Origin of the sequence: Duganella sp. Root1480D1 (assembly GCF_001427305.1) — a bacterium.
Classification (GTDB): domain Bacteria; phylum Pseudomonadota; class Gammaproteobacteria; order Burkholderiales; family Burkholderiaceae_D; genus Rugamonas.
The window spans coordinates 1-112,963 of the sequence record NZ_LMFZ01000034.1 but is presented as its reverse complement, the minus strand read 5'-3'; the positions used below and the strand labels follow the sequence as shown (position 1 = coordinate 112,963).

Below are 112,963 nucleotides of genomic sequence, written 5' to 3'. Positions count from 1 at the left end.
CTGCGCGCCGCCCACCAGTTGCTGGACACTCCCGCCATCTTCGACGACCCGCTGGCGCTGCCGGTATTGGGGCCGGAAGACTGCGTGCAAGTGCAATCCAATGCGCGTTCCTACGACGCTGGTTTCAGTCGCATCCTGCGTGCCGCCATGGCCGTGCGCAGCCGCTTTGCCGAAGACGAACTGGCGCGCGCCGCTGCTGCCGGCGTGCGCCAATACGTGGTGCTGGGCGCCGGCCTCGATACCTTCGCCTGCCGCCGCCAGCATGACGCGGCGCTGCAGGTGTTCGAAGTCGACCATCCGGCGACACAGGCGTGGAAGCGCAAGCTGCTGGCCGCCAGCAGTATCACGGTGCCGGACAGCCTGCGTTTCGTGCCGGTCGATTTCGAACGCGACGCGCTGGCCGATGCGCTGCGCGCGGCCGGTTGCCGCCTGGACCAGCCGGTGTTCTTTTCCTGGCTCGGCGTCACGCTCTACCTGACCGAGGCCGCCATTTTCGACACGCTGCGCCTGGTCGCCAGCCTGCCTGCCGGCAGCGGCATCGTGTTCGATTACGGCGTCAAGCCGGAGCTGCTCGACAACATGGAAAGGGCCGGCGTCGAGTATTTTGCGCGCCGTTATGCCGAGCAGGGCGAGCCCTGGCTGTCGTTTTTTGATCCCATCGAACTGTGTGCGCGACTACGGGATTTAAATTTTTCCACAGTGCAAGATTTTGGGCGTGATGCCCTTGAAACCCGCTATTTTGCTGGGCGCGGCGACAATTTGCGCCTCGGCGGCGGTACCCATTTAATGCTTGCTAGCAACTAAAAAGTTAATATTTTTGGAATGTTTCTTCTACTAGTTGTAGTTTAGTTTCATGCTACCTTCCTGAGCGGTCGTGCCCAATGCGAAATCCGCATTTGCATATGCTGGTTTCGCATATGGCACGGCCATTCTCTTAAAAACTCAAAAGGAAGCAGAGAAATGACCATTCTGATTGAAACCACCCACATCCAGATCACCGACTCCACCGAGCCGGAATACCTGATGGACGACATGAGCGGCGCCCTGGCCGACGTGAGCGTCTCCTGCTGCACCTGCTCCTGCTCTTGCTGCTGCTAAACGGTTAAGTCCGGACACCGGCGCCGTTGCCTTACGCACCGGTGCCGGTGCCACGCCATTTTTCTGAGATTGGTTAAGAGAATGAGTGAGTCCCTGTACATTTCGCCGCTGGCCGAAGTAACCACGCTGGGCGAAGACAAGATTGCCATTTCCGTCGTCGGCCGCCGTTTTACGGTGGAAGACCGGGTCGGCATCCTGAAAAGCATCCTGGCGGACGCCGCGCATGGCGTCACGCTGAAACAACTGCTCGACGCGCGCGCCGAGAGCTTCCCGCCCGAGGCGGTGGAAGCGGCCGTCAATGCGCTGGTCGACGCGCGCGTACTGCTGAAGCATAACGGGCGCACCGGCGGCGACGCTACCTTCCATCACCTGCAGCATCGGCGCGAGCAGGACGGCATGTCCGGCCCAGCCCAGCGGCCGCAGTACGACAAGTCCAACTGGGTGCTGGCGCTGGCCGGCACCGGTTCCTGCGCCGATGCGCTGGCCGCTTCGCTGACCGAACTTGGTGTGCAGGTCGAGCGCGTGGTGCGCGACGGCCCCTTGCCCGACAAGGGCGAACGCCGCGCGCTGCTGCTGGTGGCGTCCGACTTCGACGATATCGCGCTGTTCCGCGCCATGAATGCCAAGGCGGTTGCCGCCGGATGGCCGGCGCTGTTTGTCGGCATCGACTGGAACACCGTGCATTGCGGCCCGCTGGTGCTGCCGAAGGCCACCGGCTGCTACGAATGCTACTTCCACCGCGTGCGCTCGACCCGCAAGTTCGTGGCGGAATTCGATATGCGCAGCCAGTCCGAGAATATCCTGTACCACCCGCTGCCCAGCCGCCTGGCCGTGCAGTTCGGCGTGGCCGAAGCTTCGCGCGTGGCGCTGCAATTCCTGGCCGGCACGCTGGAGGGCTTGCAGCAGAGCGTGTTCAGTGAAATCGACAGTGCCAGCGGCGAAATCGTGCGTTCGCGCGTGCTGCGCCTGCCGCGGTGCCAGGTGTGCGGCACTGCCAGCACCGAACGCCCGGTGGGCAGCGTATTCCAGCAGGCGCTGTTGCGCCGTCGGGCCTGAGCCATGGAGCGTTTGTCCGATGCGGGCCAACTGGCCCTGGTACATGACGCCCTGGTGCACCGCCGCCACGGCATCATCACGTCGCTGCTGGAAGAAACCGAACACCCCGACGCGCGCGGCCTGTTCGTCTTCAATGCCCTGATGGTGGACATCAAGAGCATGATGATCGACCCGGCGCGCGGCAAAGCCAACAACCCGAATACCGACCGCGCGAGCCTGGCTGGTTCCGGCGCTGCCTTCGACCGTACTTCAGCCATGTGGGCGGCGTTCGGCGAGGCGGTGGAGCGCTATGCGGCCGCTGCGCACTTCGATGACCAGGTGCTGTATGCCTCGCAGGATGCGCTGGGCGATGCGGCGGTCGGTCCGGGCCAGTTCGTGCTGTTCGCACCGCAGCAATACGGGGAAGGCTTTGAATACGCGGCCGACGACAGCGCCGTGGTGCGCGCCTGGGCGCCTGCCGCCGACCTGATGGATCCGTCGCGCGAAACCTATGTGCCGGCGCAGATGGTCTACCTTGGCATGCAGGTCAAGGACAAGCGCGAGATCGTGATGCAGTCTTCCTCGACCGGCCTGGCGACCGGCATGGACGAGGGCAGGGCGCTGCTGAGCGGCCTGGCCGAAGTGATCGAGCGCGATGCCTTCGCCGCCATGTGGCAGATGAAATATGCGCCGCGCAAGCTGGCGGTTGCGCCGTCGACCATGGAACGTCTGTTGCCCGGCGTGCGCCGCCAGTTGGCGCACCCAAGCCTGGAGGTGCACCTGTGGGATATCACCACCGATGTCGGCATGCCGGTGGTGCTGTGCCTTGCGCGCAGCCGCAACGACGGCACCATGTCGCTCGGCGCCAGCGCGCACCTCGACGTAGCAACCGCCATTAACAAGGCTGTGGTGGAAGCCTTCCACGGTTACGTGTGGGGCAGCTCGATCCTGGCGGCCGGCACGCCGCTGCCGGAGCAGTCGGCCATCCGCAATCCGGGCGACCACTTCGCCTATTTCCTGGACCGTTCGCGCCAGGGCGCGATGGACTTCCTGTTCACGAGCGAGGCCATGGTGTCGTCGGACGATCCGTCGCTGCGCCAATTGGCCGGCATGGGGGATTTGCTGGCGCGACTGAAGGTCATGGGCCTGCGCGCCCTCGCAGTTGACGTGACCTCGGCCGACGTGGCAAGCCTGGGCTTTTGCGTGCTGCGCGCGTTCATTCCCGGCCTGCATCCGCTGCTGTTCGGCGACGGCCTGGTGAGCCGCGACGAGCGCCGCCTGCGCGCCATCGCCGCGCACTGGGGCCTGCCGGGCGTGCCTGAACCTAACCTCGAACCGCATCCGTTCCCATGACCAAGACACTTCAGGAGTTGCTGCCGCCGCAGGCCATGGCGGGCCAGTTCGATATCGACGATCCGGCCGAGATCCTGCACGAGCAGACCAAGTTCCACCGCGCCACCTTGATGGGGCAGGTGAAGAACATCGTGCGCTTCCTGCGCCATCCGGCTTATATCGCGCGCGGTGCGGCAGGCTACAACGCTTTCCCATCCTGCCCTGTGATCGAGCTGCCGGAGCCGGTGCTGGCGCTGGGCGAACTGGCGCAAGCGCTGGAGCTGCGCAAGAGCGCGCGCGCCTTTGTCGGCGCCATGACGCTGCAGGAGCTCTCCAGCCTCCTGCACCATGCGCTGCGCGTGCGCCGCATGGCGAAGAGCGATATCGCGCCGCACGTGAAACTGGCGTTCCGTTCTTACCCGTCGCCCGGGGGCTTGTATCCGACCGAATTCTATTTCTTTCTCAACGAGGTGGAAGGCATCAAGCCTTGCATCGCGCATTACGACGCCCGCAACCACCTGTTGCGCATGTTGAAGCCGCAGCACGGCGATGCTTTCGGCAGCGCGGAAGTGAAGTCGGGTGAGTCCGGCGTCAAGGCACCAGTTGTGTGCGTGATGACCAGCGTTCCACAGCGCGCCACCGCCAAATACGGAGCGCGTGGCTACCGCATGTCGATGCTGGAGGCGGGACACGCTTCGCAGAACCTGTGTCTCGCCGCGCAAGGCCTGGGGCTTGGCTCCCTGGTCTATGGCGCCTATTACGATGATGAGTTGGCGGCCTTGCTGGATATCGACGGCGTGACGGAGACCGTGGCATCCGTCATGCTGCTCGGCCGCGAAACGCCGCCTGCACCTGTTGCCAGCGAGGACGAATGAACGACGCGCCGGGCTGGCAGGATAGCGAGTTGTGGCTGCGCGATGCGGCGGTTGCAGTGCTGCGCCTGGCCGCGGCGGGCGATAGCGACGGCGCGGCGCAGGCACTGGAGCGCCTGTTCGCGCTGCGCGGGCGCTTCCATGCCTATCCGATCCTGCAGGATATGTTGGCCGGGCGGCGCGCGTGGCGTTCTTGCGGCAGCGTCCATGTGCTGGGTGGAGAAGAATTGCCGCCTGCGCTGCTGCGCAATTTCGAGGAGGCGGTAGTCGCTTGCGCCGCTTTCCTGGGTCTGCCGACGCCGTGCATCCTGCTGCAATGCGTGCCTTCGGAACGCGACATGCATTTGACGATGGAGAGCTTGCCAGGCCTGGCCATGGTGCGGCTCTCGACCCGGTCGGAAGGCTATTCCGACGGCCTTCGCGCGGTTGTGTTCCATGAGGTTGCGCATTGCTTCCTGACCTGCGGCGTGCGCTTGCTGGATGAAGGGTTGGCCCAGTTGTTTGCCAATCGGTTTGGCGGCGCTACGCCGTTGCCCCGGCGGCCGGAGCTTGCGCCACCGTTGCGCACCATGTTGTCCCGCGACGGCGATGCCATGTTCGGCGCATCGGCTGGCGCGGGCATTGATGCTTACCGCGCTGCTTGCCGCGTCGGCGCCGACCTGCTTGAAGCGGTCGATGCGCGTGGCGGCACGCAAGCGCTTGTTTCGCTGTTCCGTGCCGTCTCGCGCGCGGCCAGCGACGCCCAGATCGCCGAGCTGGCAGGGCAGGCTAGCGGCATCCCGATCGCCGCGGCGGATGCGCAAGGCGACGCCATCGGCTCCGACTCCGACTATGGCGTGCTGGTCGCGCAATCACAGCAAGCGATCTTCAGCGCGTGGAGCAGCAAGCGCGCCGAAGATCTCTCGGCCGCCATTGCACTGATCGAGGCGGAGCCATTCCACACGCAACCCTCCTTGCTGGACGCTTTGCTCAGTGCCCGCCTGAACCAGGCGCTGCTCCACGTCCACAGCGGCGCCAAGCTGCCGCCTGAGCAAGAGTCCGGCATCGACGCCTTGCTGAAGGCCGCCGACATCCTGCCAGCCGGCCGCCAATGGCTCTGGCGCGGCGTGCGCGCGATACTCGCCATCCTGCTCGCGCAGCCCAATATCATCAAGGTCGCCACGGCAGGCCAGAACGCCTTGCACGCATTCGGCAAAGCGCAGGAACTGATCGCCGGCGACCCGGACCTGCTGATCCACCACGCCTCGCTGCTGCTGCACGCACCGCCCAATTACGGTGGTGACCGCGACCGCGGCGCCGGCATGTTGCGGGAAGCGATGGGGCACCCACTGTACCGCGCCCATGCCCGCGAAATGCTGCTCGATAACGACATCGATCCCGGTGACGCAGTGCTGGCGATTGCTCCTTCGGCACCCGGGCCGGTGTTGGTGGACACCGCCTCCGCCGCGCCGTCCGGTGAAACGCCTGCGCCCGTCGCCCTCGAAGCGCTCGGCATCGAGTTGCGCCTCCCATCCGGTTTCACGCTGAAGCCAGGCGAGCTGGCCCTGCGCAAGGGCGAACGCGTCGCCGTGGTCGGCCCCAACGGAAGCGGCAAAACCATCTTGCTGGAGACCCTTCTCGGCCTGCGTGCCCCAGGCAGTGGCAAGATCCAGCTGGCAATCGGCGACCCGGGCAACCCTGAAGTAAGGCAGAAACTGGGCGGCCTGTTGCAAAGCGCCGACCTGCCTGGGCAGATGCGCGTCAGCGAAGTCATGACGATGCACGAAACGATCTACGCCCGCACGGAGCCGGCAGTGACGCGCGCGCTCGGCATGGAAGAGCTGCGCACCAAGCTCTGGCAACAACTGTCGCGCGGCCAGAAGCAGCGCGTCATGCTCTGGCTGGCACTATCCCACGTGCCTGAGCTGGCGCTGCTCGACGAACCGTCGCTGGGCCTTGACGAATGGCACGCCCGCGCCTTGCGCGAGCTGCTGGCCGGCATGCCAACCACCTTGCTGCAAATTTCCCACATTCCGGCCGACCTGCTGGCGATGGACCGCATTCTCTGCATGGAAAAAGGCAGGCTGGTCGACGGAGGTTCGCTGGATGAACTGCTGTCGCGCCGGGTGGGCCGCTTCAAAGCACGCATCGGCCAGGAGCTGTCCGGCGAGGCCGAACAATCCATGCACGCGTTGCCCGCGCTGCTGCGCTGCGAAACAACGCCAGGCGGCTGGCAGCTCCAGGGCGCACAAGGCTTCGATGCGGGATTCCGCCGCTTCATCGACCAGCATGGGATCGCCAACTTCAGCCTCGAAGCGTCGACCATCGAAGACTTCCTGGCCGACCTGACCAAAGGAGGGGCCGCATGAAAAAGCTGCTGCACCTGGTGCGCGCCGACCTGGCGCTTTTCCTGCGCGGCCGACTGGCCCTGTTCTGGACCTTTGCCTTCCCCTTGCTGATGCTGATGATGCAAATGGCCTTGTTCGGGCAGGAAGCAAAACTGGGCCCGGTAACACTGGTCGTGCGCGACATGGACCGCAGCACGGAGAGCGCAAGCTATGCCAGCGAGCTGGCACGCGGCCTGCGCCTGCAAAACAGCGTCGAATTCCACGTCATCGCGCCGGCACTTGGCGCCAAGCCAGACCTGGAGCTCACCATCCCGGCCGGCTTCGCCGAAGCCATACGCGCTGGCCATAGCACTGAGATGAAGCTCGAAACCACGCTAAGCGCCGGCCCCACGCTGGAAGCCAGCTACGGCATGCTGCGCGGCTTCAGCGATGCGTACAACCTTGCCGGCTTGCAGGACGAGCCGCGCGTGGTGCTGCCCGCGCCGCCTGCGCCGGCAGCCGGGGCGCTTGATTACCGCCTGTTCCTGGTCAGCGGGCTGGCCGGTCTGGTCATCCTGTCCACCAGCCTGATGGGCTTCGCCGGTCCGCTGGTGGCCGCGCGCGAGGGTGGCATGTTCCGCCTGTACCAGCTCTTTCCAATGCCGACTGGCGTGGTGGTGCTGGCCTGGTGCCTGTCGCGCCTCGTTGTCATCGTGCTGGCCAGCGCCGCCATGTTTGCCGTCGCCTGGGCCGTGTATGGCGTGAAAGTGCATGCCGGCGCAAGCGGCATTGCAGCCGCAAGCGGCATGCTGGCACTGGGCTGCGCAGCCTTCCTGGCACTGGGACTCTTGCTGGCAGCGCTCAGCCGCAGCGTGGCCGGCGTCACCATGGCCAGCAACCTGCTGTATTTCCCGCTGCTGTTCTCCGGTAACCTGATGATCCCGTTGGGCGGTTTGCCGCCGCTGCTGCGCGACGCACTCGAATACCTGCCCCTCAATGCCATGATGGCCAGCATCCGCCACGCGCTGACCGGCAGCATGAGCTGGAAGGGCGACGCCTACAGCATCGCTGTATTGATCGCAATGATGTGTGCCTGCCTGGTGCTGGCGGTTCGCCGCTTCGGCTGGACGCCGCGCGACCTGCATTAAAAGGAGCTCTGGATTGAAGAAGACGAACATGCGGACGATCGCCGGTGCATTGCTGCTGGCACTTGCCGGGGCCGCCACAGCTTATGCTTTCGGCGTCCGCCAGCCGGCGGCAACCGGCACGGCAACCGTGAATGTCACCCTGGGCGGGATCGCAGGGCAGAAAGGCGCGCTGATGGGAGCCATCTGCAACAAGAACTCCTTCCTGAAGGCCTGCCAATACTTCGCGGTGCAGCCAGCGATCGCAGGCAATGTGCTGAAGTTCCCCGGCGTGACACCCGGTAGCTATGCCGTCATGGTCTACCACGACGAGAACCTTAACGGAAGGCTGGACAAGTCAGCCAACGGCATGCCCCAGGAAGGCTGGGGCTTTTCCCGCAACGCGCGCGGTCACTATGGCCCGCCAACGTTTGACGATGCGCGCATCGACATCGAGCCCGGCACCAACGACATCGCACTGGACATGGTGTACTGATGGCTGCCATCGTCGATGTCCGGCAAGTCAGCAAGCATTACCGTCGCGGCGAGGAGCGGATTGCCGCGCTGGACGGCGTTTCCTTCCGGGTGGCGCAACCCTCGGTTGTGGCGATTGCCGGACCTTCGGGCAGCGGCAAGAGCACCTTGCTCGGCATGCTGGCGCGCTTCGAACAGCCGGACAGCGGCAGCATCCACCTCGATGGCGCCGCGCTGGACGCCTTGCCGGAGCATGAACTGGACGCCTTCCGCAACCGCAAGCTTGGTTTCGTATTCCAGAACTTCAACCTGGTCGGAACCCTGACCGCGCAGGAGAACGTGGAACTCGCCCTGGCTACCCGCGCGCTGCCAAAGCACGAACGACGCAAGGCTGCAGCCGAAGCCCTGTCCCTGGTCGGCATGGAACACCGCCTCGGCCACACGCCGGCACAATTGTCCGGCGGCCAGCAGCAACGCGTGGCAATTGCGCGAGCCCTGGTCAATCGTCCCAAGCTGGTGATTGCCGACGAACCCACCGGGAACCTTGACAGCAAGACCGCGCAGCAGATGCTGGAACTGGTCGAGCGCCTGCATCGCGACCTTGGCACCACCTTCATCATCGCCACCCACGACCAGCGCGTGATGGACATGGCGGGCCAGGTGCTGCGCCTGGAAGACGGCAAGGTGGCCGCATGATGCAATGGCTGGTGCTGGCGCATCGCAACGTGCTGCGTAATGGCCGCCGTTCGCTGCTGCTTGGCGGGACCATCGCCATCGGCACGCTGGCCTTGCTGCTGTTTGCCGCCTACATTGCCGCCTCGCTGGATGGCCTGCGGGAGAGCACCATCCGCGGCGGCTTGGGCCACGCCCAAATCAGCGCCGTGCCACCGGTGGACGGTTACGCGGAACAGCCGCTCCAATACGGCCTTGACGCCGCCGAGCGTGCCCGCATCGAAGCGCTTCTGGTGCCGATGGAAGGCGTGCGCCGCATCGTGCCGCGCCTTCAATTCAGCGGCCTGGTCTCGAATGGCCCGCGCACACTGAACTTTGAAGCCCAGGGTGTCGACCCACTGCGCGAAAGACAGGCTTATGGCGCTTTTCAGGTGCTGGCACAGGGCGAGCCGCTGCATGCGGGCGAGCAAGGACGCTACCAGGTCCTGATCGGCAGGGAAATGGCACGCCGGCTTGGCGTGCAGCCCGGTCAGTCGTTGACAATGATGACCACGACGGTGCAGGGCAGCGTGAATGCCATGGATGTGGACGTCGCAGGCATCATCGCTACCGGCATTCCCGAGCGCGATCTTTACACGCTGCAGATTCCAATCGAAACCGCGCAGGAGTTGCTGCGCACGAAAAAGATCTCCCATCTGTCGGTGCTATACCAGGACACGGCGAGCGCCGATGCGTTGTCGGCCACCATCGCACAGGCGGTCGGCGGCAAGCTGCGCCTGCAGCGCTGGCAGGAGCTGGCGCCACTTTACCCGCAAGTATTGGCATTGTTCCGCAACCAATTCGTGGTTTTCGGCGCCATCATCGGCCTGATCGTTTTCCTCGGCGTCGCGGCGATGACGCTTGCCACGATCTACGAGCGCGGCAAGGAAATCGGCACCCTGCGCGCCATGGGTATCCCGCAAGCGATGGTGCGGCGCCTGTTCATGTTCGAAGGCCTGCTGCAAGGCGTGTTTGGCGCTCTGGCGGGCGGCACCACGGCATGGCTGGCGACGCTGGCGATCAATGCCGCAGGCATCGAACTGGCACCGCCGCCTGGCCGCAACGTCGGCGTGCCGCTGCACCTGCTATGGCTTTACCAGCCAAGCTTCGCGATTGTGGCCGTGCTGCCGCTGCTCGCCATGGCCGCCGCCTGGCTGACCAGCCGCCGCATTGGCCGCATGCCGGTGAAGGCCATCCTGACTTCCAACTAGACCATGATGAAACGATTCCTGATCCTGATGACGGCTGCCGGTGCAGCGCAAGCGTCGGCGCCAAGTGCCACCGAAATCCTGCAACAGGTGGACCAGTACCGCATGCCGGTCAACAGCTTTGAAGCCAGCGTGCGGATCGAGACCGGCAACGGCCAGGAGCCCGGCACCTACGTGATCCGTGGCGCCAATTACAACCAGGTGCTGGTGGAAGCGACCAGCGTCGACCAGCGTGGACAGAAGTTCCTGACCACCGACAGCGGCTTGTTTTTCTACGCCCCGCGCACACGCCGCGCGATTCGCCTGACACCCCTGCAAACCTTGCTGGGCAAAGCCAACATCGGCGACTTGTCGCGCATTCGATTCAGCCACGATTACGACGCAGCCGTGCAGGAAAGCGAGGCTGATGGCTGTCCCGCAAAATCCTGCGTTGCGCTCGAACTGCGCAGCCGCAGCGAAGCCGCTACCTATGCGAAGATCACACTGCTGGCGGCGCGCCAGGACGGCCGCTATGTGCCGCTCAAGGCCATGCTGTATGTCGCCAGCGGCAAGCTACTGAAGATTGCCACTTTCGAGGCCGCGAAAGGCGGATTGCCCCCCACTACGCGCTACGCCGACCCGCAACAGCCCAGCGAGGAAACGCGGGTCGTATTCGAAAAGGTGAGGGCAGCGGAATTCCCTGCCAATATGTTTAACCCGCGCACGCTGGAGCAATGAAGGGCTTGCAATGCCTGCCGCTGGCGGCAGCCGTCGCGGCCACCGCGCCGTGTGACGCCTCGGCTGGCGAAGACTGGACTGGCGGCTTCGTGCTGGGAGCGCAGGAGCGCACAATCCTGCAAGACACGCCGCTCAATCGCGACAACTTCCTCGGCATTGCAGGCAGCGGCACCCGTGCCGTGGCGTTGTTCGAAGGGCGGCAGCATGAGATCACCTGGCGCGTGCGTACCGAGGCGCTTAATACCGACCTCGATGGCACGCGCGGCAAGGCCGTGCTGCAAGAGCTGAACCGCGCATTTGATCTGGGCGACGGCGCATCGCTATCGCTGGGCAAGCGCCTGTATGCGCTGGACCCCTCATATATCAACCAGCCGCTAGGCTTCCTGCAAAAGCGCACGGACCTGAGCGACCCGCTGGACACGCTCGGCAACTCCGAAGGTATCCCGATGGCGGTGCTGTCGTGGAGCGGCAAGCGCGCCAGCGCTGCGGCCCTGCACGCGAGGCAGGCCGACAAGCGCGTGCAAACCATCCTCAAATTCGCTTATGAATTCGACGCCATCAGCGCGGGCATGGTGCTGCGCAAGGCACATGGCGAACATGCCGGCGTTGGCGCCACGCTCAGTGCGGCGCCGGCCGACGCCCTGTCCTGGTACGCCTCCGCATACCGCGCAGGCGGAGCCTCCCGCTACACCCGCGCCACCGCAGGCATTGTGCTGACCCCAGCCTGGCTACCGAAGTTGCAGTTCGAGTACTCCTACAACGGCCAAGGCATGGCGGACGAAGAGTATGAAACGTTACGGCAGCAGGCACAAGCCAAGCTGCCGCCGCATGTACTGGCCACGTTGGCCGGCCGCCTCCCGAGCCTGGGCACACGCCAGCACTACGCCAGCCTGACGGTGTCGAAGGCAGCCGGCGCCTGGGACGTGGGCGCAGGAGTGTATCTGGGATTGGACGACAGCAGCCGGGTATGGCACGGCCAGGCCGATTACGCACTCAGCGCACGCACGCACCTGATGTTCTCGGCAATGCGCCAACAAGGGAAGGACGGCAGCGAGCGAGCCCTCTCGCCGGTAAGAGAAACGCTGGCGCTACGCCTGCGCCATGCATTTTAGAAGTCGGGGTCAGCTCCGGCAATCGGACACGTCGTGTCCGATTGCCGGAGCTGACCCCGACTTTCATCATGGCTGGAAGCCGTCGGCGGTGATTTCGAGCTTGGTCACTTCGCCATACTTGGCGGCGATCTTGCCAATCTCGGCGGCTTTGCCCACCAGGACCATCTGCAGGTTTTTGCGCGGGAAGTGCTTCTCAACCAGTTGCTTGGCGCGTTCCGGCGTCAGGCTGTCGACGTCTTTCATGAAGTTGTCGATCTGGCTGCGGCTTACATCGTTGGCGTACATGTCACCCAGCAGGGATGCCAGTTGCTCGCTGGTCTCGTAGCGTGGTGGGAACTGGCCTTTCACATACGCCTTGGCCGAATCCAGCGTCGCTTTGTCGATGCCCTTGCTCCACAGGCGGTCGTAAGTCTTCAACGCCAGATCCAGCGCGGCTTCCGTTTTCGGCAGGGCGGTGAAGCTGGAGATCGAGAACGTGCCGGTCTGCGACAGCGTATTGAAGCCCGAATTGGCGCCATAAGTCAGGCCGGAGTTCACGCGCAGTTCGTCGTTCAGCCATGAGGTGAAGCGACCGCCCAGCACCGTATTCAGCACCTGCAGCGGCACATAGTCGGGATCATTGCGCGCAATGCCAGGTCCGCCGATCAGGAAGGTGGTTTCGATTGCGTCGGATTTATTCACCACCCACACGCGCGCCTTGTCGGCCTGCACCGCGCCGTAGCTGGTGCGCTGCGGGGCGCTGCCTTCGGCCTTCCATTGGCCGAACAGTGCTTCCACTTTCTTGCGCATTTCGGCTGGATCGAAGTCGCCCACCACGACCAGCGCTGCGTTATCCGGGCGGAAGTAGCGTTGGTGGAAGGCTTTTACGTCGTCCTGTTTCAGCGCGGTCAGGCTGTTGACGGTGCCCGAAGCCGGATTGCCGTAAGCCGCATTCCCGAACAGCATGGCGCGGTAGTAGTTGCCGACCACCATGCGCGGGCTTTCCTTGGCCTGCTTCAGTCCATCGACCTTGCGGGTGCGCAGCTTGTCCAGTTCTGTGGCGTCGAAGCTTGGCGCTTGCACCAGTTCTGCGAACAGCGGCAGCAGGGTGTCGGTGTCCTTGCGGGCGAAATTGGCTGCAACGGTCGACTGTTCGCTGCCGCCGCCGCCGGCCAGCACTGCGCCGCGGAAGTCGAAGGCCTGGTCGATTTCGGCCTTGCTATGCCTGGCGGAACCGAGTAGCACGCCGTCGCCGGTCAGGTTGGCGAGGCCGGCTTGCTTGCCGTCGTTGACGGCGCCCGCTTTGACCACAGCGCGCACTGCGATCAGCGGCACGTCGTGGCGTTCCATCATGTAGACGGTCAGGCCGTTTGGCAGCTTGGCGGTTTCAAAGGCGGGCAGCTTGAATTCAGCGGCGTGCGCGGAGGCTGCGACTGCGCCGGTGAGCGCTACGGAAATCAGTTTTTTCATTAATCAGTGCTCCTTCGCGTCCAGCACGCCAATGGTGCGCTGCGATTTCTTCAGGTACTTGGCGGCGATGGCCTGGATGTCGGCGGTCGTCAGCTTCTCGTAGGCGGCAGGGGCGTCGAAGGCTTTCCTGTAGTCGCCGTTGAAGACTTCATAGTTGCCCAGCATCTGCGCCTTGCCGTTGATGGTTTCCTGATGGCGATAGATGTCGAGCAGCTTGGTATTCTTCACCTTCTGCAGTTCTTCATCGCTCACGCCTTCCTTCACCACCTTGTCGATCGCGTCCAGCATGGCCTTTTCGACCTTGGCCGGTTCCACGCCAGCGGCGGCAACGGTCATCAGGTACAGCAGGCCGGGGTCGAAGCCGTCGCCGCTACCGGCGGTGACGCTGGTTGCCAGTTGGGTCTCCACCAGGGCCTTGTACAGGCGCGAGGTTTTGCCATCGGTGAGCAGGGATTGCAGCACGCTCAGCGCGTAAGTATCGGCGGAAGCGCGTTCAGGCACCTTATATGCCACGATCAAGTTGGCCGAAGTGGCGGAAGGCTTGGCCACGAACACGCGGCGTTCGCCTTTCTGTTCAGGCTCCACGGTGCGCACAGCCGGTGGCGCTGCGCGTTTCGGAATCCCGCCCAGGTATTTGGTGGCCAGCTTTTTGACGTCGTCGAACTTTACATCGCCGACGATCACCGACACCGCATTGTTCGGCGCGTAGTAGGTGCGGAAGTAGTTTTCCAGGTCCTTCTGGGTCCATGCCTTGATGTCCGATTCCCAGCCGATGGTTGGAATTGCATAAGGGTGGGCCACGAAGGCGACGCTGTCCAGGTCTTGCATCAGCATCTGCGCATTGGAGTTTTCCAGGCCAGTGCTGCGCTCGGACAGCACCACCCCGCGCTCGCTGTCCACCATCTTTGGATCGATCGACAGGTTGGCGATGCGGTCGCTTTCCAGCTTGAAGATGGTTTCCAGGGAGGAGGCCGGGAACCAGTCCTGGTACACCGTCACGTCGCTATTGGTGTAGGCGTTGTTGGAGCCGCCGTTGGCTTCCATGGTGCGGTCGAACATCTTCGGGCCGTAATGCTTCGAGCCGTTGAACATCATGTGTTCGAAGAAGTGCGACAGGCCGGTGATGCCTGGCGCTTCATTGCGCGAGCCGACCTTGAAGAAGGTATACATGGTGGCATTCGGAATGCTCGAACTTTCCAGCACGATGAACTTCATGCCGTTATTGAGCGTAAAGGTCTTGACCTGGTCGGCCGTCAGCGCGGCCTGGGCAGTCGTAGCGGCCGCGCAGGCCAGCACCGTTGCCAGGATTTTCAACTTCATGGGGTTTCCTTTCGATGAAAGAAGTTGCCGGAAGAATACTAGATCCATAGGGGAAATGCTAATTTTTCGCTTAGGGATAGAATGGGGCAGGAGCCCAAAAGATGAACTCGCCGGAAGCACTTGGAAAAGCTGAGCTAGGTATGGCCAGTGTGAAGTTCCCCCTGGTTGGCATCGGCGCGTCGGCCGGCGGGCTGGCAGCGCTGGAGCGTCTGTTGCCAGGCTTGCCGGCGGAACCGGGCTTCTCCATTGTTGTAATCCTGCACCTGCTGCCGTCCCATTCCAGCAGGTCGGCCGAAATGCTGCAGCGCTTCAGTAAAATGCCGGTGATGCAGGTGACCCAGCATCCGACCGAGATACTGGTCAACCATATATATGTGATTTCGCCCGGCACCCTGTTGAAAGTAGAAGACCGTTTCCTCTTCATCGATGAGGCAAATGCTGGTCATACCTCGCTGGGCGCGATCGACTACTTTTTCCATTCCCTGGCCCTGTCGCACCGCAAGCTGGCGACCGGCGTCCTGTTGTCCGGCATGGGGCAGGACGGATGCGGTGGCCTGGCGGCGTTGCGTGAGCAGGGCGGCACCACCATTGTCCAGTTGCCGCAGGATGCCCAGTTTGGCGTCTTGCCGGAGACGGCGATCAAAGGCAGCCAGGCCGACATTGTGCTGCCGGCGTCCGACATCGCGGCGCGCCTGCTCATGCTGTACGAGAGGGCGGACGCCGGCGCTTTAATCGTAGAGGGCATCGAAACGGAGAACGCGGCCGTACAGGATGTGCTACAAATGGTGCACGAGAGCACAGGGCACGACTTCCGCAATTACAAGCGTCCGACCATCCTGCGCCGGCTGGAGCGTCGCCTGGCGCTGCGCGGAGTGCCAAGCGTGGCTGCCTATCGCACACTGCTGGCGAACGATGGCAGCGAAGCGCGCAAGCTGATGAAGGACTTGCTGATTGGCGTCACCGGATTTTTCCGGGATCGCCTCTCTTTCGAGCAGTTGCGCGAAGCTATGCTGCCAGCCATGCTGGCCGCGCGCGCCAAAGGCGAAATACGGGCCTGGATTGCCGCATGTTCCACCGGGCAGGAGGCCTATACGATGGCGATGCTGCTGTCCGATGTAGCGCGCGAGATGGAGAATCCACCGCGCGTTCATATTTTCGCCTCCGATATCGACGAACAGGCATTGGGCGTGGCGCGGGCCGGCATGTATCCGGAGTCGGTCCAGGACGAAGTTCCGCCGGCCACCCTTGAGCGCTATTTTGTCCGCACCGGAAAACAGTACCGCGTGCGCCAGCCGCTGCGGGAACTGATTACCTTTGCCAGCCATAACCTGCTGCGCGATCCGCCGTTCTCGGACCTGGACCTGGTAAGCTGCCGCAACTTCATGATCTACCTGGACCGTGCGATGCAAAGGCAGGTGCTGCAGCGCTTTCATTTCAGCCTGGGTCGCGGCGGTTTGCTTTTCCTCGGCAATGCCGAAACTGCGGCGGCGGTGCCCGAGCTGTTTTCGCAGGTCGACCGGGAGCACAGGATTTACCAGGCCCGCGTTGTGGCCGGGGCCGCCATTGGCATGCCGGAGACACCGCGCCGCGTCAATTTCGCGCATGTTCCGGCCGGTGGCGGCAGGGCCGCGCCGCAGCACCTGTCGCCTGATGAACTATGCAGCCGGCTGGCACAGGCGGAGACCGGTTGCGAAGAACTGCAATCGCATAATGAAGAACTCTCCACCGTCAATGCTGAACTTACCGCCCGCCTTGACGATTCCGGTCGTGCCAACGACGACCTGGTCAACCTGATTGCAGCCGCCGACCTGGCCACGATCTTCGTCGGCCCGAACCTTGCGGTCAAGCGCTTCACGCCGCGCGCCGCCAGCATATTCAACCTGATTCCGCGCGATGTCGGCCGCCGCCTGCTCGATATCACGCACCGCCTGGACTATCCGGAGTTGCAGTCTGATGTGGCCACTACGCTCGACAGCCAACAGCCCCAGGAACGGGAAGTCAAGGCGCTCGATGGCGGCCACTACATCGTTCGCGTGCGGCCTTACCGGACCCGGGACGACGAGGTCGCCGGCGCCGTGTTGACATTTGTCGACATCAGCCGCCGCCGGATCGCCGAGGATGAGGTGCGCGCCCGCGCCGCCGACCAGGAATTCCTGCTGCGGCTGGGCGACAGCCTGCGGCCATTGGGCGAACCGATGGAACTGCTGTCGCAGGGCTGCAGGATGCTGGGCGAGCGGCTCGCTGTGGCGCAACTGTCGTTCGCCGGCATTCGAGGCGACCGCTACGACACGATGCCAGGATATGCGGCCGGCGCTCCCGCGTTGCACGGCAGCGGCGAAGTACAGAACCTCGGGGAGTCGGTGCTGGCGCGTTGGCGCGACGGCGAGCCGGCCGTGGAAGACGATATCGAGGGCGCCGTTGGCCTTAAGGAGCTGTCCCAGCTTGCCGGCGACCGCGGGGCGCTGTTGGGGAGCATCTGCCACAAAGGGGATTTTTGGCTGGGCTTCTTCCTCGCCTGCCAGCCTGCAGTCCGCAAGTGGGAACCATCCGAAGTAGCCTTGTTCTCGGAGGCCGCCGCCCGTATTGGTGTTGAATTTGAACGCGCACGTTCGCAAGCCGCCCTGCGCGCCAGCGAATCGCGCCTGCGCCATGTGCTGCGCGATATCTCAATCGTGAGCTGGCAGGCGGACGCCAGCGGCAAAGGCAGCGAGGCATGGCTGGAAACGATCCATCCGGACGATCGCGCCCGCGCGCGCGGCATGTGGCGCGATGCCGTGCGCACTTCGACCAGCGGCGAAGCCAAGGTGCGCCTGCACGAACCAGGCGGCGACTGGCTGCGTGCCAGCGTGGTCGCGACTCCCTTGCTCGATGAACAGGGCGGGGTGCGCGAATGGAGCGGCTGCATTATCGATATCGATGAGCGCACTGCAGCGCCATCGGGTAGCATATAGCCATCTACAACTACCCTTGGCATGGCGATGGAAAATACGATGCACTGGTCGGCGCACGAGCTGTCGATGACGGTTTTGATGACGCCCGACATGGCGAACTTCTCTGGGAATGTGCACGGCGGCGCCATCCTGAAGCTGCTGGACGGCGTGGCTTACGCCTGCGCCAGCCGCTATTCGGGCAGCTATGTGGTCACGCTATCGGTGGACCAGGTGATGTTCCTGCAGCCTATCCACGTGGGCGAACTGGTGACTTTCCTGGCATCGGTCAACTACACCGGCACCAGCTCGATGGAAGTGGGCATCCGCGTGGTGGCGGAAGATATCCAGAAGCGCCTGGTGCGCCACGCGAACAGCTGCTACTTCACGATGGTGGCAGTGAGCCAGGACCGCAAGCCGCAGGCTGTGCCGCCGCTGGTGCCGCAGACGCCGGAGCAGATCGCGCGCTGGGAAAAGGCGAAACTGCGCAAGGCCGCGCGCCAGCAAGTGGCGGCGGCGGTCAAGAAAGCTTAAGCAGGCAGCCTAAACCGAGCGGCGATGGGTTGGATAGACCAGCGTGCGCAGCGCAATCGGCTGCGGCACGCCCATCGCGAACAGGAATTCGGCGGCGCGGCGCAAACCCACTTCGGGCAGGGCGGCCACGGCCTGGTTGATGATGTCGCGCGTCCGGTGGTCGGTGCGCACTTGCTGTCGATGCAGGTCTACGCTGTTCATGTCCACTCTCCTTATCTCCTCAGGCTCGCAGTCGGCGGGGCGCCGCGCTGGCTAGTTGCTTGCCTTCCTGCAACATCCGGCGGATGGCCGATGCTTCGACAGGTCGGCTGAAATAAAAACCCTGGATCTCGTCGCAGCCATGGCGGCGCAGGAACTCAAGCTGCTCTTCAGATTCTACCCCTTCCGCAATCACGCGCAACTCAAGGTTGTGCGCGAGTGCGATCACCGACACCACGATGGCTGCATCGTCGGCATCGGTGGCGATGTCGTGGACGAAGGAACGGTCGATCTTCAGCACGTCGATCGGGAAATTGCGCAGGTAGGACAGGCTGGAATAGCCGGTGCCGAAGTCGTCGATCGACAGTGCCACGCCCAGCGATTTCAGTTCGTGCAGCAGGTTCACGCCTTGCGCCACGTCGTGCATGAACAGGCTTTCGGTCAGCTCCAGCTCCAGCGCGGACGGCGGCAGGCCGCTTTCTTCCAGCACGGCGGCAATGGTGGACACCAGCTCCGGCTGCGCGAACTGGCGCGCCGACAGGTTGACCGCCATGCGCAAGTCCGGGAAGCCGGCGTCGCGCAGGACGCGCGCCTGCAGGCAGGCGGTGCGCAGCACCCAGGCGCCGATCGGCACGATCAGGCCGGTTTCTTCGGCCAGGCTGATAAAGCGTGCCGGCGGCACCATGCCCAGTTCCGGATGCTGCCAGCGCAACAGCGCTTCCAGGCCGACGATGGCGCCCGAGGCCAGGTCCACCTGCGGCTGGTAATGCAGCACGAATTCGTCGCGCTCCAGCGCATTGCGCAGCGCGCTCTCGATGCGCAGGCGCTCCTGCGCTTCGTCGTTCATCTCCGGCTGGTAGAACTGGAAGGTGTTGCGCCCCAGTTTCTTGGCCGAGTACATGGCGATGTCGGCGTGTTCGATCAGGTGCTGCGCCGGCGTGCCGTCGGCATCGTAGACCGCCACGCCAATCGAGCAGGTGACGAAGAACTCCTTGCCTTCCAGTAGTACCGGCTGCGCCAATGCCTTCATCACGCGCTCGATAATGGCAGGCGACAGCTGTTCGTCTGGGTACTGGCTCAGGATCGCCACGAATTCGTCGCCCGACAGGCGCGCTACCGTGTCGCTTTCACGCACGCTCGACTGCAGGCGGCTGGCCACCGTTTGCAGCAGCTGGTCGCCGGCCTTGTGGCCCAGGCTGTCGTTGACGAACTTGAAGCGGTCCAGGTCGATCAACACCACCCACATCGGCAGGCCGCTGCGGTTGGCGTAGGCGATGGCTTGCTGCAGGCGGTCCTGCAGCAGCACGCGGTTTGGCAGGCCCGTCAGCACGTCGTGGTGGGCGATGTGCTGGATGCGTTGTTCCGCTTCCTTGCGCTCGGTGATTTCGCTGCCGGTGCCGCGATAACCCTTGAATTCGCCCTGCGCGTCGTACACCGGCTCGCCGCTGGTGTTGAACCAGCGGGTTACGCCGTCGTGGCCGACGATCGCGTATTCGAAGTTGGAGAAGGGCAGACGGGCCTGCACCTTGTTGATATGGTCGCGCCCCGCGCTGCTGGTGTACAGCTCCGGCGTGCATTCCCAGCGCGTGCGGCCGAGAAAGTTCTCCTTCGCGACATGACCTTTTTCAAAGAAGCCGCCGGTGATGTGGGTGAAGCGGAAATGCGTGTCCTGTTCCCAGTACCAGTCGGAGGACAGGGCCAGCAGGCGGCGGAAGCGATGCTCCGATTCCTGCAGCGCGCGCTCGGTGCGCTTGCGGGCGGCTACGTCTTCCGCCAGGCGCTGGTTGGAACGCTGCAGGTCGGCGGTGCGGGCATCGACCAGCAGCTGCACGCGGCGCGAGCGCTGCACCAGGGTGTGCACGAAGGCGGCCGCCAGGGCGCTGAACAGCAGGCCGCCCAGCAAGGTGCCGAGCGAGCCAAGATGGTCAGCCAGGAATGGGCGCGGCAAGTCGTCGCTGCGGATATGCCAGGCGCGGCCCAGCACATCGAAGCTGCGCATTTCGCTGCTGTGGTAATCGAAATCGAACCAGCGATGCAGCCAGTGTTCCTTGCGGATGGTGGGCAGGGGGCCGCGGCGGTAGGCCAGGTTGCCGTTTTCCGAAGGGTCGCCGGCGTACACGCTCAAGCCCAGGCTGGCGTCGTCCAGCAAGCCATTCTGCTGCAGGATGGTGTGCACCAGGTGCGGCGTGCGGATCACAGCTGCCGTATCGCCGGCCCAGGCTGCGTGGCGTTCGTCGCGGGTGCCGGTCGGCATGCCGGGGCGGTATACCGGCATGATCATGATGAAGCTGTTGTGCTGGGCCGGGTCCTGCGCCAGCTGCAACTGCTCGGTGGCGGAGGGCCGGCCACTGTGCAGGATGCGGTCGATGGCGCCGCGCACCTGCACATTGCTGCCGGTGTTCAGGCCCAGCGCCGGTTCGTTGCCCTGCATCGGTTCCAGGTATTCAACGATGTTGTAGTAGGGCCGCTGCGGCGCCGGCACCGCTTTGCCTTCGGGCGACAGCTCGGTGACCTGGAAGCCGGGGAAGCTTGCCTGCATCGATGCCTCGAACGCAGGGCGTTCTTCCTGCGTCAGTACGCGGTGGTAATTGAAGGCCTGGATGAAAGGGTAGCGCTTCAGCAGCGGCTCGGAAAAGGTATGGAACTGTTCGCGGCTGACCGGTTGCACGGTGCGGAACAGTTCATTGATGACATTCAGTACTTCTTCGGCATCGGCCAGGCCGCGTTCGATGGCGGTGACGCGGGCGTTGGCGCGCTGCTGGAAGCCCAGTTCCATCTTGCTGAATTCGAGGGCGCTGACGGAGACGAAAAGAACGGCAGTGGCCGCCAGGCCTGCGCCCAGCGTGAGTGCGGCCGCACCGTAGTGCGATAGTCTGCTGCGCCGACCTGCCATGGTGTCCCTTGCATAAAAAATGTAGTTTGTCACAATTCTCATGGCTTTGGGGCAATGGTCCTTAAATTCCTGTCAAATCTCCCTTGCGCAGGCGGGCAACGGTGTAAATTGCCAACAGTCGATTGGCCAGGCCGAATCCCAGGCCCGGCGTTGGGCTGCCCCAGGCGGCCACGCGGCGCTGCATGGCGCTGGCCGGGGCGCCCGGCGCGCGTCCTGGACGAATCGCAAACAGGATGTGGTTGTTGCCGGCGATGCCGGTGAACTGGCAGATGCGGTCGTGGAAGGCGTTCGACAGCCGCACCAGCACGCTGCGATATTTGGGGTCGTAGCTGAACACATTGGCAGCCAGCACGCCGTCCGGGCGCAAGGCACGCCGGCAGTCGGCGTAGAAGTGGTCGGTGGCCAGTGCACTCGGCAGGCCCTCGGCGTCGAAGCCGTCCACCAGCAGCACGTCCGCGCTGTCCTTCAGTTCCTTCATATACTGGGCAGCGTCGCACTGGATGACGCGGAAGCGCTCGTTGTCCGGCGGGATGGCGAAGCGTTCGCGCAGGGCGATGACATCGGCGCGCAATTCAAGTACCGTAATGCGGGTGCGCGGCAGGTAGCGATAGCAGAATTTGGCCAGCGAGCCGCCGCCCAGGCCTACCATCACGATATGTTCCGGATTCGGTTTGAACAGGACAAAACACATCATCGCCCGCGCGTAAGCCAGCACCAAGGCATCCGGATCGGCCGGATCCATCTGGCTTTGCACTTCGCCGGGGGTGAATTCCAGCGACAGGCGACCGCGCCGGTGGCGCACCAGGGGGCGGTGGTGGTCGGGGATGGAAGTCATTTTTGTCAACTTGTTACGAACCGTGATGATCTGATAAGCTGCCGGGCTCCGGTTTCCACCCCAGTGTACCGGATGAGCACTGCGAAAGGGCGCTCGCGTTTACATCGGCAACTTTTATAGGTACATTGCCAACATAGGCAGCTTGGAGACGATAAATGTTCTTAGACCATCCAACCATCACCGCGACCAATAGTTTTACGGAACCGGACCGCATCGAGCGCCTGACCCGCGTGTATGGTTACGTGGCCGCATTGGCCGACCACGCCGGCAAGCAGCAATTCATCGAAAAGGTCAGCCAACTGCATGACCACAAAGGCACGCTGATCGTCTTCTGGCACGACTTGCCGACAGAGGACGAGAAAGAGTTTTTCGCCAAAGCGTGGGCCAGCAAGATCGGCGACGGCAGCACCAACGTCGAACACGAAGTCTGATCGCGGCCCGCCCGCCAAGCAATGGATATCAAAACCCTGGTTCTCGCCCTCGCGCTGGGCAACCTCAGTTTGTGCGCAGCGCTGTTTTTCTTCGAGTATGAGAGCAGGAAGTCGCTGACCCTGTCCACCTGGGCCATTGCGAAGCAGTGCCAGGCGGTGGGCTGGATCCTGTTGTATTTTCGCGGCGTGGTGCCGGAGCTGCTGGCTGGCCCGGTGGCCAATGCCGTGCTGCTGGCCGGCTTTGCGCTCGATGCCGGCGCGCTGTGGGAAGGCGTGGGCCGCCCGCGCTGGCGCAACTACGTGTATCCGGCATTGTCGCTCGCGGTAGGTACGCTGCTGGCTTTCCACATTCTTGACATCTCGCCGGCGCTGCGCCTCGCCTTTGGATCCCTGTTTGTCGGCTTCTTCTTCCTGGCCGGCGTGCTGGCGCTGGCGCGTGCCTGGCGTGGCGGCAGCATGCTGCGCCGCTACCTGGTGGTTGCCATGTTTGTGCTGGCGCTGGTGATCGTTGGGCGCGGCCTGCTGACGGCAGCCTTCCCCGATGGCCTGTCCTGGATCGGCGCCAACGCCATGCAGTTGTTCGGTTTCGGCGGCTTCTACCTGATGATGCTGGTGAATGCCTTCGGCTACCTGCTGCTGTCGCGCGAGAAGCTGCAGATGGACCTGGCGCGGCTGGAAACCACCGATCCGCTGACCGATGTGCCGAACCGGCGCGGTTTCTACCAGGCCCTGGCGCCCTGGATGGCGCTGGCGCGCCGTCCCGGCCAGCCGACCGCCATGATCATCCTCGCGCTCGACCAGTTCAAGCGCGTCAACGACAGCTACGGCCATGCGGCCGGCGATGCAGCCCTGAAATCCATGGTGGAAACCTGCAAGAAGCAATTGCGCGACTCCGACCTGATGGGCCGCCTGGGCGGTGCCGAATTCGCCATCCAGCTTCCGCGAACCGGGCAGGAAGACGCAATGATGGTGGCGGAGCGCATCCGCCGCGCCATCGAGGCCATGCCGGTGAAGACCGAGCGTGCGATTGTCAAGCTGACGGCCAGCATGGGCGTCACCACCATCCGTGCCGACGACAGCACGGTCAGCCTGTTCAAGCGCGCCGACGAGGCCCTGCAGGCGGCCAAGCTGCGCGGCGAAAACCAGGTGGCGCAGCCGCCGGAATCGCATTCCCTGGAGGCCGTGTCATGACAGCGTAACACTGAGGGCGTACTGTGCTACCATTTTCGTTATAAACGATATAAATGGATTCCTCGATGTACGCCGCAGTGGACCTGGGCTCCAACAGTTTTCGACTCTCCATCGGCCAGCACGATGGAGGCAAGATCCGCGTGCTCAACAGCATGCGCGAACCAATCCGCCTTGCTGCCGGCCTGGACGCCGCCGGCAACCTCACCGATGAAGCCCTGCAAAGGGCGCTGATCTGCCTGAAGAACTTCCGCGTAGCGCTGGCCGCCTACCAGTTCGATGGCGTGCGCGTGGTCGCCACCGCCATCCTGCGCCAGGCGCGCAATGCGGCTGATTTCCTGCCGCAACTGGAGCAGGCCGTCGGCTACCCGATCGAGATCATTTCCGGCGAGGAGGAGGGGCGGCTGATCTACATGGGCGTGGCCAATGCGCTGGGTCAGCCGAACGAGAGCCGGCTGGTGGTGGACATCGGCGGCGGTTCGACGGAATTGATTCTTGGCCGTGGCCTGGACATCGATCGCGTTGAGTCGTTCAGCGTGGGCAGTGTCAAGCAAAGCCTGTCGTTCTTCGTTGGCGGCCGCGTGGACGCGCGCTCCTTCGAGGCCGCCGTGTTGTCGGCGCGCTCGCATTTCGAAGATGGAGCGCCGCCTTACCATCCGGAATACTGGAAGCGGGCTTACGGCTCCTCCGGCACCATCCGCGCAATTGGCGAAATCATTGAAAAAAACAAGCTGGGCGACGGCATTACGCTGGCGGCGCTGAATGCGGTGCGCAAGCGCTTCATCGAATTCGGCCAGGTGTCGAAGATCGACATGCCTGGCTTGCGGCCGGACCGCGCCAGCACCGTGATTGGCGGGCTGGCGATCCTGATTGCCGTAGTGCAGGAGCTGGGTATCGAAAAACTGGAGCCTATCGATGCCGGCCTGCGCATGGGCGTCATGTGGGACTTGTACCTGCGTTCCACTCGCCGCGACCGGCGCGATGAATCGGTTGGCGAATTCCTCACGCGCTTCCATATCGAATCGGAGCGCGGGGTGCGCGTGTCGGAGGCGGCGACCGTCCTGTTCCAGCAGATGAAGCCTGCCAGCGACGCCTTGCTGCGCCACCTGTCCTGGGGCGCCCAGTTGCACGAGGTGGGGCTGGTGGTATCGCAGACCGGCTATCACAAGCACTCCGCCTACATGATCGAGAACGCCGACCTGCCGGGCTTTACCACCCGCGAGCAGAAGCTGATGGGGCGCCTGGTCCTGGCCCAGAAGGGTAACCTGCGCAAAGTCAGCGAGTACCTGACCGACAGCGATTTCGCCAAGGCAGTGGTGGCTTTACGCCTGGCCATCATGTTCATGCACTGCCGCATTGAGGTGGACGACCGTGCGGTGCGCCTGCGCATGAAGAACCGCATCGACCTGGAATTGAAGCGCGATTGCGTCGCCAACCATCCAACACTGTCCTACTGGATCGAGAAGGAGCAGGAATTCTGGGACGAAATAGGCGTAGATTTCGGGGTTCGCACTGTTGCGTAGTAATCGTATATACTGTTTATATCATTCAATAATGGAGTATCCATGAACGCAACGAAGGCCAAAACCCCAGCAGCCAAACCGGCAACCAAAACCGCAGCCAAGCCTGCCGCAAAGCGCTCGCCAGCTGCCGCGAAGACCGCCGCCGCCAAACCGGCGCCAGTCAAAGCCGCCGCCAAGCCGGCGGCCGCCAAACCTGCAGCCAAGCCGGCCGTCAAGCGTGTAGCCGCCAAGCCAGCTGCTGCCCCGGCACCGGCCGTCAAGCCCGTCAAAGCAGCCAAAGCCGAAAAGCCGGCCAAGCAGCACAAGGAAAAGCTGGTGCGCGACAGCTTCACCATGCCGGAATCGGAGTACGCGGTGTTGGGTCAGGTCAAGAAGACCTGCCTGAAAAACGGCGTGGAAGTCAAAAAATCCGAGCTGCTGCGCATTGGCGTCGCCCTGATCAGCCGCCTGGATATGGCGACGCTCAAGCAAGTTTTGGCCTCCCTGCCGCAACTGAAGACCGGCCGTCCGAAGAAGACCTGATGTCATATTGTTGACACATGTCTGTCATGTTCGTGCAGCAATAGAACAGCAAACTGGCTTCGTCACTACAGAAAGGACGAAGCATGCAAACTACGACGATTGCTACCGCCGAACAGCGGGTTCCCACCCCGCGACTGGCACTGAGCATGGCAGCCACCCCGGAAGAGGTGCGCGAAGTCCAACGCCTGCGCTATAAAGTCTTCATCGAAAACCAGGGCCTGACCGCCCTGGCGACGCCGGATGGCCTCGATTGCGACGAATTCGATGCCGCCTGCGACCACTTGATCGTGCGCGACACCGCCACCCTGAAAGTGGTCGGCACCTACCGCCTGCTGAACCCTGCCGGCGCCCGCAAACTGGGCCGCCATTACTCCGAAAACGAATTCGATCTCGGTCGCCTGAAGCACCTGCGCGGCCGCATCGTGGAAGCGGGGCGCGCCTGCATTCACCCGGACTACCGCGGCGGCAGCGTGATCATGCTGCTGTGGTCCGGCCTGGCCGAATACATGCGCCGCCACCAGTGCGAATACCTGATCGGCTGCGCCAGCATCAGCCTGGCCGATGGCGGCCACAATGCGGTTGCCGTGTACCAGCAACTGCGCGAGAAGCACCTGGCGCCGATGGAATACCGCGTCACGCCGCACCTGCCGTTCCCGGTGGAGAAAGTGGAAGCGGCGCGCGCAGCCCAGGTGCCGCCCCTGCTGAAAGGCTACCTGCGTTCGGGCGCCTGGATTTGCGGCGGACCGGCCTGGGATCCCGATTTCGAAAGCGCCGACCTGTTCGTGATGATGCCGCTGGCGAACCTGGACGGCCGCTACGCCCGCCACTACAACGTTTGAAAAACGTGCTATCCTGTCTGTACCGATCGGTCAATTGTGATCCGATCGGTACATATGAAAGGATAGCGCCATGTCAGTCCGACCACCTGTACCACCCTTCACCCGCGAAAGCGCCATCGAAAAAGTCCGCCTGGCCGAAAACGGCTGGAATACCCGGGATCCCGAAAAAGTCTCCCTCGCTTACACGCAAGACAGCTGGTGGCGCAATCGCAGCGAGTTCGCGCAAGGCCGTGCCGCCATTGTCGCGCTGCTCAAGCGCAAATGGACGCGCGAACTCGATTACCGGCTGATCAAGGAGTTGTGGGCCCATGACGGCAACCGCATCGGCGTGCGCTTTGCCTACGAATACCATGACGACTCGGGCCAGTGGTACCGCGCCTACGGCAACGAGAACTGGGAGTTCGACGAGAACGGCTTGATGCACCACCGCCATGCCAGCATCAACGAGCATCCGATCAAGCCCGAAGAGCGCAAGTTCTTCTGGGACCGCAGCGGGCCGCGCCCGGACGACCATCCCGGCTTGACTGAACTGGGGCTCTGAACATGGCACGCGTTGTCGCAGAACGGGAAGACGTGATCCCCCTGGTGGCGGAAGTGTTCCGCACCTATGGCTTTGAAGGCGCCAGCCTGACCCGCATTACCGAAGGGACCAAGCTGGGCAAGGGCAGCATCTACCACTTCTTCCCCGGCGGGAAGGACGAGATGGCCGCTGCCGTGCTGCAGGAAATCGACCAGTGGTTCCGCCTGCACGTCTTTGAGCCCTTGCGCGAAAGCGCGGACGCGGGGCAGGGCATCGCCGCCATGTTTGCGGAGGTCGAGCGTTATTTCCTGTCCGGGCAACGCGTGTGTTTAGTGGGTGTGTTCGCGCTTGGCAATGAGCGCGACCGTTTTGCCGACGCCGTGCGCGATTACTTTGAGGAGTGGATCGAGGCGCTGGCTGCAGCGCTGGTGCGCAATGGATGCAAAGGCAGGGAGGCTACGGCGCAGGCCGAAGAAGTCGTGGGCGGGATTCAGGGGGCGCTGGTGCTGGCTCGCGCGTTCAACAGGCCGGCGACGTTTAGGGCGGCGTTGAAGCGTTTGCGGGAACGGCTGGACCGCTAAAGCAAAGCGGCGCCGGTGAATGCGATGCCGGCGCCTGGCATCAATCTCAGCGTGAACTGAGCTCAGTGTACTGAGGCATTCGATAGTTCTTTGAGCTCACGGATAGAAAGCTCAGATTTCTCATGCATGCGCAGCAGGATGGTGGCCCCGACTGCCAGCTTGCGGTGACGGATCTTGCTAATTATGGGTGGTTGCACTTCCAGCACCCTGCAGAGTTCCGCATCATTCTTCAGGTGCATCTTCTCGATTAGCGTGTCGAGCAGTTTGTTTGGTACGAAGCTGGATGGCTCCAACGCACGCGCCCTGTTCATTGCCTCGATTAGTTCGAGTTTCTTCTGCCTGACGCTCATTTGCTCCTCCTTGACGTTGTTAACTACGTGGATAGAAAAAGCAGGCTTGCATGTTGTATTGATAACGAAGCAAGTTAATTAAATAATACTCCGCTTACCAAAAAAGCCAAGAATTTGTGAGAAAAATAATGAGTTTTATTGCGCGGCAGGGTTGACGACTGTTGTAACTTTGAGTCCATTTTTAGTGAGGCGAAGCACTTTGTCGGCGCGCGCAGCGGCGGCAGGAGAATGCGTCACCATGATGGCCGTTGCGCCGCTGGATTTGAGTTCCTGGTGCAACAGTTGCAGTATGGAATTTGCGGTGTCGGGGTCGAGATTGCCGGTCGGTTCGTCCGCCAGCACAAGGGCCGGGCGGTGCACCAGGGCACGGGCTATGGCAACCCGTTGCATTTCACCGCCGGAAAGTTGATGGGGGTAGTCGTGGCCGCGGCCGCCGAGGCCGACAGCTTCAAGCATGTCGATTTCGCGTCCTTGCGGCAAGCCGTTCAGCAGCAAGGGCAGGGCCACGTTCTGCTGCAAGGTCAGGTGGGGCAGTACGTGGAAGGCCTGGAATATGAAACCCATGCGGGCGCGCCGCAGACGCGTCGCGGCGTCGTCGTCGAGCGATGCGAGGGGCATGCCGTCGACGATGATAGCCGGTTCTTCGCTGGGGTCTGGCTGGTCGAGGCCGGCAATCAGATTCAGTAAAGTGGATTTGCCAACGCCGGAATCGCCCATGATGGCGACGAACTCGCCGGGTTCGAAGGTCCAGCTCAGCCGGTCGAGTACGCGGCGCTCGTTCGAGTAACTCTTGGTGAGGTTTCTTAGCTGGAGCATGGATTATCGGGTCAGGGAACGGCGCAGCGCGAAGCTGAGGGCATCGACGACGGCCACCAGCAGCAGCATGGCCAGGATCACGGTGGCAGCGCGCTCCATCTGGAACAGGGACAGGTGGTACTTGAGCATCTGCCCCAGCCCGCCGGCGCCCACCACGCCCAGCACGGCGGCGGCGCGGATATTGTTCTCCCAGCGATAGAGCGTGTAAGACAGCATCTGCGGCAGGGTTTGCGGCAGCGTGGCGTAGAAGAAGGCGGCCATCGGCGTGGCGCCGTTCAGGCGCAGGCTTTGCTCCGGCAGCGGCGGCGCGTTTTCCAGCGCGTCGGCGAACAGGCGGCCCAAAACGCCGGCCGTGTGGGCAGCCAGCGCCATGGTGCCGGCAAACGGCCCCAGGCCGGCAGCGACCAGCAGGATCGAGGCCCACACCAGTTCCGGAATCGAGCGCAACACGTTCAGCATGCCGCGTACCACGGCGCGTGGCGTGCGGCCGAAACGCCCTGCACCGGGAATCGCCAGCAGCAGGCCGCCCGCCACCGCGAGCAAGGTGCCGAGTGCCGACATGGCCAGCGTTTCAATCGTGGCGATGCCGGTCTTGCGCAGGAAGCCGCTGGCCATTTCCGGCGGCGCGAAGCCGGCCAGGAAGGTGCCCATGCTGTGCATGGCCTCGACCGTGAACAGTTCGCCGAGGTTGAGCGACAGCGTGGCAAAGCTGGCCGCCACCAGCGCCACCAGCGCGGCGCCGAACAGCCAGCCGGACCAGATGCGCGCGGGCGGAGTGGGCATCTGGCTCATCCCAGCCTCCGTCGCAGGTATTTGGACACCATGTCGGCGCAGGCAACCAGCAGCACGAACACGAGCAGCATGGTCGACACTTCGCCGCCGGCCAGCATCTTGGTCGATTCATCCATGCGCTGCCCCAGGCCGCCGGCGCCGACGAAACCCATGATCACCGAGCCGCGGATCGCGCATTCCCAGCGGTAGACGGTGTACGACACCAGCTCGGAAGCCGCTTCCGGCAAGGCCCCATAGAAAAGGGCGGCCAGGCGCCCGCTGCCGTTCTGCAGCAGCACGTCGCTGGCATGATGGTCGGTGGATTCCAGGATCTCGGCATACACCTTGCCGAGCATGCCGGCATAAGTCAGGGCAATCGCCAGCACGCCGGCGGTAGGCCCCAGACCGAAGATGCGCACGAACAGCAGCGCCCACACCAGTTCCGGCACGCTGCGCAGCAGGACCAGCAGCCAGCGCACAAGCTGGCGCACAAGGCCCGGGAAGGCCGCGATGCGGCCGGTGCCAATGCGCGATATCGACATGCGCTCGGTGACCACCAGTGTGGCGGGAATGGCGCCCAGCAGCGCAAGCGTCAGGCCGCAGGTGGCGATAGCCACCGTCTTCCACGCCTCGCGCGCCACCATGGCGAGGAATTCCGCGTCATGCGCTGGCTTGAAGAAGTCGGCCAGGAAGCGCCATGCGGCCTGCAGGCTTTGCAGGTCGAACAGCGTCCAGGGATAGAACTCGGTGGCCACCACCAGTGGCCACAGTAGAGCGATGCCGACGGCAATCATTGCCAGGCGCTGGCGCCAGGCAGGGTCCGGATGGTGGGGCGAGAGGGGAACGGCGGGAACGTTATGCATCGCTTACAGGCACGCCCCGACAGCCAGCTTGGCTGCCATCTCGTCCGGCCGCGGCGAGTTCGCCGGCGGCAGCTCGCCGAGATAGAGTTCGTCGATCATGGCTTGCGTAACCTGCTCGCGCGGCAGGTCGAAAACGACGCGGCCATTCTTCAGCGCGACGATGCGCGGGAAGTGGGCCAGCGCCAGGTCCACCTGGTGCAGGCTGCACACCAGCAGCGCGTTGCGCTCGCGCGCCTCCTGCTGCAGGGTGTTCAGGGTCAGTTGCGACAGCGCCGGATCGAGGGCGGACAGCGGCTCGTCGACCAGCAAGGCCTGCGCCGACGACAGCAGCAGGCGTGCCAGGCCGCAGCGCTGGCGCTCGCCGCCGGACAGGCGGTCGACGCGGGAATACAGCTTGTCGCCCAGGTTGAAGCGGGTCAGCGCGCGGAACGCGGCTTCCGGATCGGCAGGTTTGAACAGCGACAGCAGCGCCTGGCCAAGGCTCCAGTGCGGCAGGCGCGCAGCCAGGACAGCCGTTACCACGCGCTGGCGCGGCGGCAGCGGCGGCGTTTGCGGCGCCAGGAACAGGCGGGCACGCATGGCGTGGCGGCCAGCGTCGGTCAGTTGCCAGGGATCGGTGCCAAAGGCCTTGAAGCCGCCGCTATCGGGACGGTGGGCGCAGGCCAGGGTGGAGAGCAGGGTGGTCTTGCCGGCGCCCGAAGGGCCGATCAGCGCCACCTGCTCGCCAGGCTCGAAATTCAGCGAAATGTCTTGCAGCGCAAGGCCGCGCGAACCGCCGATATGGCGGACCGCGAGGCCTTGCAATTCGTACCAGGCAGAAGACATTGATTACTTCAGCAGGCCGGCATTCTTGGCGGCCGCTTCGATATTGGCGTAGTTGGCAACCTTGGTCGGGATGAATTTCGACGCGCGCTGCAGGTCCAGGATCGCCTTGTCTTCAGGCTTGGCGCTGTCCAGCGCCAGGAAGGCGTCGGTGATCTTCTTCTTCAGCGCTTCCGGCATGTCGGAACGGACGGTCCAGTTGTAGTCGTAGTAGGCCGGGGTGGTGTAGAACACGCGCACCACGGAAGGATCGACCTTTTTCTGCTCATTCAGTTTTTCCCACACGGAGATATTCAGTGCACCGGCATCGACCTTGCCGCCGGCCACGGCAGCCACGGTGGCGTCATGCGCGCCGGAGAAGGAAATGCGTTTCAGGTCGGTGTCCGGATCGATCTTGGCGGCCAGCAGGAAAGAGCGCGGCATCAGGTGGCCGGAAGTCGAGGACTCGGAACCGAAGCTCAGCGTCTTGCCTTTCAGGTCGGCCAGCGAATTGATCGACTTATTGGTGGTGACGAAGACGGAGCGGAATTTCTCGTCCTCCACACGCTGCACCAGCGGCACGACCTTGCCCTTGCTCATGTGGTTGGCCTGCACGAAGGTAAAGCCGCCGAACCAGACCATGTCCAGCTTGCCGTTGATCAGGCCTTCCACCGAAGCGGCGTAATCGGTCACAGGAGTGAACTCCACTTTCATGGCCAGTTTCTTCTCGAGGTATTCGCCAAGAGGCTTGAATTTGCGCTGCAGCTCGGTTGGCGCTTCATCCGGGATGGCGGAAACGCGCAGGACTTGCTGGGCTTGGGCGCCGGCAGCGGCGAACAGCACACCGGCTGCAAACAGGGCCGATTGAATGGTGCGGAGGGAGAAGATGGACATGAAAGATCCTTTTTTATGTGAATGACGAGCCGCACGCCTCGGGCGAGGGTGCGGTACCTGGTCTTGGATATTCAGCTATGATAGCAAAAATGTCCCTGGAGCCTGAGCCATGACCTTGTCACGCACGGCTGCGATCCGCCTGGTCGCACCGGAAACGAGCAGTGTGTTGTCCCCCAGAACCGGCCACGGCGACGCGGCCACCATTGCAGAGATCAGCGCCGGACTGCTGGCGCCGCAAGCTTCCACCTCGCCAAAATATTTCTACGACAGCCTGGGCTCCCACCTGTTCGAAGCGATCTGCGAACTGCCCGAGTACTATCCGACCCGTACCGAAGCGGCGATCTTCGCCCGCCACGGCGCCGACATGGCAGCCCGCATCGGGCCCGGCATGACCCTGGTCGATTTGGGGGCCGGCAATTGCGCCAAGGCCGCCAGCCTGTTCCCTTTGTTGCAGCCAAGCCAGTACGTGCCGGTCGATATCGCCAGCGATTTCCTGCACCAGGCTGCGGAGCAACTGCGCCAGCGCTTCCCGTCCATCGAGATCATGCCGCTGGTGATGGACCTGTCGCAGCCGCTGGCGTTGCCATCTTCCGTGCCGGCGGCGCGCCGGCAGTTTTTCTATCCGGGTTCGTCGATCGGCAATTTCACGCCGCACGATGCGGTGACTTTCCTGCGCCAGGTGCGCGAGAACGTGGGTGCCGATGGCGGGCTGCTGATCGGCGTGGACCTGGTCAAGGACCCGGCGGTGCTGGATGCGGCCTATGACGATGCGATCGGCGTCACGGCCGCCTTCAACCTGAACCTGCTGCGCCACCTGAACCACCTGGCGGGCGCCGACTTCGATCCGGCCCAATGGCGCCACGTCGCCTTCTTCAATGACGCGGAAAGCCGCATCGAAATGCACCTGGAAGCACGCTGCGCACTGACCGTGTGCTGGAGCGGCGGCACGCGAAGTTTCGCGCAGGGCGAGCGGATCCATACCGAGAACAGCTACAAATACACGCTGGAAGGATTCCGCAGCCTGCTGTGGGAGGCGGGCTTCCGCGTCGATGGCACCTGGACCGACGATGCGCACTGGTTCGCAGTGATGCACGCGGCGGCGGCTTATGCGTGACGCCAGTCCCTGGACCGAGCGCTACGCGCAAGTACGCGCGGCAACCATGGCACTTGCAGCGCCGCTGTCCGACGAGGATTGCGGCGCGCAGTCGATGCCGGATGCCAGCCCGGTCAAATGGCACCTGGCGCATACCACCTGGTTCTTCGAAACCTTTATCCTCGAACGCTACGAAGCTGGCTTCCAGCCATTTCATCCGGCGTTCAGGGTACTGTTCAATTCCTATTACAACGGCGTCGGCGACAAGCACCCGCGGCCACAACGCGGCCTGCTGACGCGGCCTTCGATGGCGGAAGTGCGCGCCTACCGCGCCAATGTCGATGCCCGGGTTGCCGCACTGGCGATGCGGCTGGCCGCAACCGATGACCGCCTGGCCGAGTTGCTGACCCTCGGCCTGCAGCACGAGCAGCAGCACCAGGAGCTGATCCTCACCGACGTCAAGCACCTGCTGGCGCAGAATCCGATGGCCCCGGCCTACCTGCCGGCCGCCGCACCGGCCGCGCCCGCAGCCGCGGCGCAGCGCTGGCAACGCTTCGAAGGCGGCCTGCACGACATCGGCCACCAGGGCGATGGCTTCTGCTTCGACAATGAGCTGCCGCGCCACAAGGTGTACATTGCCCCGTTCGAGCTGTCGGCGCGGCTGGTGACCAATGCGGACTACCTGGCCTTCATCGAGGCAGGCGGCTACCGCAATCCGAGCCTGTGGCTGGCCGAAGGCTGGGACTGGATCCGCGCGCAAGGAATCGAAGCGCCGCTGTACTGGCGTCGCGGGGAGGAAGGGAAGGGCTGGACCGCCTTCACCTTGCACGGCCAACAGCCGCTTGACATGGACGCGCCGGTGGCCCACATCTCCCTGTTCGAGGCGGACGCCTACGCCCACTGGGCCGGCGCACGGCTGCCAACGGAAGCGGAGTGGGAGCATGCAGCCGGCGCAGGCGAGGTAACGCAAATGTTCGGCCAGCGCTGGCAATGGACCAGCAGCAGCTACGCGCCATACCCCGGCTTCCGTCCCGCGGAAGGCGCAATCGGCGAATACAACGGCAAGTTCATGGTCAACCAGTACGTGCTGCGCGGCTCCAGCCTGGCCACCCCGCAAGGCCACTCCCGCGCCAGCTACCGCAACTTCTTCCCGGCCAGCGCCCGCTGGCAGTTCACCGGCATCCGCCTCGCAAAATAAAAGTCGGGGTCAGCTCCGGCAATCCGCCATTTTGGCGGATTGCCGGAGCTGACCCCGACTTTTTAGGTGCGAGTTACAGGCGGATGCCGAGGGCCTGTACGATCTCTGCCTTGAACTTGGCTGCCTGGTCGGCGTTAGGGATTTCGCCGGCCAGTTTCAATGCCAGCTGGCGCACATCGGTGATCGTGTCGAAATAGTCGCCGCAGACGATCGCTGCCATCGGGCCAATGTAGGTGGCCAGCGTGTTTTCGAAGATGCTGCGCTGCTCGTCGGTCAGTGCCGGCTTGCCTGCGGCAGGCTTGCTGGCGGCTTCCGGCGCTGCCGCCGGGCGGCGGGCTACGCCGGCCAGCAGCGTGGACGCAGGCGAACTGCCTTCCGGCAGTTCCGTGATGCTGCCGTACAGGTAATCGAGAATCGCTTCGGTCGACCACTGCAGCGGTTCGTTATTGCCCACGCTTGGACGGTCCAGGCTCATGCGTGCACGTTGAATCGTGCGCAGGATGTCCAGGCCGTCGCGGCCGCGGCGGCCGCGGCACAGGACGAACACGATGCGCCCGTTATCGAGGTGGATCTGGGCCATGCGGTTGTCATCGCTGACCAGCATGATGGTCGCGGTGTCGCCCTGGGCGCAGAAGCCCGCGATCTTGTCGAGCAGCTCTACGAAGGGAGTGAACTCTGGCTGTGCCATATCAGTTCGCCTTTACCGATTATTTCTTACGCAGGCGATCCATCGCCATCTGGATACTCACGCCCAGGCGTTCCACCGCACGGGCCAGCGAGCCGATTTCGTCGCCGCGGCTGGTCTGTGGAATGGTCACGTCCAGCTGGCCTTTGCTCAGCTTTTCGGCGATGGCGGTCAGGTGGTTGATTGGACGGGTCAGTTGTTTGCCCAGTACGAATGCCAGGCCGGCAACCAGCGCGATAACGATCAGGATCAGCAGGCGTGCTTCGCTGCGCATTTTCGACATGGCGGCAAATGCTTCGTCGTATTGCTGCTCAACCAGCACGGTCCAGCCTTGTGGCAGGGTACGCACGAAGCCAACCATCTTCACGTCGCCGTCCATATAGACTTTTGGTTCGTCGGTGATGCCTTGCACTTGCAGGGCAGGGTGCTTGCTGAAGTCTTGCAGTGCGCTCTTGATCTTGCTCGCGTCGCCGTGGGCGATGACTTTCTTGTCGCCGTCCAGCAGGATGGCGTGGCCGGTTTCGCCGATGCGGATGTCGGTCACGGTGCGGGACACCACGCCCAGGTCCATCGCCATGGCGAACACGCCGACGATGGTGCGGTTCTCATTGCGGATGGGTACGCCGATGTTCAGCGATGGCTTGCCGCTGGTCTTGCCGATTGCTACCAGGCGGCCTTCTTCCTTGCCGGACATGATGGCCTTGAAGTAGGAACGGTCGCCGTAGTCGAGCAAAGGATTGCCATCGCTACGCCCCACGTCCTTGCCGTCGGTACCCATCGTATGGATCAGGTAGACCCATTCGTAAGACGCGATCGTGGCGGCCAGGATCGGCGTCTGGCGGGCGCCGTTCATCGAAATGATGTCGTCCAGGCGGGCAGCCTGGCGCATGGCGCGCATATTGGTTTCGTCCCAGCCGTTCACGCCGGTCGCCACGGTATCGGTGGTCGCGACCAGGTTTTCCGAGATCTTCGTGGTCAGTTCTTTTTCGGCAGAAGAGTTGCCCAGGTACCAGAGGGCAAGCAGCGGCACGAGGGTCACCACGAGCAGAGTGATCAGGACTTTTTGAAAGATATTAAGTGACAGTTTCATTTTTATAAATCATTCGTAATAATCGAGCTGACACCACCGCATTCAAAACACGGACAACGTCGGCATTAAGGCTGATTTCGAAGCAAAGCTTGATTGCTGCCCGAGGTTGTTTGCAGCGCCAAGCACGCTACTTCGGGCATTGCCCGAGCAACAATTTGCGAAGTCACAGGCCGCTGCTGGACCCTTATCTAGCGTGACTTTCCTGTTGCTCAGTTTATAAGTTCACGATTATACATCAGTCGGTTTCCGGGCGGAAATGATTTATGCGTCGCGCGCGTTGGCCAGACGCCGCACGTTGCGTCGCTGTACAGGCAGGGCCGGTTGCTGCTGCCCAGCCGCTTCGCCGGACAGGCGGAACTGGCTGACCAGGGTTTCCAGTCCGGCGGCCTGGTCGCTCATCGCCGCCGCGGCCGCGGCAGCCTGCTCCACCAGGGCGGCATTTTGCTGCGTGGTCTGGTCCATTTGCATGATGGCCGTGTTCATCTGCTCGATACCGTCGGTTTGCTCGCGCGTGGCGAGCGAAATTTCGGCGACGATGCCGGTCACGCGCTGTACCGCCGACACCACTTCCTCCATGGTGGCGCCGGCCTGCGCGACCAGCCTGGCGCCAGCGTCGACCTGTTCCACCGAGCTGGAAATCAGTTCCTTGATTTCCTTGGCAGCGCTGGCCGAGCGCGCAGCCAGGTTGCGCACTTCGCTGGCCACTACGGCAAAGCCGCGGCCTTGTTCACCGGCGCGCGCCGCTTCCACCGCCGCATTCAGGGCCAGGATATTGGTCTGGAACGCAATGCCGTCGATCACCGCGATGATGTCCACCACCTTGCGCGAGGAATCGTTGATCGAGCCCATGGTCGTTACCACTTGCGACACCACTTCGCCGCCACGCTGGGCAATGGAGGAGGCCGAAGTGGCCAGCTTGTCCGCCTCGCGCGCATTGTCGGCATTGGCCTTCACGGTCGAAGTCAGTTCTTCCATCGACGATGCGGTTTCTTCCAGCGCGGATGCCTGGCTTTCGGTGCGCGCCGACAGATCCATATTGCCGGTGGCGATCTGGCCGGAAGCCGATGCAATGGCAACCGTGCCATTGCGCACCTGGCCGACGATCTGCGACAGCGCGTCGTTCATCTCGCGTAGCGCATGCAGCAACTGGCCGGCTTCATCTTGTGAGTGAGCCCTGATCTGGCTGCTTAAGTCGCCCGCTGCCACGGTGCGTGCCACCTGCAGCGCATAATTGATCGGACGCGTAATCGAACGCGTTACCCACACCGCGCAGGCCACGCCCAGCACCATCGCCGCGACGCCAAGGGCGATCATCATGGCGTGGGCGGAGCCGATGTGCTGCTTGATCCCGGCGCCATTGGCGGCGACGATGCTGTCCTGCAGGTCGGCGAGTTTTTCCACGGTTGCCTGCAGCCTGGCCAGGCGCGGCATGGTTTCCGACAAGGCGCGTTGCGTAGCCTGTTCGCGCTGGCCTGCTTCGAGCAGTTTGAGCACGCCGGTAAACGATTGCACGTAGGCGCGGCGGTCGTTGCCGACTTGCGCCAGCAATTCGCGTCCGGCAGGGCGGTAGACCAGCTTGTCGAGCGTGGACAGGGCGTCGGTGATGATGGCTTTATTCTTTTCGACCTGCTTGCGCAGTTCCGCCGCTTGCGCGGCATCGGTGACCAGCAGCAGTTGCAGCACCAGGGCGGCGTTGGCGCGCGTGGTGGCGGAAATCGTGGCCGCTGCGTCTGCCTTGACCCAGTCCTTGTCGATGATGGTGGAACTCAGCTCGCCGATGTCGGACAGGCGCTGGCTGCCCACGGCGATCAGCAATGCCATCAAGGCGAAGACAATCGCGAAACACAAGCCCAGGCGGGTCCCGATCTTCAGGTTGGCAATGCGCATGACTGCTCCTTCCGGCGGCATGGAAAACGATTTACCAGTATAGGTAACGGCCGCAAGGAGACAAAATCCGGGGCGGCGCAGGTTGCCGCCCCGAATGAAAAGACGCTCAGGCTTCGGCTTGTGCGATGCTAGCCGATGCTTCCGCCTTCATTGCGATCTGGCGGTTGATGGCGCTCAGTACGGCCTTGAACGAGGCGGTGACGATATTGCTGTCGATGCCCGCGCCGAACAGGGTAGGACCGCCGTCCAGGCGCAGTTCGACGTAGCAGGCCGCCTTGGCGTTGGCGCCGTGGCCGATGGCATGCTCGTGGTAGTCCATCAGCGTGACGTCCAGGCCGAGCGCGTCGACGAAGGCATCGATCGGGCCATTGCCGCCGCCTTGCAGCGACATCGACGCCTTGTTGTGCAGCAGGCCGATGTCGATCTGTACCGGCTCGTCGCTGGAACTGTCTTCCACCATCTTGTGCGAGACGTAGGCGTAAGGCGTATTCTGCGCGAGGTACTCTTGTTCGAAGATCCGGTGGATACCTTCGGAGGTGATTTCAAGGCCGGTCTGGTCGGCCACTTTCTGCACGGCGCGGCTGAATTCAATCTGCAGGCGGCGCGGCAACTCGAGACCGTAGTCCTGTTCCAGCAGGTAGGCCATGCCGCCTTTGCCGGACTGGCTGTTGACGCGGATGACGGCGTCGTAGCTGCGGCCCAGGTCCTGCGGGTCGATCGGCAGGTATGGAATCTCCCATGGCGCGCCTTCCTGCTGCTTGGCGAAGCCTTTCTTGATCGCGTCCTGGTGCGAGCCGGAGAAGGCGGTGAACACCAGGTCGCCCACGTATGGATGGCGCGGATGCACCGGCAACTGGTTGCATTCCTCGACCACCTTGCGCACGGAGTCGATGTCGGAGAAGTCCAGACCCGGGTGCACGCCTTGCGTGTACAGGTTCAAGGCCAGCGTCACCAGGTCGACGTTGCCGGTGCGCTCGCCGTTGCCGAACAGGCAGCCTTCGACGCGTTCGGCGCCGGCCATGACGGCAAATTCGGCGGCCGCGATGCCGGTGCCGCGGTCGTTATGCGGGTGCACCGAGATGATGATGGAATCGCGGCGCTCCAGCTTGCGCGACATCCATTCGATCTGGTCGGCGTACACGTTCGGCGTCGAGCATTCGACGGTGGCCGGCAGGTTGACGATCATCTTCTTGTCCGGAGTCGGCTGCCAGATGGCGGAGACCGCGTCCACGATGTGCTTGGCGAAATCCAGTTCGGTGGTGGAGAAGGACTCCGGCGTGTATTCGTAGGTCCAGTCGGTTTCCGGATGCTGGGCCAGCAGTTCTTTCACCAGCTTGGTGCCGCTGGTAGCGATGGCGGTGATCTCTTCGCGGGTCGCGCCGAACACCACTTTGCGGAATACCGGCGCGGTGGAGTTATACATGTGCACGATGGCGCGCTTGGCACCGATGCAGGATTCCACGGTGCGGCGGATCAGCTCTTCACGCGCCTGGGTCAGCACGATGATGGTGACGTCGTCCGGAATGCGGTTTTCTTCGATCAGCTTGCGCACGAAATCGAAATCGGTTTGCGAGGCGGAAGGGAAGCCCACTTCGATTTCCTTCAGGCCCACCTTGATCAACAGCTCGAAGAACTTGATTTTCTTTTCCACGCTCATCGGCTCGATCAGCGCCTGGTTGCCGTCGCGCAGGTCGGTGCTCATCCAGATGGGCGGCTTCGAGATGACGGCATTCGGCCAGGTGCGATCGGTCAAGCCGACGGTTGGGTATGGACGATATTTGGCGGCAGGGTTCTTCAACATCATGGTGATACTCCTGTGTTTTTCAAATTTTGGGAAACCGGGACGTGGCGCGAGTGGCGGCCGACGTGCGGTGCAGCTAGGGGAAAATCAGGCGCGTGCCAGTAGTAGCGCCCCTAGGGATAGGGCGCCTGGCAGGTGGGCAGAAATGTGCAGATGCGAGGTCATGTCGACCAATGTAAGGCACCGGAATTGGGCTTGTCAAGAAAAAATCTCGGCAGCGATTTACGATGTTTTCGCGTTTTATGCTGATAAAATGACTGTATTGATGAGGATAAATCGGATATGGATAAGATTGATCGAGAAATAATCGGGCTTTTGCGCGATGATGCGAGGATAAGTTTTAAGGATCTGGGTGAGCGCGTAAGCCTCAGCGCGAATACGGTGGCGGATCGCGTGCGGCGTTTGGTGGCCGAAGGCGCAGTGCTAGGATTCGAGGCCCGCATTGACCACGCGGCCCTCGGCCTGCACCTGCAAGCCTATATCGACATCAAGCTGAAGTCCGGTACCAATACCCACGAGTTCGAGGAAATCGTGAAGACCATTCCGGGCGTACTGGAAGTGGCGCTGCTGACCGGGAATTATGACGGCTTGCTGCGCGTGGCCTGTAAAGACCAGGCCCATTTGCTGCGCCTGATCGACACCCTGCGCGACCGTGCGGGCGTGCAGGATACCTACAGCCGTGTGATCCTGCATCAGACTCCCGTGCATGCGCCGCTGTCTGTGACAGAATAACGCCCCTTATGTGTTGATTGCGGAATTCTGATGCAAAAGCTGAATGCAGAATTGAGCCGACTTTATCTTGCGCCATCCGATGGCGGCACCCGTAGCATTTGCCTGTCCTTCAGGAAGCTGGCGGGGGATGGCGAGGCTGGGCACTGGGAGCGCCTGTGCACCGTGGCGAATGCCTTGCAGGCGGAGTTGGGGCTGCCGGCTCCTGCCGTGAGCATTTCGGGTGCAGGCGCATTCGGGCTTTGGCTGTCGCTGGAGCAGCCGGTGACGGCGGCGCAAGCGCAGGAATTCGCGAGGCTGGTTTGCGCCGACGCGTGCGCCGAGGCTGAAGCCGGCGTAGTGCCTGGCTCGCTGCCGCCATTCCTGAACCAGGCTAGCGGCAAGTGGGCGGCCTTCATCCACCCGGGCATGGGCGTGTCTTTTGCTGGCGATGAGGGGCTCGACATACAGCCGCCTGAAGCGGGGCAGGTCGCGATGCTGGAGGGCCTGGAGAGCATTGCGCCTGCGCAGTTTGCGCAAGCGCTGGATCAACTGCGACAGTCCGCTGGAGTCGTCGTCCCGCCTGCGCACGGAGTCCCTGCGACCCGCACTGCCGCCAGCGACGCAGCGGACGACCTTTTGCTGAAGGATGCGACGCTGGAAGACATCGTCAACTTCCTTCACTCGAAGAATATCGAGCCTACTTTCCGCTTCCTGAAATAAGCTCCATCTGTTCGGCGAGTTGTGCGGCGGCCTCCGGCGTCATATTGAGGAATTTGCAGCCAAGGTGAAGCTGTTCGCCGAGCAGGAAGGAGCGCAAGCTGCGGGTGAAGCGGATCTCCAGCTCCGTGGCGATCTCGATTTCCGGTCCCAGTTCCAGCATCACGCCTGGAATTTTGCGTCCTTTGAACAAGCCTTTCGCCTGGAGTTTCGAACAGCGCAGACCTACGCCGCCCAGCGAAAGATCGTAAATTGGCAGCTCATAGGTATGCTTGATCAGTTCGAAAGAGGCCATGAGGGTGGCCCCCAGCGGCGTCTCGACCCGCTCCGAAGCACGCCGGTTAAGGACCGTGCAGGCTTCCGGGAACGTCATCGGGATCAGATGCGGCTTGCCGGGAACGGAGCCCCATGCAGGGCTGGACAGGCGAAACTGAAGCTTCGCCGTGCGCAGCCAGCTCACGAAAGTGACTTTGCCCGGCTGCAGGACTGAACCTTCGTTCAGTTCCATCACAAAATGCGGCAACTCGGGATCGACCGACAAGATGCGTCCGAGGACAGCCTCGCGGCTGCCGGGCGCATACATCGAGATGGCGTCGCCGCTGGCGGCCAGGAGGGTCAGTGCATCGCCGATTTCGTCTTCGCTCGTCATGTCAAACGAGCTTGCGGAAGCCACGAAGGGGGCTAATGCGTCTTGCGGGCGCGGTGGTCCCTTGCGGATCGGGACGGCATGGTGCTCATGGAGCTGCATATCGCGTAGATGAGGTCTGGTATGACTTCATCATAGACGAGAATTTCCAAATAGCAACCCTTTTTGTCATGGCGATCAGTAAAATCGGATGCCGCGGCGAAGCAAAAGCTGGAAGATCAAGAGCAGGCAAAGCACCATGCCAAACGGCCACGCGAGCGACACGTCTGCCGCGCCAGCATGATCGGCGCGCGCCTTGGCACGCCATGCGTCAGCCTGGATCCACGCCAGGCCAATGAAACTGACGACGACCGGCACCATCAGCACTTCGATCCATTCCCGCGGCATGCGGAACAATGTGATGACCGGAAGGGCAAGCAGGGCGGGAAGCGTAGCGATCCTGAACGTTGATTGTCCCAAGTCAGGCATCATGGCGCTCAGCCACCGTGCGGCGCAAGGAATGAGGGCCAATGCGATCAGTCCCAGGAGAGTCTTTGTGCTCGTTCCAAGGTCAAAATAGCCCATGAACATGCCAAGGTCGCTTTGATTGCTAATGGCGCCGATGACGATTTGCGGCAGTGCCATGAACAGGCCGCTATAGCCCATCCAGAACAAAAACAGGCCGGTTGCCGCAGACCGGTAGGTGCTGCGCCGCAGCAGAAGGGCGCAAACGATGCCGCTTGCAAGCGTAGCCATTGCGCCAGTGCCCTGGAACAGGCTGGCCAGCGGGCTCGCGCCTTCCCAGCTATGATTGTTGTGGAACAGTGTCGGCCGTAAACCGGGCGTGAGAGCCTTCGGCAGCACCAGGAACAGTTCCTGGATGAAGAAGGTCAGGTTGAAGGCCAGCACATAGAGCAAGGCCGATGTCGCCGTAAGCTTCCAGTCCCAGAGCGCGCAAAGTCCTTCGTCGGGCCGCGGGGACTTGAGACGTCCTGCCAGCCAAAGCGCCAGCGGCCCTGCAACAACAGCCAGCGCTGTTGCAAAGCCGATGAGGCTTATGGCTGTCATCAGGCAGCGACTTGCACGCGCGGCTCGCCGGCTGCCATTTCGCCGATCACAGCGGCATGTTCGAAACCATGGCTGCGGAACAGGGCCAGCACTTCGTCAACGCTCGATGGATCGCAGGACACCAGCAGGCCGCCCGAAGTTTGCGGGTCGGTCAGCAGGGTGTGCTGCGGCTGGCTGATGTCAGGCGACAGCAGGACATCCTTGCCGTATGCGTCCCAGTTGCGGCCGGAAGCGCCAGTAAAGAAACCGTCATGCGCCAGCTTTTCGACGCCGGGCAGCAACGGGATTTGCGACATATTGAGCTTGGCGGTCAGTTTGGCGCCACGCGCCAGTTCCAGCAGGTGGCCGAGCAGGCCAAAACCGGTGACGTCGGTTAGCGCGTGCACGCCCGGCAGTTCGGACAAGGCTTTGCCTGGCTTGTTCAACTTGGTGGTGTTATCGATCATGGCCTTGTAGCCCTCGTCGCCCAGTACGCCTTTTTTCAGCGCGGCGGACAGCACGCCCACGCCCAGCGGTTTGCCCAGCACCAGCACGTCGCCGGCCTTGGCGTCGGCATTGCGCTTCACTTTCGACGGATGCACCAGGCCCAGCACCACCAGGCCGTAGATCGGCTCAACGGAATCGATGGTGTGGCCGCCGGCAATCGGGATGCCGGCTTCGTTGCAGATCGATTCGCCGCCTTTGATGATCTTTCCGATCACGTCGATTGGCAGCTTGTTGACCGGCATGCCGACCAGGGCTAGCGCCATGATCGGGGTGCCGCCCATGGCATACACGTCGGAGATGGCATTGGTGGCGGCGATGCGGCCGAAGTCGAACGGATCGTCGACGATCGGCATGAAGAAGTCGGTGGTGGCGATCAGTGCCTGCTCGTCATTCAGCTTGTAGACGGCAGCGTCGTCGGCCGTTTCGATGCCGACCATCAGTTCCTTCGGCACCGGGAAACCGTTGGTGTTTTTCAGGATCTCGGACAGCACGCCGGGCGCGATCTTGCAGCCGCAGCCACCGCCGTGGGAGAAGGAAGTGAGTTTGATTGGTTCAGTGCTCATGATGGGGGCTTTCAGTTCGTATGGAGCAGATTATCCACCAAGTCGAGCAGGGCTGCCTGCTCGGCTTCGGGAGTGAAAAGTTGAGCGCGGCGGTCGCATTGCTCTTGCAGTTTCGCGTACCAGCCGGGGACGTTGATGCTTTTGTCAACAAGCTTGGCCAGTGCTTGCGCATCACCCAGCGGGAAGTAGCCGAGATAGTCTTCACCCAGCATGCCGCGGTTGCCGCTGATATCGCTGGCCAGCACGGGGACGCCACTGGTTACCGCCTCGATGATGACGTTGGCGCCGCCTTCCATGCGCGAGCAGATGGCCATGGCGTGGGCGTGCTTCAGGCGTTGGCGGGTGTCGGCATGGGGCAGGGGGCCCAGCCACTGGTAGCGGCCTGGCCAGGCCGCGTTGGCGACGGTGGCGGCGTCGCCAAGCGCGGGATCGAGTACGCCGCCGATATGGACCAGGCGCGCGCTGCGGGCGGTCGTATGCGAAGCGGCCAACATGAAGGTGCGCGGATCCTTTTCTTCGCGCAGGTGGCCGACCATCAGGATGTCGTGGTGGCGCGGCACGACGCCGCGCGTGGCAGGATGCAGCGCTGGCGCTGATTGATAGATGACGTGGGCTTTGGCGCGTAAATGGGACGGCAGTTCCTGCAGGCCGGCAGGCTGCAGCAGGACCAGCGCCGTGGCGCGCTCAAGGGACGCTTGCGCGTCGGCGTCACTATGGATGTCGCGATACAGGTCGGTGCCGGTCAGCACCAGGATGGTTGGACGGCCGGGATACGCCGCGCAGAAATGCGCCAGTGGTGCGGCCGAGCGGCGGGCATGAAGGGCAATCAACAGGTGCGGCGCCGCCTCGGCGGGCCAGTCGGAAGCGATCTCGGCCTGGTAGCGCGTGCGCAGGAATTGCGCCCAGCGCCGAGCGGTTTGCCAATTGCCGTTGTTGGCCTGTGCCAGCGCCGGGCTGACGATACAGATTGTCTGCTTGCTCACTGGTGTATTTCGCTCAAATATCGCTACAATCGACCCATGAACGCCATCCACGCCTCGTTCCGGACCGCCCGAACACAGCAACTTGCCGATGCCTTGCAGGCTGCGCGCAATTATACGCTGAGCCTTTTCGAATGCTTTGCAGCCGCCGGCATGGACGCGTCGATGCGCGTGCCGCAAATGCGCATCGTCAATCCGCCGCTGTGGGAGTTGGGCCATACCGCCTGGTTCGCCGAGTGGTTCGTGTTGCGCGAGGCGATTTCGAGCCATCCGGCCGATGCGCTGTACATGTCTTTGCTGCGCAAGGGCGACGACTGGTTCGATTCCAATATGGTGCCGCACCGCAGCCGCTGGAGCCTCGACCTGCCCAGCACCGGAGGCGTGAAGACCTATTGCCACGAAGTGCTTGACCGCGTCCTGGACAAGCTGTCGCGCGAACCGAATACGGATGAAGCGCTGTATCCATACCGGCTGGCGCTGGCCCACGAAGACATGCATGGCGAGGCCTTCCTCTACACCTTGCAGACCCTGGGCTTGCAGGCGCCGGCGCACCTGACCCACGACGAGCGCGCATCCGGTGCGCCGGGCGAGATTGCCTTCCCCGGCGGCACCCTGCAATTGGGCAGCGCACCCGACACGGGCGGCTTCATCTTCGATAACGAAAAGTTTGCGCATCCTTGCCATGTGGCGCCGTTCCGCATGGACTCCACGCTCATCAACAACGCCCAGTATGCGGACTTCGTGGAAGACGGCGGCTACGAGCGGCGCGAGTTCTGGAGCAATTCCGGCGCCGACTGGCTGCTGCGGCAGGAACGTTCTGCCCCACGCTACTGGCGCCGCGATAACGGGCAATGGCGCACCATGCGTTTTGGACGGCTTACGACGCTGGCGGCGCATGAGCCGGTGCGGCACGTGTCGCTGTATGAGGCGCAGGCCTACTGCGCCTGGGCCAATCGGCGGCTGCCGACGGAAATTGAATGGGAATATGCGGCCCTGCACGGGCATCCGGCGTTCCGCTGGGGCCAGTTGTGGGAATGGACGGCATCACCGTTCGAGCCTTATCCCGGCTTTACTACCGACCGCTATCGCGAGTATTCGGCGCCGTGGTTCAGCAGCCACCAGGTATTGCGCGGTGCCTCGTTCGCCACCCCTTCACGGCTTGGCTCGGCCAAGTTCCGCAATTTCTACCTGCCGGAACGGGACGATATCTTCAACGGCTTCCGCACCTGCGCCTTTGAATAAGAAAGTCGGGGTCAGCTCCGGCAATCGGACATTTCGCGCTGCGCGAAGCGCAAAACTCCTCGAGAAGCCGGAGCTGACCCCGACTTTTAACTTAATTACTTCTTCTTCAGGTGGTCATCCAGCCAGCCGATCACGGTGTGGTGCCACAGGATCGAGTTGGCAGGCTTCAGTACCCAGTGATTCTCGTCCGGGAATACCAGCAGCTTGGACTCGATGCCCTGGCGCTGCAGTGCGGTGAAGGTGCCCAGTGCCTGTGCGGTCGGAATGCGGAAGTCCAGGTCGCCCTGCACCACCAGCATCGGGGTCTTCCACTTGGCTACATGGTTTACCGGGTTGAACTTTTCGTAGCCGTTCGGGTTGGCGTAGTAGGTGCCGCCGTTATCCCATTCGGTGAACCACAGTTCTTCGGTGGAGTAGGCCATGCCGCGCTGGTCGAACACGCCGTCGTGGTTGACGATGCATTTGAAGCCGTCGCTCCAGTTACCTTCGATCCAGTTCATCATGAAGCCGCCGTAGGATGCGCCCAGCGCGCAGGCGTTCTGGCCATCGAGGAAGTCATACTTGGACACGGCTGCTGCCAGGCCTTTCTGCAGGTCTTCCAATGGCTTGCCGCCCCAATCGCCGCTGATCGAATCGGTGAAGCCCTGGCCGTAGCCGGTCGAGCCGTGGAAGTCGATGAACACCGAAGCGTAGCCGGCGCCGGCGTACACTTGCGGATTCCAGCGGTAGCTCCAGCTATTGCCAAAGCTGCCCTGCGGGCCGCCGTGCACCAGGAAGGCAACAGGGTATTTCTTGCCTGGTTCGTAGTTCCATGGCTTCATGACGTGGCCATACACGGTTTCACCGTTTGCGCCTTTGAAGGAGAACTGTTCGTACTCCGCCATCTTCACGTCTTTCAGGCGTTCTGCGTTGGCCCAGGTCAGTTGCGTGCCTTTCTGCTCGGCGCCTTCGGTCTTCAGCCTGACCAGTTGCGCTCCGCCGCCCAGCGACGCTGCTGCGGAGATCACGGTGTCTTTCTGGGTGTCGAACTCACCTGCATAGCCTTTGCCGGTCAGCGCGGTGACTTTGCCGGATGCGGCATCGATCGAGAACAGGCGGTGGTTGCCAATGTCGTCGGCATTGGCCAGCAGGGCTTTGCCATCGGCGCGCCACTTGTAGTCGGCGATGGAGCGGTCCCAATCCTGCGCTACGACGCGTTTCTTGCCGGTGGCGACGTCCATCAGCACCAGGTGGAAGCGGTCGGCTTCAAAGCCTGGACGCTTCATCATCAGGTAGGCCATGGTTTTGCCATCCGGGGAGAAGGAAGGCTTGGCATCCCATGCCGGGTTTTCGGCAGTCAGGTTGCGCGGGGCCGCGCCGCCTGCCGCAGGCACTTCGTACAGGTCGAAGTTGGTGGACCAGGATTCGGCCTTGCCGGCTACCCGTGCCGAGAACACGAGTTTCTGGCCGTCCGGCGAGAACTGGTAGTCGGCGTTGTCGCCGAACGGCTTGGAATGCACGTCGCCATCCAGCGAGCCGCTCAGGCTGACGGGTGCGCCGGCCTTGCCGGCGGTGTCGATTGGCGCCGAGTACAGCACGTTACGGCGGCCATCGGACCAGGTATCCCAGTGGCGCACGAACATTTCGTTGTACAGCATGCCGGTGGCCTTGTTCTTGGACTTGTCGTCCAGGCGCTTCCTGGTGCAGGCCAGGTCGGCGCAATCGCGGAACACTTCAAAGGCCAGTGCCAGGCGGTCACCCTTGGGCGACAGCCGGAAGCTTTCCACGCCCAGCGGGTAATCGGTGACGCGCACCGCTTCGCCGCCGGCGTTCATCGGCAGGCGCCAAACTTGCGCGGAGCCCGAACGGCCGCTCACAAAGTACACGGCGTCGCCCGAAGCGGACCATTGCGGCTGGCTGCTGCTGGCATCGTGCTGGGTCAGTTGGACCGGGGCCGGCTTGGCGGCCTTCAGGTCGATCATCCACAGTTGCGTGATGCCGCGGTTCTTTTCCATATTGGTGGCGCGGACGGTGTACACCACGCGGCTTGCATCGGGCGACAGCACTGGGCTGCCAACGCGGTCCATGCTCGCCAAGTCTTCGATGGTCAAGCCGCGCGGGGCGGCAACGGCATTGGTGGCCGCAGCGATGGCGGCGCCCAGTACCAGCAGGCGTAAGGTCATTCGGGATCTCCGGTCTGTTATCAATTCTGCCAGCTAGTGGCTGGCCAAGCGGGCATGATACTGTAATATTTCGCGCATGGAGATCAATACTAGGAAAATCGCGGTCTGGGGATTGACCGGCGCCACTGCTGCCTTGTGCGCCGGCGCCGTGCTGTTGACGCAAACGTGGTATTCGAAACCGCTCAAGCTCGAATGGTTTTACATGCGCGGCTTTGCCTCGGCTGCCCTGAAAAGCCCGGAGATGATGTCACGGCTGCGGGTGCTGCCAAACTGGCTGGATTTCTCCAGTTCGCGGCTGGACGATGAATCGCCGCAACGCCGGCGCGAGTATTACCAGGACATGAAGGACAACCTGGCCATGCTCGATCGCTACGACCGCAATGAGCTGGGGCGCGAGGCGCAACTGTCCTACGACACGCTGCACTATTACCTGAGCACCGTGGCGGAAGGCGAGCGCTTCCAGCTTCACGAATTCCCTGTCAACCAGGTGCATGGTCTGCAAAGCGCGCTGCCTGAATTCATGAACGACGTGCATCGCGTCAGTAACCGCAGCGAAGCAGAAAGCTATATCTCCCGCCTGCAGAAGTTCCCGCGCAAGTTCGAGCAATTGATCGAGAGCCTGCGCGCGCAGCAAGCGGCAGGCATCCTGCCGCCGCAATTCCTGGTCGAGAAGGTGCTGTTGCAGATGCACGGCTTCGCTGGCCGGCCGGCGCGCGAGAACATGCTGTACACCAGCTTCAAGGCCAAGCTCGATGCGATTCCGCTGTCGGATATGAGCGAGAAAGTGCGTAACGAATTGCTGCAAGGCGTGGCCGAGGCGATCCAGAAGAGCGTCTACCCGGCCTATGCCGAATTGATTCGCCATTTCGTCGAGCTGCAAGGCCGCGTGCATTCCAACGACGGCGCGTGGTCGCTGCCGAACGGCGACGAATACTACGCCTGGTGCGTTCGTTTCCATACCTCGACCAACCTGACACCGCAGCGGGTGCATGAATTGGGGCTGGCCGATGTCGACCGTCTCACCGGCATCATGGACCGGCTGCTGCGCCAGATCGGGCTGCAACAGGGCAGCGTTGGTGAGCGGATGCTACAGCTGCAGCGTGATCCGAAGTACCGCTATCCCGATACCGAAGACGGGCGCAAGGAAATGCTGGCCGAGTATCGCGCCATCATGAAGGAAGCGGACGAAAAGCTGGCCGGCGTTTTCCTCACGCATCCCAAGGCGGCAATCGAGGTGCGGGCCGCTCCCGTGGAATCCGCGGCGACGGCGCCGACTGCCTACTACATACCCGGCGCTATGGATGGCTCGCGGCCGGGCGTGTTCTACGCAAACATGCGCTCACTGAAAGACACGCCGAAGTTCGGCATGCGCAGCACGGTCTTCCATGAAGTCATGCCGGGCCACCATTTCCAGGTATCGCTGGCGCAGGAGATGAAGGGTGTGCCGTTTTTCCGCCGCGTGATCAGTTTTTCGGCATACCAGGAAGGCTGGGGACTGTACGCGGAGCGCCTGGCTTCTGAAATGGGCTTGACGCCGGATCCGCTGGACCAGTTGGGGCGCCTGCGCGACGACATGATGCGCGCCGCGCGGTTGGTGGTCGATACCGGCATCCACTACAAACGCTGGTCGCGCGAAGAGGCCATCGAATACATGATGGAAAATGCCGGCATGGCCGAACAGGAGGCAACGGCGGAAGTTGAGCGCTACATCGTTTCACCGGGCCAGGCATTGGCCTACAAGGTGGGCATGCTGTCGATCCTCGGCTTGCGCGAGAAGGCGCGCACTGAATTGGGCGACAAGTTCGACCTGAAGGAATTCCACCACGAAGTCCTGAGCCATGGCGCCTTGCCGATGACGGTGCTGGAGCGTGTGGTGGACGACTGGATCGCCGCCCGCCACAAATGAAAGTCGGGGTCAGCTCCGGCAATCGGACAAATCGCGCAGCGATTTGTCCGATTGCCGGAGCTGACCCCGACTTTAATTACAGTAGTTGCTTGCCGAGCGCTTCGAGGCGTTCGAAGTAGGCGGTCATGTCCAGCTCTTTACGCGCCACGCCGCTGCGCATTGCTGCTTGCGCGATCTTCGGGGTGACCGTCGGCAGCAGGCGGTCGTCCAGCAGGCCTGGCACCACGTAGTCTTTGCCGAAGCGGGCATCACTGTGCGCCAGGCCGGCCAGCGCGGTCACGCAGGCGCGCTTCATTTCCTGGTTGATCGTGGTGGCGCCGGTGTCCAGCGCGGCACGGAACAGGTACGGGAAGCACAGCGCATTGTTGATCTGGTTCGGATAATCGGAGCGGCCGGTAGCGATGATCGCGTCCGGTGCCACTTCGCGTACCAGTTCAGGACGCAGCTCCGGCTCTGGATTGGCCAGGGTGAACACGATCGGCTGCTTCTTCATGCGCTGCACGTCGCCTTGCGACAGCACGCCAGGACCGGATACACCGAGGAACACGTCGGCGCCTTCCATTACGTCGGACAACGTGGCGGCGGTGGTGTCCTGCGCCCAGTCGGCTTTTTCGCCGGTCAGGTTGCGGGCCTTGGTCAGCACGCCTTTGGAGTCGCACACGAAGATATTCTCGCGGCGCGCGCCGATATCCACCAGCAGTTCCAGGCAGGCGATTGCGGCTGCGCCGGCGCCGGAGCAGACGATTTTCACGTCGGCGATGTCGCGCCCGGTCATTTCAACGGCGTTCAGCATGCCGGCGCCGACCACGATGGCGGTGCCGTGCTGGTCGTCGTGGAACACAGGAATGCTCAAGCGTTCACGCAGCTTGCGTTCGATGTAGAAGCACTCAGGCGCCTTGATGTCTTCCAGGTTGATGCCGCCGAAAGTAGGGTGCATGGCCGCGATGATGTCGACCAGCTTGTCCGGATCGGTTTCGTCCAGTTCGATGTCGAAGGAATCGATGCCTGCGAATTTCTTGAACAGGATGGACTTGCCTTCCATGACCGGCTTGCCGGCCAGTGCGCCGATATTGCCAAGGCCCAGCACCGCGGTGCCGTTGGTGATGACTGCCACCAGATTGCCTTTGGCCGTGTATTCATAGGCCAGTGCCGGATCGCGTGCGATTTCCATGCAAGGCGCCGCTACGCCTGGCGAGTAGGCCAGGGCCAGGTCGTCCTGGCTGCCAACGCTCTTGGTCACTGCAATTGCCACTTTGCCGGGCGTGCCGGCCTTGTGGTATTCCAGTGCCTTTTGTTCAAGACTGCTCATTCTGTGCTTCTCCTTATGTTCTGCGAAAAACGCCCGCGACAGGCAGTGTAGCCTGTGCGGGCGTAAGCTGCAGGGCGCTACGCGGGCGCCCGGCTTGATTTTTGATTAAGGGTACAGGCCACGAACTTCGCGGGCAGCCAGCACGCGGGTGCAGGCCAGGATGAAGGTTGCGGTGCGCAGCGAAACCTTCTTCTCTTGCGACACTTCCCACACGGAGTTGAACGCGTCCTGCATGATGCGGGTCAGGCGTGCATTGATTTCTTCCTCGCTCCAGAAGAAGGAGGAGAAGTCCTGCACCCATTCGAAGTAGGACACGGTCACGCCGCCGGCGTTACACAGCACGTCCGGAACGATCAGGATGTCTTTGTCGTTCAGGATGTCGTCCGCTTCAGGAGTGGTTGGGCCGTTGGCGCCTTCCAGGATGATCTTGGTGCGGATCTGGCCTGCGTTCTTGGCGGTGATCTGCTGTTCCAGTGCTGCCGGTACCAGGATGTCGGACTCGATGCCCCAGAAGGAATCGCGGTCCTGGGTCGCTTCTGCGCCTGGGAAGCCAGCAACGCCGCCGGTTTCGGCTACGTGCTTGTGCAGTTCAGCCACGTTCAGGCCGCCCTGGTGCACCACGGTGCCGGTGTGATCCTGCACGGCGATGATCTTGGAGCCAGCTTCCGCGAACATATTGGCAGCGATGCCGCCCACGTTGCCGAAGCCCTGGATTGCAATGCGTGCGCCCTGGATTGCCACGCCGCGCTTTGCAGCCGCTTCACGGCCGGTCACGAACACGCCGCGGCCGGTTGCTTCACGACGGCCCAGCGAACCGCCCATCGAGATTGGCTTGCCAGTGACAACGCCGGTCGACAGGTTACCTTCGATCATGGCGTAAGAGTCCATCATCCAGGCCATCACCTGTTCGTTGGTGTTGACGTCCGGTGCCGGGATATCCTTGGTTGGGCCGATGATCAGGCTGATCTCGCTGGTGTAGCGGCGGGTCAGGCGCTGCAGTTCACCTTTGGACAGGGTCTTTGGATCGACACGGATACCACCTTTTGCGCCACCGTATGGCACGTTGACGGCGGCGTTTTTCACCGTCATCCATGCCGAAAGGGCCATCACTTCCGACAGGGTGACATCCTGGTGGAAGCGCACGCCACCCTTGCCAGGGCCGCGAGACATATTGTGTTGAACGCGATAGCCTTCGTAGTGGGCGATCGAGCCGTCGTCACGTTCGATCGGAACGTCGACAACGAGGATGCGCTTAGGGCGCTTCAGGGTTTCTACCCAGCGGGACAGGCCGCCCAGGTGAGGGGTGACGCGGTCAATTTGTTTCAGGTACTGGCCCCAAGGACCGAGATCTTCAGCGTTGAGGTAAGACGGCAAGGCGTGGTTGGTCATTGTGTGACTCGCTCAGGTTGTTCGGTAACGCGGCGAATCTTATTCCTGTGCAATTGCCGAGGCCAATGCCGAGTGCGCATTCGGTTATGCAAAATTTGCATAACCTGTCTTTTTGGCACTTCCATGAACTAAAACTACAGAACCGGGAAACCTGGGTCTAGCGGTCGGAAGCCGGTACGCGCCGCTTCGCCGAAGCCGGCTTCTGGCGCTCCGCCAAATGCTCCCAAAGCCGCGCCACGATTGCCTTCCCGGGCCTTGCCGTACTTGGCCGCTCGCGATAGAGGCGAATCTCCATCTCGATTTCCCACTCCGCGCGTCCGCCATCGGCTGGCGCCAGCAGCTTCTGTTTCACCTCGCGCGTCACCGCAGATTCAGGCAGGAACGCAATCCCGCGTCCCTCCAGCGCCATCATCTTCAAGCCTTCCGCCATATCGGTTTCGTAGTGCGTCTCAAGATGCAAAGCCTGCTTCGCATCGGACATGATCAGGTCAACCATGCGACCGAGATAGGCATTGGTGGTGTAGGAAAGGAAGGGCAGGGGTGAAGTCTTCCGCCCCGGCAGTACGAACTCCGGCTGCTTCGCCTTGTCGCAGCGCGCATAGGCGCGCAACGCCTCGCGCCCCAGCACCAGCATGTCGTAGCGTCCCGGATCTAGCTGCACCGGCTGGCGCGGATGGTGATAGCAAAGCAGCAGGTCGCAGCCGCCTTCCACCAACTGCAGCACCGCATCGTGCACGTTCAGCGCCATCAGGCGCGAATTGATCGGCGCGAATTCTTCTTCGAGCTGCGTGATCCATTTCGGGATGAAGGTCAGCGACAGCGTGTGCGGCACCGCCAGGTCGATGCTGTTCTGCGCCGCCGCCCGCTTGCCGCGCAATAGCTCGCGCACGCCGTTGATCTGGCTGAGCATTTCCAGCGCCTGCTCGTAGAACACCAGCCCCGCCGGCGTCACGCGCGTCGGGTAGGAGGTGCGATCGATCAAGTCCATGCCCAGCCAGTTTTCCAGCGACTGGATGCGCCGCGAAAACGCAGGCTGCGTTACGTGGCGCAGTTGTGCGGAGCGGCTGAAGCTATTCGTTTCAACCAGCGAGATAAAGTCTTCCAGCCATTTTGTTTCCATGTACGTGATCCTAAGAAGCGGTTGCGATGCGGCGCATTGGCGTGAACAGCAACGCAAGCGTAGCGCAAACCACCAGTATCACGCCACCGCCAAAGAACATTTGCGGCAAGGTCGCGCTTTGCATGATCCATCCGGTTGCCGCCGATGACAACGGCGCCAGGCCGAACAGGATGAACATGAAGATGCTCATGATGCGCCCCATCATCTGCGGCTGGACACGCTTCTGGATCCAGGTGAACACGGCCACCTGCACCAGGCCTACCAGGGCGCCGAGCGATAGCAGCAGCAAGCCGCCTTGCCAGCCCGCAGTGATCAGGCCGAGCGGCATGATCAGCAGGCCCGCCATTGCGTCGACCGACAAGGCAAGCAGGCCAATGCGCACCGGCTTGCCGGCGTTGTACCTGGCGGTCATGCTGGAGAAAGCCATGCCCGCCAGCATGCCGGCGCCGTGGGCGGCCATCAGCATGCCGAAGGCTGCGCCGTCGTGCAGGCGTTCCTTCGCCAGCACAGGCAGGGCCACCTGCATGGTGCCGCCGATCAGCACCGACACCAGGCCCCAATAGGCGAAGCAGGTGCGCATTTCCAAGTCGCGCCACACCGCCAGCAAGCCTTCGCCGACGGCATGCAGCACATTTTGCGGCACCGGCGGCGTAGCTCCTCCAAGCGTCACCACGCGCGACAAGGTCCATGCGGAGAGCATGAAACTCAGGCTGTCGAACGCGAAGGCAAGGCCAAGCGCACGCATGCCGCCAGTTGCATCGCCCGCGTCGCCGATGGCCAGCAGCAGCGCGGCCAGCAAAGGCCCGGCCAGCATGCCGGCCTGGCGCACGCCCATGGTGGCGCCATTGGCGGCTTGCAGCAGCTCCGGCGGAATGGTGCGCGGCATGATCGAACTGCCGGACGGATAAGCAAACGCCTGGGCCAGGCCGATGCCGAGCGACAGCGCATACACCAGCGGCAGCGTGGCCGCGCCAGTAAACGTGAGCACTGCCAGCGCACCCACCAGCAAGGCGCTGGCGTGCTTGGTCAGCATGAGCACGCGTTTTGGCGAATAGCGGTCAACCACGGCGCCGCCGATCAGGATGAAGATGGCGCGCGGGGCGCCCAGCAGGGCCAGCACCAGGCCAAGCGACAGCGGGTCGCCGGTCAGCTTCAGGACGAGCCAGGGCAGGGCGATCAGGGTGAATTGGTCGCCCAACATGGACAGGATGCCGCCGCTGAGCAACCAGCGGAAATTGGCATTGGTTTTCAGGCTTGGATGGGGAGTCATTATTGGGGTCCGATCAGGTTGGCGAGAACGGCGTTCAACGGCGCCAGTTCTTCATCCTTCGAATGCCGCAGCAAGTCTGCGGCGTATTCGGTGGCGGTGCGTTGGGCGTTGTCGAGCAGCGCGTGGCCAGCTGCCGTGATGACGGCATAACCGACGCGTGCATCGCGTTCGTCGGCCTGGCGCGCGACCCAGCCGGTTTTTTCCAGTGGCAGCAGGGTGCGGGTGACGCCGGACGCGGTTAATCCCAGGCGGTCGGCCAGGTCGACGCGGCGCAGGCGGCCGCCGGGAGCGTTGGCCAGGCTTTGCAGCAGCGTGAAGTCGCTGAAACTCAGGCCATGGTGGCCGCCCAGGACCGTGTCCAGGCGGCGAATGATGGTGGCGTGGGCGCGCGCAAGGCGCAGACAGAATTCGAGTGCGTTATCCATGACTATTCATTGAAAAGTGCTTGAGTAATCAAGTATATCGAAACTTCTTGCCGCGCGCCATAAAAACTTCTAATCGAAGTCAGCGCTAGACTACAGTCATGAACAACCGTCGATCATTCCTCAAGAGTTCCGTGGCGGTGGCATCGGCTTTGGCGCTGCCGGCGATGGCGCGCGCCGCCATTGCGGCGCCGCATGAACGCAGCCTGCGCTTCTACAACACGCATACCGGCGAAACCCTGCGCACCATGTTCTGGGCCGAAGGTCAGTTCATTCCCGAGGCGCTGCAGGACATCAACCACCTGTTGCGCGACCACCGCAACGACAAGGTCGCCAGCATCGATCCCGAGCTCATTCTGCTGCTCGAGCGCGTCAGTGCGCAGTTCAGCAACCATGAAGTGATCCATGTGATTTCCGGCTACCGGTCTCCTGAGTCCAACCAGATGCTGGCCGAGGCCAGCGGCGGGGTGGCAAAGCACAGCATGCACATCGAAGGGAAAGCCATCGACGTGCGCATTCCAGGGCGCGAGCTGGAGCGACTGCACAAGGCCGCGTTGGCGTTGAAGGGCGGTGGCGTCGGTTACTACCCGACGTCACAGTTCGTGCACATGGACACGGGCCGCGTGCGTCACTGGTGACTAAGCAATGGGTAAGGGTTGATGGGCTTGCCCTGCCACCAGTTCTTCTCCGGAAGCAGTTCAAACATGGCGAAATGCAGGTGCGGCGCAGCGGGATCCGCATTGCCGGTGGCACCCACATAGCCAATCAAATCGCCGCGCTTGACCTGTTGGCCTTCCTTCAGCGCAGTGGCGTAGTGGTCAAGGTGAGCGTAGTAGTAAGAGTATTTTTCGCTCGGGTCGAACTGGTAGATCGTCAGGCCGCCAGGTTTGCTGTTGAATAGCTTGGCGATCTTGCCGTCTGCCACGGCGTAGACCGGTGTGCCGATCGGAGCCAGGATATCGAGCGCTTCGTGCATGCGCTCCGACCCGCGCGGCTGGCTGTAGGTGTCCTGGATTTGCGCCGGCTTCACGCCTGCCACAGGAATCAGCAGCGAAGCGCCGCCGCCGCTGGCCACCAGGCCTCCGGTGCCGCTGGCCTCCATCGGCTGCATGCCGGCCAGCGAATCGCCGGACGCCTTGCCTGCGCCGGGAATGCCTGGAGCCGCGGTGCTTGCCGTGCGCGGCTGCTCGGCCGGCGCCGCCTGGGCCGGCGTGAGTGCGGGAGCCGGCACCGTTGCCCCAGGCTCGATGACGGGCGGTGTCGCCGGGACGGTTGGCGGCACTGGCGCCGGCCGGTCGCCGGGAATCGTAATGGCCGCGGTTTCGCGGTTATCAAGCGGTACGCGGCTAAGCAACAGCAGCGTACCCCCGGCACCAAGGACGGTGCCGACAATCAGGGTGCCGAATGCGCCTATGGGTCTCATGGCAGCCTCCTTATTCCTGAAGCACGACTGGCGTTCCCGGTCCCACCGCATCAGCGACGCGTGCTGCGTCCCAGTTGGCGAGGCGGATGCAGCCGTGCGACTGCGTCTTGCCGATCTTGCCCGGTTCCGGTGTGCCATGGATGCCGTAGTGGTCTTTCGACAGGTCGATCCACACCACGCCGACCGGGTTGTTCGGTCCGGGCGGGATGGTGGCCTTGGTCTCGCCAGGCCGCGCATCCCAGAACAATTGCGGGTTGTAGTGGAAGGGCGGATTGCGTGCCACGCCATTCACTTTCCATTGCCCGATGGGCAGAGGGTCATGCTCGCTGCCGGTGCTGGCCGGCATTTGAGCGATCACCTTGCCACCCGCATCAAGCAAGGTCACCGTGCTGTCGCTGCGGTCCACCACCAGGCGGGCCGCTTTCGGCAAGGGCCGTTCGCCACTGATATTGGGCACCATGATTTGCGTGCCCGCCTGCTCGATGTCCTTGCCGGGATTGAGCTTGCGCAGCAAGGCGGGGCTGGCGTGGAAGCGTTCTCCCAGTGCTTCGGCGGCGCAGGAATAGCCCAGTGCCTGCAATTTCGCCTTGTCGGCCATTTCCTCCGGCACTGGCTCGAACGGGCCGGCGACGTCGGCATCGGTCACGGTGTATTCAGTGAGCACTGGCTGGCCATCGTCAAGCGCGGCAAGGGTTGCGTTATCCGGCTTGCCGGTCAGCGGCAGGTTGTGCGCCCGCTGGAAGCCGACCAGGGCCTGCCGCATATTGCCGCCGGCCGCGCCGTCGATCTGGCCGCCGGAGAAGTTGGCCCGGTCCAGCAGCACTTGGGCGCGCACGGTTGGGGAGGGCGAGTCCTGGTCCGCATGCGCGCCCGTGCTGGTTATCAACAGGGCAATCAGGATTATTCTCATGGGCGCAGTGTCGCGCCCTTTTGAAGGCTGCTCCGTTCGGTAACGTACAAAAGAAAAAGGCCGCCAGGTTGCCCGGGCGGCCTTTTTTATTGCACGCTAAAGCTTAGCGATCGCCCCATGGGCGGCGCGGTGCATCGGTGCGCGGGCCTTTGAAGCCGCCGGCATCGCGATCGCGGTTGCGGAAATTGCTCTCGCCGCGCTCGCGGAAACCGCCTTCCTTGCGGAAGCCGCCTTCTGCAGGGCGCTCAGCGCGGAAGCCGCCTTCGGAACGGAAGCCACCACCGTCAGCACGGTTGCGGAAACCGCCTTCGGCCGGGCGCTCCGGGCGGAAGCCGCCTTCGTTGCGGTTACGGTAGCCACCTTCAGGACGCTCGCTGCGGAAACCGCCTTCCGAACGTTCGCCACGGGAAGCACCTTCAGCGCGGTAGCCGCCTTCATTGCGATTGCGGTAGCCGCCTTCTTTGCGTTCGCCACCGAACGGATTGCCTTCGCTGCGATAGTGCCCGCCTTCCGAACGAGGATTGGAGAACGAACGCTGGCCTGGCTTGGCGTTACGGCCGTCGCCTGGTTTCCAGCCTGGACGCGAAGCGGAGCGCGAAGGCGCTGCACGCTTAGGCTCGAAGCCCTCGATCACTTCAACCGGGATCGGCTGGTGGGTCAGGCGCTCGATGCGGCGCACCAGCATGTTTTCCGCGTGATTTACCAGCGATACGGCGACGCCGTTACGGCCGGCACGGCCGGTACGGCCGATGCGGTGCACGTAATCTTCAGGGAACTTAGGCAGATCGTAGTTGAACACGTGGGTGATGTTCGGCACGTCGATGCCGCGTGCTGCCACGTCGGTTGCAACCAGCACCTTCACGTTACCGCGGCGCAGGCCGTCCAGGGTGCGGTTGCGCGCGCCCTGGTGCATGTCGCCGTGCAGTGCAGCGGCGGAGAAACCGGCGATGTTCAGGCGGTCGGCGATGGTGTCGGCGTCACGCTTGGTGGCGGTGAAGACCACTGCCTGGTCCATGGTTTCGTCGCGCAGCAGGTGGTCCAGCAGGCGGTTCTTGTGCGACAGGTCGTCCACGAAGTGCACGCGCTGTGCGATGTTTTCGTGCTTGGTGGTCGCGGTGTTGATCTGGATGACCAGCGGGGCCTTGGTGATGCGGCGGGCCATATTGCCCACCACGCCGTCCAGGGTCGCCGAGAACAGCATGGTCTGGCGCGAATCAGGGGTAGCGGCGACGATCTTCTCGATGTCTTCGATGAAGCCCATGTCCAGCATGCGGTCGGCTTCGTCCAGTACCAGGATTTCCAGTTGCGAGAAGTCGATCTTGCCCTGGTCCATATGGTCGATCAAGCGGCCTGGGGTGGCGACCAGGATTTCCGGATTCTTCGCCAGCAGTTGCATCTGTTTCGGGTAAGGCATGCCACCCAGGATTGCGACCGACTTGATGTGGCGCAGGTTGGAGCAGTACTTGGTGGTGTTGGTGGTGACCTGCAGGGCCAGTTCACGGGTAGGGGTCAACACCAGCATTTTTGGCTGGGCAGGGCGGAAGCGCGGACGCTCGCCGCGGGCGCGCGCCGACTGGGCTTCCTGCGCTGCGGTCTTGCCGGAGCCGGCATACGGCGCGCTGGCCAGGCGGTGCAGCGATGGCAGCATGAAGGCCGCGGTCTTGCCGGAGCCGGTTTGCGAGGAAACCAACAGGTCCTTGCCTTCGATCGCGGCAGGCACTGCCTGCTGCTGGACTGGAGTCGGCGCGGTATAGCCGGCTTCGGTCAGTGCGTTGAGGATGGACGTGTGGAGACCAAGTGCTTCAAAAGTCATGTATATCTTTCGTAAAAAGCGAAAAAAAGCTACGCTAAAACCAAAACGAAACGACTCTATTTTGTATAGAAATTTCGGCACAAAAGCTTTGCGCCGGGACGGTGTCATTGATGACGACACACAGGGCGGAAGGGCTTTTTAGGCGGCATCCAAAGTTCAGGGATGCGGCAGATAGTTTCGCGAAGCTGCTATTTGTGTTGTTATTTTCAGCTGCGTTGATGTGTTGCAGCGCACAAGCGGTGAATTATACATGGAATCGCGGCCGCGCGGTAGCTTTCGTTTGGGTTTGCGGCAGAGCAATATTGCATCTTTTAGCGGCGGTGTCGTGAGCGAGACCTACTTTGGCGAAGCTGTTGGGAGTACGGGCTCGGCCCGGCGAAGGAAATCCTGCAATACCATCCTGACGGGGGCCGAAGCGGTGGCGATTAAGTTTCGTACTCGCGCTAGATCGCCCGGCGCAAGCAGAGACGGCAGACCATCAAAGGTTCGTAGGCTGCTGGCAGCCGCAACGATAATGTCGCCGTTATTGACTGTCAGAAGAGAGATTAAAAGCTTCGCGGCTTGCTCATTCTGGTACGGGTCGATCGCTTCTGCGCAACGAATCTTCCATTCGTCAGGGCGCTGACTAATCAGAGCACTCAGTTGTTGCCAATCTATGCACTGAAATTGATCCGCGAGGCATGAAGCATGGGGTAGCCCGACGTCATACCAAAAGTCCGGCGAATACGGGACTTCAATGTATTCATCAAATCTCTCGATCATTAATTTCTTTGTCGCGTCGGTTGTTTCATCATCGAACGGGCCTGTGTAGAGCTCGACAAGGCTGGGGCTAACCCTCCCACTTCTCTCAACTTTCGCCTAGTCTTCATCATTCGTGGTCTTACCGCGCGGCGGCTTTGGCTTGATGCCCCGGCGCGCCAATGCCTCGCGCAGCAGGAACTCGATTTCCGCGTTCACGCTGCGCAGGTCCTGGGCGGCCAGGCGTTGCAGTTCATCCCACAACGCCGGGTCTATCCTCAGGGGAAAGGCTTTTTTGCCGGGGCTAGCCATCTTGACTCAGTTATACAGGGTGCCTGTGTTGACGATAGGTTGGGTCTCTTTATCCGAGCACAGTACCACCAGCAGGTTGCTGACCATCGCCGCCTTGCGTTCCGCGTCCAGTTCGACGATCTCGCGCTCGGCCAGGGCAATCAGTGCCGATTCGACCATGCTGACGGCGCCATGCACAATGCGGGAACGGGCGCTGACGATGGCTTCGGCCTGCTGGCGGCGCAGCATGACTTGCGCGATTTCCGGAGCGTAGGCGAGGTGGGTCAGCTTGGCGTCGACAGTCTCCACGCCGGCTGCCTTGAAGCGTTCCTGCAGTTCGCTGCGCAAGGCCAGCGACACTTCGTCCATGCCGGAGCGCAGCGTCATTTCGCCTTTCAAGAGGTCTTCGCCGTCATCGTAAGCGTAGCGCGAAGCCAGGTGGCGGATTGCCGCTTCTGCCTGCACGGCCACGTAACGCTCGAAATCGTCCACGTCGAAGATGGCCTGCGCCGTATCCTGCACGCGCCAGACGATGGCGGCGGAAATCTCCACCGGATTGCCGCGCTTGTCGTTCACCTTCAGCGTCGGCGCATTCAGGTTGCGGGCACGCAGCGACAGCCGCTGTTTGCGGTACAGCGGGAAGGCCCAGCGCAGGCCTTCGCTGCGGTCGGTGCCGATGTATTGGCCGAACAGGGTGAGGATGGCACTTTCGTTTGGCTGCAGCATATACAGCCCGGGCGCCAGAAATACGGCCACCACCACGCTCACTGCTGCCAGCAGTGGCTGGAATCCACGCAGCATCAGGAAGGCAAAGATCGCCAGCAAAACTACGACGGTCAGCGCCAGGTAACCACTGTAAGACGAAAACGGCTTTTCGGTTCGGTTCATGATCCATCCAGGAGGGTTAAATCAAAGTGATATCACTTTAGTCTCACTTTTTTGCGTTGTCAAATTATTCTCGTTCGTTTAACCCCTATTTTCGCGCCAGCCCGATTCCTGTTCAGAAGCGTTCACTTTGAAGGGAGTAATCATGTTGGCGAGACTCATCCTGGTGCTGTGCATGTTGGCTAGCGGCGCGGCCATGGCGCAAATACCCCCATTAATCAGGTCCAATACGACGGGCAGCGAAGCGCCGGTTCGCGTGCAAAGTGCGGCCATGCAGACCGTGATTTCGGGCGGCATGGCGGAAACGACGGTCAAGCTGGTGTTCTACAACCCGAACACGCGCCAGCTTGAGGGCGACCTGCAATTCCCGCTTGGTGAGGCCCAGCAGGTAACAGGCTTTGCGCTGGATGTCGGCGGCGAACTGCGCCCGGCGGTGCCGATCGAGAAAGAGCGCGGACGGCAGATACTGGAAGCGGAAGAACGGCGCCGCATAGATCCTGCCTTGCTGGAACAAACGCAGGGCAACAACTTCAAGCTGCGCATTTATCCGATCCCGGGCAAGGGCACGCGAACGGTGGAACTGAAGTACGCCGCAATGCTGGTGCGCCAGCAGAAAAACTGGAGTTATCGGCTGCCATTGAAGCACTTCAGCATCCCCGTGGCGCTGGATGTGCGTGTTATGGCAAGCGAAGAGGCTCCGGTCGCCATCGGCCTGCCGGACCACTTTGCCCGCGCCGAGAGTGGTGGCTGGCAGATGGAAGTCGCCAAGGCGAAAGGAGAAATCCTGCTGCGGGTGCCTGCCGCGCAGGACAAGCCTAAGACTTATGTGGAGGAGTTCAATGGCCAACAATATTTCCTGGCCGAGGTGCCTGTGCCCGCCGAACGCAAGCAACGTACATTGCCAAGAGTGGTTGGCCTGCTCTGGGATAGCTCCAGTTCCGGCGCACATCGCGCCCTGAAAGCGGAGATGCGTGTACTGGCTAGTTATCTCGAGGCCGCGGGCAATGTCGAGGTACGCCTGGTGCGCCTGCGCGATAAGGCGGAGCCGGTCAAAGTGATCAAGCTGGCAAAGGGGCAGTCCGGCATTTTGATTGAAGAGCTGGAATCGACTATCTATGACGGCGCCAGCGCGCTCGCGGACTGGCAGCCGCAGCCCGACGTCGACGAATACCTGATGTTCAGCGATGGCTTGCGCAACTACGGCGTGGGCGCGTTCCCGCAGCTTGCCAAGGGCCGCCGCCTGTTCACCCTGAGTTCCAGTGCTGGCGCTGATATTGTACGCCTGGCGGCTTGGGCCAATGCAAATGGCGGCCGGCATATTGCCATCGATCCGGTCGACGCCCATCATGCATCGCAAGAACTTCTTACCGATGGCGTCAGGGTGACTGGTGCCACCGGCATGCTGGCCGGCGATGTGGTGGTGGATGAAAGCCAGGTGCAGGCAGGCCTGCTGCGCGTGGCGGGTAAGGTTCGGGGCAGAGAGCCGCTGGTCGTGACCTTGGACAACCAGGGCAGGAAATACGAAGTGTCCATTGATCCTGCCAGCGACAAGAGCGCCCCCCATCCGCTGGCCGCATGGTGGTGGGCCAACCGTCGCATTGCCCAATTGGAGGGCAACTATGAACTCAATCGCGCGGCGATCCGGCGCCTTGGGCTGGAGTTTGGCTTACCCACCCGCGAGACTTCGCTTCTGGTGCTCGAGCAGTTGGAAGACTATGTGCGGCACGACGTGGCGCCACCCCAAAAATACCGCGCTGCTTTCGAAAAAATGAAGGCGGAGAACCGTATCCAGCTCACTAAAGAGCGCGTAAAACAGCTGGACAACGTGGTGCAGGAGTTCCAGGCCAAGGTGGCGTGGTGGGAGAAACCGTTCCCAAAAAAACACCCGCCTGCAGCGAAGAAGGAGGCCATGGCCGATATGCGCATTGTCGAGGCCCCGATGATGGAAGCAATGCCGCCACCTGCGCCATCACCGATGATGGCTGCGCGCCCGGTGGCGCCTGCGGCAGCCGCACCAATGATGGTCGACGAGCTGGATATTCCAGCCGATAAACGGATCAACGGCGGTGCAAGCATCAGGTTGAAGGCGTGGCAGCCCGATGCTGCCTATACTGCGCGCATGCGCAAGGCGGCGGCAGGCGATATGTACCGCATCTACCTTGACGAGCGCCCGTCGCACACGGGCAGCAGTGCCTTCCTGTTGGACGTGGCAGGGTTGATGTTGGAGCGCGGCCAGCGCGACCTGGGCCTCCGGGTGTTGTCCAACCTGGCCGAGATGGAGCTGGAGAACCGGCACGTGCTGCGCGTACTGGCTTACCGCCTGATGGAGGCGGGTGCTCCACGGCTGGCCGTGCCATTGCTGGAGCGGGTACAAGAAATGGCGGAAGAAGAGCCGCAATCGTTCCGCGACCTGGGGCTGGCCCTTGCCGCCAGCGGCCAGGAGCAGCGCGCAATCGAGCAACTGTACCAGGTGGTACTGCGGCCTTGGGACGGGCGTTTTGCCGAGGTGGAGTTGATTGCGCTGGCCGAGCTGAATTCGATCGTGGCCCGGGGCAAAGCTGCCGGCCGCACGCTCAATACACGCGGCATGGATTCACGCCTGTTGCGTAACCTGCCGGTGGATTTGCGCGTGGTGCTGACCTGGGATGCGGACAACAGCGATATGGACTTGCACGTAATCGATCCTGACGGCGAGCGCGCGTATTACGGCTATCAGCTGACTTACCAGGGCGGCCGCATGTCGCGCGACTTCACTGGCGGCTATGGGCCGGAGGAATTCATGCTGCGTAACGCCAAGCCAGGTATTTATCGCATCGAGGTCAATTACTATGGGAGCGCGCAGCAGATTGTCACCGGAGCGACTACGCTACAGCTTCATTTCACTACGGGCTTCGGCACGCAGAAGGCGGACGACAAGATGGTTACCCTGCGCCTGAAGGAGCAGGGCAGTTCCATTTTGGTCGGCGAATTCGAGGTAAAGCCGAAGTAAGGCTATTTCAGGGCATTGAGGCGGCTCGCCAGGCTATCCGGCACTGGATAGTCCGGGTGAGCCTTGCGGAAGCGCTTCCACTGCTCGGCGGCTGAATCCGTGTCGCCGGCATCGAACATCCGCTCGATCGCTTGCAGCCAGTCTTTCGGGCTTTCTGCCTCCAGCGAGCGTGCCGCAGCTTTGCGCGGAGCATCGAGTTCATCGACTTCCGGTGCAGGCACGCGCGGAGTTGCGGCCGGCGCAGGTGCTGGTGCCGGGGGGGGCGGCGGCAGTGCTGCGGCGGCAGGCGCTTCCGGTGCTTGCATAGGCATTTCGACTTGCGGTACAGGCGCTGCCGGCTTGGCTGCAACGATGGCCGGCTCGCGTTTTATATCGGAGGGGGCGGCTTCGTCGCGGCTTATCATTGGCACAGGCGAGGCCGGCATTTCCTCGGGCACGATTCGTACTTCCACCGGCTGCAATTCCTGGTGCTGGTAGCTGCGCCAGACCGGGAGCAGGATGGCGATGCCGGCCAGGCTGGCGGCAAACGCCAGCGGTGCGCGATAGCGGTGTTTGATTTTTGGGCGCGGGGCGTCAACGGCGGGATCGTTGGCTGCGGCAGGGCCGGGCGCCAGGTTCTTCTCGATTTGCGCGAAGATGGCCGCGTCGAGTTCTGCCGACGGTTCCGGCTGCGGCAAGGATGCCAGGCGGCGCGCCAGGTCCGCGTCTTCGAAATCGTCCTTGTCCACTGGCGTCATACCGTCTCCTCCTGCTTGAATTGCTCGCGCAGCTTACGCATGGCATAGCGCAGGCGGCTTTTCACTGTCTCCGCCGGTGCAGCAACCACCAGCGCAATTTCATCGATGCTCAAGCCGCTGAAGTGCTGCAGCACCAGGGCTTCCTTCTGTTCGGACGGGAGCAGGCGGATGGCAGCGTGAAGGGCAAGATTCTGCTGGCGCTCCAGCGCGGTGGTCTCGGCCGAATCCTGCACCAGGCGGATGTCGCCGCAATCGTCGATATCGGGCTGGCGCTGCATGTCGGCCAGGCGATTGCGGCCGATCTGGAACAGGTAACTGCGGAAGCTGCCTTGTGCAGCATAGCGTGTGCGGGCGTGATGCACCGCCAGCCAGGTCTCCTGCGCCACCTCGTCAGCCCACTCGGTGCGCCCGCTGCGCCAGGCCAGGAAGCGGTACAAGCCGCGGCTATGGCGGCGATACAGCTCCTGGAAGGCCGACAGCTCTCCATCGCGGTAACGCAACATCAATTCGTCGTCGGATTGCTCGATGGGCATGCGGGAGCGGGCGGTTTCTGAGTATGCAGAATCAAGGCGCTAACTTTAGTCAATTCGTTGATTCTGCGCAAGCCAGTGAAATTCGGGGTCAGGTCTGTCATTTGGACACGCAAACATAGCCTTTGATTTATCTCAATACGCCAGAACAGGCGATTTTCCGTATTGAGATTTGTTAAAGAAATGGCTTGCGTGTCCAAATGACAGATCTGACCCCGAATTACCGCCGACGGGCTCGCGTGAATGCAAATAAAAAAGCCGCCTTGAGGCGGCTTTTAGTGGGCAAGGCGAGGATTACTCGTAATCGCTCGAGTTCAGGCCCATCACGTGCGAGAAGCCGCCGTCGACGTACATGATGTCGCCGGTGATGCCGGACGACAGGTCCGACAGCAGGAAGGCCGCGGCGTTGCCCACTTCTTCGATGGTCACGTTGCGACGCAGCGGGGCATGGCCGGCGGCGAAGCCGAGCAGCTTGCCGAAGTCCTTGATGCCGGAAGCAGCCAGGGTCTTGATCGGGCCGGCGGAAATGCCGTTCGAACGGATGCCGTGCTGACCCAGGTTCTCAGCCAGGTAACGCACGGAAGCTTCCAGAGATGCCTTGGCCAGGCCCATGGTGTTGTAGTAAGGAATCGCACGAACTGCGCCCAGGTAGGACAGGGTCAGCACGGAGGAGCCAGGCTTCAGCAGCGGCAGGGCGGCTTTCACCATGGCCGGGAAGCTGTAAGCCGAAATGTCGTGGGCCACGCGGAAGTTTTCGCGGGTCAGGCCGTCCAGGAATTCGCCGGCGATCGCTTCGCGCGGGGCGAAGCCGATGGCGTGCACGAAACCGTCCAGGCTGTCCCAGCTCTTGGCCAGGTCGGTGAACAGGTTGGCGATTTGTTCGTCGCTGCTCACGTCGCAGTCGAAGACCAGATTGCTGCCGAATTCGGCAGCGAATTCAGTGATGCGGTCTTTGAAGCGCTCGCCAACGTAGGTGAAAGCCAGTTCGGCGCCTTCGCGGTGGGCAGCTTTAGCGATGCCGTAAGCGATGGAACGGTTGGACAGGACGCCAGTAATCAGGATTTTTTTGCCTTGCAAGAAAGCCATATCTACTCCAATGGGGTTATACCGCAAGAACGGGATTGTAAACGTGCCGACGCTACCCCTGCAAGTTTGGCAAGGGGTAGCGGGTTGGCAATACGTTCAATTGCTGCGGCGGGACTTCGATTTGCCAGCTTCGTCACGCTTGACGCGTGCCTTGACCATGCTGACAGCAGGCTTGGATTCGCCGTGGGATGAGGAAGCTTGACGGTAGTTGCTGCGTTTTGGGCCCGGACGTTCGTTTTCCACGGCCATGACGGCGTTCTCGATCACGTCGGTCGAAATGTCGCTGCCAGCCGCCGAAGCGGAAATATTCGGTACCAGAATGGTCGAGCCGGCCTTCAGCACGGATTTCTGCGGGATGTTGTTGGCCTGGCGGATGGCATCCGGGGTGGTGCCGAACCGGCGGGCCAGGGAAGCGATGCTTTCGCGGGCGCTGGAGATCTTATGGGTGGTCCAGCTCGACAGGGCGTGAGTCCACGAGGCCAGGTTGGAAGTGAACTTGGCGGCATTCTCGGTCGGCAGCAGGATCTTGGTCTGCTCGTTGCCGGTAATGACAGGCTTCTTGAATTGCGGGTTCAGGGCCTTGAATTCGTCGACCGAGATTTCGGCCAGCTTGGCGGCAAGGGCCAGGTCGATATCGCGGGTCTTGTCGATCGCAGTGAAATACGGCTCATTGTCGATCACCGGCAGGTGCACGGCGTATTGCGACGGGTTGGCGACGATATTCTTTACCGCCTGCAGTTTCGGCACATAGTTGCGGGTTTCGGCTGGCATCAGTTCAGCCAGGCTGTCGAAATCGGTCGGCTTGCCGGCGGCGCGGTTGCGCTGGACGGCTTTCTGCACATTGCCTTCACCCCAGTTGTAGGCGGCCAGGGCCAGGTGCCAGTCGCCGAACATGGTGTACAGGCGCTGCAGGTAGCTCAGGGCGGCATCGGTCGAGGCCAGCACGGAACGGCGGTCATCCTTGAAGGCGTTCTGCTTCAGGTCGTAGTCGCGGCCGGTGCCCGGCACGAACTGCCACAGGCCGGCCGCATTGGCGGTCGACAGGGCTTGCGGGTTGAAGGCGGATTCGATGAAAGGCAGCAGAGCCAGCTCGGTCGGCATGCCGCGCTTTTCCAGCTCTTCCACCACGTGGTAGAGGTAGAGCGAGGCGCGTGCGGTGGTGCGGTCGAGGTAATCCTGGCGGTCGGCGTACCATTTCACATGCTTGGCGACCAGGGCGTTGTTCACGTCGGGAATGGCGTAGCCGGAGCGGATGCGGCCCCAGACGTCGGTTTCCTTGTATTCTTCCACGGCAGGCTGCAGCACCACGGATTTCGCGGTGTCGGTCGATGCCAGGGAGGAGGCTGCCGGGAGCGCGGCGCTCAGCGCCAGGGCGATCAGGACAGTACTTTTAATTCGTTCTTGCATAGCGTTTCGCAGTTGTCTTGTGGAAACAAAGGGCGGACTATCTAAGGCCGGAGTGTAGGGTTGAAACCCTGTCGAGTCAAGGAAAAATTCGCTATGTGACTGATTTTCTTGGATAATTATGTCGATCAAGCTATATAATTGGTGTCTTGGATAACGATTTTTGGATGTATAAATGAGCAACACCCGAGTGGATTACGAAGCCGTTATCGCGGCAACCGAGCAGTGGCTGGAAAAGGCCGTGATCGGCCTGAACCTGTGCCCCTTCGCCAAAGCCGTGCATGTGAAGAAGCAGGTGCGTTATGTGGTGTCGGAGGCTTCCTCGCCTGAGGAATTGCTGGAAGACTTGATCAAGGAACTGGAATTCCTGGCGGAAGAAGACCCGGAAGTGGTCGATACGACCTTGCTGATCCACCCGCTGGTGCTGCAGGATTTCGAGGATTACAACGAATTCCTGGATGTGGCGGATGCGGCTCTGGAAGAGCTGAAGCTTGAAGGCGAGCTGCAGGTGGCCAGTTTCCACCCGGATTACCAGTTTGCGGATACCGACAAGAACGATATTTCCAACTACACCAATCGTTCGCCTTACCCGACCTTGCATTTGCTGCGCGAGGCGTCGATTGATAAGGCCGTGGCGGCGTTCCCGGAGGCGGCCGATATCTTTGAGAAGAATATCGAGACCATGGAGAAACTCGGCCATGACGGCTGGGACAAGCTGGGTTTGCAGGTGAAGTGATGGCAGAAGATAAAGCTCCCGAGCGGCCGGATACGCCTTGCGTGGCGGTTTGCTCGACTACCTTTGACGATATTTGCCGCGGGTGCGGGCGGACTTATATCGAAGTCGCGCACTGGGTGGCGATGAGTGCGGAGGAGAAGGAGATGGTTTGGCAGCGGATTCTGGCGCAGGGGTATCCGCGGCGGAATTCCTGAGAACCGGTAAACCGGTGTCTGACCCGCAGTGTCAGACACCCTACGGTCTGGAAGTTCGGGTTTCGGTTGTGCGGCGAACCAGCCCCGCAGCCGTCGCGTAGACTGGGTCTGACCCTGGGGGGCAGACCCAGGTTTACCGGGTTTACTCCGCCTTCCACGACCCAATAAAGTCCTTCTTCCCAATCTCCAGCCCATTATGGCGCAGGATGTTGTACGCAGTCGTCGCATGGAAAGTGAAATGCGGCAGTGCATAATGCATCAAATACTCCTGCCCCACCCACTGCTTGGCCTTCTCGCCGCTACCGGTAGTTACCGAACGTTGCGCAGAATCCTCAATCGCCTGGCGCGGCAGCGAGTCCAAAAAGGTCAGCGTGCGCTGGATGCGCAGTTTTAGTTCACCAATGGTCTTTTCAGTATCTTCGTATGCCGGCACATCCGCACCTGCCAGGCGCGCGCCGGCACCCTTGGCGAAGTCCGCAGCAATCTGGATTTGACGGGTAAACGGGAGCATATCCGGGAACAAACGGAACTGCAGCAGGGCATTGGGATCAATCTTCTTTTCTTCGATATGTGCCTCGGCCTTGTCGAGGATGGTCAGCAGGCTGCCGAGGATCTGGCGGAACACTGGAATCGAAGCGGAATACATAGAAAACGACATAGGGAAACTCCTCTGAGATAGAGTGGCGATGATAGCAAGTTACGTGCATAATTGCTGCTGGATAATCTTTTCCACCAGACCCGCTGAATGGCTCGGAATTTTTATAACAAATTAAGGTCCCGCCTGAGCGCACTGTATGGGCTGTCGATTTATGGCGCCTTGTTACTGGTGGTTTTCGGCGGCCTGGTCATTCCTGCGATTATCGGCTCCTACCTGCTGATCGGCGTGCACGAACAGAAGTCCGCCCAGACCGCCCTGAACGAATCCCTGCAACGCAACGCCGACATCCTGGCCCTCGGCATGCAGGAATCCCTGTGGAATATGAATGCGGAATCGGCCCACTCACTGGTCGAATCCGTGATGCGCGACCGTTCGGTGCTGCAGGTACAGGTCACCGGCCAGGCCGACACCCAGTTCATGCACGTGGAAGCGCCCAAGCGCGCCATCGGCAACGTGGTGCGGGCCGAGCGTGAAATCATGGTGCGCGGCGAAAAGATCGGCAAGATCATGGTCGAGATGGACGATGCCCGCAGCCAGCAGGAACTGCGCGAGAAGCAGCTCTCTTACGTCTTCGTGCTGGCGGCCCAGCTCACCGTGTCGCTGCTGCTGATCGTGCTGTTCCTGAACCAGCGCCTGCTGAAGCCCTTGCGCAAGCTGATGCGCTTTTCCGACCGCCTGTCGCACGGCGATTTCGAAACCCGCATGGAGCTGAGCGGCAGCGATGAACTGGGCCGCCTGGCCGGCCAGCTGGACCAGATGCGGGTGGCGATCAAGCATCTGTTCGAAGACATCGCCCAGCGCGAGGAGCGCTTCCGTACCATCGTGACCCAGGTGCCGGGCGCCGTGTTCCGCTTCCGCCCCGATGGCCCGATCGATTTCGTGTCGGACGCGATCGAAGAGATCTCCGGCTATTCGGCCGCGCAATTCATGCGCAGCACCACGCATGCCTGGGCCAACCTGATCTGCCCGGAAGACCGCAAGCGCCAGCGCCGCGTAGTGGTGCAGGCGATCCAGGACGGCAAACCCTACGAAATCGAATACCGCATCATGGATTCCACTGGCACCGAGCGCTGGGTGGCCGAAAATGGCCAGCCGCAGGCGGCGGAGGCGGGCGGGGCGCCTTGGGTGGACGGCATCATCTCCGACATCAGCCAGCGCAAGCACAATGAAATGCGTATCGAAGGCCTGCTGGCGGAGCAGAGCGCGATCCTGGATAACGTGATGTTCGGCGTGATGTTCGTGCGCCACCGGACCATTGTCTCGGTCAATCGCCGCTGCGAAGAGTTGTTCGGCTACGAGCCGGGCCAGATGATCGGCGCTTCCACTGCCATCGTGTTCCCGACTACCTTCGATTTCGAATCGGCCGGTGCGCGCCAGTATTCAACGCTGGGCAACGGCGAATACTTCAGCGAAGAACGCAATTACCGCCGCCAGGACGGATCGCTGTTCTGGTGCATGGTGTCCGGATGCGCCATCGACCAGAACCGCCCGAACGAAGGCTCGATCTGGGTCTACGCCGACATCAGCGCGCGCAAGGAAGCGGAAGAAAAACTGCGCCTGTCGGCTACCGTGCTGGAACATATTGCCGATGGCGTGATGGTGATCGACGACAAGGGCACCATCGTGGCCGTCAATCCGGCCTTCACGCAGATCACGGGCTACACCGAAATCGAAGCGCTGGGCCACGACGTTGGCCTGACGCGTTCCGGCCGCCATGACGAAGGCTTCCACGCTGAACTGTGGAAAGAGCTGGTGGAACACGGCTACTGGCGCGGCGAAATCTGGAGCATGCGCAAGAGCGGCGAATTGTTCCTGGAGTGGCTGACATTGACCGCCGTGCGCGATACGCGCGGCCTGACTACCCACTATGTCGGGGTGTTCAGCGACATCACCCTGGTCAAGGAGTCGCAGGAAAAGCTGGACCACCTGGCGCACCACGACGCGTTGACCCAGTTGCCGAACCGCTTGCTGTTCCACGACCGGCTGCAGCATGCCATCCAGCGCGCCGTGCGCGGTAATGAGCAGTTGGCGCTGCTGTTCATTGACCTGGACCGCTTCAAGAACGTCAACGACACGCTGGGCCACCACATCGGCGACGAGCTGCTGAAACAGGTGGCGCACGCGCTGTCGGAGAAACTGCGCGAAGGCGATACCCTGGCGCGCCTTGGTGGCGATGAGTTCATCGTTCTGCTGGAAGACGTCGAAGGGCAGTACGGCGCCGGCCAGGTGGCCGAAAAGCTGGTGACCATGTTCGAGCACCCATTCATGGTGGCGGGCCATGAATTGTTCGTGACCTGCTCGATTGGGGTCTCGGTGTTCCCGACCGATGCCAGCGACCTGAATATGCTGATCCGTAACGCCGACGTGGCGATGTACCAGGCCAAGGCGCGTGGCCGCAACGGCTACCGCTTCTACCAGCCTTCCATGTCGGGCGAGGGTGTCGAACGCCTGCGCCTGGAAACCTATTTGCGCCGCGCCATCGAGAAAGAGGAAGTGTTCCTGAACTTCCAGCCGCAGGTCGAAATCGATTCAGGCAAGCTGTTGGGAGTGGAAGCGCTGGTGCGCTGGAACCATCCGGAACTGGGCCTGGTGCCGCCGAATCGCTTCATTCCACTGGCCGAGGACACGGGCTTCATCAGCCAGTTGGGCCAGTGGGTGCTGTATGAAGCCTGCCGCCAGATGGTGCGCTGGCAGGAGGCCGGGCTGCACGTGCCGAAGATTGCGGTCAACCTGTCAGCCAAGCAGTTCGAGCGCGGCAGCATGGTCACCATGGTGGCCGACATCCTGCGCGAAACCGGCCTGGAGCCGCACCGCCTGCAGCTTGAGGTCACGGAGTCGGTGATCATGAACACGGGCGATGCGCTGGGCTTCATCAATGACCTGCACGCGGTTGGGGTTTCGCTGGCGATCGACGATTTCGGTACTGGTTACTCGTCCCTGGCCTACCTGAAGCAGATGCCGGTGCAGACACTGAAAATCGACCGCTCCTTCATCAAGGACATCTCGACCGACGTCAATGATGAAGCGATCGCCATCGCCATTATCCAGTTGGGCCGCAGCATGAACCTGTCCGTCATCGCCGAAGGCGTGGAGACGGAACAGCAGGCGGCCTTCCTGCTGCGCCACGGTTGCAACCAGGCGCAGGGTTTCTATTACAGCCGTCCGGTGATGCCGGACGATTTGCTGCAGCGCTGGCTGCCATAAAGAGGGAGCCATGCTCAAACCGAAGAAGATTTCCCGCCGCCATTTCCTGCTGAGCGGCGTCGCCGTCGCCGGGGCCATGGTGGTTGGCTGGGGCGTGATGCCGCCGCGCCAGCGCGTGCGCGGCCAAGCCCCGCTGCCGCTTGAAAATGGCGCCGTCGCCCTGAACGGCTGGATCGCCATTGCCCCTGACGGCAGCGTGCAGCTGGCCATGCCGCGCGCGGAAATGGGGCAGGGCGTGCACACTGCACTGTCGATGCTGGTGGCGGAAGAACTGGACGTGAGCCTGGATGCGATCAAGTTGATCCAGGCGCCCGCCGACAAGATTTACGCCAACCTGGCTGTGATGCGCGAAACGTTGCCATTCCATCCGGACGATACGGGCAGGTCGAAGGAGTTATCGAGCTGGATGCTGGGCAAGGTGGCACGCGAGATGGGCATTGTGATTACCGGCGGCTCGTCCAGCGTGAAGGATGCATGGAGTTCGATGCGCGAGGCCGGCGCCACGGCGCGCGCCATGCTGGTCGCCGAAGTCGCGCAGCAATGGAAGGTGCCGCCGGAGCAGGTGCGCGCCGAGAATGGCGTGCTGTATCACGACATCAGCAAGAAGTCAGTTGCTTATGGCGTGGTCGCCGCGCGCGCTGCGCTGGGACAGCCGGGCAAGGTGACGTTGAAAGATCCGCACAGTTTCCGCCTGATCGGCACCAGCGTGCCGCGCCGTGATTCCCGCATCAAGTCGGAAGGCACGGCGACGTATGGCATCGACGTGCGCCCGGAGGGGACGGTGTATGCCTCCGTGCGCATGTCGCCGGTGGTGGGCGGCAAGGTGGCGGGCGTTACGCCGGGCGAAGTGGTGAAAATGCCGGGTGTGTTGTCGGTGATCGATTTTTCCAACGCCATCGAAGAAAATTACGGTGCCGGGGCCGGCGTTGCCGTCCTTGCGCGCAGCTACTGGCAGGCCAGGCAGGCCGCTGCCGCGCTACCCATCCGTTGGGAAGATGGCGCCAATGCCAAGCTGTCCAGCGAAGCGATCTATGCCTCGCTGACGAATGCCATCGAGGCGGAAGACGGCGACAATTACCACAAGCGCGGCGACATGGCGCAGGCGGCCAGTGCGCTGCGCACCATCAAGTCGGTCTATCGGGTGCCTTACCTGGCACACGCCTGCATGGAGCCGATCAACTGCACGGCCCAGGTCAAGGATGGCAAGGTCACGGTATGGGTTGGCACCCAGGCGCCGACGTTTGCCCGCGCCGCAGCTGCGCGCGTTGGCGGCGTCAGCGAAGCCAACGTCATCCTGCACGAATACCTGCTGGGAGGCGGCTTTGGCCGCCGCCTGGAAATGGACATGGTGGCGCAGGCGGTGGCCATCGCGCGCGAAGCCAAGGGCCTGCCGGTGCAGGTGATCTGGAGCCGCGAAGACGACACTACCCACGACGTCTACCGTCCTGCGGCCATGGCGCGCATGACGGCGGGGCTCGACGGGGCCGGCAACATCATCGCCTGGGAGGCCAAGACGGCTGGCGGCGCTTTGACCCACCAGTTCACCAAGCGCAACTTGCGCCTGCCCGGCGCAGGGCCTGATCGCTCGACTGCCGAAGGCGTGTACGACATGCAGTACGAGATCCCGAACCAGCAGATCAACCACGTGGTGGTCGATAGTGCCGTCCCGCTGGGTAACTGGCGCTCGGTGGGGCATTCGCAAAATGCCTTCTTCAAAGAGAGCTTTGTCGACGAAATGGCCAGCGCGGCCGGCAAGGACCCGGTGGAATTCCGCCGCACCATGCTGCTGAACCATCCGCGCCACCTGGCCGTGCTGAATGCCGCCATCTCCAAGGCTGGCAAGGCACCTGAAGGGCGTGCGCATGGCGTGGCGCTGCACCAGTCGTTTGGCGCCATCGTCGCGCAAGTGGCGGAAGTGTCGGTGCAGGACAAGCAGATCCGCGTGCACCGCGTGGTGTGTGCAATCGACTGCGGCATTGCCGTCAATCCGAACATCATTGCGCAGCAGGTTGAGTCGGGCGTGGTTTATGGCCTGTCGGCGGCACTGGGCGGCGAGATCACCATCAAGGACGGCAAGGTCGTGCAAAGCAATTTCGCCGACTACCCGGTGCTGCGCATGAATGAGGTGCCCCTGGTGGAGACAGTGATCGTGTTGAGCGGCGAGCCGCCGGAGGGTGTTGGCGAACCTGCCACGCCGCCTATCGCGCCGGCCGTGGCAAACGCGGTGTTCGCGCTGACCGGCCAGCGCTTGCGCAGCCTGCCGTTGAAGTTGGCTTAACTGCGCTGGCCCAACAGCGCGCGCAGGTTGCATTCCTGCTGCCATTGGCGGCGTTCGGTCGTGGACGCCGCCTGGCGCGCCAGTTCCTGGTCGGACAGCTCGGCCTGGGTTTCGATCAGGCGATGCGCCACGTTCGGGTCGGGCAGCATGGTGCCGAAGAAGGCTACATGTTCATGGCGCTGGATCAGCAGGGTAGGGAAGTTCTCGACATCGAGGTCGCCGACCAGGTCCGCGTGGTCTTCGATATCGACCCACAGGAAGTATTTGTCAGGGTGGCGGCTTGCCAGTTCCTCGAAAACCGCGCGGTAGGAAGCGCAGGTGCCGCACCAGGCGGCGCACAGGCAGGCCACGACCAGGCGGTCCTGCGCCAGCGCGGCGGCCACTTCGGCGCGGTTGTCGGCATGTAGGGTAGTGCTGTGCATGGGGTGCTATTGTACATGCCCACAGGGTAAAATACCGGCCATGGCTACCATTCTTGCAATCGAAACATCCTCTGAAATGGCTTCCTGCGCCTTGCTGCGCGGGGAGCGTGTGACTTTCCGCGAATCGTCCGGCGTGCGCACCCATTCCCAGGCAGTGCTGCCCATGATCCAGGAATTGCTCGCGGAGGCAGGCATTGTCCTGCGCGATTGCGACGCTATCGCCTATGGCGCCGGCCCCGGTTCATTTACCGGCGTGCGCACCGCCTGCGGCATCGCCCAGGGCCTGGGTTTTGGCGCCGGCCTGCCGCTGCTGCCTGTCGTCACGCTGGACGCCATGGCACTGGCTTGCCGCGAACGCCACGGCTCGGATCAAGTCCTGACCGTGCTCGATGCGCGCATGAACGAAGTCTATTGGGCCCAATACCGCTTTGACGGCGGCCAGCCGGTCGCGCTCCTGCCGCCGGCCTTGTCGGCGCCTGCCGGCGTGGCACCGGCGGGACCGGCGCGCGCTTGCGGCAACGGCTTTGCCGCCTATGCCGAGGCATTCGCGGGCAAGGCCTTTGCCGAGGGAGCGGATGGCGCGATCATGCCGCACGCAGTGCAAATCGCGCAGTTGGGGCGCGCCGCTTTCGCCGCCGGCCATGCCGTACCGGCCGCGCAGGCGCAGCCGCTGTACCTGCGCAACAAGGTCGCCTACACCAAGGCGGAACGTGAAGAAATGAAGGCGTCGCAGGCATGATGCATCAGTTATGGGATCTGGCCCGGCTTATTTACGAGCCGATGCAGGAAAGTGACCTCGATGAGGTCGTGGCGCTGGAGCAGCAGGTTTATCCCTATCCGTGGAGCCGCACTAATTTTTCCGATTCGCTGTCGCAGGGATATCACGCCTGGGTACTGCGCGCGCAGGATCGCCAGTTGATGGGATATTTCCTGGTGATGGGGATAGTCGATGAGGCGCACCTGCTGAACGTTGCCGTATCGCGCAACTGGCAGGGACGTGGCGTGGGGCGCTTGCTGGTGAACCAGGCTGTCGCCTTGTCGCGCGGGCTGGGGATGGAGTCGATTTTGCTGGAAGTGCGGCCTTCCAATGTTCGCGCACTGGAAATCTACCAGCGCTATGGCTTCGCCGAAATCGGCCGCCGCAAGGGGTATTATCCTGCTGCTGATTCAACTCGCGAGGACGCTATCGTGATGCGTTTTGGACTATGAGTGATCGCCGTTCTGCAGTGTTCCTGGAGGAGATGGGCGTGGGGCCGCAGTGGCGCCTGCGTCATCGCGCGGTCTCGGCTGAGGATGCCGATGCTGCCTTCGTTTCCGCGCCCGGCGCCGAGCCCGCGCATATACCGCTGACGCCTGCCGATGAAGCGCTCCCCGATGCGCATCCTGTCCAGGCGCCAGCACAATACGCGCCCGCCGCCAGCCAGCATCAGTCCACCAGCCAGCAACCGCCCGCGGCCCGGCAAGCTTCCGCAGCACCGCAGCGCGCTGACGGCTCCCAATTGCCGGCAGCAGCAGCTGCCGCGCGTGTTGCTACCGCGCCGCCTGCGGTGGCGGCAGACGTCCGCCAGGCCACGCACTCGCCGTCCGGGCCCGATACGCAAGCGGCTCCGGCTGCACCGACGCGCGTGCCCGGTACGCCAAGCATCGCTTCGACTGGGGAGGACATGTCCTGGTTTGACGACGCACCAACGCCAGAATACAAACCGCAGCGCAAGAAAGTGGCGGCCCCCGAGCAGCCCGCCGAAGCGCCGCCACAACGCCCGGCCCCCGTGGCGAGGCCCGCGCCAATGCAATCGCGCTCCGCCAGCGCCCCGCCGGCAGCCAAGGCAGACGAAATGCCAGCCTACGACGATCTCCCGATGGACGAACCGCCATCCTGGTTCGACGACGAGCAAGCCTCCGCGCCGCGCGCCGAACAAGCAACGCCCCGCACGCCAGACACTGGCCGCGCAACGGACGAGCAAATCGCCCAAATGGATTGGCCCGCGCTGCAAGCGGCAATCGGCGCTTGCACCCGCTGCGGCCGATGCGAAACCCGCCAGCAGGCTGTCCCGGGCCGTGGCGACGAACAGGCGACCTGGATCGCGCTGGACACTGCGCCAGGCCAGGCAGAGGACACGGAAGGCTACCAGTTCGCCGGCGCCCCCGGCTACCTGCTCGACAATATGCTGAAGGCGGTTGGGCAGGGGACGGAAAAGGGTGCCTACCTCACCAGCCTGGTGAAGTGTTACGCCCCCGCCGCGCCAAGCGGCGAAGAACTGCAAGCTTGCCGCCCATACCTGCAACGCGAGCTGGAACTGACGCAGGCCAAAGTCATCGTCGCCTTCGGCCATACGACCGGCAAAGGCCTGCTCGGAGGTGCCGCTCGCGGCCGCATCATGCTACACGACAGCGTGCCGGTCGTTGCCACCTATCACCCGGCCGACCTGCTGAAAAAGCCGGAAGAAAAGGCCAGGGCATGGCAGGACTTGTGCCTGGCCAAAGCCGCCCATGCCGGCCGACGCTAGGACATTCCACCGCAAATGGGGCCACCTAGCGCGGCCCCACGTTCGCGCGCTGGCCTGGCTGCTCGACTCGCCCGACCTGCTGGACCCGGATAGCTCGCATTGGCAAGGCAAGATAGCCACGCTGGGCCCCATCTCCCCTGCCGTGGCCAACTGGCTGGATGATCTCGACGCAGACCCATCGCCGCTGGATGCCGCCCTCGGCAACCGTTTTTACTCGCGCCTTGGACTGTACGCCGAAAAGCTGATGGCCTTCTACTTCGCCCAGCACGGCGCGCTGGCCGCCCACGGCCTGCAAGTCCGCGACGGCAGGAACGGCACCATCGGCGAGTTCGACTTCCTGCTGCGCGAGGAAGGCAGCGCAAACCTGCTCCACATTGAGTTTGCCACCAAGTTCTACCTGCTGGATGGCGACCCCGACACCGGAAATTACAATCGCCTGGTTGGCCCCAACCTGGCCGACACGCTGGGCCTGAAGATGCGCAAGATCTTCAACGCCCAGCTGCAGCTCTCGCAGCACCCCATCGCGCAACAGGTCGCGCCGGCACCGGTCACCAAAGCCCAGGCCCTGGTCAAGGGCTGGCTGTTCTACCACGCCACCGAGCCAGCGCCGCAAATCGATGGCATTTCGCCCGACCACTGCCGCGGCCACTGGCGCACGCACAGCGAGCAGGCGGCCGCGCAAGGCGAGCAATTCATCGTGATGCCGCGTCTGCAATGGCTGGCTCCCTTGCGCACGCCTGCCGCGCGCAGCGAAAGTGCGCCCACGCCGGCACCGCTCACGCGCGCGGCATTGCTGGACGTCCTGGCGCAGAAATTCGTCACCGACCCAAGCCCAGTGCTGGTCGCGACTGTGCAGGAATCAGGCGGCTGGCTGGAAGAAACGGAGCGCGGCTTTGTGGTGCCGGACGACTGGCGCGCCCGGGCCCAGGCGCGCCGCAGTGACGGGGCATTGCCCTCTTAATGAGGATGCTCGCCGATCAGGCCGAGTGAATCCTGCCTGCGCTGGTTGGCGGCGTGCAGTGCCATGATGGCCAGCATCGATCCTGCCAGGAACAAGCCGAATAATACGATGATCGTGTTCAGGCCCAGGCCCAGCTTCACCATCATGGCGTAGAAGGCCAGCATGGTCAGGATGGACAGGTTCTCATTGAAATTCTGCACCGCGATCGAATGCCCGGCGCTCATCAGAACGTGTCCGCGGTGCTGCAGCAGCGCATTCATCGGCACGACGAAGAAGCCCGACAGCGCGCCGACCACCAGCAGCAGGACGTAAGCAATGCGCAGGTCGTGCACGAAAATCATCGACATCACGATCACGCCCATCGCGATGCCGAGCGGGATTACCGACAGCGCCTTGCGCAAGGTAATGAAGCGCGCGGACATGACGGCGCCAAGCGCTACCCCAACCACGACAATGGCAACGGTGGTGGTGGCCTTATTCAGCGGCATGCCCAGCGATTGCCTGGCCCATTCCAGCACGATGAACTGCAAGGTGGCGCCTGCACCCCAGAACAGGGTGGTGACAGCCAGGGAAATCTGGCCCAGCTTGTCGCGCCACAGGATGCCGCAGCAGTCCGCGAAATCGCGGATCAGGCGGAATGGATTGCGCTCTTGCCGCGGATAGACGTAACCGGTGTCCGGAATACGCAGGTTGAACATGGTCGCCAGCAGGTAGACCACGCCCACGCAGGCCAGCGCGATCTCACTGACCGTCTCGAAGCCGGTGTCGATGCCTGGCATGTCAAAGGCCAGCAATCCGGCCGAGACCGGGCCGCCGATCAGGGCCCCGCCCAGCGCGGTGCCAAGGATGATCGAGCTCACGGTCAATCCCTCGATCCAGCCGTTGGCGGCCACCAGTTTTTCAGGTGGCAGCAGTTCGGTGAGGATGCCGTACTTGGCAGGGGAATAGATTGCGGCGCCCAAGCCAGCAACAGCATAGGCGGCCAACGGGTGCACGTTATAGAAGAACAGGCCGCAACCGAAAATCTTGATCATGTTCCCGACCAGCATGACGCGGCCCTTGGGTAGGGCATCGGCAAAGGCGCCGACGAAGGCGGCCAGCAGCACATAGAACAGGACGAAGGTTTCCTTCAGCATCGGCGTCATCCACGCCGGTGCTTTCATGGTTCCCAGCATGTAGATTGCGACGATCAGCAACGCAGAATCGGCGAGCGACGAGAAAAACTGCGCCGCCATAATGGTGTAGAAACCTCGTTTCATTGCTTAGTGCTTATGCTCCCCGATCAGGCTGAGCGAGTCATGCTGGCGCTGGTTGGCCGCATGCAGTCGCATGATGCCAAGCATGGAGCCGGCGACGAACAGGCCAAACAAGACGATGATGGTATTCAGGCTCAGGTGCAGTTTCACCATCAGGGAATACACCGCAAGCATTGTCAGGATCGACAGGTTCTCGTTGAAGTTCTGTACTGCGATGGAGTGGCCAGCGCTCATCAGCACGTGGCCGCGATGCTGCAGCAGCGCATTCATTGGCACAACGAAGAAACCCGACAGGAAACCCACCAGCAGCAGCAGGGGATAGGCCAGGCGCACGTCGTGCACGAAGATCATGCCCATCACGATGATGCCCATGGCAACGCCCAGTGGCACCACCGACAGCGATTTGCGCAGCGTGATGAAGCGCGCCGACATGCCGGCGCCAATTGCCACGCCTACCGCTACGATAGCGATGGTGCTGGTTGCCTTGTTGAGTGGCATGCCCAGCGATTGCTTGGCCCATTCCAGCACGATGAATTGCAGGGTTGCGCCGGCACCCCAGAACAGGGTGGTCACGGCCAGGGAAATCTGGCCCAGCTTGTCGCGCCACAAGATGCTGCAGCAACCGGCGAATTCGGTGATCAGGCGCAGCGGGTTGCGCTCCTGGTGCTCGTAAACATAGCCGGTGTCCGGAATGCGCAGGTTGAACAGGGCCGCCAGCAGGTAAGTTACGCCAACCACCGCCAGTGCAATTTCAGCCGTCGTATCCAGGCCGGTTTCGATGCCCGGCATATCGAAGTGCAGCAGCGCAGCAGCGACCGGCCCGCCAATCAGGGCGCCGCCCATGGCAATGCCGAAGATGATGGAGCTGACGGTCAGGCCCTCGATCCAGCCATTGGCCACCACCAGTTTTTCCGGCGGCAGCAGTTCGGTCAGGATGCCGTATTTGGCCGGAGAATATACAGCCGCGCCAAAACCGACCACGGCATAGGCGGCCAGCGGGTGCACATGGTAGAAGATCAGTGCGCAGCCGAAGATCTTGATCAGGTTGGAAATGAACATGACCCGACCTTTCGGCAGGGCATCAGCGAAAGCGCCCACAAATGCTGCCAACAGCACGTAAAACAGCACAAAAGTCAGCTTCAACAATGGGGTCACCCATGCCGGAGCTTGCATGGTCAGCAGCAGGTCGATTGCCACGATCAGCAGCGCATTGTCTGCCAGTGACGAAAAGAACTGCGCGGCCATGATGGTATAGAAACCACGATTCATTCAGGACGCCAGATAATTATCTCGGGATGCTTTATACCATGGAAAGTAAGGTTTCCCAAGAATTGGACCAGCGTCCGGCAGGCGCAAAAGGTAGAATGCTGCTTTCTTATTCTGCTGGTTTTTGACATGCCTAGGCCAATCGTCGCGCACATCCATCTCGCTGCAATGCAACATAACCTGGCGCGTGCCAAAGCTTGCGCGCCGGGTGCCAAAGCCTGGGGTGTCGTCAAAGCCAATGCCTACGGGCACGGATTGGAGCGCGGCATGCGCGGTTTCGCCGCAGCAGATGGCCTGGCGTTGATCGAGCCGGATAACGCGGTGCGCCTGCGCGAACTTGGCTGGAGCAAGCCGATCCTGCTTTTAGAGGGATGGTTCGACTCTGCCGACTTGCTGTCGATGGCGGAACATAGTATTGAAGGCGCGCTTCACTGCATCGAGCAGTTGGAAATGCTGGAGCGCACCGCGCTGGCACGCTCAATCAATGTGCATCTGAAAATGAATACCGGCATGAACCGCCTCGGCTTCAAGCCGGCAGAATACGCCGCCGTCCATGCCCGCCTGCGCGCCATCCCGCACGTTGGCACCATTACCCTGATGACCCACTTCGCCAACGCCGACGAACTGCACCACCCCTGCATGCCGCTGGCGGAGCAGGTGCGCCGCTTTAACGAGGGCACGGCCGGACTGCCTGGCCCGCGCAGCTTGTGCAACTCGGCCGGCATCCTGCATATGCCGGAATTGGGCGCCGGCCTGGCGACGGACTGGATTCGCCCCGGCATCATGCTGTATGGCGGCAGCCCCGGCGGCAAGACTGCCGAGGAATTCGGCCTGAAGCCGACCATGACCCTGGCCAGCGAATTGATCGGCGTGCAGGAAATCGGGCCTGGCGACTATGTCGGCTACGGCAGCCGCTTCAAGGCCGAGCAAACCATGCGCATCGGCGTGGTGGCCTGCGGTTATGCCGATGGCTACCCGCGCCACGCGCCGGTCGATACGCCGGTCCTGGTCGATGGCGTGCGCACCCGCCTGGTCGGCCGCGTGTCGATGGACATGCTGACCGTCGACCTGACCGGTGTGCCGAACGCCCGTGTCGGCAGCAAGGTGGTGCTGTGGGGCGAGGACATGCCGATCGATGAGGTGGCAACGGCCGCCGGCACCATCGGCTATGAATTGATGTGCGCCCTGGCGCCACGCGTGCACGTGGTCGAGGCGTAAGCAGATGGCCAAGGCAAAGACCAATTACACCTGCAGCGAATGCGGTGGCATCAGCAGCAAATGGACCGGCCAGTGCTCGTCCTGCCAGCAGTGGAACACCATGGTGGAGACGGTGATCGAAGCCGCTGGCGCCAACCGCTTCTCGCAGGCCCAGCACCAGTCGCTGGCGCAGACCGCGCCGGTCTTGTCGCTGCAGGATATCGAAGCGCTGGACGTGCCGCGTTTTGGCACCGGCATTGAAGAATTCGATCGCGTGCTGGGCGGCGGCCTGGTGGCGGGCGGCGTGGTACTGATCGGCGGCGACCCCGGTATCGGCAAGTCGACCCTGCTGCTGCAGGCGCTGGCCAATATGTCCAAGGTCAAGAGCGTGCTGTACGTCAGTGGCGAAGAATCCGGCGCCCAGATCGCGCTGCGCGCCAAGCGGCTGGCGGTGGATGCCAAAGACCTCAAGCTGCAGGCTGAAATCCAGCTGGAGAAAATTCTCGGCACGCTGGCCGACCTGAAGCCGCAGGTGGCAGTGATCGACTCGATCCAGACCCTGTATTCCGATGCGCTGGCTTCGGCGCCCGGCTCGGTGGCGCAGGTGCGCGAATGCGCGGCCCAACTGACCCGCATGGCGAAGATGAGCGGCACCACCATCATCCTGGTCGGCCATGTTACCAAGGAAGGCTCGCTGGCCGGACCGCGCGTGCTGGAGCACATTGTTGACTGCGTGCTGTACTTCGAGGGCGACAACCACTCCAGCTTCCGCCTGGTGCGCGCCATCAAGAATCGTTTTGGCGCGGTCAATGAGCTGGGCGTGTTCGCGATGACGGAAAAGGGCTTGAAGGGGGTCTCGAACCCGTCGGCGCTGTTCCTGTCTTCGCATGAGAACCAGGTACCCGGTTCCTGCGTCATGGTCACACAAGAGGGCACGCGGCCGCTGCTAGTGGAAGTGCAGGCACTGGTCGACACCAGCCACTTGCCCAACGCGCGCCGCCTGTCTGTCGGCCTGGAGCAGAACCGCCTGGCCATGCTGCTGGCAGTGCTGCACCGCCACGCCGGCATCGCGGCTTTCGACCAGGATGTTTTCATCAACGCCGTGGGCGGCGTGAAGATTACCGAACCGGCAGCCGACCTGGCCGTGCTGATGGCGATTAACTCCTCGATGCGCAACAAGGCGCTGCCGAACGGCTTCGTGGTCTTTGGCGAAGTAGGCCTGGCCGGCGAAATCCGCCCGGCGCCGCGCGGCCAGGAACGCCTGCGCGAGGCGGCCAAGCTTGGTTTCTCGATCGCCATGATCCCGAAGGCCAATGCGCCCAAGCAGCCGATCGAAGGCATGACCATCATCGCGGTCGAGCGCATCGACGATGCCTTTAACCGCTTGCGCGAGCTCCAGTAATATAGATTTTTACGAAATATTGGCTACAATAACAGGCTCGATTCCAACCAGAAACCGGATAAGAAATTGTTATTAGATTCAAGACAAGGCGCGCGCAAGATCCTGCGGGTACGGGCAATGATTGTGATGGATGGCGGCGGCCCGATGGCAGCGCGTACTTTCGACCTCGGCCTGGCGGGCATTTCCCTGACCTCCGAACATAAGGTGCAGGTCGGGGCTAACGGCCAGGTCGTGTTCGAGATGCTTGTCGATGGCAAGCCGCAAATCGTCAACACGCGTGGCAAGGTCAACAATTGCATTTTCAGCGGTGACGAGTTCAAGATCGGTTTTACCTTCGCGCCACTCGATAACGAAGCAGCCGGAGCAATAACCAAGTTCATGCGCTAAACTGGTCATATGGACTATGTGAGCAGCTTGCTAAGCACGATGTACGGGACCTCGCTGGGCTTGGGGAATGCCAGCGTCGTGGGCACGCCGTCGGAAGCCGTGCTGGCCCGCGTCGAACAGACATTGGCGCCGCAGCGCAGCGCTGCCGCCAAGCTTAACGCAAGCATCAGCCTGACCCAGGCGCGATTCTCGGGCCTGGGGCAATTGCAATCGGCACTTTCGGTCTTCCAGGACATTGCAGAGAGCCTGGCAGGCACTGGCTTCAGCACCCGGGGCAGCAGTTCGGCCAGCGGCGTACTGGGTGTGACCACCAATGCATCGGCAGCGATCGGCTCGCATGAAGTCAAGGTCAGCCAACTGGCCCAGCAGCAAATTCTCCTCAGTCCCGAAGCGCAGAGCGCCGATACGCGGCTTGGTACCGGCTCGCCGACCGTGATACGGATTGGTACCGGCGACAGCAGCAAAACCGTCACCATCGATAGCCGCAACAACACGCTGCAGGGCATCGCCGATGCACTCAAGGATGCGGGTTACGATGCCAGCCTGGTGCGCTCGAGCACCGGCACGGCGCTGCAGCTGCGCAGTGCCAGCGGCGAGGCAAACAAACTCAACATCACCGTAGCCGGCGACACCACGATCCGCAGCCTGTTCAGCCAGGCGACCCAAACCCAGGCGGCGCAGGATGCCATCCTGACTGTCGACGGCAAGACCATCCAGAGCGCCGACAACAATGTGGAGTCGGCCATCGAGGGCGTCACCCTCAACCTGGCCGACGAAGGCGCTGCCACAGTCACCGTCGCGCGCGACAACAGCCAGATCGCCAAGAATGTGGAAGCTTTCGTGAAAGGCTTCAACGCCCTGCAGGAGCGCCTGGATAACCTTGGCAAAGGCGCGCTACGCGGCAATCCGGCACTGGGCCAGGTGCGTACCCAGTTGGACCAGCTCGTGCGTTCGGCGGGTGGCAGCACCGAAGCGCTTGCCAATGTGGGCTTGTCGATCGATACGAATGGCCGCCTGAAACTGGATAGTGGCATTCTGAACGCGGCGATCGACGCCAATCCCGATGCGGTGACCAAGGTCTTCACCAACGAGGGCAGGGGCTTGGCCGACGCCCTCGGTTCGCGCCTTGAAAGCCTGGGCGGCGAGCGCAGCGTCGTGTCGCGCGCGCTGGCGCAGGCCGACCGTGAAGTCGATACCCTGCAAAGCCGCAAATCCTCCATGGCGCAAATGCTGACCGTGCAGGCGCAGGCACTGGTGCGTCTTTACACGCAGGACGAGCAACTGGGCGGCACTTCCTCGCTCTTCGACCTGTTCGCCTGACCCAAAAAGACTGAAGGCCCCGACACCAGAATCCCTGAGGATCTGCTGCGGAGCCTCGCTTCTGCAGAAGCGCAATGCTACTCGTGGTAGCGGTCGACCAACCTATGATGTCCGCCGCGATATTCAGCGACAATTTCGAACGCGATTAACGCGATCATGGCGCCGAAGATGCCCATGGTGAACAATACCCACATAACAAACCAGCCGACGTTTCCGGGGGCTGCTCCCTAGAGTTGATACAATTAAACTCTAGCATCCAAAGTGGCAATTACAAGCCCAGCCGAAAGATCTATTTCGTAACGAGGTCAGGCTGCATCACCGCTTTGAGATAGAAGCTGGATGGATCGTCCGCTTCACGCTGCACAAACCACCAGGCGGCGCCTTTTTTCATCTCCCAATCGCTGTCTTCTGCCGTCATCAGCAAGGCTGCGGCCTGGCCCAGGGTCGGTTGGTGGCCGACCACCAGCACCGCTTCTTTGGACGATGGCCAGTTGGCCGCTTTCAGGATATCGCTGGCATCGGCGCCAGGCGCCAGGTCGGGATGGATCTTGTATTTGCGGCCAAGCCCCGCCACGGTCTGCACCGTGCGTGTGGCCGGACTGACCAGGATGCGGCAATTTTCCGGCAGTACCGAATCCAGCCATTGGCCCATGCGGCGCGCCTGCTTGTGTCCCTTCGGCGTGAGTGTGCGTTCCAGGTCGTCCAGGCCGGGCTGGGCTGGTTCGGCTTCGGCGTGGCGCCACAAGATCAGGTCCATGCTTGCTCCCGTTTGCAGGCTTCAATCCGACGGCGCATCGGCCGGCGTACCGAGTAAGCCCATCAAATGCTGCTGGGCGCTGAAGGCCTTCTGCTTGGCGCGCGGCTTGCGGCGGTGATACTGGCCGTGCGAATCCAGCTCCCACGCGTTGGAGTTGTCCTTCAGGTAAGGCGTCAAACCTTCCGCAATCACGCGCCGTTTCAGGCTCCGGTCAAGGACCGGGAACGCCACTTCAATGCGGCGCAGCAGGTTGCGGTTCATCCAGTCCGCGCTGGCCAGCATGACGTCGTGGGCCAGGTCGTTGCGGAAGTAATAGATGCGGCTATGTTCAAGGAAGCGGCCGATGATGGAGCGCACCCGGATGTTCTCGGACAGTCCCGGCACGCCCGGCATCAGGGTGCAGGCGCCGCGCACGACCAGGTCGATCTTGACCCCGTCTTTCGAAGCGGCATACAGCGCCCGGATCACCGGTTCATCGGTTAATGCATTGATTTTAGCGATAATCCGGCCCGGACGCCCGGATTTCGCGATTTTTGCCTCATTCCGGATCGCTTTGATGATCTGGTCCTGCAACGCAAAAGGCGCCAGCCAGATATGGTTCATGCGCTGCGGCTTGGTCAGGCTGGTCAGGTGCATGAACACTTCATTGACGTCGCGGCCCAGTTGCGGCTCGCAGGTCAGGATGCCGAAGTCGGTGTAGAACTTGGTCGTGGTCGGGTGGTAGTTGCCGGTGCCGAGGTGAGCGTAGAAGCCGAGGCCGCCTTCATCGCGGCGAATCACCAGGGCGATCTTGGCATGGGTCTTCAGGCCCACCACGCCGTATACCACTTGCGCGCCGGCCTGTTCCAGCTTGTCGGCCCAGTTGATATTGGCTTCTTCGTCGAAGCGCGCCATCAACTCCACTACCACCGTGACTTCCTTGCCGCTGCGGGCCGCTGCAATCAGCGCTTCCATCAGGTCCGAGTTCATGCCGGTGCGGTAGACAGTCTGCTTGATCGCCACCACGGCCGGGTCCAGTGCCGCACTGCGGATGAAGTCGATCACCGTCTGGAAGCTCTGGTAGGGATGGTGCAGCAGGATGTCGTGCTTGCGGATGGTGGCGAAAATGTCGTTGTTGACGGTCTTGGCCTGCACGCCGGCGATGAAGGGCGGGAAGCGCAGTTCGGGACGGCGCGCCTGCTCCACGATTTCGTTCAGGCGCACCATGTTCACCGGGCCATCGACGCGGTACAGGCGGCTCTGGTCCAGGCTGAACTGGTCGAGCAGGAATTGCGACAGCTCGGGCGGGCAGTTCTTGGCCACCTCGATCCGCACCGAGCGGCCATAGGCGCGGCCCTGCAACTCGCCCTTCAGCGCCTGGCGCAGGTTCTTTACTTCATCTTCATCGACCCACAGGTCGGAGTCGCGCGTGACCCGGAACTGGGAATAGGCCATCACGTCGCGCCCGGCGAACATCTCCGAAATATGGGCGTGGATGACGGAAGACAGCAGGCAGAACGACACGCCGCCTTCTTTGGACAGGTGGTCGGGCAGACGGATCACGCGCGGCAGCACGCGCGGCGCCTTCACAATCGCGATGGCGGTGCCGCGTCCGAAGGCATCCTTGCCGCTCAGCGCGACGATGAAATTGAGGCTCTTGTTAACTACTTGTGGGAAGGGGTGGGCCGGATCGAGGCCGATCGGCGTCAGCAGGGGGCGTACTTCGCGGTCAAAGTAATCCTTGACCCAGGCCCTTTGGGCTTCGTTGCGCTGGCTGTGGCGCACGATGTGGATGCCCTGGGCTTTCATTTCCGGCAACACTGCCGTGTTGAATATTTCGTACTGGCGCTTGACCAGTTCATGGCACTCGTTGCTGACCCGTTCCAGCGTGGCCGCCAGGGCAGGGTGGGTGGCCAGGTCGCCATCGACACTGGCGGCGGCCAGCAGGCTGGCGACCCTGACTTCAAAGAACTCATCCAGGTTGCTGCTGACGATGCACAGGTAGCGCAATCGTTCAAGCACAGGGATGGTGGCGTCTTCTGCCTGGGCCATCACGCGGCGGTTGAACGCCAACTGTGACAGCTCCCGATCTAGGAATGCTGTTTTCATAACTATTAGTATATTTGAGAAATATGACAAGTTTGTGACCTTGTCCTACACTTAATTTTGACGTGTCATAAAGCTGTCATATTGACGTCATACACTGCGCAGCATTCAACCCAACCCCTGAAAAGGACCTTTGATATGCGCATGAAACAGTTGTTGACCTCCTTCGTTGTTGGCGCTTCGGCGGCAATGGCGTTCTCGACCGCCTTCGCAGCGGACATGACCGGCGCAGGCGCAACTTTCCCTTACCCGATCTACGCCAAGTGGGCTGAAGCCTACAAAGCATCCACCGGCAACGGCCTGAACTACCAGTCCGTGGGCTCTGGCGCAGGTATCAAGCAGATCAAAGCCAAGACTGTCGATTTCGGCGCGTCCGACATGCCCCTGAAAGCGGAAGAGCTGGATGCTGACGGCCTGATGCAGTTCCCAGCCATCATGGGTGGCGTGGTGACCGTGGTGAACCTGGACGGTATCGCTCCTGGCCAACTGAAACTGACCGGCCCGGTTGTGGCTGACATCTACCTGGGCAAGATCACCGAATGGAACAATCCGGCCATCGCCGCCCTGAACCCTGGCGTGAAGCTGCCAGCTGCTGAAATCACCGTGGTGCACCGCGCTGACGGCTCCGGCACTTCCTTCCTGTTCACTGACTACCTGTCGAAAGTGAACCCTGAGTTCAAGACCAAGATCGGTGCCGGCACCGCAGTTAAATGGGTAACCGGCGTGGGCGGCAAGGGCAACGACGGTGTTGCCGCCAACGTACAGCGTATCAAGGGCGCGATCGGCTACGTGGAATGGGCTTACGCCAAGAAGAACAAGATCGCTCACACCCAGCTGAAGAACAAGGACGGTTCCTTCCTGCAGCCTGACGACGACAACTTCAAGGCTGCTGCTGCCAATGCGGAATGGACCAAGACCCCAGGCTTCGGCGTGGTGCTGACCGACCAGGCTGGCAAGACTTCCTGGCCAATCACCGGCGTGTCCTACATCCTGATGCACAAGCAGCAGGCTGATGCGAACAAGGGCAAGGAAGTGATCAAGTTCTTTGACTGGGCGTTCAAGAATGGCGACGCTGCTGCTACCGAACTGGACTACGTGCCGCTGCCGGACTCGGTGGTGAAACTGGTGCAGGCTTCGTGGAAAGCTAATCTGAAAGATGCTTCGGGCAAGCCGCTGAACTGATCTTCTGAAACCGGTAAACCAGTGTCAGACCCGCAGGGTCTGACACTAGCCCGCAGCAGCCGCAGGTCAAGTGTCTGACCCTGTGGGTCAGACACTGAAGTACCGGTTTGAAAGAGGAGGTTAAGCGGGGTGGCTTGAAGAAAGGCCACCCCGGTTAGCTAACCAAAATATAAATCATGAGTGCAGAAATCACCTCACCATCTCCCCTCCAGTTATCGGAACCCGCCACCATGAGTGCCTCCGTAGCTGCCATGCAGTCCGCCGTGCGCAAGCAGCGCATTCAGGACTGGTTCTTCCACAAAATCACAATGCTGTTCGCTCTGACCGTGCTGCTGGTCCTGGCGGGCATCATCGTTTACCTTGCGATTGGTGCCTGGCCAGCCTTCGAACACTTTGGGCCAGCATTCTTTACCACCGTCGAATGGGATCCGGTCAACGACAACTTCGGCGCTGCTATCGCCATTTACGGCACCTTGGTCACGTCAGCATTGGCTCTGTTGATTGCGTTTCCAGTCAGCTTCGGCATTGCTCTGTTTCTTACTGAAGTGTGTCCGGTTTGGCTGCGCCGCCCTCTGGGGACGGCGATTGAGCTTCTGGCCGGCATCCCGTCCATTATTTATGGCATGTGGGGCCTGTTTGTGTTTGCGCCACTGTTTGGCGATTATGTCCAGCCGTTTTTGAAAGCGACTCTCGGGTCGCTGCCCTGGATTGGCGTACTGTTCAAAGGTCCAACCATGGGCATTGGCATCCTTACCGCGTCGATTATTTTGGCCGTCATGATCATTCCTTTCATCTCTTCGGTAATGCGTGACGTGTTCGAAATCGTCCCGGCTGTGCTCAAGGAATCCGCATATGGGTTAGGCTGCACGCGCTGGGAAGTTGTGCGTAAGGTGGTCCTGCCTTACTCCAAAACCGGCGTGGTGGGTGGTGTCATGCTTGGCCTCGGACGTGCCCTCGGGGAAACCATGGCGGTGACGTTCGTCATCGGTAACGCTAACTCCCTGAAGCCGTCACTGTTTGCGGCCGGTGCCAGCATCACCTCGACGCTGGCCAATGAATTTGCTGAAGCCACAAGCAGGCTGCACATTTCTTCCCTGTATGCGCTGGCCTTCATCCTGTTCGTCATTACATTTATTGTGCTGTCCGCCGCCAAGTTGATGTTGTTGAGTATGTCCCGCAAGGAGGGCGTGAAATAATGAACGCAGCAAAGAATCCCGTGTACCGCAAACGCCTGTTCTGGCATCGTGTCGGCATGCTGTTGTCAGTCAGTGCAATGTCGGTCGGTCTGATCGCCTTACTGTGGATCCTGGCTACGCTCCTGTCCAAAGGTTTTTCGGCGATTAACCTGGACATATTCGTGGCAGACACTCCAATCCCAGATGCGGTCGGCGGCGGTCTGCGCAATGCGATCGTCGGCAGTCTGATGATGGTCGGTGTATCGACGTTGGTCGCTACCCCGATTGGCATTCTGGCTGGCACCTACCTGGCCGAATATGGCGAAGAAAGCAAAATGGCGCAGGTGACTCGCTTTGTGACTGACGTAATGTTGTCGGCGCCATCGATCGTGATTGGTATGTTTATCTGGGCGATCTACGTAGATAAGGTGAAGCACTTTTCCGGCTATGCCGGTTCGCTCGCATTGGCGCTGATCGCGATCCCGGTAGTGGTGCGAACCACCGACAATATGCTCAAGCTGGTGCCCAACTCCTTGCTGGAGGCTGCATATGCCCTGGGCGCGCCGCGCTGGAAAGTAGCGATGCTGGTGCGACTGCGTGCAGTGAAGGCTGGTGTGATGACTGGTGTGCTTTTGGCGGTTGCGCGCATCGCAGGCGAAACTGCACCGCTGCTCTTCACTGCCTTCAACAGTCAGTTCTTTAGTTCCGACATGAACCAGGCGATCGCGAATCTGCCGGTGATTATGAACAATTATGCGATGAGCGCCTTCGACAACTGGCGTGACCTGGCCTGGGGCGGCGCCTTGATCGTGACCTTCAGCGTCCTGGCACTGAACATCCTGTCGCGCACCGTGTTTGCGCAAAAAGCACCAAAATAACGAGTACAGATCATGACCCAAGCTAGCAAAATCATTGAAATCTCCGGCCTGAACTTCTACTACGGCAAGACGCGCAGCCTGCACAATGTGAACCTGGACATCCACGAGAAGAAGGTGACCGCCTTCATCGGCCCGTCCGGCTGCGGCAAATCGACCCTGCTGCGCACCCTGAACCGCATGTACGACCTGTACCCGGGCCAGCGCGCCGAAGGCGCCATCCGCTACCGCGGCCACAACATCCTGGAAGCGGGGCTGGACGTGAACATGCTGCGCGCCAAAGTGGGCATGGTGTTCCAGAAGCCGACCCCGTTCCCGATGTCGATCTATGACAATATCGCCTTCGGCGTGCGCCTGTACGAAGACCTGTCGAAAGGCGAGATGGACGAGCGCGTCGAATGGGCGCTGAAAAAAGCCGCGCTGTGGGGCGAGGTGAAGGACAAGCTGACCAAGAGCGGCCTGTCGCTGTCCGGCGGCCAGCAGCAGCGCCTGTGCATCGCACGCGGCGTGGCGGTGAAGCCGGACGTCCTGCTGCTGGACGAGCCGACTTCCGCACTGGACCCGATTTCCACCTCCAAGATCGAAGAGCTGATCTCCGAGCTGAAAGAAGACTACACGATCGCCATCGTGACCCACAATATGCAGCAGGCGGCGCGCTGTTCCGATTACACCGCCTATATGTATCTGGGCGAACTGGTGGAATTCGGCGAGACCGACCAGATTTTCATGAATCCTGTGCGCAAAGAGACCCAGGACTACATCACCGGCCGCTTTGGCTAATCAGAAAAAGAGAGAGAAGACATTATGATGGGCGAACATTCCTCCAAAGCTTACGACACCGAACTCGAAGGCATCCGCTCCAAAGTGCTGCTGATGGGCGGCATGGTCGAGACCATGTTCCTGGATGCGATGACTTGCTTCCGCATCGGCAACCTGGAACGCGCCGAGCGCGTGATTGCCGAAGACGCGAACGTCAACCAGCTGGAAGTGCAGCTGGATGACCAGTGCAGCCACTTGATCGTCAAGCGCCAGCCGACCGCCAACGACTTGCGTACCGTGATGGCGACCCTGAAGGTGATCACCGACCTGGAACGCATCGGCGACGAAGCTGCCAAGATCGCGCGCATTACCAAGGCCCTGCACGGACGCGGCGCCGTCACCCTGAACCACTATGAAATGGTGCGCACCATTGCCACCGCCACCAGCGACCTGCTGCACGACGCGCTGGACGCCTTCGCGCGCGGCGACGAAAAGGCGGCGCTCGAGCTGATCGCGCAAGATGCAGTGATCGACCATGAGTACCGCTCGATTATGCGCAACCTGATTACCTTCATGATGGAAGATCCGCGTACAATCTCGGCGGCGCTGGACACGATGTGGGTGGCCAAGGCCATTGAGCGCATCGGCGACCACGCCAAGAATATCGCCGAATACGTGATCTACGTGGTGGAAGGCAGGGATATCCGCCATTCCCACGGAGCGACCCAAGAAGCAAACAAATAAATGGCATCCGACAAAACGACTGTACTGATTGTTGAAGATGAACCGGCGATCGTTGAGCTGGTGAGGTTCTCGCTGCGCGAAGCGGGCTGGAACTGCGTGGTGGCGCAATCCACGCAGGAGGCATGGGAAGTCATGCAAACCCGCACCCCGCAACTGGTGCTGCTGGACTGGATGCTGCCGGACCAGAGCGGCCTGCGCCTGCTGGCCCGCATCCGCGGCGACCGTCACTTCGCCGCCGTGCCGGTGATCATGCTGACAGCCAAGAGCATGGAAGAGGACAAGCTGGCCGGCTTGAACGGCGGCGCCGACGACTACATCACCAAGCCGTTTTCGCCGCGCGAGCTGCTGGCCCGCGCCCGCGCGCTGCTGCGCCGCAAGAGCCCGGAACTGGCCGAAACCCAGCTCAAGGCTGGCCCGGTGGTGCTGGATCCGGTAAGCTGCACGGTGTCGATGAACGATAACAAGATCGACATCGGCCACGCCGAATACAAGCTGCTCAAGTTCTTCATGGCTCACCCGGAGCGCGTGTTTTCGCGCAGCCAGTTGCTGGACAAGGTATGGGGCGACCATGTGGTGATCGAGGAGCGCACGGTGGATGTCCATGTACTGCGCCTGCGCAAGGCGCTGAAAGATGCCGAGCACCTGATCAAGACGGTGCGCAGCGTGGGATATATGCTCACAGAGAAGCCATGAATCCAAAAGTAGTGTTCTGGGTGCCGGTCGCCATCAGGCTGGGCTTTTTGCTTGCCGGGGCAGGCTTGATGTGGTGGTGGTTCGGCCTGCCGGCCGGCATTGTCACGGCTTTTGCCGGCGTACTGGCAGCGGTCTTCATCCAGCTCAAATATCTTTACCAGCTCAGTGAATGGCTGGACAAGCCTGAATCGGGCCGCCTGCCGGACGGCTGGGGCGAGTGGACCAATATTTTTTCCCGCCTGTACCGGCTGCGCCGCGACGACGAAAAGAACCAGGCCGAGTTGACGGAGTGGCTGGCGCGCTTCCGCCAGGCCATGCACTTGCTGCCGGACGGCGTGGTGATCATGGACGACGTGCTGTTTCTCGAATGGTGCAACCCGGCGGCCGAAGAGCACCTGGGCCTGCAGCAATCACGGGACAAGGGCATGCGGGTGACCAACCTGGTACGCAGTCCGGACTTCATGGATTACCTGATCCTGGGCCGCTACGACCAGCCGCTGACGCTGAATTTCCGCGGCCGCAAGCTGGTGGCGCACATCATTCCGTTCGAAAACCGCCGCCAGATCCTGGTCACGCACGATATTACCGAGACCCAGCGCGCCGAAATGATGCGCCGCGACTTTATCGCCAACGCCTCGCACGAACTGCGCACGCCGCTGACGGTGATCGCCGGCTTCCTGGAAATCGCCGCGTCGATGGAGCTGGATGCGGAAACCCGTGCCGCCCACCTGAAGCTGATGACCGAGCAAAGCCACCGCATGCAGCATTTGATCGAGGACATGCTGACCCTGTCGCGCCTGGAGTCGGTCGACCATCCGATGCGGCCGCAGCATGTGAATATCCCTGCGCTCCTGGAGCAGGTGCTGCACGAAGCGCGCGCGCTTTCCGGCGGCAAGCACGAGATCTCGCTGGACGTGCACGGCGGCGACGTCATGGGCAATATGGACGAATTGCATAGCGCCTTCGGCAACCTGGCCTCGAACGCGGTGCGTTATACGCCTGCCGGCGGCGCGATCCGCCTGCGCTGGGAAGATACGCCAAGCGGGGTGCAATTCCAGGTACAGGACACCGGCATCGGCATCAGCCCCGAGCATATCTCCCGCCTGACCGAGCGCTTCTACCGCGTCGACAAGAGCCGTTCGCGCGAAACCCAGGGCACCGGCCTGGGCCTGGCCATCGTCAAGCACGTGCTGCTGCGCCACAGCGGCAAGCTGAATATCAGCTCCGAGGCAGGGCAGGGCAGTACCTTTACGGTCAGCCTGCCGAAGTCGCTGGCTTCGACCACCATCGAGCCTGCTCAGGCCGCCTAAGAAGAAAAATGGGGTACGTCCCCATTTATTAGGTAAAATCTGCTCGCCTAAAAAAACGAGCAGATTAACCACTACATGCACTTGAAACGTTTCGCTTTTGCCATCCTGGCCGCCGCCGCGCTGTCCGGGTGCCAGACTTCCCCTACTACCGTCTCCACCGAACTGCCACCGCCGATCAAATCGACCGACGTGCCGCTGGTTACTGTCGAGCCACCGGCGCAGGCTGCCGTGGTGCCGCCGGTGGCGCCGGTCCAGCGCAAGGTGAAGATCGGCCTTGCCCTGGGCGGCGGTGCCGCGCGCGGCTTCGCCCACATCGGCGTGATCAAGGCGCTGGAGGCGCAGGGCATCGTGCCGGACATCGTGGTCGGCACCAGCGCCGGTTCCGTGGTCGGCGCGCTGTACGCGGCCGGTAACGATGCCAAGACACTGCAGAAGATGGCTGTCGACCTGGATGAATCGGCGATTTCCGACTGGGCGCTGCCGCTGTTCGGCAAGTCTTCCGGCGTGCTGAAAGGCGAGGCCCTGCAAGCCTTCGTCAACAAGGCGGTGCACAATGTCACCATCGAGAAGCTGAAAATGCCGTTCGGCGCCGTGGCATCGGACCTGAAGACCGGCCAGCCTATCCTGTTCCAGCGCGGGAATACCGGCATGGCGGTGCGCGCCAGTTCGGCCGTGCCGGGCGTGTTCCAGCCGGTGAAGATCGGCGACCATACCTACGTCGACGGCGGCCTGGTGGCGCCGGTGCCGGTACGCTTTGCCAAAGAGATGGGGGCGGAGTTCGTCATCGCGGTGAACATCTCGACCCAGGCCGAGGCGCAGGCCACCAATTCTTCGCTGGAGGTCATCATGCAGACTTTCTCCATCATGGGCCAGCGCATCAACCAGCTCGAACTGCGCGATGCCGACATCGTGATCCAGCCGCCGCTGGGCAAGATGGGTTCGGCCGAATTCACCAACCGTTCGGGCGCCATGCAGGCGGGCGAGCGGGCAACCCTGGCCGTCATGGCGCAACTGAAGCAGAAGCTGAAGGCGCGCCGCGAAACCCCGGCCCCATAATAAAAATCGCTTAACGAGGAAACGAGAGAATGATCACCAAGCCAGTGCTGTCCCTGGACGACATCAAGAAAATCGCCGCTGCCGCCGAAGCGGAAGCAATCAAGAACAACTGGGCGGTCACCATTGCCATTGTCGATGATGGCGGCCACCTGTTGTGGCTGCAGCGCCTGGATGGCGCGGCGCCGCTGTCGTCCCATATCGCCCCCGCCAAGGCACGCCTGTCGGCGCTGGGCCGCCGCGAAACGAAGATTTACGAAGACATGATCAATGGCGGCCGTACTTCCTTCGTCGGCGTGCCGATGGTGGAAGCCCCGCTGGAGGGCGGCGTGAATATCGTGGTGGACGGCCATACCATCGGCGCCGTTGGCGTGTCGGGCGTGAAATCCAGCGAAGATGCACAGATCGCCAAGGCTGGTATTGCTGCATTGGCTTAAGTCTTGCAATTGAGGCAAGATATTCCTAGAATACAGGCAAGGGGGAGTTATGAGACTGCCGGTTGCCTTGGTGTTTTGCCCAATCATCCTGTCGATGCCGCTGCATGCCGAAGAGCTGCAGCTCTCCGTCATGCAACGCAGCACCACCCATGCCGACCTGTGGAAAGCGGCGGAAATCGCTTTCCAGCGGGCTGGCATCACGGCGGTGGTGCGCGAAGTGTCGCCCGAACGCTCGGCCGTGCTGGCCAATGAAGGCAGCACCGACGGCGATGTAGGCCGCTCCTCCGGCCTCGAAAAAACCTATCCCAACCTGGTCCAGGTACCTGAACCGATCTACCAATACGCGCCAACGGCGTTTGCGTACAAACGTTTCGACGTAACGGGCGGCTGGGAGTCCCTGCGCTCGCACACGGTATGCATCCGGCGCGGCCTGCGCCAGACTGACCAGCGCACCAAGGACTTGACGCGCCAGGTGCTGGCCGACGAAGCGACCATGCTGCGCATGCTGGCCGCTGGCGGCTGCGATGTTGCTGTCATGGAGCGCAATAACGCCCTGGCACGTGCTGCCATGGCGGCGGAGCCGCCGTTGCAGCGGCTGTTGCCGCCGATGGAAGTCATGCCCCTGTATATTTACCTGCACAAGAGCCATGCGGCCCTGGTGCCGAAGGTAACAGCGGCCCTGAAGCAGATGCGGGCCGACGGCACCCTGCATAAGCTGCTCGGCGAAGGGGAGTAGCATGAAAGTCCTGGCCACCTTGCTGTGCGCGCTGGTTTCGGCGCCACTGCGGGGCCAGGACTTGCAGCTCTTCGTGATTCCGGATACGCCGGCCCATCTTGAGGCATGGCGAACCGTCGAGGCAGCGGCCAGGCGCGCCGGTGTGCGCGTGCAGATGCGCGCCATGCCGGCCGAGCGCGGCATGGTGCTGGCAAATGAAGGCAAGCTGGATGGCGCCATTGGACGCACCATGCTGGCTGCCAGCGCCTATGCGCAACTGGTGGCGGTGCCGGAACCGGTCTACCTGTACGCGCCGACCGCCTATTCCTATAAGAAGATCGATGTGTCGCTCGGCTGGAAGTCGTTGCGCGGCCATACAGTGTGCGTGCGGCGCGGCTATAACTTTACGGAGGAGCGTACTGCCGGCCTGCCGCGGCAGCGCCTGGACAATGACGCCTCCCTGCTGCGCATGCTGAAGGCCGGCGGCTGCGATATTGCCGTAATGGGCCGCAGCAATCAGGAGGTGAGGGCGATGCAGGAACATGACCCGGACTTGCTGCAATTGCTGCCGCCGCTGGAAGAAGTGCCGCTCTACCTGTTCCTGCATAAACGCCATGCGGCGCTGGTGCCGCGCCTGGCCGAAGCCCTGCGCCAAGGCCACTGATGTGCCGGCAGGGGCTTGCCGGCGAGGGAACTTTAGGTTATAATTCAAAGGTTTAGCCAATTACCATTCGACCGTAGCGCCTACCTCACACATCCATCATCATCTGACCCGCGAGCCCGGCATTGCGCCCGTACACCCGTGGGTTGTCTGAGTGGCGTCGCTACGGTAACTTAATCAGGAGTTGCCCTTGCCGCCATTTTTTTCTGGCCCAGCCGTTCCAGCCATCCTGGCACTAGCCGACGGAACAATCTTTAAAGGTATTTCCATTGGCGCTGCCGGTCACACGACGGGCGAAGTCGTTTTCAATACCTCCATGACGGGTTATCAGGAAATCCTGACCGATCCATCGTATTCCCGCCAGATCGTCACCCTGACTTACCCGCATATCGGCAACTACGGTATCAATACCGAAGACGTCGAAGCTGCCAAAGTCCACGCCGCAGGCCTGATCATCCGCGACCTGCCGCTGATCCACTCGAATTTCCGTTCCAGCCAATCGCTGACGGACTACCTGAAGGCCGAGAACATCGTCGCCATCGCCGGTATCGACACCCGCAAGCTGACCCGCGTGCTGCGCGAGAAAGGCGCACAAGCCGGCGCCATCGTGACCGGCGTGCAGGGCAACGAGCCATCCGTGCAGCAGGCACTGGAACTGGCGCGCAGCTTCCCTGGCCTGGCTGGCATGGACCTGGCCAAAGTCGTCACCGTGCCGGAAGTGTACGAGTGGACCGAAACCGAGTGGGAGCTGGGCAAAGGCTATGGCAAGGTAGCTGACCCTAAATTCCACGTGGTGGCCTACGACTTCGGCGTCAAGCGCAATATCCTGCGCATGCTGGCTTCGCGCGGTTGCAAAGTAACCGTGGTGCCGGCGCAGACTTCCGCTGCCTACGTGCTGTCGCTGAACCCGGACGGCGTATTCCTGTCCAATGGTCCTGGCGATCCTGAGCCATGCGATTACGCGATCGAAGCGACCAAAGTCTTCATGGAGAAGAAGATCCCGGTGTTCGGCATCTGCCTGGGCCATCAGATCATGGCACTGGCTTCCGGCGCCAAGACCCTGAAGATGAAGTTCGGCCACCACGGCGCCAACCACCCGGTGCAGGACCTGGACAGCAAGAAGGTGATGATCACCTCGCAGAACCACGGCTTCGCCGTGGACGCGGACACGCTGCCGGCCAACTGCCGCGTGACCCACGTGTCGCTGTTCGACAATTCGCTGCAAGGCTTCGCCCGCACCGACGTGCCGGCATTCTGCTTCCAGGGCCACCCTGAAGCATCGCCTGGCCCGACCGACGTCGCCTACCTGTTTGACCGCTTCATCAACATGATGAATGCCGCGGAGAAGAAATAAATGCCAAAACGTTCTGACATTAAAAGCATCCTGATTATTGGCGCCGGCCCGATCATCATCGGCCAGGCCTGCGAATTCGACTACTCCGGTGCGCAAGCCTGTAAAGCACTGCGCGAAGAGGGCTACAAGGTCATCCTGGTGAACTCCAACCCGGCGACCATCATGACCGACCCGGAAATGGCCGACGTGACCTACATCGAGCCGATCACCTGGCAAGTCGTGGAGCGCATCATCGACAAGGAGCGCCCGGACGCGATCCTGCCGACCATGGGCGGCCAGACCGCGCTGAACTGCGCGCTGGACTTGCACCGCAACGGCGTGCTGGACAAGTACAAGGTCGAACTGATCGGCGCCACCCCGGAAGCCATCGACAAGGCCGAAGACCGCGCCAAGTTCAAAGATGCGATGACCAAGATCGGCCTGGGTTCGGCACGTTCCGGCGTAGCGCACTCGATGGAAGAATCGTGGGCGGTGCAGAAGGAAGTCGGTTTCCCGACCATCATCCGTCCATCGTTCACCATGGGCGGCAGCGGCGGCGGCATCGCTTACAACGAAGAGGAATTCGAAGCGATCTGCAAACGCGGCCTGGAAGCATCGCCAACCAATGAGCTGCTGATCGAAGAATCGCTGCTGGGCTGGAAAGAGTACGAGATGGAAGTGGTGCGCGACAAGGCGGACAACTGCATCATCGTGTGCTCGATCGAAAACCTGGACCCGATGGGCGTGCACACCGGCGACTCGATCACCGTCGCTCCGGCACAGACCCTGACCGACAAGGAATACCAGATCATGCGCAATGCCTCGCTGGCAGTGCTGCGCGAGATCGGCGTGGATACCGGCGGCTCCAACGTGCAGTTCTCGATCAACCCGAAAGACGGCCGCATGATCGTCATCGAGATGAACCCGCGCGTGTCCCGTTCCTCGGCACTGGCATCGAAAGCCACCGGCTTCCCGATCGCCAAGGTCGCAGCGAAGCTGGCGGTGGGCTTCACCCTGGATGAACTGCGCAACGAAATCACCGGCGGCGCGACCCCGGCCTCGTTTGAACCTTCGATCGACTACGTCGTGACCAAGGTGCCGCGTTTCACCTTCGAAAAATTCCCGACCGCCGACCACCACCTGACCACCCAGATGAAATCCGTGGGCGAGGTAATGGCCATCGGCCGCACCTTCCAGGAATCGTTCCAGAAAGCGCTGCGCGGCCTGGAAGTGGGCGTGGACGGCATGAACCAGAAAACCGTCGACCGCGAGAAGCTGGAAGAGGAACTGGGCGAGCCGGGTCCGGACCGCATCTGGTACGTGGGCGACGCCTTTGCCCAGGGCTTCACCCTGGAAGAGGTGTACCAGCTGACCAAGATCGATATGTGGTTCCTGGTGCAGATCAAGGAAATCATCGACCTGGAACTGTGGCTGGATACCCAGAAGCTGGAAAACCTGGACAAGAACACCCTGTACCGCCTGAAGCAAAAGGGCTTCTCGGACCGCCGCCTGGGCTACCTGCTGCAATGCGGCGACACCGCCGTGCGCAACAAGCGCCGCGAACTGGGCATCCGTCCGGTGTACAAACGCGTCGACACCTGCGCCGCCGAGTTCTCGACCGACACCGCCTACATGTACTCGACCTACGATGAAGAGTGCGAGTCCAACCCGACCGACAAGAAGAAGATCATGGTGCTGGGCGGTGGCCCGAACCGTATCGGCCAGGGTATCGAGTTCGACTACTGCTGCGTGCACGCCGCGCTGGCAATGCGCGAAGACGGCTACGAGACCATCATGGTCAACTGCAACCCGGAAACCGTGTCGACCGACTACGATACTTCGGACCGCCTGTACTTCGAATCGCTGACCCTGGAAGACGTGCTGGAGATCGTCGACCTGGAAAAACCGGTCGGCGTGATCGTGCAGTACGGCGGCCAGACCCCGCTGAAGCTGGCGCTGGACCTGGAAGCCAACGGCGTGCCGATCATCGGCACCTCGCCGGACATGATCGACGCCGCGGAAGACCGCGAGCGCTTCCAGAAGCTGCTGCAGGACCTGGGCCTGCGCCAGCCGCCTAACCGCACCGCGCGCACCGAAGAAGAAGCGCTGGCGCTGGCACAGGAAATCGGCTACCCGCTGGTGGTGCGCCCTTCCTACGTGCTGGGCGGCCGTGCGATGGAAATCGTGCACGAGCAGCGCGACCTGGAGCGCTACATGCGCGAAGCGGTCAAGGTGTCGAACGACTCCCCGGTGCTGCTGGACCGCTTCCTGAACGACGCGATCGAATGCGACGTGGACTGCATCTCCGACGGCGACACCACCTTCATCGGCGGCGTGATGGAACACATCGAGCAAGCCGGCGTGCACTCGGGCGACTCCGCCTGCTCGCTGCCGCCTTACTCGCTGTCGCAGGAAACCATCGATGAACTGAAGCGCCAGACCTCGCTGATGGCCAAGGGGCTGAACGTGGTCGGCCTGATGAACGTGCAGTTTGCCATCCAGAAGCAGGATGGCAAAGATGTCGTCTTCGTGCTGGAAGTGAACCCGCGGGCATCGCGAACCGTGCCTTACGTGTCCAAGGCGACCGGCCTGCAACTGGCCAAGATCGCAGCACGCTGCATGGTCGGCCAGAAGCTGGCGCAGCAGGGCATCACCAAGGAAGTCGTGCCGCCTTACTTCAGCGTCAAGGAAGCCGTGTTCCCGTTCGTGAAATTCCCTGGCGTGGACACCATCCTCGGCCCGGAGATGAAATCGACCGGTGAAGTGATGGGCGTTGGCGCCACCTTCGCGGAAGCGTTCGTGAAGTCGCAGCTGGGCGCCGGCGTCAAGCTGCCGACCTCGGGCAAGGTATTCCTGTCGGTGAAAGCCTCCGACAAGCCGCGCGCCGTGAAAGTGGCACGCGACCTGGTCGACGCCGGCTTCACCCTGTGCGCCACCAAGGGCACCGCCGCCGTGATCGAAGCAGCCGGCATTCCTGTCACCCCGGTGAACAAGAAGTCGGAAGGCCGTCCGCACGTGGTCGACATGATCAAGAACCACGAAATCGTCCTGGTGATCAACACCGTGGAAGAGAAGCGTACCGCGATCACCGACTCGCGCAGCATCCGTACCTCCTCGCTGGCAGCCCGCGTGACCACCTACACCACCATCGCCGGTGCTGAGGCGGCGGTGGCCGGTATCCGCCACCTGGACGAATTGCGCGTGTACGATTTACAAGGCCTGCATAAGTCTTTAAACTAAGGCTACACAGTAGTACGCTTGACAATATAACCACAGGGCCCGCGCTGAAGCATGGCGCGGGCTCTGTGCTTTTTAGCAATTTGACCAGAGACTGACATGAATACCGTTCCACTGACTAAATTCGGCGCCGAACTCCTGAAAGAAGAGCTGCACCAGCTCAAGACCAAGGAGCGCCGCATTGTCATCGATGCTATCGCCGAAGCGCGTTCGCACGGTGATTTGTCCGAAAACGCTGAATACGATGCCGCCAAGGAGCGCCAGGCCTTCGTCGAAGGCCGTATCGCGGAACTGGAAGGCAAGCTGAGCTCGGCCCAGATCGTCGACCCGACCACCCTGGATGCCGAAGGCCGCGTGGTGTTCGCCTCCACCGTGGACCTGGAAGACCTGGAATCGGGCTCCAAAGTGAGCTACCAGATCGTCGGCACCGACGAAGCCGACCTGAAAATGAGCAAGGTGTCCGTCACCTCGCCAATCGCCCGCGCCCTGATCGGCAAGTACGCCGGCGACGTGGTGGAAGTGCAGGCCCCATCCGGCCCACGCGAATACGAAATTCTCGAAGTCCGCTACGTCTGATGATGCTGGCTAAGGTTCGCCTGCTGGTGGCCGCCTTGTGGGCCGGCAGCCTGTGGGCGGTCGGCTACCTGGTAGCTCCGACCCTGTTTGCGTCACTGGACCGCGTGCTGGCCGGCTCGATTGCGGGGCTGATATTCCATGCCGAAGCGATGCTGTCGCTGGGCTGCGGTGCAGCCATGGGCGTGCTGCTGTTCTTCGGTACCCGCGACTGGACGCCAAAGCGCCGCCGCTCGGTGCTGCTGATCGTAGTGGCGATGGTGATGTGCACGGTGGTTTCCCACTTTGGCCTGCAGCCGATGATGGCAGCAGCGAAAGTTTCCGGCGACGGCAGCTTCGGCAAGCTGCATGGCATTTCCAGCACAATTTACCTGGTGCAGAGCCTGCTGGCAGCCTGGCTGCTGGTGCGCCAGGCGTAAAAAATGGGGACGTACCCCATTTTTTAGGAAACTAATTGCTCAATAAATGGGGTACGTCCCCATTTTTTATGCAACGGTTTTCTTGGTGCCGACTTTCTTCTTGACCCGCTTGATGGTGCCGCCGGCGGTAACGCGCTCGTTACCCTTCAGCAGGACCTTGCTCACGGATGGCTTCTTGGTGCCGGAAGCGCTTGGCTTGACGATGGTCACCATGCGCATCCCTTTGCCGGCCTTGCCGGTGGAGGACTTCTCGGCATCGACTTTCGGGCGATACAGCACCAGCAGCTTGCCGATGTGCTGCACTGGCGCGGCGCCGGTCTTCTCGCAGATGGTTTCGTACATTTCGACGCGGGCTTCGCGGTCATCACCGAAAACGCGCACCTTGATCAGGCCGTGGGAGTCCAGACCGAGCTCGATCTCCTTCATCACGGCAGGGGTCAGGCCGGATTCGCCGACGAGGACGATAGGCTTCAGGCCATGGGCTTCGGCGCGCAGGACACTGCGTTCGGCAGGGGTAAGGTTCAGCATAGTTATTTTTGGATAGTTCTCTTAAAGGCAGTATTCTACGCTAATGGCTAAGAACAAATTAAACAAAAACTGGTTGCACGACCATATTAACGATCCGTATGTGAAGGCCGCCCAGCGCGACGGCTACCGTGCCCGGGCAGCCTACAAGCTGAAAGAGATTGATGAAGACGCCAGGCTGGTCAAGCCCGGCCAGGTGATCGTCGACCTGGGTTGCACTCCTGGCTCATGGGGCCAATACGTGCGCCGCAAACTGGCGGGGAAAGAGGGCGGGGGCATCAACGGCACCATGATCGGCCTGGATATCCTGCCGATGGAGCCGATTGCCGACATGCATTTCATCCAGGGCGACTTCCGCGAGCAGGAAATCCTCGACCAATTGGCCGAAGTGCTGCAAGGCCGCAAGGCGGACCTTGTGCTGTCCGATATGGCGCCCAATTTATCGGGTATTGCGGTGGCCGATGCCGCCCGTATGGAAGACCTTATCGATATCGCCATTGAGTTCAGCCAGCATCATATGAAACCAGGTGGCGCTTTATTGGTGAAGTGTTTCAAGGACCTGGGATTCAGCCAGATCGTCGAGAAATTCCGGCGCGAATTCAAGACCGTGGTGCAGAAAAAACCGAAGGCCAGCCGCGATAAATCGTCTGAAATTTTCTTATTGGGCCGCGGGCTCAAAAATCCAGTGGAATAATGCCATTTTGGCCCTTGATTTAGCTGGAAAAACCCACATATCCTGCGCAGGAGTGTGCACCATAGGGCCGGTTTGTAGCACGGCCCGGGTTTAACGAGTAAAATCGAATTTCTGCTACAGGTAACTGGTGCGCTTGCGCATCCAAGGAGTTTTCGTGAATAACATGTTTTCCAAATCGGCTATCTGGGTCGTTGTAGCCTTGCTGTTATTTATGCTGTTTAAGCAATTCGACAGCCACAGCATCGCCGGCGGCGCAAAGCCTATCGCTTATTCCGATCTGTTGGATGAGGTCAAAGCGAAGCGCGTTAAAGATGTCCTGATTGAAGGGCAAACTATTACTGCCACCCGTGTTGACGATTCCAAAGTCCGCACCACCTCCACCTTCCTGGACCGTGGCCTGATCGGCGACCTGCGCGACAACGGCGTGCGCTTCGACGTGAAGCCGCCTGAAGAGCCAGGCATCCTGCAACAAGTGTTCGTATCCTGGTTCCCGATGCTGCTGCTGATCGGCGTCTGGGTATTCTTCATGCGCCAGATGCAGGGCGGCGGCAAGGGCGGTGCGTTCTCCTTCGGCAAGTCGAAGGCGCGCATGCTGGACGAAACCAATAACACCGTGACCTTCGCCGACGTGGCAGGTTGCGATGAAGCCAAAGAGGAAGTGACCGAGATCGTTGACTTCCTGAAAGACCCGACCAAGTTCCAGAAACTGGGCGGCCGTATTCCACGCGGCGTGCTGATGGTTGGTCCTCCAGGTACCGGTAAAACCCTGCTGGCACGTGCCATTGCAGGTGAAGCGAAGGTGCCGTTCTTCTCGATTTCCGGTTCGGACTTCGTTGAAATGTTCGTCGGCGTGGGCGCGTCCCGCGTGCGCGACATGTTCGAGAACGCCAAGAAGCATTCGCCTTGCATCATCTTCATCGACGAGATCGACGCAGTGGGCCGCCATCGTGGCGCCGGCATGGGCGGCGGTAACGACGAACGCGAACAGACCCTGAACCAGCTGCTGGTTGAGATGGACGGCTTTGAAGCGTCGTCCGGCGTGATCGTGATAGCTGCGACCAACCGTGCCGACGTGCTGGACAAGGCGCTGCTGCGTCCAGGCCGTTTCGACCGCCAGGTTTCCGTTGGCCTGCCGGATATCCGCGGCCGTGAACAGATCCTGAACGTCCACATGCGCAAAGTGCCGATCAGCACCGACGTGAAAGCCGACATCCTGGCCCGCGGCACCCCGGGCTTCTCCGGCGCCGACCTGGCCAACCTGGTCAACGAAGCTGCACTGTTCGCCGCGCGCCGCAACAAGCGCCTGGTCGACATGATCGACTTCGAAGATGCGAAGGACAAGATCTTCATGGGCCCGGAACGCAAGTCCATGGTGATTCGCGAAGAAGAGCGCCGCAATACCGCTTACCACGAGTCCGGCCACGCCGTTGTGGCGAAGCTGCTGCCGAAGGCTGACCCGGTCCACAAAGTGACCATCATGCCGCGCGGCTGGGCGCTGGGCCTGACCTGGCAGTTGCCTGAGCACGACAATATTTCGGGCTACAAGGACAAGATGCTGGAAGAGATTTCCATCCTGTTCGGTGGCCGTATCGCGGAAGAGATCTTCGTCGGCCAGATGTCGACCGGCGCGTCCAACGACTTCGCCCGCGCTACCAAGCTGGCCCGCGCCATGGTCACCAAGTACGGCATGTCCGATGCGCTCGGCGTGATGGTGTACGAAGACAGCCAGAACGACGGCTGGCTGGGCGGTGCCAATAAGACTATCTCGGAAGCGACCCAGCAGAAGGTGGACGCGGAAATCCGCACCATCCTGGATTCGCAATACGCCCTGGCGCGCAAGCTGCTGGAAGATAACCGCGAGAAGGTCGAAGTGATGACCAAGGCCCTGCTGGAATGGGAAACCATCGATGCGGACCAGGTGAACGACATCATGGCTGGCCAGGAGCCGCGCCCACCGAAGGCCGGCACCACCATCCGCAAACAGCCAGGCAGCGACGGCCCAGGTTCCAACCCGAACCCGAACGCCACCGCTCCAGCCTGACGTCATTCCAAACCCGGTAAACCAGGGTCTGACCCACAGGGTCAGACCCTGTCATATCATCCGTCGGTGGTGTTGGTTGTAGTCCTTGGCCTTCGTCGAAAGTCAACAGCTCGGAACCAGCCCCGGACGCCCGCACATCAGGGTCTGACCCTGATTTACCGGTTTAAGGTCTCCGTACACATGCCCCAACACAAGTTCGGCCGCTTCAATTTTCCCACCAGCCGCGCGCTGGTGATGGGCATCCTCAACGCCACGCCCGACTCCTTCAGCGATGGCGGCCAGTTCGCCAGCCTCGATTACGCCATCACGCACGCCGAACAGATGATCCGCGACGGCGTCGACATCATCGACATCGGAGGGGAGAGCAGCCGTCCCGGCGCCCCTGCAGTCACACTGGATGAAGAACTGCGCCGCGTGATGCCCTTGATTTTTGCCCTGCGCGACTGCGGCAAGGCGGTCAGCGTCGACACCTATAAACCGGAAGTCATGCGTGAAGCAGTACTGGCCGGGGTCGACATGATCAACGATATAAACGGTTTCCGCGCTCCCGGCGCAATCGAAGCTGTCAAAGATAGCGATTGTGCGTTGTGCATAATGCACATGCTTAACAATCCGACAACAATGCAATCCAACCCCGAGTACAATGGCGTCGTGCGTGAAGTTACGGATTTCCTGGCTGAGCGCATTGCCGTCCTGACGGCGGCAGGCATCGACAAGGAGCGCCTGTGGATTGACCCAGGCTTCGGTTTTGGTAAAACGGTTGAACACAATTACGCACTGCTGAAGGCCGGCAAGCAGATGGTTGCCGAACTGGGTGTCCCTTTATTGGCAGGCCTGTCGCGCAAGTCGATGATCGGCGCCATCACCGGCAAGCCCGTCGAGCAGCGCCTGGCAGGCAGTATCGGCGGCGCGCTGGCAGCAGTGGCGCATGGTGCCCAGATCGTCAGGGTGCATGATGTAGCTGAGACCGTCGACGCACTTCGGGTGTGGCAGGCGGCGCATTAAGAAAAGGAAGAGAACACAATATGGCACGCAAATATTTCGGTACCGATGGTGTACGTGGCCTGGTGGGCCAGGCTCCGATCACCCCCGACTTCGTCATGCGCCTCGGCTATGCCGCAGGCAAGGTGCTGGCCAAGACTGCCGCGACGGGGACCTCCCGGCCAGCCGTCCTGATCGGCAAGGACACCCGTATTTCCGGCTATATGCTGGAAGCCGCGCTGGAAGCAGGCTTCTCGGCTGCTGGCGTCGACGTCAAGCTGGCCGGCCCGATGCCGACCCCGGCTATTGCCTACCTGACCCGCGCCCTGCGCTTGCAAGCCGGCGTGGTGATTTCGGCATCGCATAACCCGTTCCAGGATAACGGCATCAAGTTCTTCTCCGACCAGGGCACCAAGCTGCCCGATGCAGTCGAGCTCGATATCGAAGCGATGCTGGAGCAGCCAATGGAATGCGTGTCGCCGGAAAAACTGGGCCGCGCGCGCCGCCTGGACGATGCGCAGGGCCGCTATATCGAATTCTGCAAGAGCACCTTCCCATACGAGCTGGACCTGCGCGGCCTGAAGGTGGTAGTCGACTGCGCCCACGGCGCCGCCTACAACATTGCCCCGCACGTGTTCCACGAACTGGGCGCGGAAGTGGTCGCCATTGGCAACAAGCCTGATGGCCTGAACATCAATGACGGCGTTGGCGCTACCGCCCCGAAAGCCATGGCTGCTGCCGTACTCGAGCACAAAGCCGACCTCGGCATCGCGCTGGACGGCGACGCTGACCGCCTGATCATGTGCGACGCCACTGGCCGCCTGTATAACGGCGATGAGCTGCTGTACGTAATGGTGATGGACCGCGTGGCCAACGGCGGCGTGGCTGGCGCCGTCGGCACCCTGATGACCAATATGGCGATTGAAGTGGCGCTGAAACAGAAGGGCATCGGCTTCGCGCGCGCCAAGGTGGGCGACCGCTATGTGCTGGAAGTGATGCAGGAAAAAGGCTGGATCCTGGGCGGCGAGGGCAGTGGCCACCTGTTGGCGCTGGACAAGCACAGCACCGGCGACGGCATCATCTCCGCGCTGCAGGTGCTGTCGGCGCTCAAGCGCAACGGCAAAACCCTGGCCGAGATCGCCGGCGAAGTCACGCTGTTTCCGCAAACCCTGATCAATGTACGCGTGCCAGCCGGTTTCGATTGGCAGAAGAACGCCGCCATGGTCGCGGAAAAAGAAAAGGTGGAAGCCGAGCTCGGTGACACTGGCCGCGTGCTGATCCGCGCCTCCGGCACCGAGCCGCTGATCCGCGTCATGGTCGAAGCCCGCGACGCCGAGAAGGCCCAGAGCATGGCCCGCCGCATCGCCGATAAAGTTGAAACGGCTCTCGCAGCATAAAGTTGCCGCCGCGACATTGACGGATGATGCCTCGCCGGGGTATTATTCGTTTATCGGAGTGTAGCGCAGCCCGGTAGCGCACCTGCTTTGGGAGCAGGGGGTCCAAGGTTCGAATCCTTGTACTCCGACCAGGAAATTCTCGAGCGGGTTGTCTTCGGACAACCCGCTTTTCATTTGCGGCATGGCATTACTGCATCGCCCGCGACTCTGCCCTTAGCTCAGTTGGATAGAGCATCGGCCTTCTAAGCCGAGGGTCGCAGGTTCGATTCCTGCAGGGCAGACCAATAAAATCAATTGCTTACGTCGAATTTGTGCATTGCAAAATGTAGCAAAATCGCCTTGCGTAGGCACTGCGTAGGCAAATTCGGGAAATGCTTCGTCTGGCATTGCAAAGCATGATCGAACGACTTCCGACGCAAATCTGAAGAGGCAAACGAAGAGGCGGTACAGAACTATCAGTTCGGTACCGCCTTTTTCCAATTTTGGGGAGGGCTTGCGTGCCCCCCAGAGCGTGCGGTTGGGTGCTAGTTGCCAATGGTTAGCGCTTGAGCCACGGCCGCCACTGGCCACAATAGCAGTTTCCCGCGCTTGACTGGCCGAACACCAAAGCACTCGCCGGTCATGCAATGGTTTTTGTGCACGGTCGCCACCGCGCGGCACATGGCATGCGCGAATTCTTCCGTTCTGATGTAATCGCGTCCCTGGGCCACCTCCGCCAAGCCAGGAGGGATCGTGATACGCGAATAAGACACGTTGTCTGGCATAGTTGCTCCTTTAGCGAAATTGGAGAATGAAACGCGCCGACCGGTATGCCAGTCCATGGCGTGAAATCGAGGCGAAGGGAATTATCGACGAGCGTGGCCGCTAGTAAGTAGGTCGCTCGGAACAGATACAGGCGGCATTTAGCCGAAGGGAGACCTGCACACGCTTCGGTTGCTCGTACGCTTGATGGCGTTCATTGTCGTGCAAGTTCGTGATCGAGTGCTCGCCAGTTTCGACAGGGCCAGCTACTGCAATTGCAATTTAGGCGGCATGCCAATTCATGTCAAATGTTGTGCAACGCATTTAAATGCATGGTCCCCATTCTTGATATCTGCGATGTACTTTGTGTTGCCGCGGCCAACATCGACAGCCCTGACTATGGGATCCATGCGCTACTCCTTTGCCGTTAAAGCGTCACATTAATGGAGTGCGGGCAGCGGTTCCACACGAAAGCCACGCGTTTGCCGGGACCTTTTGTCGTGGAATTGAATCCGGTTTAAGGCCAGTTTGAATTGGAGATGAGCGCTTCGCAAAGTTGTAGACGTGGGCGTGCGATTGCGCGTCACGGGTTCAATTGGAGGCGTTCTGGGCTTGAAGCTTTCCCTTGAATGAAATCGCCTCGACGAGGAAAATATGGGCCTCGCTACAATCAGAGGTATCCTACTTTCGCGCGTTTCATAGGGGCGAACTTCGCATACGTGCGATTACACATTAATTTGGGCCTCAATCTACAATTTTTCGCCCGTGCCGCAAGCCTTGACATCGGCGAAATCCTTTCCTATTCTGTGGACACTGTCTGGACCCGCTTCCAAGAACATCGCGTTCTGAATGCGGCGGTGGCGGCGATATCGCCCGTTGCAGTCGTGACCTGCCTATCCCAAGTGTCGTTTTCGACGTGACCGTTTTCCCGGTCTGCGCGCTGGCTGGCCCAACCTTCATGGTGGGCGATAGCGCAAGTTCTCTACTCCGATCTTCTTCGACGTTGTAATCCTCGTTCGCGCGAACTGGCATTGCTGCCTTTCGCGATCTGGCGCACCGTGCGTCGTGTTGCCCTGGGCAAGTCCCGGAGCAATGGAGCTGCTTGACGGCTCGGTTTTCAGACTCATTCCCTCAGTCGCTCGGCCACCGCTCGCGGTGATCTGCTGGGGGCAGGACTTTCGGGTCCGCCCAGCTTATTACGTTCGACCTCATGAAGCGCCCCGGTGGAAGGGGCGGGGATAACCATGAGAGGGAAGGATTTCGTGTCGCGATGCCGATCTGGCCGACACACACATGACTTTGTTACGCGATGCGTCGCACTGCCTGCTCTGGAAGCAGGGGCTGATACAGGGGGCGAAATCCACTGGCCAGCCGCATCTGCATTTTTACGAGACCACGCTTCGGCAAACATTTATCCATTCGCGGCACCGCTGTTGGGCGGGTGCCGTGGAAGCAGTAGCCCCAACGAGTATTCGGTATGACGCAGGCACGCCGGTGACAGCTCCACTGCCTGTTGGTGGGACACGTTTAGCCCGGTTGAGGAAGGGTAGGTGCCTTGCTGCGTGCGATGTGCGGACGGCCGGCCCTGAGTGTTGAGGAGGAGAGCAATGAGCAAAGAGGACTATTGGAAGAGGGAGCTCGCGGAGATTGTTGATCGCCACAATGAGCGGCACAAGGATCGGGAGAAGGTCGTTTCGCACGCGACGCGTAGCGCGCGCAGGCAAGGCATCTTCCGCATCTTCGTACTTCTCCATCAGCTTGGCTTCAGGGCCCGTCCTCGCAATTTCTCGGGCAATCGGCCACATGAAGAACGACGGCAGGTTACGGCGCAATTGGTTGAAAGGCGCGGACGGCGACGCCTTCCATGCACTGCTGTGCGGTTGCGGCCATAACCTGCGCATGATTCTGCGGAAGCTACGGCTTCTTTTTGGCCTGAACGCGGGCTGGCCAATACTGACTCACCTGCTTCGGCTGGTACAGCGCCTCTTACAACGGCACTGGCATGATGATCAAT

At 62.0% G+C, this 112,963-nt stretch carries 102 protein-coding genes, 2 tRNA genes and 1 pseudogene (1 of these 105 cut by a window edge); 63 read left to right on the top strand and 42 right to left on the bottom strand.

The genetic code is table 11. The annotated features are described in order from the left end of the window. The 12 genes from ASD58_RS21370 to ASD58_RS21320 form a co-directional block, all read left to right on the top strand. Positions 1-804 carry the 3' portion of an SAM-dependent methyltransferase gene (locus ASD58_RS21370; protein ID WP_057263242.1) on the top strand. 60 nt of this gene lie to the left of the window's left edge, so 804 of the gene's 864 nt are visible here — the last part of the coding sequence; the start codon falls outside the window, past its left edge; its stop codon occupies positions 802-804. A 156-nt stretch (positions 805-960) separates the two neighbouring features. Then, positions 961-1,098, top strand: coding sequence for a hypothetical protein (locus ASD58_RS31435; RefSeq protein ID WP_154668206.1), 138 nt, complete (start codon positions 961-963; stop codon positions 1,096-1,098). Between the two features lie 81 nt (positions 1,099-1,179). Then, entirely contained in the window at positions 1,180-2,154 is a 975-nt protein-coding gene (locus ASD58_RS21365) for a TOMM precursor leader peptide-binding protein (protein ID WP_057263241.1), read from the top strand. A gap of 3 nt (positions 2,155-2,157) precedes the next feature. Continuing rightward, positions 2,158-3,486 carry a YcaO-like family protein gene (locus tag ASD58_RS21360; RefSeq protein WP_057263240.1) on the top strand — a complete coding sequence of 443 codons (1,329 nt, stop codon included), beginning with the start codon at positions 2,158-2,160 and terminating at the stop codon, positions 3,484-3,486. Then, entirely contained in the window at positions 3,483-4,340 is an 858-nt protein-coding gene (locus tag ASD58_RS21355) for a SagB/ThcOx family dehydrogenase (RefSeq protein ID WP_057263239.1), read from the top strand. The genes ASD58_RS21360 and ASD58_RS21355 overlap by 4 nt, the downstream gene beginning before the upstream one ends. Next, positions 4,337-6,685, top strand: a complete 2,349-nt coding sequence (locus tag ASD58_RS21350) for an ABC transporter ATP-binding protein (RefSeq protein ID WP_057263238.1) — start codon at positions 4,337-4,339, stop codon at positions 6,683-6,685. The genes ASD58_RS21355 and ASD58_RS21350 overlap by 4 nt, the downstream gene beginning before the upstream one ends. Beyond that, positions 6,682-7,791, top strand: coding sequence for an ABC transporter permease (locus ASD58_RS21345; protein WP_057263237.1), 1,110 nt, complete (start codon positions 6,682-6,684; stop codon positions 7,789-7,791). The genes ASD58_RS21350 and ASD58_RS21345 overlap by 4 nt, the downstream gene beginning before the upstream one ends. Before the next feature lie 13 nt (positions 7,792-7,804). Continuing rightward, positions 7,805-8,263, top strand: coding sequence for a DUF2141 domain-containing protein (locus ASD58_RS21340; protein ID WP_057263236.1), 459 nt, complete (start codon positions 7,805-7,807; stop codon positions 8,261-8,263). After that, on the top strand, positions 8,263-8,937 hold the full coding sequence (locus tag ASD58_RS21335; RefSeq protein WP_057263235.1) for an ABC transporter ATP-binding protein: 675 nt from the start codon (positions 8,263-8,265) through the stop codon (positions 8,935-8,937). Before ASD58_RS21340 ends, ASD58_RS21335 begins: the two co-directional genes overlap by 1 nt. Further along, positions 8,934-10,163 (top strand): FtsX-like permease family protein, encoded by a 1,230-nt coding sequence (locus ASD58_RS21330; RefSeq protein WP_057263234.1) that lies wholly within the window; start codon positions 8,934-8,936, stop codon positions 10,161-10,163. Before ASD58_RS21335 ends, ASD58_RS21330 begins: the two co-directional genes overlap by 4 nt. A gap of 3 nt (positions 10,164-10,166) precedes the next feature. Beyond that, positions 10,167-10,877, top strand: a complete 711-nt coding sequence (locus ASD58_RS21325; RefSeq protein WP_057263233.1) for an outer membrane lipoprotein-sorting protein — start codon at positions 10,167-10,169, stop codon at positions 10,875-10,877. After that, positions 10,874-11,989, top strand: a complete 1,116-nt coding sequence (locus tag ASD58_RS21320) for a hypothetical protein (protein ID WP_057263232.1) — start codon at positions 10,874-10,876, stop codon at positions 11,987-11,989. Before ASD58_RS21325 ends, ASD58_RS21320 begins: the two co-directional genes overlap by 4 nt. Positions 11,990-12,055: 66 nt before the next feature. On the opposite strand, the gene ASD58_RS21315 is transcribed toward ASD58_RS21320, so the two are convergent. Together ASD58_RS21315 and ASD58_RS21310 are read right to left on the bottom strand one after the other, a co-directional pair. Beyond that, positions 12,056-13,438: a pitrilysin family protein gene (locus ASD58_RS21315; protein WP_057263231.1), complete on the bottom strand. Its 1,383-nt coding sequence runs from the start codon at positions 13,436-13,438 to the stop codon at positions 12,056-12,058. 3 nt (positions 13,439-13,441) lie between these two features. Further along, positions 13,442-14,758, bottom strand: a complete 1,317-nt coding sequence (locus tag ASD58_RS21310; RefSeq protein WP_057263230.1) for a pitrilysin family protein — start codon at positions 14,756-14,758, stop codon at positions 13,442-13,444. Positions 14,759-14,898: 140 nt separating this feature from the next. Here ASD58_RS21310 and ASD58_RS21305 point away from each other — a divergent pair, with 140 nt between their 5' ends. Next, on the top strand, positions 14,899-17,709 hold the full coding sequence (locus ASD58_RS21305) for a CheR family methyltransferase (RefSeq protein ID WP_057263229.1): 2,811 nt from the start codon (positions 14,899-14,901) through the stop codon (positions 17,707-17,709). Between the two features lie 27 nt (positions 17,710-17,736). Further along, on the top strand, positions 17,737-18,219 hold the full coding sequence (locus ASD58_RS21300) for an acyl-CoA thioesterase (protein WP_229210055.1): 483 nt from the start codon (positions 17,737-17,739) through the stop codon (positions 18,217-18,219). A 9-nt stretch (positions 18,220-18,228) separates the two neighbouring features. Here the strand turns inward: ASD58_RS21300 and ASD58_RS21295 are convergent, their stop codons facing one another. The 3 genes from ASD58_RS21295 to ASD58_RS21285 all read right to left on the bottom strand — a co-directional run bounded on the left by ASD58_RS21295 (position 18,229) and on the right by ASD58_RS21285 (position 22,145). Continuing rightward, positions 18,229-18,420 (bottom strand): hypothetical protein, encoded by a 192-nt coding sequence (locus tag ASD58_RS21295; protein WP_057263228.1) that lies wholly within the window; start codon positions 18,418-18,420, stop codon positions 18,229-18,231. Between the two features lie 19 nt (positions 18,421-18,439). Continuing rightward, complete coding sequence (locus ASD58_RS21290; RefSeq protein WP_057263227.1) at positions 18,440-21,310, bottom strand: EAL domain-containing protein; 2,871 nt, start codon at positions 21,308-21,310, stop codon at positions 18,440-18,442. A gap of 61 nt (positions 21,311-21,371) precedes the next feature. Next, entirely contained in the window at positions 21,372-22,145 is a 774-nt protein-coding gene (locus ASD58_RS21285; RefSeq protein ID WP_057263226.1) for a transferase spermidine synthase, read from the bottom strand. 155 nt (positions 22,146-22,300) lie between these two features. On the opposite strand from ASD58_RS21285, the gene ASD58_RS21280 reads away from it, so the two are divergent. The 7 genes from ASD58_RS21280 to ASD58_RS21250 all read left to right on the top strand — a co-directional run bounded on the left by ASD58_RS21280 (position 22,301) and on the right by ASD58_RS21250 (position 27,749). Beyond that, positions 22,301-22,576, top strand: coding sequence for a hypothetical protein (locus tag ASD58_RS21280; RefSeq protein WP_057263225.1), 276 nt, complete (start codon positions 22,301-22,303; stop codon positions 22,574-22,576). A 21-nt stretch (positions 22,577-22,597) separates the two neighbouring features. Further along, the gene (locus ASD58_RS21275) at positions 22,598-23,767 is read left to right on the top strand and encodes a GGDEF domain-containing protein (protein WP_057263224.1); all 1,170 of its coding nucleotides are present in this window, start codon (positions 22,598-22,600) and stop codon (positions 23,765-23,767) included. A 65-nt stretch (positions 23,768-23,832) separates the two neighbouring features. After that, a complete protein-coding gene (locus ASD58_RS21270) occupies positions 23,833-25,287 on the top strand; it encodes a Ppx/GppA phosphatase family protein (RefSeq protein WP_057263223.1) in 1,455 nt (484 codons plus the stop codon). A 42-nt stretch (positions 25,288-25,329) separates the two neighbouring features. Further along, on the top strand, positions 25,330-25,809 hold the full coding sequence (locus ASD58_RS31935; RefSeq protein ID WP_057263222.1) for a hypothetical protein: 480 nt from the start codon (positions 25,330-25,332) through the stop codon (positions 25,807-25,809). Between the two features lie 83 nt (positions 25,810-25,892). Beyond that, complete coding sequence (locus ASD58_RS21260; RefSeq protein WP_057263221.1) at positions 25,893-26,648, top strand: GNAT family N-acetyltransferase; 756 nt, start codon at positions 25,893-25,895, stop codon at positions 26,646-26,648. Positions 26,649-26,718: 70 nt separating this feature from the next. Next, a complete protein-coding gene (locus ASD58_RS21255; RefSeq protein WP_057263220.1) occupies positions 26,719-27,189 on the top strand; it encodes a nuclear transport factor 2 family protein in 471 nt (156 codons plus the stop codon). A gap of 2 nt (positions 27,190-27,191) precedes the next feature. After that, positions 27,192-27,749 carry a TetR/AcrR family transcriptional regulator gene (locus tag ASD58_RS21250; protein WP_057263219.1) on the top strand — a complete coding sequence of 186 codons (558 nt, stop codon included), beginning with the start codon at positions 27,192-27,194 and terminating at the stop codon, positions 27,747-27,749. 62 nt (positions 27,750-27,811) lie between these two features. Here ASD58_RS21250 and ASD58_RS21245 read toward each other — a convergent pair whose 3' ends face one another. From ASD58_RS21245 to ASD58_RS21220, 6 genes are all read right to left on the bottom strand, one after another. Next, positions 27,812-28,099, bottom strand: coding sequence for a hypothetical protein (locus ASD58_RS21245; RefSeq protein WP_055934583.1), 288 nt, complete (start codon positions 28,097-28,099; stop codon positions 27,812-27,814). A gap of 135 nt (positions 28,100-28,234) precedes the next feature. Continuing rightward, entirely contained in the window at positions 28,235-28,915 is a 681-nt protein-coding gene (locus ASD58_RS21240) for an ABC transporter ATP-binding protein (RefSeq protein ID WP_057263218.1), read from the bottom strand. A 3-nt stretch (positions 28,916-28,918) separates the two neighbouring features. Then, positions 28,919-29,707, bottom strand: coding sequence for a phosphonate ABC transporter, permease protein PhnE (phnE, locus tag ASD58_RS21235; RefSeq protein ID WP_057263217.1), 789 nt, complete (start codon positions 29,705-29,707; stop codon positions 28,919-28,921). Next, positions 29,704-30,549: an ABC transporter permease gene (locus ASD58_RS21230; protein WP_057263216.1), complete on the bottom strand. Its 846-nt coding sequence runs from the start codon at positions 30,547-30,549 to the stop codon at positions 29,704-29,706. The genes phnE and ASD58_RS21230 overlap by 4 nt, the downstream gene beginning before the upstream one ends. A 3-nt stretch (positions 30,550-30,552) precedes the next feature. After that, positions 30,553-31,374, bottom strand: coding sequence for a phosphonate ABC transporter ATP-binding protein (locus ASD58_RS21225; protein WP_057263215.1), 822 nt, complete (start codon positions 31,372-31,374; stop codon positions 30,553-30,555). A gap of 3 nt (positions 31,375-31,377) precedes the next feature. Then, positions 31,378-32,244 (bottom strand): putative selenate ABC transporter substrate-binding protein, encoded by an 867-nt coding sequence (locus ASD58_RS21220; protein ID WP_057263214.1) that lies wholly within the window; start codon positions 32,242-32,244, stop codon positions 31,378-31,380. Positions 32,245-32,353: 109 nt separating this feature from the next. Here ASD58_RS21220 and egtD point away from each other — a divergent pair, with 109 nt between their 5' ends. Next, positions 32,354-33,358 (top strand): L-histidine N(alpha)-methyltransferase, encoded by a 1,005-nt coding sequence (gene egtD, locus ASD58_RS21215; RefSeq protein WP_082565586.1) that lies wholly within the window; start codon positions 32,354-32,356, stop codon positions 33,356-33,358. Then, positions 33,351-34,535, top strand: a complete 1,185-nt coding sequence (egtB, locus tag ASD58_RS21210; protein ID WP_057263213.1) for an ergothioneine biosynthesis protein EgtB — start codon at positions 33,351-33,353, stop codon at positions 34,533-34,535. Before egtD ends, egtB begins: the two co-directional genes overlap by 8 nt. Positions 34,536-34,608: 73 nt before the next feature. Here the strand turns inward: egtB and ASD58_RS21205 are convergent, their stop codons facing one another. From ASD58_RS21205 to leuA, 4 genes are all read right to left on the bottom strand, one after another. Further along, positions 34,609-35,223 carry a hypothetical protein gene (locus tag ASD58_RS21205; protein ID WP_057263212.1) on the bottom strand — a complete coding sequence of 205 codons (615 nt, stop codon included), beginning with the start codon at positions 35,221-35,223 and terminating at the stop codon, positions 34,609-34,611. A gap of 19 nt (positions 35,224-35,242) precedes the next feature. After that, the gene (locus ASD58_RS21200) at positions 35,243-36,310 is read right to left on the bottom strand and encodes a cache domain-containing protein (protein ID WP_057263211.1); all 1,068 of its coding nucleotides are present in this window, start codon (positions 36,308-36,310) and stop codon (positions 35,243-35,245) included. A gap of 261 nt (positions 36,311-36,571) precedes the next feature. Next, positions 36,572-38,197 (bottom strand): methyl-accepting chemotaxis protein, encoded by a 1,626-nt coding sequence (locus ASD58_RS21195; protein ID WP_057263210.1) that lies wholly within the window; start codon positions 38,195-38,197, stop codon positions 36,572-36,574. A 106-nt stretch (positions 38,198-38,303) separates the two neighbouring features. Continuing rightward, positions 38,304-40,001, bottom strand: a complete 1,698-nt coding sequence (leuA, locus tag ASD58_RS21190; protein ID WP_057263209.1) for a 2-isopropylmalate synthase — start codon at positions 39,999-40,001, stop codon at positions 38,304-38,306. 279 nt (positions 40,002-40,280) lie between these two features. Here leuA and ASD58_RS21185 point away from each other — a divergent pair, with 279 nt between their 5' ends. Both ASD58_RS21185 and ASD58_RS21180 read left to right on the top strand, forming a co-directional pair. After that, positions 40,281-40,730: an Lrp/AsnC family transcriptional regulator gene (locus ASD58_RS21185; protein WP_082565585.1), complete on the top strand. Its 450-nt coding sequence runs from the start codon at positions 40,281-40,283 to the stop codon at positions 40,728-40,730. A gap of 30 nt (positions 40,731-40,760) precedes the next feature. Then, complete coding sequence (locus ASD58_RS21180; RefSeq protein ID WP_057263207.1) at positions 40,761-41,429, top strand: hypothetical protein; 669 nt, start codon at positions 40,761-40,763, stop codon at positions 41,427-41,429. On the opposite strand, the gene ASD58_RS21175 is transcribed toward ASD58_RS21180, so the two are convergent. The 4 genes from ASD58_RS21175 to senB form a co-directional block, all read right to left on the bottom strand. Then, positions 41,407-42,174, bottom strand: a complete 768-nt coding sequence (locus ASD58_RS21175; protein WP_082565584.1) for a flagellar brake protein — start codon at positions 42,172-42,174, stop codon at positions 41,407-41,409. The two genes, ASD58_RS21180 and ASD58_RS21175, sit on opposite strands and share 23 nt — an antisense overlap. Positions 42,175-42,249: 75 nt before the next feature. After that, complete coding sequence (locus tag ASD58_RS21170; protein ID WP_057263206.1) at positions 42,250-43,119, bottom strand: hypothetical protein; 870 nt, start codon at positions 43,117-43,119, stop codon at positions 42,250-42,252. Continuing rightward, positions 43,119-44,168: a selenide, water dikinase SelD gene (gene selD / locus ASD58_RS21165; protein ID WP_057263205.1), complete on the bottom strand. Its 1,050-nt coding sequence runs from the start codon at positions 44,166-44,168 to the stop codon at positions 43,119-43,121. The genes ASD58_RS21170 and selD overlap by 1 nt, the downstream gene beginning before the upstream one ends. A gap of 11 nt (positions 44,169-44,179) precedes the next feature. Further along, positions 44,180-45,151 carry a selenoneine biosynthesis selenosugar synthase SenB gene (senB, locus tag ASD58_RS21160; protein WP_057263204.1) on the bottom strand — a complete coding sequence of 324 codons (972 nt, stop codon included), beginning with the start codon at positions 45,149-45,151 and terminating at the stop codon, positions 44,180-44,182. Positions 45,152-45,187: 36 nt separating this feature from the next. Here senB and senA point away from each other — a divergent pair, with 36 nt between their 5' ends. Next, entirely contained in the window at positions 45,188-46,390 is a 1,203-nt protein-coding gene (senA, locus tag ASD58_RS21155; protein ID WP_057263203.1) for a selenoneine synthase SenA, read from the top strand. A 95-nt stretch (positions 46,391-46,485) separates the two neighbouring features. Here senA and ASD58_RS21150 read toward each other — a convergent pair whose 3' ends face one another. Then, positions 46,486-48,552: a S9 family peptidase gene (locus ASD58_RS21150; RefSeq protein WP_057263202.1), complete on the bottom strand. Its 2,067-nt coding sequence runs from the start codon at positions 48,550-48,552 to the stop codon at positions 46,486-46,488. Between the two features lie 76 nt (positions 48,553-48,628). On the opposite strand from ASD58_RS21150, the gene ASD58_RS21145 reads away from it, so the two are divergent. Next, positions 48,629-50,458: a DUF885 family protein gene (locus ASD58_RS21145; RefSeq protein ID WP_057263201.1), complete on the top strand. Its 1,830-nt coding sequence runs from the start codon at positions 48,629-48,631 to the stop codon at positions 50,456-50,458. A 76-nt stretch (positions 50,459-50,534) separates the two neighbouring features. Here the strand turns inward: ASD58_RS21145 and ASD58_RS21140 are convergent, their stop codons facing one another. From ASD58_RS21140 to ASD58_RS21120, 5 genes are all read right to left on the bottom strand, one after another. Next, a complete protein-coding gene (locus ASD58_RS21140) occupies positions 50,535-51,767 on the bottom strand; it encodes a malic enzyme-like NAD(P)-binding protein (RefSeq protein ID WP_057263200.1) in 1,233 nt (410 codons plus the stop codon). A gap of 105 nt (positions 51,768-51,872) precedes the next feature. Continuing rightward, on the bottom strand, positions 51,873-53,156 hold the full coding sequence (locus ASD58_RS21135; protein WP_057263199.1) for a Glu/Leu/Phe/Val dehydrogenase: 1,284 nt from the start codon (positions 53,154-53,156) through the stop codon (positions 51,873-51,875). 157 nt (positions 53,157-53,313) lie between these two features. Beyond that, positions 53,314-54,276, bottom strand: coding sequence for a LysR family transcriptional regulator (locus tag ASD58_RS21130; RefSeq protein ID WP_057263198.1), 963 nt, complete (start codon positions 54,274-54,276; stop codon positions 53,314-53,316). A gap of 10 nt (positions 54,277-54,286) precedes the next feature. Next, complete coding sequence (locus ASD58_RS21125; RefSeq protein WP_057263197.1) at positions 54,287-55,546, bottom strand: MFS transporter; 1,260 nt, start codon at positions 55,544-55,546, stop codon at positions 54,287-54,289. After that, on the bottom strand, positions 55,546-55,971 hold the full coding sequence (locus ASD58_RS21120; RefSeq protein ID WP_057263196.1) for a MarR family winged helix-turn-helix transcriptional regulator: 426 nt from the start codon (positions 55,969-55,971) through the stop codon (positions 55,546-55,548). The genes ASD58_RS21125 and ASD58_RS21120 overlap by 1 nt, the downstream gene beginning before the upstream one ends. Positions 55,972-56,069: 98 nt before the next feature. Here ASD58_RS21120 and ASD58_RS21115 point away from each other — a divergent pair, with 98 nt between their 5' ends. Then, positions 56,070-56,606, top strand: coding sequence for a DUF882 domain-containing protein (locus ASD58_RS21115; RefSeq protein ID WP_057263195.1), 537 nt, complete (start codon positions 56,070-56,072; stop codon positions 56,604-56,606). Here ASD58_RS21115 and ASD58_RS30715 read toward each other — a convergent pair. The 6 genes from ASD58_RS30715 to ASD58_RS21085 form a co-directional block, all read right to left on the bottom strand. Beyond that, positions 56,597-57,391 carry a M23 family metallopeptidase gene (locus ASD58_RS30715; RefSeq protein ID WP_082565583.1) on the bottom strand — a complete coding sequence of 265 codons (795 nt, stop codon included), beginning with the start codon at positions 57,389-57,391 and terminating at the stop codon, positions 56,597-56,599. The genes ASD58_RS21115 and ASD58_RS30715 overlap by 10 nt on opposite strands. Positions 57,392-57,401: 10 nt before the next feature. Continuing rightward, positions 57,402-58,301, bottom strand: a complete 900-nt coding sequence (locus ASD58_RS21105; RefSeq protein WP_057263194.1) for a L,D-transpeptidase — start codon at positions 58,299-58,301, stop codon at positions 57,402-57,404. 103 nt (positions 58,302-58,404) lie between these two features. Next, positions 58,405-60,114 (bottom strand): DEAD/DEAH box helicase, encoded by a 1,710-nt coding sequence (locus ASD58_RS21100; protein ID WP_057263193.1) that lies wholly within the window; start codon positions 60,112-60,114, stop codon positions 58,405-58,407. A gap of 336 nt (positions 60,115-60,450) precedes the next feature. Then, entirely contained in the window at positions 60,451-60,876 is a 426-nt protein-coding gene (locus ASD58_RS21095) for a hypothetical protein (RefSeq protein WP_057263192.1), read from the bottom strand. A 96-nt stretch (positions 60,877-60,972) separates the two neighbouring features. Next, complete coding sequence (locus tag ASD58_RS21090) at positions 60,973-61,164, bottom strand: hypothetical protein (protein WP_057263191.1); 192 nt, start codon at positions 61,162-61,164, stop codon at positions 60,973-60,975. Between the two features lie 6 nt (positions 61,165-61,170). Further along, on the bottom strand, positions 61,171-62,031 hold the full coding sequence (locus ASD58_RS21085) for an SPFH domain-containing protein (protein ID WP_057263190.1): 861 nt from the start codon (positions 62,029-62,031) through the stop codon (positions 61,171-61,173). Between the two features lie 142 nt (positions 62,032-62,173). On the opposite strand from ASD58_RS21085, the gene ASD58_RS21080 reads away from it, so the two are divergent. After that, on the top strand, positions 62,174-65,017 hold the full coding sequence (locus ASD58_RS21080; protein ID WP_057263189.1) for a VIT domain-containing protein: 2,844 nt from the start codon (positions 62,174-62,176) through the stop codon (positions 65,015-65,017). 2 nt (positions 65,018-65,019) lie between these two features. Here the strand turns inward: ASD58_RS21080 and ASD58_RS21075 are convergent, their stop codons facing one another. The 4 genes from ASD58_RS21075 to ASD58_RS21060 all read right to left on the bottom strand — a co-directional run bounded on the left by ASD58_RS21075 (position 65,020) and on the right by ASD58_RS21060 (position 68,777). Further along, the gene (locus ASD58_RS21075; protein WP_057263188.1) at positions 65,020-65,754 is read right to left on the bottom strand and encodes a hypothetical protein; all 735 of its coding nucleotides are present in this window, start codon (positions 65,752-65,754) and stop codon (positions 65,020-65,022) included. Next, positions 65,751-66,287, bottom strand: coding sequence for a sigma-70 family RNA polymerase sigma factor (locus ASD58_RS21070; protein ID WP_057263187.1), 537 nt, complete (start codon positions 66,285-66,287; stop codon positions 65,751-65,753). Before ASD58_RS21070 ends, ASD58_RS21075 begins: the two co-directional genes overlap by 4 nt. A 291-nt stretch (positions 66,288-66,578) precedes the next feature. Beyond that, a complete protein-coding gene (gene fabI / locus ASD58_RS21065) occupies positions 66,579-67,370 on the bottom strand; it encodes an enoyl-ACP reductase FabI (RefSeq protein ID WP_057263186.1) in 792 nt (263 codons plus the stop codon). A gap of 96 nt (positions 67,371-67,466) precedes the next feature. Beyond that, on the bottom strand, positions 67,467-68,777 hold the full coding sequence (locus ASD58_RS21060) for a transglycosylase SLT domain-containing protein (protein ID WP_057263185.1): 1,311 nt from the start codon (positions 68,775-68,777) through the stop codon (positions 67,467-67,469). Between the two features lie 172 nt (positions 68,778-68,949). On the opposite strand from ASD58_RS21060, the gene ASD58_RS21055 reads away from it, so the two are divergent. After that, positions 68,950-69,510, top strand: a complete 561-nt coding sequence (locus tag ASD58_RS21055; RefSeq protein ID WP_057263184.1) for a DUF1415 domain-containing protein — start codon at positions 68,950-68,952, stop codon at positions 69,508-69,510. Further along, positions 69,510-69,704 carry a DUF1289 domain-containing protein gene (locus tag ASD58_RS21050; RefSeq protein ID WP_057263183.1) on the top strand — a complete coding sequence of 65 codons (195 nt, stop codon included), beginning with the start codon at positions 69,510-69,512 and terminating at the stop codon, positions 69,702-69,704. Before ASD58_RS21055 ends, ASD58_RS21050 begins: the two co-directional genes overlap by 1 nt. A gap of 142 nt (positions 69,705-69,846) precedes the next feature. Here ASD58_RS21050 and ASD58_RS21045 read toward each other — a convergent pair whose 3' ends face one another. After that, entirely contained in the window at positions 69,847-70,362 is a 516-nt protein-coding gene (locus tag ASD58_RS21045) for a DUF1993 family protein (protein WP_057263182.1), read from the bottom strand. A gap of 87 nt (positions 70,363-70,449) precedes the next feature. Here ASD58_RS21045 and ASD58_RS21040 point away from each other — a divergent pair, with 87 nt between their 5' ends. Both ASD58_RS21040 and ASD58_RS21035 read left to right on the top strand, forming a co-directional pair. Continuing rightward, positions 70,450-73,566 carry an EAL domain-containing protein gene (locus ASD58_RS21040; RefSeq protein WP_057263181.1) on the top strand — a complete coding sequence of 1,039 codons (3,117 nt, stop codon included), beginning with the start codon at positions 70,450-70,452 and terminating at the stop codon, positions 73,564-73,566. Positions 73,567-73,576: 10 nt separating this feature from the next. Then, a complete protein-coding gene (locus ASD58_RS21035; protein WP_057263180.1) occupies positions 73,577-75,844 on the top strand; it encodes a xanthine dehydrogenase family protein molybdopterin-binding subunit in 2,268 nt (755 codons plus the stop codon). Here ASD58_RS21035 and ASD58_RS21030 read toward each other — a convergent pair. Then, complete coding sequence (locus tag ASD58_RS21030) at positions 75,841-76,266, bottom strand: thioredoxin family protein (RefSeq protein WP_057263179.1); 426 nt, start codon at positions 76,264-76,266, stop codon at positions 75,841-75,843. The genes ASD58_RS21035 and ASD58_RS21030 overlap by 4 nt on opposite strands. A 40-nt stretch (positions 76,267-76,306) precedes the next feature. Between ASD58_RS21030 and tsaB the strand changes: the two genes are divergently transcribed. From tsaB to ASD58_RS21010, 4 genes are read left to right on the top strand one after another with little or no spacing between them, the layout of a single operon-like run. Further along, on the top strand, positions 76,307-77,005 hold the full coding sequence (gene tsaB, locus ASD58_RS21025) for a tRNA (adenosine(37)-N6)-threonylcarbamoyltransferase complex dimerization subunit type 1 TsaB (RefSeq protein ID WP_057263178.1): 699 nt from the start codon (positions 76,307-76,309) through the stop codon (positions 77,003-77,005). Continuing rightward, positions 77,005-77,475 (top strand): ribosomal protein S18-alanine N-acetyltransferase, encoded by a 471-nt coding sequence (rimI, locus tag ASD58_RS21020; RefSeq protein ID WP_055926219.1) that lies wholly within the window; start codon positions 77,005-77,007, stop codon positions 77,473-77,475. The genes tsaB and rimI overlap by 1 nt, the downstream gene beginning before the upstream one ends. Further along, a complete protein-coding gene (locus tag ASD58_RS21015) occupies positions 77,472-78,773 on the top strand; it encodes a uracil-DNA glycosylase (protein WP_082565582.1) in 1,302 nt (433 codons plus the stop codon). Before rimI ends, ASD58_RS21015 begins: the two co-directional genes overlap by 4 nt. Then, a complete protein-coding gene (locus ASD58_RS21010) occupies positions 78,757-79,734 on the top strand; it encodes a DUF1853 family protein (RefSeq protein WP_057263176.1) in 978 nt (325 codons plus the stop codon). The genes ASD58_RS21015 and ASD58_RS21010 overlap by 17 nt, the downstream gene beginning before the upstream one ends. Here ASD58_RS21010 and lplT (ASD58_RS21005) read toward each other — a convergent pair. Next, positions 79,731-80,993 carry a lysophospholipid transporter LplT gene (lplT, locus tag ASD58_RS21005; protein WP_057263175.1) on the bottom strand — a complete coding sequence of 421 codons (1,263 nt, stop codon included), beginning with the start codon at positions 80,991-80,993 and terminating at the stop codon, positions 79,731-79,733. The genes ASD58_RS21010 and lplT (ASD58_RS21005) overlap by 4 nt on opposite strands. Before the next feature lie 3 nt (positions 80,994-80,996). Further along, entirely contained in the window at positions 80,997-82,259 is a 1,263-nt protein-coding gene (gene lplT, locus ASD58_RS21000; RefSeq protein WP_057263174.1) for a lysophospholipid transporter LplT, read from the bottom strand. 126 nt (positions 82,260-82,385) lie between these two features. On the opposite strand from lplT (ASD58_RS21000), the gene alr reads away from it, so the two are divergent. The 4 genes from alr (at position 82,386) to fliD (ending at position 86,562) form a co-directional block, all read left to right on the top strand. Then, a complete protein-coding gene (gene alr / locus ASD58_RS20995; RefSeq protein WP_057263173.1) occupies positions 82,386-83,474 on the top strand; it encodes an alanine racemase in 1,089 nt (362 codons plus the stop codon). Between the two features lie 4 nt (positions 83,475-83,478). Further along, positions 83,479-84,855, top strand: a complete 1,377-nt coding sequence (gene radA / locus ASD58_RS20990) for a DNA repair protein RadA (RefSeq protein ID WP_057263172.1) — start codon at positions 83,479-83,481, stop codon at positions 84,853-84,855. Between the two features lie 66 nt (positions 84,856-84,921). Further along, a complete protein-coding gene (locus ASD58_RS20985; protein WP_229210053.1) occupies positions 84,922-85,242 on the top strand; it encodes a PilZ domain-containing protein in 321 nt (106 codons plus the stop codon). A gap of 27 nt (positions 85,243-85,269) precedes the next feature. Next, complete coding sequence (gene fliD / locus ASD58_RS20980; RefSeq protein ID WP_162253044.1) at positions 85,270-86,562, top strand: flagellar filament capping protein FliD; 1,293 nt, start codon at positions 85,270-85,272, stop codon at positions 86,560-86,562. Positions 86,563-86,851: 289 nt separating this feature from the next. Here fliD and ASD58_RS20975 read toward each other — a convergent pair whose 3' ends face one another. Both ASD58_RS20975 and ppk1 read right to left on the bottom strand, forming a co-directional pair. Then, positions 86,852-87,319: a histidine phosphatase family protein gene (locus ASD58_RS20975; protein ID WP_057263170.1), complete on the bottom strand. Its 468-nt coding sequence runs from the start codon at positions 87,317-87,319 to the stop codon at positions 86,852-86,854. A gap of 21 nt (positions 87,320-87,340) precedes the next feature. Then, complete coding sequence (gene ppk1 / locus ASD58_RS20970; RefSeq protein WP_057263169.1) at positions 87,341-89,407, bottom strand: polyphosphate kinase 1; 2,067 nt, start codon at positions 89,405-89,407, stop codon at positions 87,341-87,343. 135 nt (positions 89,408-89,542) lie between these two features. Between ppk1 and pstS the strand changes: the two genes are divergently transcribed. From pstS to ASD58_RS20895, 15 genes are all read left to right on the top strand, one after another. After that, a complete protein-coding gene (pstS, locus tag ASD58_RS20965; protein WP_057263168.1) occupies positions 89,543-90,586 on the top strand; it encodes a phosphate ABC transporter substrate-binding protein PstS in 1,044 nt (347 codons plus the stop codon). Between the two features lie 176 nt (positions 90,587-90,762). Continuing rightward, positions 90,763-91,782 carry a phosphate ABC transporter permease subunit PstC gene (pstC, locus tag ASD58_RS20960; RefSeq protein ID WP_057263167.1) on the top strand — a complete coding sequence of 340 codons (1,020 nt, stop codon included), beginning with the start codon at positions 90,763-90,765 and terminating at the stop codon, positions 91,780-91,782. Next, positions 91,782-92,639: a phosphate ABC transporter permease PstA gene (pstA, locus tag ASD58_RS20955; protein ID WP_057263166.1), complete on the top strand. Its 858-nt coding sequence runs from the start codon at positions 91,782-91,784 to the stop codon at positions 92,637-92,639. The genes pstC and pstA overlap by 1 nt, the downstream gene beginning before the upstream one ends. A 12-nt stretch (positions 92,640-92,651) precedes the next feature. Then, complete coding sequence (gene pstB, locus ASD58_RS20950; RefSeq protein WP_057263165.1) at positions 92,652-93,416, top strand: phosphate ABC transporter ATP-binding protein PstB; 765 nt, start codon at positions 92,652-92,654, stop codon at positions 93,414-93,416. 24 nt (positions 93,417-93,440) lie between these two features. After that, positions 93,441-94,139 carry a phosphate signaling complex protein PhoU gene (gene phoU / locus ASD58_RS20945; RefSeq protein ID WP_057263164.1) on the top strand — a complete coding sequence of 233 codons (699 nt, stop codon included), beginning with the start codon at positions 93,441-93,443 and terminating at the stop codon, positions 94,137-94,139. Further along, entirely contained in the window at positions 94,140-94,832 is a 693-nt protein-coding gene (phoB, locus tag ASD58_RS20940) for a phosphate regulon transcriptional regulator PhoB (RefSeq protein WP_057263163.1), read from the top strand. Next, the gene (gene phoR, locus ASD58_RS20935; RefSeq protein ID WP_057263162.1) at positions 94,829-96,142 is read left to right on the top strand and encodes a phosphate regulon sensor histidine kinase PhoR; all 1,314 of its coding nucleotides are present in this window, start codon (positions 94,829-94,831) and stop codon (positions 96,140-96,142) included. The genes phoB and phoR overlap by 4 nt, the downstream gene beginning before the upstream one ends. A 75-nt stretch (positions 96,143-96,217) precedes the next feature. Continuing rightward, a complete protein-coding gene (locus tag ASD58_RS20930) occupies positions 96,218-97,198 on the top strand; it encodes a patatin-like phospholipase family protein (RefSeq protein WP_057263161.1) in 981 nt (326 codons plus the stop codon). Positions 97,199-97,227: 29 nt separating this feature from the next. Next, on the top strand, positions 97,228-97,632 hold the full coding sequence (locus ASD58_RS20925) for a heme-binding protein (protein WP_057263160.1): 405 nt from the start codon (positions 97,228-97,230) through the stop codon (positions 97,630-97,632). A gap of 49 nt (positions 97,633-97,681) precedes the next feature. Then, entirely contained in the window at positions 97,682-98,368 is a 687-nt protein-coding gene (locus ASD58_RS20920; RefSeq protein ID WP_057263159.1) for an ABC transporter substrate-binding protein, read from the top strand. A gap of 1 nt (position 98,369) precedes the next feature. Continuing rightward, entirely contained in the window at positions 98,370-99,011 is a 642-nt protein-coding gene (locus tag ASD58_RS20915) for an ABC transporter substrate-binding protein (RefSeq protein ID WP_057263158.1), read from the top strand. 187 nt (positions 99,012-99,198) lie between these two features. Further along, positions 99,199-100,362, top strand: a complete 1,164-nt coding sequence (carA, locus tag ASD58_RS20910; protein ID WP_057263157.1) for a glutamine-hydrolyzing carbamoyl-phosphate synthase small subunit — start codon at positions 99,199-99,201, stop codon at positions 100,360-100,362. Continuing rightward, the gene (gene carB, locus ASD58_RS20905) at positions 100,363-103,581 is read left to right on the top strand and encodes a carbamoyl-phosphate synthase large subunit (protein WP_057263156.1); all 3,219 of its coding nucleotides are present in this window, start codon (positions 100,363-100,365) and stop codon (positions 103,579-103,581) included. Positions 103,582-103,677: 96 nt separating this feature from the next. Then, on the top strand, positions 103,678-104,154 hold the full coding sequence (gene greA, locus ASD58_RS20900) for a transcription elongation factor GreA (protein WP_055925467.1): 477 nt from the start codon (positions 103,678-103,680) through the stop codon (positions 104,152-104,154). After that, positions 104,154-104,570, top strand: coding sequence for a DUF4149 domain-containing protein (locus tag ASD58_RS20895; RefSeq protein ID WP_057263155.1), 417 nt, complete (start codon positions 104,154-104,156; stop codon positions 104,568-104,570). The genes greA and ASD58_RS20895 overlap by 1 nt, the downstream gene beginning before the upstream one ends. Before the next feature lie 66 nt (positions 104,571-104,636). Here the strand turns inward: ASD58_RS20895 and yhbY are convergent, their stop codons facing one another. Then, on the bottom strand, positions 104,637-105,098 hold the full coding sequence (gene yhbY, locus ASD58_RS20890) for a ribosome assembly RNA-binding protein YhbY (RefSeq protein WP_057263154.1): 462 nt from the start codon (positions 105,096-105,098) through the stop codon (positions 104,637-104,639). Between the two features lie 43 nt (positions 105,099-105,141). Between yhbY and ASD58_RS20885 the strand changes: the two genes are divergently transcribed. The 7 genes and pseudogenes from ASD58_RS20885 to ASD58_RS31430 form a co-directional block, all read left to right on the top strand. After that, positions 105,142-105,789, top strand: a complete 648-nt coding sequence (locus ASD58_RS20885; protein ID WP_057263153.1) for an RlmE family RNA methyltransferase — start codon at positions 105,142-105,144, stop codon at positions 105,787-105,789. Between the two features lie 154 nt (positions 105,790-105,943). Continuing rightward, positions 105,944-107,830 (top strand): ATP-dependent zinc metalloprotease FtsH, encoded by a 1,887-nt coding sequence (gene ftsH, locus ASD58_RS20880; RefSeq protein ID WP_082565580.1) that lies wholly within the window; start codon positions 105,944-105,946, stop codon positions 107,828-107,830. A 180-nt stretch (positions 107,831-108,010) separates the two neighbouring features. Further along, positions 108,011-108,835: a dihydropteroate synthase gene (folP, locus tag ASD58_RS20875; RefSeq protein WP_057263151.1), complete on the top strand. Its 825-nt coding sequence runs from the start codon at positions 108,011-108,013 to the stop codon at positions 108,833-108,835. A 20-nt stretch (positions 108,836-108,855) separates the two neighbouring features. Next, on the top strand, positions 108,856-110,208 hold the full coding sequence (gene glmM / locus ASD58_RS20870) for a phosphoglucosamine mutase (RefSeq protein ID WP_057263150.1): 1,353 nt from the start codon (positions 108,856-108,858) through the stop codon (positions 110,206-110,208). Between the two features lie 54 nt (positions 110,209-110,262). After that, positions 110,263-110,339 (top strand) — tRNA-Pro (locus ASD58_RS20865). Positions 110,340-110,415: 76 nt separating this feature from the next. After that, positions 110,416-110,492, top strand: a tRNA-Arg gene (locus ASD58_RS20860). A 2,236-nt stretch (positions 110,493-112,728) separates the two neighbouring features. Beyond that, positions 112,729-112,884 (top strand): annotated as a pseudogene (locus ASD58_RS31430) (IS5/IS1182 family transposase); the annotation flags it as partial. Positions 112,885-112,963 lie beyond the last annotated feature (79 nt).

Coding starts and splice junctions, on each gene's coding strand:
- pstS (WP_057263168.1), top strand. CDS start 89,543: ATGCGCATGAAACAGTTGTTGACCTCCTTCGTTGTTGGCGCTTCGGCG.
- ASD58_RS21365 (WP_057263241.1), top strand. CDS start 1,180: ATGAGTGAGTCCCTGTACATTTCGCCGCTGGCCGAAGTAACCACGCTG.
- ASD58_RS21140 (WP_057263200.1), bottom strand. CDS start 51,767: ATGAGCAGTCTTGAACAAAAGGCACTGGAATACCACAAGGCCGGCACG.
- ASD58_RS21040 (WP_057263181.1), top strand. CDS start 70,450: ATGGCTCGGAATTTTTATAACAAATTAAGGTCCCGCCTGAGCGCACTG.
- ASD58_RS21325 (WP_057263233.1), top strand. CDS start 10,167: ATGATGAAACGATTCCTGATCCTGATGACGGCTGCCGGTGCAGCGCAA.
- pstC (WP_057263167.1), top strand. CDS start 90,763: ATGAGTGCAGAAATCACCTCACCATCTCCCCTCCAGTTATCGGAACCC.
- ASD58_RS21335 (WP_057263235.1), top strand. CDS start 8,263: ATGGCTGCCATCGTCGATGTCCGGCAAGTCAGCAAGCATTACCGTCGC.
- egtB (WP_057263213.1), top strand. CDS start 33,351: ATGCGTGACGCCAGTCCCTGGACCGAGCGCTACGCGCAAGTACGCGCG.
- ASD58_RS21270 (WP_057263223.1), top strand. CDS start 23,833: ATGTACGCCGCAGTGGACCTGGGCTCCAACAGTTTTCGACTCTCCATC.
- ASD58_RS21095 (WP_057263192.1), bottom strand. CDS start 60,876: ATGATCGAGAGATTTGATGAATACATTGAAGTCCCGTATTCGCCGGAC.
- tsaB (WP_057263178.1), top strand. CDS start 76,307: ATGGCTACCATTCTTGCAATCGAAACATCCTCTGAAATGGCTTCCTGC.
- ASD58_RS21045 (WP_057263182.1), bottom strand. CDS start 70,362: ATGTCGTTTTCTATGTATTCCGCTTCGATTCCAGTGTTCCGCCAGATC.
- ASD58_RS21200 (WP_057263211.1), bottom strand. CDS start 36,310: ATGAAACTGTCACTTAATATCTTTCAAAAAGTCCTGATCACTCTGCTC.
- ASD58_RS21225 (WP_057263215.1), bottom strand. CDS start 31,374: ATGTCTTCTGCCTGGTACGAATTGCAAGGCCTCGCGGTCCGCCATATC.
- pstA (WP_057263166.1), top strand. CDS start 91,782: ATGAACGCAGCAAAGAATCCCGTGTACCGCAAACGCCTGTTCTGGCAT.
- ASD58_RS21105 (WP_057263194.1), bottom strand. CDS start 58,301: ATGAGAATAATCCTGATTGCCCTGTTGATAACCAGCACGGGCGCGCAT.
- ASD58_RS21070 (WP_057263187.1), bottom strand. CDS start 66,287: ATGCCCATCGAGCAATCCGACGACGAATTGATGTTGCGTTACCGCGAT.
- ASD58_RS21115 (WP_057263195.1), top strand. CDS start 56,070: ATGAACAACCGTCGATCATTCCTCAAGAGTTCCGTGGCGGTGGCATCG.
- ASD58_RS21170 (WP_057263206.1), bottom strand. CDS start 43,119: ATGACAGCCATAAGCCTCATCGGCTTTGCAACAGCGCTGGCTGTTGTT.
- ASD58_RS21230 (WP_057263216.1), bottom strand. CDS start 30,549: ATGCATAACGTTCCCGCCGTTCCCCTCTCGCCCCACCATCCGGACCCT.
- ASD58_RS21255 (WP_057263220.1), top strand. CDS start 26,719: ATGTCAGTCCGACCACCTGTACCACCCTTCACCCGCGAAAGCGCCATC.
- ASD58_RS30715 (WP_082565583.1), bottom strand. CDS start 57,391: ATGAGACCCATAGGCGCATTCGGCACCCTGATTGTCGGCACCGTCCTT.
- ASD58_RS20915 (WP_057263158.1), top strand. CDS start 98,370: ATGAAAGTCCTGGCCACCTTGCTGTGCGCGCTGGTTTCGGCGCCACTG.
- ASD58_RS21150 (WP_057263202.1), bottom strand. CDS start 48,552: ATGACCTTACGCCTGCTGGTACTGGGCGCCGCCATCGCTGCGGCCACC.
- ASD58_RS21175 (WP_082565584.1), bottom strand. CDS start 42,174: ATGCAGCTCCATGAGCACCATGCCGTCCCGATCCGCAAGGGACCACCG.
- ASD58_RS21085 (WP_057263190.1), bottom strand. CDS start 62,031: ATGAACCGAACCGAAAAGCCGTTTTCGTCTTACAGTGGTTACCTGGCG.
- ASD58_RS20975 (WP_057263170.1), bottom strand. CDS start 87,319: ATGGACCTGATCTTGTGGCGCCACGCCGAAGCCGAACCAGCCCAGCCC.
- ASD58_RS21010 (WP_057263176.1), top strand. CDS start 78,757: ATGCCGGCCGACGCTAGGACATTCCACCGCAAATGGGGCCACCTAGCG.
- phoU (WP_057263164.1), top strand. CDS start 93,441: ATGATGGGCGAACATTCCTCCAAAGCTTACGACACCGAACTCGAAGGC.
- fabI (WP_057263186.1), bottom strand. CDS start 67,370: ATGGCTTTCTTGCAAGGCAAAAAAATCCTGATTACTGGCGTCCTGTCC.
- ASD58_RS21275 (WP_057263224.1), top strand. CDS start 22,598: ATGGATATCAAAACCCTGGTTCTCGCCCTCGCGCTGGGCAACCTCAGT.
- ASD58_RS31435 (WP_154668206.1), top strand. CDS start 961: ATGACCATTCTGATTGAAACCACCCACATCCAGATCACCGACTCCACC.
- ASD58_RS21345 (WP_057263237.1), top strand. CDS start 6,682: ATGAAAAAGCTGCTGCACCTGGTGCGCGCCGACCTGGCGCTTTTCCTG.
- ASD58_RS21030 (WP_057263179.1), bottom strand. CDS start 76,266: ATGCACAGCACTACCCTACATGCCGACAACCGCGCCGAAGTGGCCGCC.
- ASD58_RS21015 (WP_082565582.1), top strand. CDS start 77,472: ATGAGTGATCGCCGTTCTGCAGTGTTCCTGGAGGAGATGGGCGTGGGG.
- ASD58_RS21090 (WP_057263191.1), bottom strand. CDS start 61,164: ATGGCTAGCCCCGGCAAAAAAGCCTTTCCCCTGAGGATAGACCCGGCG.
- senA (WP_057263203.1), top strand. CDS start 45,188: ATGAACGCCATCCACGCCTCGTTCCGGACCGCCCGAACACAGCAACTT.
- ASD58_RS21315 (WP_057263231.1), bottom strand. CDS start 13,438: ATGAAAAAACTGATTTCCGTAGCGCTCACCGGCGCAGTCGCAGCCTCC.
- ASD58_RS21060 (WP_057263185.1), bottom strand. CDS start 68,777: ATGCAAGAACGAATTAAAAGTACTGTCCTGATCGCCCTGGCGCTGAGC.
- ASD58_RS21260 (WP_057263221.1), top strand. CDS start 25,893: ATGCAAACTACGACGATTGCTACCGCCGAACAGCGGGTTCCCACCCCG.
- ASD58_RS20925 (WP_057263160.1), top strand. CDS start 97,228: ATGATCACCAAGCCAGTGCTGTCCCTGGACGACATCAAGAAAATCGCC.
- ASD58_RS21305 (WP_057263229.1), top strand. CDS start 14,899: ATGGCCAGTGTGAAGTTCCCCCTGGTTGGCATCGGCGCGTCGGCCGGC.
- ASD58_RS21075 (WP_057263188.1), bottom strand. CDS start 65,754: ATGACGCCAGTGGACAAGGACGATTTCGAAGACGCGGACCTGGCGCGC.
- folP (WP_057263151.1), top strand. CDS start 108,011: ATGCCCCAACACAAGTTCGGCCGCTTCAATTTTCCCACCAGCCGCGCG.
- rimI (WP_055926219.1), top strand. CDS start 77,005: ATGCATCAGTTATGGGATCTGGCCCGGCTTATTTACGAGCCGATGCAG.
- ASD58_RS21350 (WP_057263238.1), top strand. CDS start 4,337: ATGAACGACGCGCCGGGCTGGCAGGATAGCGAGTTGTGGCTGCGCGAT.
- lplT (WP_057263175.1), bottom strand. CDS start 80,993: ATGAAACGAGGTTTCTACACCATTATGGCGGCGCAGTTTTTCTCGTCG.
- phoR (WP_057263162.1), top strand. CDS start 94,829: ATGAATCCAAAAGTAGTGTTCTGGGTGCCGGTCGCCATCAGGCTGGGC.
- ASD58_RS21310 (WP_057263230.1), bottom strand. CDS start 14,758: ATGAAGTTGAAAATCCTGGCAACGGTGCTGGCCTGCGCGGCCGCTACG.
- ASD58_RS21135 (WP_057263199.1), bottom strand. CDS start 53,156: ATGACCAACCACGCCTTGCCGTCTTACCTCAACGCTGAAGATCTCGGT.
- phnE (WP_057263217.1), bottom strand. CDS start 29,707: ATGAGCCAGATGCCCACTCCGCCCGCGCGCATCTGGTCCGGCTGGCTG.
- ASD58_RS21050 (WP_057263183.1), top strand. CDS start 69,510: ATGGCAGAAGATAAAGCTCCCGAGCGGCCGGATACGCCTTGCGTGGCG.
- ASD58_RS21125 (WP_057263197.1), bottom strand. CDS start 55,546: ATGACTCCCCATCCAAGCCTGAAAACCAATGCCAATTTCCGCTGGTTG.
- ASD58_RS21220 (WP_057263214.1), bottom strand. CDS start 32,244: ATGTCCATCTTCTCCCTCCGCACCATTCAATCGGCCCTGTTTGCAGCC.
- ASD58_RS21145 (WP_057263201.1), top strand. CDS start 48,629: ATGGAGATCAATACTAGGAAAATCGCGGTCTGGGGATTGACCGGCGCC.
- ASD58_RS21195 (WP_057263210.1), bottom strand. CDS start 38,197: ATGCGCATTGCCAACCTGAAGATCGGGACCCGCCTGGGCTTGTGTTTC.
- ASD58_RS21130 (WP_057263198.1), bottom strand. CDS start 54,276: ATGGAAACAAAATGGCTGGAAGACTTTATCTCGCTGGTTGAAACGAAT.
- ppk1 (WP_057263169.1), bottom strand. CDS start 89,407: ATGAAAACAGCATTCCTAGATCGGGAGCTGTCACAGTTGGCGTTCAAC.
- ASD58_RS21250 (WP_057263219.1), top strand. CDS start 27,192: ATGGCACGCGTTGTCGCAGAACGGGAAGACGTGATCCCCCTGGTGGCG.
- ASD58_RS21035 (WP_057263180.1), top strand. CDS start 73,577: ATGCTCAAACCGAAGAAGATTTCCCGCCGCCATTTCCTGCTGAGCGGC.
- ASD58_RS21320 (WP_057263232.1), top strand. CDS start 10,874: ATGAAGGGCTTGCAATGCCTGCCGCTGGCGGCAGCCGTCGCGGCCACC.
- ASD58_RS21300 (WP_229210055.1), top strand. CDS start 17,737: ATGGAAAATACGATGCACTGGTCGGCGCACGAGCTGTCGATGACGGTT.
- radA (WP_057263172.1), top strand. CDS start 83,479: ATGGCCAAGGCAAAGACCAATTACACCTGCAGCGAATGCGGTGGCATC.
- yhbY (WP_057263154.1), bottom strand. CDS start 105,098: ATGCTGAACCTTACCCCTGCCGAACGCAGTGTCCTGCGCGCCGAAGCC.
- ASD58_RS21100 (WP_057263193.1), bottom strand. CDS start 60,114: ATGACTTTTGAAGCACTTGGTCTCCACACGTCCATCCTCAACGCACTG.
- pstB (WP_057263165.1), top strand. CDS start 92,652: ATGACCCAAGCTAGCAAAATCATTGAAATCTCCGGCCTGAACTTCTAC.
- ASD58_RS21080 (WP_057263189.1), top strand. CDS start 62,174: ATGTTGGCGAGACTCATCCTGGTGCTGTGCATGTTGGCTAGCGGCGCG.
- leuA (WP_057263209.1), bottom strand. CDS start 40,001: ATGATGTTGAAGAACCCTGCCGCCAAATATCGTCCATACCCAACCGTC.
- alr (WP_057263173.1), top strand. CDS start 82,386: ATGCCTAGGCCAATCGTCGCGCACATCCATCTCGCTGCAATGCAACAT.
- ASD58_RS21120 (WP_057263196.1), bottom strand. CDS start 55,971: ATGGATAACGCACTCGAATTCTGTCTGCGCCTTGCGCGCGCCCACGCC.
- greA (WP_055925467.1), top strand. CDS start 103,678: ATGAATACCGTTCCACTGACTAAATTCGGCGCCGAACTCCTGAAAGAA.
- ASD58_RS31935 (WP_057263222.1), top strand. CDS start 25,330: ATGAACGCAACGAAGGCCAAAACCCCAGCAGCCAAACCGGCAACCAAA.
- ASD58_RS21360 (WP_057263240.1), top strand. CDS start 2,158: ATGGAGCGTTTGTCCGATGCGGGCCAACTGGCCCTGGTACATGACGCC.
- ASD58_RS21280 (WP_057263225.1), top strand. CDS start 22,301: ATGTTCTTAGACCATCCAACCATCACCGCGACCAATAGTTTTACGGAA.
- ASD58_RS21055 (WP_057263184.1), top strand. CDS start 68,950: ATGAGCAACACCCGAGTGGATTACGAAGCCGTTATCGCGGCAACCGAG.
- ASD58_RS21295 (WP_057263228.1), bottom strand. CDS start 18,420: ATGAACAGCGTAGACCTGCATCGACAGCAAGTGCGCACCGACCACCGG.
- ASD58_RS21185 (WP_082565585.1), top strand. CDS start 40,281: ATGGATAAGATTGATCGAGAAATAATCGGGCTTTTGCGCGATGATGCG.
- carB (WP_057263156.1), top strand. CDS start 100,363: ATGCCAAAACGTTCTGACATTAAAAGCATCCTGATTATTGGCGCCGGC.
- egtD (WP_082565586.1), top strand. CDS start 32,354: ATGACCTTGTCACGCACGGCTGCGATCCGCCTGGTCGCACCGGAAACG.
- glmM (WP_057263150.1), top strand. CDS start 108,856: ATGGCACGCAAATATTTCGGTACCGATGGTGTACGTGGCCTGGTGGGC.
- ASD58_RS21285 (WP_057263226.1), bottom strand. CDS start 22,145: ATGACTTCCATCCCCGACCACCACCGCCCCCTGGTGCGCCACCGGCGC.
- ASD58_RS21180 (WP_057263207.1), top strand. CDS start 40,761: ATGCAAAAGCTGAATGCAGAATTGAGCCGACTTTATCTTGCGCCATCC.
- ASD58_RS20920 (WP_057263159.1), top strand. CDS start 97,682: ATGAGACTGCCGGTTGCCTTGGTGTTTTGCCCAATCATCCTGTCGATG.
- lplT (WP_057263174.1), bottom strand. CDS start 82,259: ATGAATCGTGGTTTCTATACCATCATGGCCGCGCAGTTCTTTTCGTCA.
- ASD58_RS20930 (WP_057263161.1), top strand. CDS start 96,218: ATGCACTTGAAACGTTTCGCTTTTGCCATCCTGGCCGCCGCCGCGCTG.
- ASD58_RS20895 (WP_057263155.1), top strand. CDS start 104,154: ATGATGCTGGCTAAGGTTCGCCTGCTGGTGGCCGCCTTGTGGGCCGGC.
- selD (WP_057263205.1), bottom strand. CDS start 44,168: ATGAGCACTGAACCAATCAAACTCACTTCCTTCTCCCACGGCGGTGGC.
- ASD58_RS21290 (WP_057263227.1), bottom strand. CDS start 21,310: ATGGCAGGTCGGCGCAGCAGACTATCGCACTACGGTGCGGCCGCACTC.
- ASD58_RS21330 (WP_057263234.1), top strand. CDS start 8,934: ATGATGCAATGGCTGGTGCTGGCGCATCGCAACGTGCTGCGTAATGGC.
- ASD58_RS21240 (WP_057263218.1), bottom strand. CDS start 28,915: ATGCTCCAGCTAAGAAACCTCACCAAGAGTTACTCGAACGAGCGCCGC.
- ASD58_RS21245 (WP_055934583.1), bottom strand. CDS start 28,099: ATGAGCGTCAGGCAGAAGAAACTCGAACTAATCGAGGCAATGAACAGG.
- ASD58_RS21205 (WP_057263212.1), bottom strand. CDS start 35,223: ATGGCACAGCCAGAGTTCACTCCCTTCGTAGAGCTGCTCGACAAGATC.
- phoB (WP_057263163.1), top strand. CDS start 94,140: ATGGCATCCGACAAAACGACTGTACTGATTGTTGAAGATGAACCGGCG.
- ASD58_RS20885 (WP_057263153.1), top strand. CDS start 105,142: ATGGCTAAGAACAAATTAAACAAAAACTGGTTGCACGACCATATTAAC.
- ASD58_RS21355 (WP_057263239.1), top strand. CDS start 3,483: ATGACCAAGACACTTCAGGAGTTGCTGCCGCCGCAGGCCATGGCGGGC.